This window comes from Streptomyces odontomachi, assembly GCF_024435355.1.
GTDB classification, from domain to species: Bacteria; Actinomycetota; Actinomycetes; order Streptomycetales; family Streptomycetaceae; genus Streptomyces; species Streptomyces odontomachi.
Genome location: NZ_JAMJWG010000014.1, coordinates 1 through 115,343, shown reverse-complemented (window position 1 = coordinate 115,343; position 115,343 = coordinate 1). Strand labels below are relative to the sequence as shown.

91 protein-coding genes and 1 pseudogene (1 of these 92 running past the window's edge) are annotated in these 115,343 nt (G+C 71.8%); 37 read left to right on the top strand and 55 right to left on the bottom strand.

The window, feature by feature from the left end; all coding sequences use genetic code 11:
• The 3 genes from NQO67_RS26545 to NQO67_RS26535 form a co-directional block, all read left to right on the top strand.
• Positions 1–591 carry the 3' portion of an IclR family transcriptional regulator gene (locus NQO67_RS26545; protein WP_255952796.1) on the top strand. It extends 162 nt beyond the left edge of the window, so the window shows 591 of its 753 coding nt (coding positions 163–753); its start codon lies off the left edge, out of view; the stop codon is at positions 589–591.
• A gap of 167 nt (positions 592–758) precedes the next feature.
• The gene (locus NQO67_RS26540; protein ID WP_255952795.1) at positions 759–2,114 is read left to right on the top strand and encodes an MFS transporter; all 1,356 of its coding nucleotides are present in this window, start codon (positions 759–761) and stop codon (positions 2,112–2,114) included.
• A 258-nt stretch (positions 2,115–2,372) separates the two neighbouring features.
• Positions 2,373–3,905, top strand: coding sequence for an FAD/NAD(P)-binding protein (locus NQO67_RS26535; RefSeq protein ID WP_255952794.1), 1,533 nt, complete (start codon positions 2,373–2,375; stop codon positions 3,903–3,905).
• Positions 3,906–4,001: 96 nt separating this feature from the next.
• Here the strand turns inward: NQO67_RS26535 and NQO67_RS26530 are convergent, their stop codons facing one another.
• The 7 genes from NQO67_RS26530 to NQO67_RS26500 all read right to left on the bottom strand — a co-directional run bounded on the left by NQO67_RS26530 (position 4,002) and on the right by NQO67_RS26500 (position 15,022).
• Positions 4,002–5,606: a phosphodiester glycosidase family protein gene (locus tag NQO67_RS26530; protein ID WP_255952793.1), complete on the bottom strand. Its 1,605-nt coding sequence runs from the start codon at positions 5,604–5,606 to the stop codon at positions 4,002–4,004.
• A gap of 269 nt (positions 5,607–5,875) precedes the next feature.
• The gene (locus tag NQO67_RS26525; RefSeq protein ID WP_255952792.1) at positions 5,876–6,661 is read right to left on the bottom strand and encodes a DUF427 domain-containing protein; all 786 of its coding nucleotides are present in this window, start codon (positions 6,659–6,661) and stop codon (positions 5,876–5,878) included.
• A 155-nt stretch (positions 6,662–6,816) separates the two neighbouring features.
• Positions 6,817–7,560: a respiratory nitrate reductase subunit gamma gene (gene narI, locus NQO67_RS26520; RefSeq protein WP_255952791.1), complete on the bottom strand. Its 744-nt coding sequence runs from the start codon at positions 7,558–7,560 to the stop codon at positions 6,817–6,819.
• On the bottom strand, positions 7,557–8,294 hold the full coding sequence (narJ, locus tag NQO67_RS26515) for a nitrate reductase molybdenum cofactor assembly chaperone (protein WP_255952790.1): 738 nt from the start codon (positions 8,292–8,294) through the stop codon (positions 7,557–7,559). The genes narI and narJ overlap by 4 nt, the downstream gene beginning before the upstream one ends.
• Entirely contained in the window at positions 8,291–9,970 is a 1,680-nt protein-coding gene (gene narH, locus NQO67_RS26510; protein ID WP_255952789.1) for a nitrate reductase subunit beta, read from the bottom strand. The genes narJ and narH overlap by 4 nt, the downstream gene beginning before the upstream one ends.
• Positions 9,970–13,683: a nitrate reductase subunit alpha gene (locus NQO67_RS26505; RefSeq protein ID WP_374119121.1), complete on the bottom strand. Its 3,714-nt coding sequence runs from the start codon at positions 13,681–13,683 to the stop codon at positions 9,970–9,972. Before NQO67_RS26505 ends, narH begins: the two co-directional genes overlap by 1 nt.
• A gap of 262 nt (positions 13,684–13,945) precedes the next feature.
• A complete protein-coding gene (locus tag NQO67_RS26500) occupies positions 13,946–15,022 on the bottom strand; it encodes a tellurite resistance/C4-dicarboxylate transporter family protein (RefSeq protein ID WP_255952788.1) in 1,077 nt (358 codons plus the stop codon).
• A 225-nt stretch (positions 15,023–15,247) separates the two neighbouring features.
• Here NQO67_RS26500 and NQO67_RS26495 point away from each other — a divergent pair, with 225 nt between their 5' ends.
• Positions 15,248–16,135 carry a TIGR03620 family F420-dependent LLM class oxidoreductase gene (locus tag NQO67_RS26495; protein ID WP_255952787.1) on the top strand — a complete coding sequence of 296 codons (888 nt, stop codon included), beginning with the start codon at positions 15,248–15,250 and terminating at the stop codon, positions 16,133–16,135.
• 300 nt (positions 16,136–16,435) lie between these two features.
• Entirely contained in the window at positions 16,436–19,756 is a 3,321-nt protein-coding gene (locus NQO67_RS26490) for a lectin (RefSeq protein WP_255952786.1), read from the top strand.
• A gap of 246 nt (positions 19,757–20,002) precedes the next feature.
• Here the strand turns inward: NQO67_RS26490 and NQO67_RS26485 are convergent, their stop codons facing one another.
• From NQO67_RS26485 to NQO67_RS26475, 3 genes and pseudogenes are all read right to left on the bottom strand, one after another.
• On the bottom strand, positions 20,003–20,890 hold the full coding sequence (locus NQO67_RS26485) for an aminoglycoside phosphotransferase family protein (protein WP_255952785.1): 888 nt from the start codon (positions 20,888–20,890) through the stop codon (positions 20,003–20,005).
• 128 nt (positions 20,891–21,018) lie between these two features.
• Positions 21,019–21,202: pseudogene (locus NQO67_RS44355) on the bottom strand (hypothetical protein); the annotation flags it as partial.
• 91 nt (positions 21,203–21,293) lie between these two features.
• Positions 21,294–22,631 (bottom strand): NsdA family TPR-like regulatory protein, encoded by a 1,338-nt coding sequence (locus NQO67_RS26475; protein WP_255952784.1) that lies wholly within the window; start codon positions 22,629–22,631, stop codon positions 21,294–21,296.
• Positions 22,632–23,460: 829 nt separating this feature from the next.
• Here NQO67_RS26475 and NQO67_RS26470 point away from each other — a divergent pair.
• The 3 genes from NQO67_RS26470 (at position 23,461) to NQO67_RS26460 (ending at position 24,644) form a co-directional block, all read left to right on the top strand.
• Positions 23,461–23,718 (top strand): hypothetical protein, encoded by a 258-nt coding sequence (locus tag NQO67_RS26470; RefSeq protein WP_255952783.1) that lies wholly within the window; start codon positions 23,461–23,463, stop codon positions 23,716–23,718.
• 249 nt (positions 23,719–23,967) lie between these two features.
• Positions 23,968–24,231: a CopG family transcriptional regulator gene (locus NQO67_RS26465; protein WP_255952782.1), complete on the top strand. Its 264-nt coding sequence runs from the start codon at positions 23,968–23,970 to the stop codon at positions 24,229–24,231.
• Positions 24,228–24,644 carry a type II toxin-antitoxin system VapC family toxin gene (locus NQO67_RS26460; protein ID WP_255952781.1) on the top strand — a complete coding sequence of 139 codons (417 nt, stop codon included), beginning with the start codon at positions 24,228–24,230 and terminating at the stop codon, positions 24,642–24,644. Before NQO67_RS26465 ends, NQO67_RS26460 begins: the two co-directional genes overlap by 4 nt.
• A 57-nt stretch (positions 24,645–24,701) precedes the next feature.
• On the opposite strand, the gene NQO67_RS26455 is transcribed toward NQO67_RS26460, so the two are convergent.
• The 4 genes from NQO67_RS26455 to NQO67_RS26440 all read right to left on the bottom strand — a co-directional run bounded on the left by NQO67_RS26455 (position 24,702) and on the right by NQO67_RS26440 (position 29,863).
• Positions 24,702–25,700: a substrate-binding domain-containing protein gene (locus NQO67_RS26455; protein WP_255952780.1), complete on the bottom strand. Its 999-nt coding sequence runs from the start codon at positions 25,698–25,700 to the stop codon at positions 24,702–24,704.
• Positions 25,697–26,839, bottom strand: a complete 1,143-nt coding sequence (locus NQO67_RS26450; RefSeq protein WP_255952779.1) for an ABC transporter permease — start codon at positions 26,837–26,839, stop codon at positions 25,697–25,699. The genes NQO67_RS26455 and NQO67_RS26450 overlap by 4 nt, the downstream gene beginning before the upstream one ends.
• Positions 26,836–28,596 (bottom strand): ATP-binding cassette domain-containing protein, encoded by a 1,761-nt coding sequence (locus tag NQO67_RS26445; protein WP_255952778.1) that lies wholly within the window; start codon positions 28,594–28,596, stop codon positions 26,836–26,838. The genes NQO67_RS26450 and NQO67_RS26445 overlap by 4 nt, the downstream gene beginning before the upstream one ends.
• A 421-nt stretch (positions 28,597–29,017) precedes the next feature.
• Positions 29,018–29,863, bottom strand: coding sequence for a class I SAM-dependent methyltransferase (locus tag NQO67_RS26440; protein ID WP_255952777.1), 846 nt, complete (start codon positions 29,861–29,863; stop codon positions 29,018–29,020).
• 614 nt (positions 29,864–30,477) lie between these two features.
• Between NQO67_RS26440 and NQO67_RS26435 the strand changes: the two genes are divergently transcribed.
• Positions 30,478–31,893: a sensor histidine kinase gene (locus tag NQO67_RS26435; protein ID WP_255952934.1), complete on the top strand. Its 1,416-nt coding sequence runs from the start codon at positions 30,478–30,480 to the stop codon at positions 31,891–31,893.
• Entirely contained in the window at positions 31,890–32,606 is a 717-nt protein-coding gene (locus tag NQO67_RS26430) for a response regulator (RefSeq protein WP_308295700.1), read from the top strand. Before NQO67_RS26435 ends, NQO67_RS26430 begins: the two co-directional genes overlap by 4 nt.
• Positions 32,607–32,715: 109 nt before the next feature.
• Here the strand turns inward: NQO67_RS26430 and NQO67_RS26425 are convergent, their stop codons facing one another.
• Positions 32,716–33,258: a GNAT family N-acetyltransferase gene (locus tag NQO67_RS26425; protein WP_255952776.1), complete on the bottom strand. Its 543-nt coding sequence runs from the start codon at positions 33,256–33,258 to the stop codon at positions 32,716–32,718.
• 212 nt (positions 33,259–33,470) lie between these two features.
• On the opposite strand from NQO67_RS26425, the gene NQO67_RS26420 reads away from it, so the two are divergent.
• Positions 33,471–34,367, top strand: coding sequence for an isocitrate lyase/PEP mutase family protein (locus tag NQO67_RS26420; RefSeq protein ID WP_255952775.1), 897 nt, complete (start codon positions 33,471–33,473; stop codon positions 34,365–34,367).
• A 108-nt stretch (positions 34,368–34,475) separates the two neighbouring features.
• Here NQO67_RS26420 and NQO67_RS26415 read toward each other — a convergent pair whose 3' ends face one another.
• Positions 34,476–36,410 (bottom strand): rhamnogalacturonan lyase, encoded by a 1,935-nt coding sequence (locus tag NQO67_RS26415; RefSeq protein WP_255952774.1) that lies wholly within the window; start codon positions 36,408–36,410, stop codon positions 34,476–34,478.
• A 901-nt stretch (positions 36,411–37,311) separates the two neighbouring features.
• On the opposite strand from NQO67_RS26415, the gene NQO67_RS26410 reads away from it, so the two are divergent.
• Positions 37,312–38,121 (top strand): SAM-dependent methyltransferase, encoded by an 810-nt coding sequence (locus tag NQO67_RS26410; protein WP_255952773.1) that lies wholly within the window; start codon positions 37,312–37,314, stop codon positions 38,119–38,121.
• 259 nt (positions 38,122–38,380) lie between these two features.
• Here NQO67_RS26410 and NQO67_RS26405 read toward each other — a convergent pair whose 3' ends face one another.
• Together NQO67_RS26405 and NQO67_RS26400 are read right to left on the bottom strand one after the other, a co-directional pair.
• Positions 38,381–39,190, bottom strand: a complete 810-nt coding sequence (locus NQO67_RS26405) for an N-formylglutamate amidohydrolase (protein WP_255952772.1) — start codon at positions 39,188–39,190, stop codon at positions 38,381–38,383.
• A 219-nt stretch (positions 39,191–39,409) separates the two neighbouring features.
• A complete protein-coding gene (locus tag NQO67_RS26400; protein WP_255952771.1) occupies positions 39,410–40,111 on the bottom strand; it encodes a FadR/GntR family transcriptional regulator in 702 nt (233 codons plus the stop codon).
• 169 nt (positions 40,112–40,280) lie between these two features.
• Between NQO67_RS26400 and NQO67_RS26395 the strand changes: the two genes are divergently transcribed.
• Together NQO67_RS26395 and NQO67_RS26390 are read left to right on the top strand one after the other, a co-directional pair.
• Positions 40,281–40,805 (top strand): gluconokinase, encoded by a 525-nt coding sequence (locus NQO67_RS26395; protein WP_255952770.1) that lies wholly within the window; start codon positions 40,281–40,283, stop codon positions 40,803–40,805.
• A gap of 406 nt (positions 40,806–41,211) precedes the next feature.
• On the top strand, positions 41,212–42,609 hold the full coding sequence (locus NQO67_RS26390) for a GntP family permease (protein ID WP_255952768.1): 1,398 nt from the start codon (positions 41,212–41,214) through the stop codon (positions 42,607–42,609).
• 112 nt (positions 42,610–42,721) lie between these two features.
• On the opposite strand, the gene NQO67_RS26385 is transcribed toward NQO67_RS26390, so the two are convergent.
• The 5 genes from NQO67_RS26385 to NQO67_RS26365 all read right to left on the bottom strand — a co-directional run bounded on the left by NQO67_RS26385 (position 42,722) and on the right by NQO67_RS26365 (position 48,735).
• The gene (locus NQO67_RS26385; RefSeq protein WP_255952767.1) at positions 42,722–43,417 is read right to left on the bottom strand and encodes a cytochrome b/b6 domain-containing protein; all 696 of its coding nucleotides are present in this window, start codon (positions 43,415–43,417) and stop codon (positions 42,722–42,724) included.
• Positions 43,401–44,135, bottom strand: a complete 735-nt coding sequence (locus NQO67_RS26380; RefSeq protein ID WP_255952766.1) for a molybdopterin-dependent oxidoreductase — start codon at positions 44,133–44,135, stop codon at positions 43,401–43,403. Before NQO67_RS26380 ends, NQO67_RS26385 begins: the two co-directional genes overlap by 17 nt.
• Before the next feature lie 63 nt (positions 44,136–44,198).
• Positions 44,199–45,797, bottom strand: coding sequence for an APC family permease (locus NQO67_RS26375; protein ID WP_255952765.1), 1,599 nt, complete (start codon positions 45,795–45,797; stop codon positions 44,199–44,201).
• 122 nt (positions 45,798–45,919) lie between these two features.
• Positions 45,920–46,870: a tetratricopeptide repeat protein gene (locus tag NQO67_RS26370; protein WP_255952764.1), complete on the bottom strand. Its 951-nt coding sequence runs from the start codon at positions 46,868–46,870 to the stop codon at positions 45,920–45,922.
• A gap of 209 nt (positions 46,871–47,079) precedes the next feature.
• Positions 47,080–48,735 carry an FAD-binding dehydrogenase gene (locus NQO67_RS26365; protein WP_255952763.1) on the bottom strand — a complete coding sequence of 552 codons (1,656 nt, stop codon included), beginning with the start codon at positions 48,733–48,735 and terminating at the stop codon, positions 47,080–47,082.
• 223 nt (positions 48,736–48,958) lie between these two features.
• Here NQO67_RS26365 and NQO67_RS26360 point away from each other — a divergent pair, with 223 nt between their 5' ends.
• The 7 genes from NQO67_RS26360 to NQO67_RS44345 all read left to right on the top strand — a co-directional run bounded on the left by NQO67_RS26360 (position 48,959) and on the right by NQO67_RS44345 (position 55,590).
• Positions 48,959–49,852 carry a DMT family transporter gene (locus NQO67_RS26360; RefSeq protein ID WP_255952762.1) on the top strand — a complete coding sequence of 298 codons (894 nt, stop codon included), beginning with the start codon at positions 48,959–48,961 and terminating at the stop codon, positions 49,850–49,852.
• 544 nt (positions 49,853–50,396) lie between these two features.
• A complete protein-coding gene (locus NQO67_RS26355; protein WP_255952761.1) occupies positions 50,397–50,960 on the top strand; it encodes an NUDIX hydrolase in 564 nt (187 codons plus the stop codon).
• Between the two features lie 10 nt (positions 50,961–50,970).
• Positions 50,971–51,363: a YidH family protein gene (locus NQO67_RS26350; protein ID WP_255952760.1), complete on the top strand. Its 393-nt coding sequence runs from the start codon at positions 50,971–50,973 to the stop codon at positions 51,361–51,363.
• Positions 51,360–51,782: a DUF202 domain-containing protein gene (locus tag NQO67_RS44350; RefSeq protein ID WP_308295699.1), complete on the top strand. Its 423-nt coding sequence runs from the start codon at positions 51,360–51,362 to the stop codon at positions 51,780–51,782. The genes NQO67_RS26350 and NQO67_RS44350 overlap by 4 nt, the downstream gene beginning before the upstream one ends.
• A gap of 237 nt (positions 51,783–52,019) precedes the next feature.
• On the top strand, positions 52,020–53,195 hold the full coding sequence (locus tag NQO67_RS26340) for a phosphotransferase family protein (protein ID WP_255952759.1): 1,176 nt from the start codon (positions 52,020–52,022) through the stop codon (positions 53,193–53,195).
• Between the two features lie 6 nt (positions 53,196–53,201).
• Positions 53,202–54,416: an acyl-CoA dehydrogenase family protein gene (locus NQO67_RS26335; RefSeq protein WP_255952758.1), complete on the top strand. Its 1,215-nt coding sequence runs from the start codon at positions 53,202–53,204 to the stop codon at positions 54,414–54,416.
• Between the two features lie 208 nt (positions 54,417–54,624).
• The gene (locus NQO67_RS44345; RefSeq protein WP_255952757.1) at positions 54,625–55,590 is read left to right on the top strand and encodes a peptidoglycan-binding domain-containing protein; all 966 of its coding nucleotides are present in this window, start codon (positions 54,625–54,627) and stop codon (positions 55,588–55,590) included.
• A 59-nt stretch (positions 55,591–55,649) separates the two neighbouring features.
• On the opposite strand, the gene NQO67_RS26325 is transcribed toward NQO67_RS44345, so the two are convergent.
• The 3 genes from NQO67_RS26325 to NQO67_RS26315 form a co-directional block, all read right to left on the bottom strand.
• Positions 55,650–56,261 carry a TetR/AcrR family transcriptional regulator gene (locus NQO67_RS26325; RefSeq protein ID WP_255952756.1) on the bottom strand — a complete coding sequence of 204 codons (612 nt, stop codon included), beginning with the start codon at positions 56,259–56,261 and terminating at the stop codon, positions 55,650–55,652.
• 87 nt (positions 56,262–56,348) lie between these two features.
• Entirely contained in the window at positions 56,349–58,082 is a 1,734-nt protein-coding gene (locus NQO67_RS26320; protein ID WP_255952755.1) for an AMP-binding protein, read from the bottom strand.
• Entirely contained in the window at positions 58,079–58,858 is a 780-nt protein-coding gene (locus NQO67_RS26315) for an SDR family oxidoreductase (RefSeq protein WP_255952754.1), read from the bottom strand. Before NQO67_RS26315 ends, NQO67_RS26320 begins: the two co-directional genes overlap by 4 nt.
• 245 nt (positions 58,859–59,103) lie before the next feature.
• Here NQO67_RS26315 and NQO67_RS26310 point away from each other — a divergent pair, with 245 nt between their 5' ends.
• On the top strand, positions 59,104–60,396 hold the full coding sequence (locus NQO67_RS26310) for an exo-beta-N-acetylmuramidase NamZ family protein (RefSeq protein ID WP_255952753.1): 1,293 nt from the start codon (positions 59,104–59,106) through the stop codon (positions 60,394–60,396).
• Positions 60,397–60,450: 54 nt separating this feature from the next.
• On the opposite strand, the gene NQO67_RS26305 is transcribed toward NQO67_RS26310, so the two are convergent.
• Complete coding sequence (locus NQO67_RS26305) at positions 60,451–63,393, bottom strand: penicillin acylase family protein (protein ID WP_374119113.1); 2,943 nt, start codon at positions 63,391–63,393, stop codon at positions 60,451–60,453.
• Positions 63,394–63,680: 287 nt separating this feature from the next.
• Between NQO67_RS26305 and NQO67_RS26300 the strand changes: the two genes are divergently transcribed.
• Together NQO67_RS26300 and NQO67_RS26295 are read left to right on the top strand one after the other, a co-directional pair.
• Complete coding sequence (locus NQO67_RS26300) at positions 63,681–64,283, top strand: hypothetical protein (protein ID WP_255952751.1); 603 nt, start codon at positions 63,681–63,683, stop codon at positions 64,281–64,283.
• A 515-nt stretch (positions 64,284–64,798) separates the two neighbouring features.
• Positions 64,799–65,269, top strand: a complete 471-nt coding sequence (locus NQO67_RS26295) for a MaoC family dehydratase (protein ID WP_255952750.1) — start codon at positions 64,799–64,801, stop codon at positions 65,267–65,269.
• A gap of 63 nt (positions 65,270–65,332) precedes the next feature.
• Here the strand turns inward: NQO67_RS26295 and NQO67_RS26290 are convergent, their stop codons facing one another.
• Together NQO67_RS26290 and NQO67_RS26285 are read right to left on the bottom strand one after the other, a co-directional pair.
• Positions 65,333–65,974 (bottom strand): TetR/AcrR family transcriptional regulator, encoded by a 642-nt coding sequence (locus NQO67_RS26290; protein WP_255952749.1) that lies wholly within the window; start codon positions 65,972–65,974, stop codon positions 65,333–65,335.
• A gap of 141 nt (positions 65,975–66,115) precedes the next feature.
• On the bottom strand, positions 66,116–66,403 hold the full coding sequence (locus NQO67_RS26285; RefSeq protein WP_255952748.1) for a YiaA/YiaB family inner membrane protein: 288 nt from the start codon (positions 66,401–66,403) through the stop codon (positions 66,116–66,118).
• A 149-nt stretch (positions 66,404–66,552) separates the two neighbouring features.
• On the opposite strand from NQO67_RS26285, the gene NQO67_RS26280 reads away from it, so the two are divergent.
• On the top strand, positions 66,553–67,209 hold the full coding sequence (locus tag NQO67_RS26280; protein WP_255952747.1) for a TetR/AcrR family transcriptional regulator: 657 nt from the start codon (positions 66,553–66,555) through the stop codon (positions 67,207–67,209).
• A 36-nt stretch (positions 67,210–67,245) separates the two neighbouring features.
• Here NQO67_RS26280 and NQO67_RS26275 read toward each other — a convergent pair whose 3' ends face one another.
• The 4 genes from NQO67_RS26275 to NQO67_RS26260 all read right to left on the bottom strand — a co-directional run bounded on the left by NQO67_RS26275 (position 67,246) and on the right by NQO67_RS26260 (position 71,455).
• Complete coding sequence (locus tag NQO67_RS26275; protein ID WP_255952746.1) at positions 67,246–68,325, bottom strand: Zn-dependent alcohol dehydrogenase; 1,080 nt, start codon at positions 68,323–68,325, stop codon at positions 67,246–67,248.
• Between the two features lie 192 nt (positions 68,326–68,517).
• On the bottom strand, positions 68,518–69,888 hold the full coding sequence (locus NQO67_RS26270) for an aldehyde dehydrogenase family protein (RefSeq protein WP_255952931.1): 1,371 nt from the start codon (positions 69,886–69,888) through the stop codon (positions 68,518–68,520).
• Between the two features lie 146 nt (positions 69,889–70,034).
• Positions 70,035–70,775: a TetR/AcrR family transcriptional regulator gene (locus tag NQO67_RS26265; protein WP_255952745.1), complete on the bottom strand. Its 741-nt coding sequence runs from the start codon at positions 70,773–70,775 to the stop codon at positions 70,035–70,037.
• Positions 70,775–71,455 carry a nuclear transport factor 2 family protein gene (locus NQO67_RS26260; RefSeq protein ID WP_255952744.1) on the bottom strand — a complete coding sequence of 227 codons (681 nt, stop codon included), beginning with the start codon at positions 71,453–71,455 and terminating at the stop codon, positions 70,775–70,777. The genes NQO67_RS26265 and NQO67_RS26260 overlap by 1 nt, the downstream gene beginning before the upstream one ends.
• A gap of 293 nt (positions 71,456–71,748) precedes the next feature.
• On the opposite strand from NQO67_RS26260, the gene hmgA reads away from it, so the two are divergent.
• The 3 genes from hmgA (at position 71,749) to NQO67_RS26245 (ending at position 75,217) form a co-directional block, all read left to right on the top strand.
• Positions 71,749–73,095, top strand: coding sequence for a homogentisate 1,2-dioxygenase (hmgA, locus tag NQO67_RS26255; RefSeq protein ID WP_255952743.1), 1,347 nt, complete (start codon positions 71,749–71,751; stop codon positions 73,093–73,095).
• An 80-nt stretch (positions 73,096–73,175) separates the two neighbouring features.
• Positions 73,176–73,925, top strand: coding sequence for a GntR family transcriptional regulator (locus NQO67_RS26250; RefSeq protein WP_255952742.1), 750 nt, complete (start codon positions 73,176–73,178; stop codon positions 73,923–73,925).
• Positions 73,926–74,017: 92 nt separating this feature from the next.
• Positions 74,018–75,217, top strand: a complete 1,200-nt coding sequence (locus NQO67_RS26245) for a type ISP restriction/modification enzyme (protein ID WP_255952741.1) — start codon at positions 74,018–74,020, stop codon at positions 75,215–75,217.
• Between the two features lie 328 nt (positions 75,218–75,545).
• Here NQO67_RS26245 and NQO67_RS26240 read toward each other — a convergent pair whose 3' ends face one another.
• Positions 75,546–75,803: a hypothetical protein gene (locus NQO67_RS26240; protein ID WP_255952740.1), complete on the bottom strand. Its 258-nt coding sequence runs from the start codon at positions 75,801–75,803 to the stop codon at positions 75,546–75,548.
• Positions 75,804–76,423: 620 nt separating this feature from the next.
• On the opposite strand from NQO67_RS26240, the gene NQO67_RS26235 reads away from it, so the two are divergent.
• Positions 76,424–77,518: a DUF5925 domain-containing protein gene (locus tag NQO67_RS26235; protein ID WP_255952739.1), complete on the top strand. Its 1,095-nt coding sequence runs from the start codon at positions 76,424–76,426 to the stop codon at positions 77,516–77,518.
• A gap of 17 nt (positions 77,519–77,535) precedes the next feature.
• On the opposite strand, the gene NQO67_RS26230 is transcribed toward NQO67_RS26235, so the two are convergent.
• Positions 77,536–77,913 carry a GntR family transcriptional regulator gene (locus tag NQO67_RS26230; protein ID WP_255952738.1) on the bottom strand — a complete coding sequence of 126 codons (378 nt, stop codon included), beginning with the start codon at positions 77,911–77,913 and terminating at the stop codon, positions 77,536–77,538.
• Positions 77,914–77,984: 71 nt separating this feature from the next.
• Between NQO67_RS26230 and NQO67_RS26225 the strand changes: the two genes are divergently transcribed.
• The 3 genes from NQO67_RS26225 to NQO67_RS26215 all read left to right on the top strand — a co-directional run bounded on the left by NQO67_RS26225 (position 77,985) and on the right by NQO67_RS26215 (position 80,428).
• Positions 77,985–78,914, top strand: coding sequence for a GNAT family N-acetyltransferase (locus NQO67_RS26225; RefSeq protein WP_255952737.1), 930 nt, complete (start codon positions 77,985–77,987; stop codon positions 78,912–78,914).
• A 145-nt stretch (positions 78,915–79,059) separates the two neighbouring features.
• On the top strand, positions 79,060–80,055 hold the full coding sequence (locus tag NQO67_RS26220; RefSeq protein ID WP_255952736.1) for a hypothetical protein: 996 nt from the start codon (positions 79,060–79,062) through the stop codon (positions 80,053–80,055).
• A 211-nt stretch (positions 80,056–80,266) separates the two neighbouring features.
• Positions 80,267–80,428, top strand: coding sequence for a hypothetical protein (locus NQO67_RS26215; RefSeq protein WP_255952735.1), 162 nt, complete (start codon positions 80,267–80,269; stop codon positions 80,426–80,428).
• 97 nt (positions 80,429–80,525) lie between these two features.
• On the opposite strand, the gene NQO67_RS26210 is transcribed toward NQO67_RS26215, so the two are convergent.
• The 10 genes from NQO67_RS26210 to NQO67_RS26165 form a co-directional block, all read right to left on the bottom strand.
• On the bottom strand, positions 80,526–81,398 hold the full coding sequence (locus tag NQO67_RS26210; protein ID WP_255952734.1) for an esterase/lipase family protein: 873 nt from the start codon (positions 81,396–81,398) through the stop codon (positions 80,526–80,528).
• A 414-nt stretch (positions 81,399–81,812) separates the two neighbouring features.
• Positions 81,813–82,838, bottom strand: coding sequence for a DNA polymerase Y family protein (locus NQO67_RS26205; protein WP_255952733.1), 1,026 nt, complete (start codon positions 82,836–82,838; stop codon positions 81,813–81,815).
• Positions 82,835–86,542 carry a DNA polymerase III subunit alpha gene (locus tag NQO67_RS26200; RefSeq protein WP_255952732.1) on the bottom strand — a complete coding sequence of 1,236 codons (3,708 nt, stop codon included), beginning with the start codon at positions 86,540–86,542 and terminating at the stop codon, positions 82,835–82,837. The genes NQO67_RS26205 and NQO67_RS26200 overlap by 4 nt, the downstream gene beginning before the upstream one ends.
• Before the next feature lie 356 nt (positions 86,543–86,898).
• Positions 86,899–87,981, bottom strand: a complete 1,083-nt coding sequence (locus NQO67_RS26195) for a S1 family peptidase (RefSeq protein WP_255952731.1) — start codon at positions 87,979–87,981, stop codon at positions 86,899–86,901.
• A 682-nt stretch (positions 87,982–88,663) separates the two neighbouring features.
• Entirely contained in the window at positions 88,664–89,557 is an 894-nt protein-coding gene (locus NQO67_RS26190) for a S1 family peptidase (protein WP_255952730.1), read from the bottom strand.
• 797 nt (positions 89,558–90,354) lie between these two features.
• Positions 90,355–91,671, bottom strand: coding sequence for an NtaA/DmoA family FMN-dependent monooxygenase (locus NQO67_RS26185; RefSeq protein ID WP_255952729.1), 1,317 nt, complete (start codon positions 91,669–91,671; stop codon positions 90,355–90,357).
• Entirely contained in the window at positions 91,668–92,750 is a 1,083-nt protein-coding gene (locus tag NQO67_RS26180; protein ID WP_255952727.1) for an LLM class flavin-dependent oxidoreductase, read from the bottom strand. The genes NQO67_RS26185 and NQO67_RS26180 overlap by 4 nt, the downstream gene beginning before the upstream one ends.
• 212 nt (positions 92,751–92,962) lie before the next feature.
• A complete protein-coding gene (locus NQO67_RS26175; RefSeq protein ID WP_255952726.1) occupies positions 92,963–94,795 on the bottom strand; it encodes an FAD/NAD(P)-binding protein in 1,833 nt (610 codons plus the stop codon).
• The gene (locus NQO67_RS26170) at positions 94,792–94,944 is read right to left on the bottom strand and encodes a hypothetical protein (RefSeq protein WP_255952725.1); all 153 of its coding nucleotides are present in this window, start codon (positions 94,942–94,944) and stop codon (positions 94,792–94,794) included. The genes NQO67_RS26175 and NQO67_RS26170 overlap by 4 nt, the downstream gene beginning before the upstream one ends.
• A 630-nt stretch (positions 94,945–95,574) precedes the next feature.
• Complete coding sequence (locus tag NQO67_RS26165; protein ID WP_255952724.1) at positions 95,575–96,825, bottom strand: DUF5685 family protein; 1,251 nt, start codon at positions 96,823–96,825, stop codon at positions 95,575–95,577.
• A gap of 422 nt (positions 96,826–97,247) precedes the next feature.
• Between NQO67_RS26165 and NQO67_RS26160 the strand changes: the two genes are divergently transcribed.
• On the top strand, positions 97,248–97,691 hold the full coding sequence (locus NQO67_RS26160; RefSeq protein WP_255952723.1) for a cell division protein SepF: 444 nt from the start codon (positions 97,248–97,250) through the stop codon (positions 97,689–97,691).
• An 11-nt stretch (positions 97,692–97,702) separates the two neighbouring features.
• Here the strand turns inward: NQO67_RS26160 and NQO67_RS26155 are convergent, their stop codons facing one another.
• Together NQO67_RS26155 and NQO67_RS26150 are read right to left on the bottom strand one after the other, a co-directional pair.
• Positions 97,703–98,896 (bottom strand): acyl-CoA dehydrogenase family protein, encoded by a 1,194-nt coding sequence (locus NQO67_RS26155; protein ID WP_255952722.1) that lies wholly within the window; start codon positions 98,894–98,896, stop codon positions 97,703–97,705.
• A gap of 429 nt (positions 98,897–99,325) precedes the next feature.
• Complete coding sequence (locus NQO67_RS26150; protein ID WP_255952721.1) at positions 99,326–101,098, bottom strand: MFS transporter; 1,773 nt, start codon at positions 101,096–101,098, stop codon at positions 99,326–99,328.
• A gap of 308 nt (positions 101,099–101,406) precedes the next feature.
• Here NQO67_RS26150 and NQO67_RS26145 point away from each other — a divergent pair, with 308 nt between their 5' ends.
• The gene (locus NQO67_RS26145) at positions 101,407–102,594 is read left to right on the top strand and encodes a putative hexosyltransferase (protein WP_374119108.1); all 1,188 of its coding nucleotides are present in this window, start codon (positions 101,407–101,409) and stop codon (positions 102,592–102,594) included.
• 276 nt (positions 102,595–102,870) lie between these two features.
• Positions 102,871–103,884 (top strand): phosphatase PAP2 family protein, encoded by a 1,014-nt coding sequence (locus NQO67_RS26140; protein WP_255952720.1) that lies wholly within the window; start codon positions 102,871–102,873, stop codon positions 103,882–103,884.
• Positions 103,885–103,999: 115 nt separating this feature from the next.
• Here the strand turns inward: NQO67_RS26140 and NQO67_RS26135 are convergent, their stop codons facing one another.
• The 4 genes from NQO67_RS26135 to NQO67_RS26120 all read right to left on the bottom strand — a co-directional run bounded on the left by NQO67_RS26135 (position 104,000) and on the right by NQO67_RS26120 (position 108,475).
• Entirely contained in the window at positions 104,000–104,215 is a 216-nt protein-coding gene (locus tag NQO67_RS26135) for an I78 family peptidase inhibitor (RefSeq protein WP_255952719.1), read from the bottom strand.
• A 936-nt stretch (positions 104,216–105,151) separates the two neighbouring features.
• Positions 105,152–106,171 carry a helix-turn-helix transcriptional regulator gene (locus NQO67_RS26130; protein ID WP_255952718.1) on the bottom strand — a complete coding sequence of 340 codons (1,020 nt, stop codon included), beginning with the start codon at positions 106,169–106,171 and terminating at the stop codon, positions 105,152–105,154.
• A gap of 109 nt (positions 106,172–106,280) precedes the next feature.
• On the bottom strand, positions 106,281–107,210 hold the full coding sequence (locus tag NQO67_RS26125; protein WP_255952717.1) for a hypothetical protein: 930 nt from the start codon (positions 107,208–107,210) through the stop codon (positions 106,281–106,283).
• Positions 107,207–108,475: a glycosyltransferase family 4 protein gene (locus tag NQO67_RS26120; RefSeq protein ID WP_255952716.1), complete on the bottom strand. Its 1,269-nt coding sequence runs from the start codon at positions 108,473–108,475 to the stop codon at positions 107,207–107,209. The genes NQO67_RS26125 and NQO67_RS26120 overlap by 4 nt, the downstream gene beginning before the upstream one ends.
• Positions 108,476–109,158: 683 nt before the next feature.
• Between NQO67_RS26120 and NQO67_RS26115 the strand changes: the two genes are divergently transcribed.
• Complete coding sequence (locus NQO67_RS26115) at positions 109,159–109,932, top strand: DUF8842 C-terminal domain-containing protein (protein ID WP_255952715.1); 774 nt, start codon at positions 109,159–109,161, stop codon at positions 109,930–109,932.
• Between the two features lie 101 nt (positions 109,933–110,033).
• The gene (locus NQO67_RS26110) at positions 110,034–110,567 is read left to right on the top strand and encodes a hypothetical protein (RefSeq protein WP_255952955.1); all 534 of its coding nucleotides are present in this window, start codon (positions 110,034–110,036) and stop codon (positions 110,565–110,567) included.
• Positions 110,568–110,672: 105 nt separating this feature from the next.
• On the opposite strand, the gene der is transcribed toward NQO67_RS26110, so the two are convergent.
• The 4 genes from der to NQO67_RS26090 form a co-directional block, all read right to left on the bottom strand.
• On the bottom strand, positions 110,673–112,163 hold the full coding sequence (der, locus tag NQO67_RS26105; RefSeq protein WP_255952714.1) for a ribosome biogenesis GTPase Der: 1,491 nt from the start codon (positions 112,161–112,163) through the stop codon (positions 110,673–110,675).
• 129 nt (positions 112,164–112,292) lie between these two features.
• Entirely contained in the window at positions 112,293–113,036 is a 744-nt protein-coding gene (locus tag NQO67_RS26100) for a lysophospholipid acyltransferase family protein (RefSeq protein WP_255952713.1), read from the bottom strand.
• A complete protein-coding gene (cmk, locus tag NQO67_RS26095; RefSeq protein ID WP_255952929.1) occupies positions 112,994–113,656 on the bottom strand; it encodes a (d)CMP kinase in 663 nt (220 codons plus the stop codon). The genes NQO67_RS26100 and cmk overlap by 43 nt, the downstream gene beginning before the upstream one ends.
• 334 nt (positions 113,657–113,990) lie before the next feature.
• Positions 113,991–115,085, bottom strand: coding sequence for a prephenate dehydrogenase (locus tag NQO67_RS26090; RefSeq protein WP_255952712.1), 1,095 nt, complete (start codon positions 115,083–115,085; stop codon positions 113,991–113,993).
• Positions 115,086–115,343 lie beyond the last annotated feature (258 nt).

The window sequence follows — 115,343 nt, the reverse complement described above, 5'->3', positions numbered from 1 at the left end:
GATTTCGCCACGCAGGACGCGCACCGGGCCTACCGCCCGGGCCCCGCCTTCGAGCGGATCATCCGCAGCGGCCCCGCCACGCCCGACCTGCGGACGCTGCTGCACGGACACGTGGAGGCCCTGCACCGCAAGGTGGACGAGACCTGCCACCTGATGGTGCTGGAGGGCAACGGCACCCGGTTCATCGACTGCGCCGAGTCGCCCCAGGTGCTGCGCGTCAGCTCCCGGATCGGCATGCTGCTGCCGGCCCATGTGACCTCGGGCGGCAAGGCCCTGCTCGCCGAGCTGTCCGCCGAGGAGTTCGCCGACCTGTACCCGAGGAACCTGCCGGGTGCGCCGGGCGCCCCCGCGGTGGACCGCGCCACGGTGCGGCGGCAGCTCGCGACCGTGCGGCGGCGCGGTTACGCGGTCAATTCGGAGGAGAGCGAGCGCGGCATCGTCGCCGTCGGCGCCTGCGTCAGGGACGGTTCGGGGCGGGCGGTGGCCGCCCTCGCGGTCGCCGCGCCGAGCGCGCGTGTCCCGCGTGCCCGTATCCCCGAGCTGGCGAGCGAGGTGATGGCCGCGGCCAGGGCCGCCACGGTGGACCTCTGAGCGGCCGACGGCACACCGCCTCCGGCCTGCGGACACCGGTCCGGGCCCGGCGCACTGTTGCGTAGAGCAGAATTTCTGCACATCTTCGTTCGCAAGGGAGAATTTCGCGCCTACCGTGAGGCAGCCCGCGGCCGGACGAGCCGGGGAGTACGGCTTCAGGAGGCTCCGTGTCACAGGCGACCGCAGATGTACGTCAGGAACTGGGCGAGGCCCCGCTGCGCCCGTTCCACTGGATGCTGGTCATCCTGGTCGCGCTCGCGACCCTCTTCGACGGCTACGACACGCTCATACCGTCCTACGTGATCCACTTCGTCCACGAGCCCTGGCACCTGTCCTCCAGCTCCGCGGGCTTCCTGGTCTCCTCCGGCCTGATCGGGTTCGCCGTGGGTTCGCTGGTGCACGGCATGGTGGCCGACCGGATCGGCCGCCGCCCGACCCTGATCGCCGGGCTGCTCGTCGCGGGTGTCTTCAGCGTGCTGACCGGGCTGTGGGGCACCTCGTTCGCCTCGTTCATCACGCTGCGCGCGCTCACCGGCCTGGGGCTCGGTGTGCTGCTGCCGCTGGGGACGGCGTACATCAACGAGTACCTTCCCGACCGGACCCGCAACCGACTCGCGGCGCTCGGCGGCGGCGGTTTCGCCCTCGGCGGGGTGTGCGCGTCGATCACGGGGGTGAACCTGACCGCGGGCGGGAACTGGCAGATCCTGTTCTACCTGGGCGGCGGCGCCGCACTGCTCGGCGTGATCTACCTCTTCGTCTTCCCGGAGTCGGTGGAGTTCCTCGTCGCGCACGACCGGCCGGAGCGTGCCACCCGGTTGCTGGGCAGGATCCGCCCGGACCGCGCGGCGTTCTACGAGACCGCACGCCTGCGCGTGAGCGCCCGGCCTCCGGCGGCGAGCTGGCGCCTCGTCCTCACGCCGGCCTACCGGACCCGCACGCTGGCCCTGTGGGCGTCGGCGTTCCTCCTGCTGTTCGGCGTGTACGGCCTCTCCGCCTGGACCCCGGAGCTCATGATCGACCGTGGTGAGGGCTTCGCCACCGGGTACGTCTTCGGCGCGGTGCTCCAGGGCATGTCGGTCGTGGGCGCGCTGGCCGGCGGCTTCATCGCCGACCGCTACCTGGGCGTGCGCCGGAGCCTGATGATCTGGTGCACGCTGGGCGCGCTGTCCACCGTCGTCGTCGCGTTCACCAACACGACCCTGACCAACGTGATCGGTGTCGGTGCCGCCGGGCTGTTCATCATCGGCGGGCAGTTCCTCCTGAACAACGTGTGCGCGGCGACCTACCCGGTGCACGCACGGGGCACGGGTGCCGGGTACATGCTGGGCTTCGGCCGGGTCGGAGGAATCCTCGGACCGTACATCGGCGGGTGGCTGCTCGACCTGTTCAGCGGCACGCAGATCCTCTTCGCCGCGGTGGCCCTGGCGGCTCTCGTCGCGGTGGGCACCACCGCACTGCTCGGCAACGCCCACAAGGCGCTGCCCTCCTCCCCTCAGGTACCCGACGCGGCGCCGGTCCGGTGAGCCCGGCGCTCCCCCGGGACGGCTCCGTCACCCTCTCGGACGATTGCTTACGTACCCGGACGAAGCGGGCTGTGACCCAACGGTCACAGCCCGCTCTTTCGTGGCGCCGTTCCTCCCCAGTTCCCGCCAGTGGTCAACAGCCGGCCGGCTCGCGTACCGTCCCTCTCGCCCGGGCCCGCCACCAGCGGCGGATCGCGGCGACCGCGCACGCCGAGGTGGCGTGGTCAGCGTACGTACCTGCGCACAGGGGGAATGACGTTGCGAGACAGACGAGACATCCGCATCGCGGTCATCGGGGGCGGCGTGGGCGCCGTCAGCCTGCTGGACAGTCTGCTCGAAACCTTTGCCGATGCCCGGCAGCACCAGCGTCGTGAGCTGTCGATCTACGAACCCGACCCGTCCCGGCTCGCCCACGGTCTCGCCTTCGCCCCGGACCTGGATTCGGCGATCGTCAACCTGCCCAACCAGCGCATGACCATCCGGGACCGCGACTGCACGCACTTCCTGCGGTGGTTGAACACGCGCCCCGAGCACTCCCCGGGCGCCGGCGGCGACTCGCCGGCCACCTCGTTCGCCACCCGCCAGGTGTTCGGCAGCTACCTGGACGAGCAGTTCGACCGCTGCCTGAAGTCGGCCGCCGACCAGGGCTGGCAGGTCCGTATCCACCACGAGACCGTGCTGTCCGTGTCGGACGGTGCCGACGGCGGATACGTGCTGCACACCTCCGAATCGGCCCGGGAGCACACCCACGCCGTCCTGGCCATCGGCCCGGGCAGCCCCGCCGACCCGTTCGACCTGGTGGACGCACCGGGGTTCCTCGAAAGCCCCTACCCCCTGAAGACCGTGCTGCCGCAGGTGGATCCGAAGGACCACGTGGTGATCCTCGGCACCGGCCTCACCGCCATCGACGTCGCGCTGGGACTGCTGTACCTGGGGCATCAGGGCCCCCTCACGATGACGTCACGGCACGGCATCCTGCCGCAGATCAGCTCCGGCATCGCGCTGTACGAGATGCAGTACCTCACCGCGCCACGGATCAGGGAGTACGCCCGGGGCTCCAAGGGCCTCTACCTGGCGGACCTGTGGAACCTGTTCAAGGGCGAACTCACCGCGGCGGGCTTCGACGCGGACGCTGAACTGTCCTGGCTGCTCCCCGAGTCGTCCCCCATGGACCACCTCCGCCACCAGCTGCGCAACCCCGACGCCAACCCGGTCCGGTCGCTCTTCCAGAACGTGCCCAACGAACTCAAGGAAGTGATCCGTTCCCTGCTCGTCCCCCAGGAGCAGGAGAAGATCCGCACCGACTACCGGACGCACCTGAAGAGCTTGCAGTGCCCCATGCCCTCGACCACGGCACGGACCCTGCTGTCGGCCATGGAGAGTGGACAGCTCAGCATCGTTCCCGGAGTGACGGGGGTCCGTCTGGAGGGCTCCCGCTTCCATGTCACGGCGCAGACCGAGGTCCCGCCCGGTGACACGGTGATCGACGCCACCAAGACGAGCCCCGCGGAGTCGAAGGGCGCGCCGGGAAAGCTCATGTCCGCACTGACCAGGGACGGCTACGCGAGCTGGGACTACTACGGCGGGCTGCGTGTCAGTCGACGCACCAACCAGCTGCACGACCCGACCGGTCCGGGCACGGCCGCGGGCCGGACCAGGGGGCTGTACGCGATGGGTGAGCTGACGTCGGGGTCCATCTACTACGCGAGCAGCCTGCCCGCCGTGAACGAGGGCGCCGACATCGTGGCCGCCGCCATCGCCCTGGACCAGGAGTTCACGAGCTGGTCATGACGGGCCGTCGGGTGCCGTGCGAGTGCGGCTTCCACGCCGGATCGGCCGCGGCGGGTGCCGCGGCCGATCCGCGTGGTGGGCCGGCCGTCCGGCCGGCTATCCGGCCGTGCTGAACACCCCGAGCCCGTTGGCCACCGAGCGCTGGGAGCCGTCGGAGGGGCTGTTGCGGACGCTGGTGGTGGTGGCGCCGGGCTTGCGGGCCACCAGGGTCGTCGATCCACCACCGTCGAAGTTGATCACGTCCTGGGTGGCGCCCAGACCGGCCATGATGTCGGCCATCGTCTTCAGGGTGGCGCCGACGCTGGAGCCGTTGCGCCCGTCCACGGCCACCATGTACAGCTTGCTGCCGTCGGCGTTGGAACCCACCGCGGTGCGGGGGGCCAGGGTGGACGTGCTGTCGTCGAGGCTCAGCCGCTGGCCGTCCATGGCGAGCACCAGTCCGCCGATCGCGGTCTGCAAGGTGCTGCCGTCGCCGCTCACCAGGTGGTAGTCGACGGTCACCGGGTCGCCCACGGCGAGCCCGCTCAGCTGGGAGACGCCCGCGTCACGGGCGAGTAGGACGGTGGCGCCGGCCGCGATCTGCCCGGAGCCCGGAGCGGTGGCGACCCGGGTGACCTTGCCGTCTGCGATCTCGACCTCCTTCGTCTGGGTGCTGCACGCGGCATCGCGGTCGGACTCGGTGCCGCAGGTGGCGCGCTTGCGGGAGGTGGCGCCCCAGTCGGCGTTGAAGACGCCCACTCCGTCGACGGGGATGGCGTACTGGTTCAGGCCGGTCAGGTCGAAGGAGCCGTCCGGCGTGGTCGCCGTGCCGTCGAGGTCCAGCGTCGTGATGGTGGGCGCGCCGGAGTTGGTGATCCCGAAGACGTGGTGGTTGTCCGTACCGGCTGGCCGGGTCGGGCCGTAGCGCTGCTTGCCCGGTACGGCCGCCTTTAGCTCGTGCCCGTCCCCGATCTCCGGGCCGGTGGCGGCGCCGGTCTCGCCGATGTTGAAGAAGTCGCCGTTGACGCCGCCGACCGCGCCGACCCGGTTGGCCTGCGTGGTGATGGTGGCGGTCTGGGCGACCTTGCCCGGCGAGATCAGCCCGACGTGCACGCCCGCCCTCGTCAGGTCGACGGTGAGGACGTAGCCGACGGCGAGCCCGTGCGAGGTGGAGACCTGCATCGATTTGTAGGTCACGCCCGGCGCCACCTGCTCGCCCGCCGGCGTGCTGCCGACCAGCCACTGCCAGGTGGTGGTGTCGACGGACGTGCCGCTGCCCAGGTCGTAGAAGGCCTTGAAGGCGGTGACGGCCTTGGCGGTCAGCGTGCCGAAGTCGCCGTCCACGGAGAGGCCGTAGCCGTAGCGGTTGAGTTGCACCTGGAGGGCCTGGACGGCTTCGCCCGTGGCACCGGAGTCCACCGGGACGACCAGCTCGGGCCAGGTGTCCGCGTCGACGACACCGTCCGCGGTCAGCCCGTGCGCGGTCTGGAAGCGCTTCACCGCGGCCAGCGTGTTCGAGCCGAAGATGCCGTCCGCGGTGATCGTCTCACCGGTCTGCCGCAGCAGGTGCTGTGCCGTGAGGACGCTGACGTTCTGCTGGCCGTTGCTGACCGCCGGCCAGGCCGGCGCGTCGGCGGCCCAGGCCGGCGCGAGCCCGGTGCCTAACGCGACGGCGAGTGCGGCGAGCGCGACCAGCACCCGCTGCCAGACAGGTCTGTGCATCGAAGGCCCCATTTCCCGTGTGGCCCCGCTCCGTCCGGAGACGACGCCGCCGGGCGGGCCCACCGGGGTCGATCGAGCCCGCCCGGGGCGCCTCGTTCCGTGATCGGCTCGGAGACTTCCTGACGATCACAACGGCCCATGGGTACCGCAGACACGTAGCGCGGTGGTTGCGCGCCGGTTGTGCGGCACGGAGCGCGCTGGCAGGAGGGGCGGTTGCGGGACTGCGCGGGAGCAGCGGCAGGGGCGGTCAGGCGGGGTGGGCCGCAGGCTCACCCGATGCGTTCGCCGTCGACCAGCACCTCGACCTTGTCGTCGTAGAAGCAGACGTGTTCCGCTGCGGGCAGGCCCTCCGCCAGCGGGTGCGGCAGGCTCCATGCGGCGTCCGGCACCCGGCTGCCGGCGACGACCAGGTGCCAGTGCTGCGCGTCGCCCTTGTACGGGCACTCGCTGACCGTGTCGCTCTTCTCCAGCAACTCGATGCGCACATCGGCGAACGGCAGGTAGTGGCGCACCGGCAGCGATGTCTCGAACAGCAGCTTCGGCCGGCGGGTCTCGGCCACCACCGTGCCGTCGTGCCGCACCACCACATGGCGTGACCCGGCGCGCACGTCCACCCGGTGGTAGGGGTCGCGCGCATGGCCGTAGAGCGGGTCGTCCTCCTCGAACCAGCGGTCCATCGCGCCGAACTCGACGGTCACGTGATCGTCCAGGGGCGGTGCACCGGGCTGCCCGGTGGGCGGGCCCGAGACGGCCTCCGGCGCCGCCCGGTCACCGACGACCACGCTCCACCGCCGGATGCCGTCCGGAGGCCGCCCGCCGTCCGCGGGGACGAGCAGATCGGTCCGCAGGTCGGCGATCGGGAACCACTGCTGTTGCAGGCCGCCCCGGTGGTAGAGCGCCTTGCCGCGTCGGCTGTCGAGCACCGTCTCCCCGCCGAGGACGGCCCGCATCCGCCGGGGCCAGTCCTCCAGGTACCAGACGTCGTCGGGAGGCCGGCCGAAACTGAACGTTCCGCCGCCGGGGCCCAGGGGCCCGCTGCCCAGTGCCAGAGTCATCGTGGTCGCCTCCCCACGCACGGCTGCGCTCGGGTGGCGCGGGCCCGGCGTGGGTGCACCGGGGCCGCGGCACGGAATGGTTCCCTCCGCACCCTTGGCGGCGTACCCAGGAACCCGGCGCCGACACCGACGCCACCGCGTTCGACCTGGGCCGTTCAGTACCGGACGCCGATGCTGCGCCAGCGGCGGTCGCTGGTGCCCGGCTCCGTGGGGGGTGCCGGGACCCGGCTGCGGTAGACGATGAAGGGCCGCCACAGGTACCACAGCGGAAAGCTCCAGGCGTGCACGAGCCGGCTGAAGGGCCAGACGGCGAGGATGGCCCAGGCGGCGGTGGCGTGGATCTGGTAGATCAGCGGCGCGTGGTCGATGGCGGTCACGTCCGGGCTGCCGGCGAACAGGCCGCGGAACCACAGGGCGACGCTGCTCCGGTAGTCGTAGCCGGCGCCGAAGAGGTTGATCCCCACCGTGGGGATGACGCCCAGCACGATCACGACGGCGAGGAGGACCAGCGCGAGCCAGTCGACCGCGCTGGTGGTGGCCCGTACCCGGGGCACGGCCGTGCGGCGCAGGGCGAGCACGGCCACACCGATGAGGACGCCCAGGGCGGCGATGGCGCCGGCGACGGACGAGAACCAGCGGTAGGCCTCCTCCGGGATGCCGAGCCATCGGGTGAACGACTCGGGGACGAGGATGCCCAGCGCATGTCCCGCGATGGCGCCGAACGTGCCGTAGTGGAACAACGGTCCGCCCCACTTGAGCATCCTGCTCTCCTGGAGCTGGGTGGACCGGCTGGTCCAGCCGAACTGGTCGTACCGCCAGCGCCAGACATGGCCGATGACGAACGTGGCCAGGGCGGTGTACGGCAGGATCACCCACCACCACAGGTTCCAGGAGCTCATCGGCGTTCCTCCGTCGAACGGTGGTGTGCGGGGGTCGTCAGGTACGCGGGTGGGGCGAACGGCTCCAGTCCCACCTCCTCCCGGGGCGGCCCGTCCGCCGCCAACCGGCGCAGCAGGGCGCGCTGCCGCGCACCCGGCACCGGCAACCGCCCGCAGACCACGTCCAGGACCGCCGCGTACGCATCGGCCGCGGACGGGTCGGGCGGGGGCTGGTCGGGCGGAGGACGACCGGCGGCATGGGGGACGGCCGCGGGTGGGGTGGCCGCCGTGCGCAGGGCCTGGCGGAGGAGTTCCAGGCCGGCCCGGTGCTCCAGGAGGATCCGGTGGCCGTCTTCGGGTGCGACGGCGGCGAACTCCAGGATCAGCGGCAGGAAGTCGGGCAGCTCGCCGTCCGGCGGCCGGTGGCCGGCCTGCCGGTAGGCGTGTTTGAGGGCGAGCAGCGCCATGCCACGGGCGCGGGTGTCACCGTGCCGGTAGTACGTCAGGTGCAGGCTGCGGCGCCGGGTGTGGTCGAACGTCACGACGTAGGCCTGCTCCGCACCGGTCGGCGGCAGCCCGCGCAACCGGCCGGCGACGGCAGCGAGCCGCTCCCGGTCGGCCCGGTCGTGGATCGCCGGGAGCGCGGCGGTCACGTCGGCCAGCGAGGCGAGCGTCGCCGCGTCCGGGTAGCGCAGCAGGATCGAGGCGATGCGGTGCACCAACGGGGTGTCGGGGGCGACACGGCGACGGGTCATGAACCGCTCCCGTCGCCGAACAGCCCCGGCGCGTCACCCTTGCCGTTCCAGCCCAGCAGGTTGAAGCGCGTCCGGCCGTCGCTGTCGCGGAAGGTGCTGCCGTCACCGGAAGCGGACGGCCCGGCCGCCCCCGGCACGGCGGGCGGCGCCCCGGCCGGCCGGTCGCCGTGCTGCCGGGCCCCGTGACCCACCCCGTGGCCAAGGACACCGCCGGGATCGCCCACCGCGCAGTGCTGGGGCAGCAGGGCGCCGGCGTCCTCGGCATGGACCCGCGGCACGACATAGCGGTCGTCGTACTTGGCGATGGCCAGCAGCCGGTAGAGGTCCTCGATCTGGTCGGCCGTCATGCCGACCGAGTCGAGCAGTTCCTGGTCGACTCCGTCGCCGAGCTGGCGGCGGCGCATGTGCCCGCGCATCGCGGTCAACTTGCGCAGCACGCCCTCGACCACGGCGGTGTCCCCGGCGGTGAACAGGTTCGCCAGGTACTCCATGGGGATGCGGAGCGCGTCGATCGCCGCGAAGACCCGGTCGGGGTCGTCGTCGTGGTAGCCGGTGGCGTGCACGGCGTCGGTGACCGGGGAGAGCGGGGGCACGTACCAGACCATCGGCAGGGTGCGGTACTCCGGGTGCAGGGGCAGGGCGACCCGGTGCCGTGCGATCAGGGCGTGGACCGGGGAGCGCCGGGCGGCCTGGATCCAGTCGTGCGCGATGCCGGCACGCTCGGCCGCCGCCCGCACCTCGGGGTCCTCGGGGTCGAGGAAGACCGACAGCTGTGCCTCGTAGAGGTCCTTGTCGTCGGGGACGGAGGCGGCCGCCTGCACGGCGTCGGCGTCGTAGAGCAGCACGCCGAGGTGGCGCAGCCGGCCGACACAGGTCTCGGAGCAGATGGTGGGCTGCCCGGCCTCGATGCGTGGATAGCAGAACGTGCACTTCTCCGCCTTGCCGGTGCGGTGGTTGAAGTACACCTTCTTGTACGGGCAGCCGGAGACGCAGAACCGCCAGCCGCGGCAGCGGTCCTGGTCGACCAGCACGATGCCGTCCTCCGCCCGCTTGTACATCGCCCCGGACGGGCAGGACGCGACGCAGGACGGGTTGAGGCAGTGCTCGCAGATCCGCGGCAGGTAGAACATGAACGCCCGCTCGAACTCCATCCGCACCTGCTCGGACATGCCCTGGAAGTTCGGGTCACGGGCGGCGTACCCGGCCGACCCGGCGAGGTCGTCGTCCCAGTTCGGGCCGGCCGAGGGCGTCATGTCACGGCCGGTGAGCTGGGACTTGGGGCGAGCGCTGGGGAAGGAGTCGGACAGCGGGGCGGTGGTGAGCCGGTCGTAGTCGTACGTCCAGGGCTCGTAGAAGTCGTCGAGTGCGGGCAGCTCGGGGTTGTAGAAGAGGGTGAGCAGCTTGCGCAGCCGGCCACCGGCGCGCAGCCGCAACCGGCCGCGGCGGTCCAGCGTCCAGCCGCCCTTGAAGCGGTCCTGGTCCTCGTAGCGGCGCGGGTAGCCGGTGCCTGGCTTGGTCTCGACGTTGTTGAACCACATGTACTCGGCCCCCGGACGGTTGGTCCAGGTCTGCTTGCAGGTCACCGAGCAGGTGTGGCAGCCGATGCACTTGTCGAGGTTCATCACCATGGCGACCTGCGCCATCACCCGCCCGATGGCGGGGCGGTCGCGGGGCATCAGAACTCCACCTCCTGGCTGCGCCGCCGGATGACGGTGATCTCGTCGCGCTGGTTGCCGGTGGGTCCCGTGTAGTTGAACGCGTACGAGAACTGGGCGTAGCCGCCGATCAGGTGGGTGGGCTTGATGAGCAGCCTGGTCAGGGAGTTGTCACCGCCGCCGTGCAGCCCGGAGGTCTCCGTCCTGGGGACGTTCAGGTGCCGGTCCATGGTGTGGTACATGAACACCGTGCCCTGCGGCATGCGGTGGGTCACCACGGCGCGGCAGGCCACCACCCCGTTGCGGTTGTACGCCTCGATCCAGTCGTCGTCGCCCACCTGGATACGCTCCGCGTCCAGCGGGCTCATCCAGATCACCGGGCCGCCGCGGAAGAGCGTGAGCATGTGGGGGTTCTCCTGGTACTCGGAGTGGATGGACCACTTCGAGTGCGGCGTGAGGTAGCGCACCACGAGCTGGGGGCGCCCGTCGGCGGCGCGGGTCGGATCGCCGAAGTGGGCGAGCATGTTCAGGGGCGGCCGGTAGGTCGGCAACTGCTCTCCGAACTCCGCCATCCAGTCGTGGTCGAGGTAGAAGTGCTGCCGTCCGGTGAGGGTGTGCCAGGGCTTGAGCCGTTCGACGTTGACGGTGAACGGGGAGTAGCGGCGGCCGTGCGCCTCGGTGCCGGACCACTCCGCCGAGGTGATCACGGCGCGCGGCTGGACCCGGGTGTCGCCGAAGGTGATCCGGTCGCCGGCGCGTTCCTCGGCCAGGTCGGCGAGCTGCACCCCGGTCTGCTGCTCCAGGGCGCGCAGCGATGCGACCGCCAGCCGTCCGTTGGTGGTGCCCGACAGGGCCAGGATCGCCTCGCAGAACTGGTCGTCGCGGGCGAGCGACGGCCGTCCGTCGGCCACCCCGCCGCGCACCGTGCCGTTGCTGCGGCGCAGTTCGTCGATCTCCTGGTCGGGATGCCAGGTGATGCCTTTGGTGGTGGTGCCGAGGGTGTCCAGCAGGGGGCCCACGGCGGCCAGTTTCTGGGCCACCGCCGGGTAGTCACGCTCGACCGTGACCAGCTTGGGCATCGTCCGGCCGGGCACCGGCGCGCACTCGCCGGCCTTCCAGTCCCGCACCCGGCCGTGCGGCTGGGCCAGCTCGTCGGGGGTGTCATGGGCGAGCGGCGCCGCGATCACGTCCCGGCGCACCCCGAGGTGGGTGGCGGCGAGCCGGGAGAACTCGGCGGCGATGGTGTGGAAGGCGTCGAAGTCGGTGCGGGTCTGCCAGGGCGGGGCGATCGCCGGGTTGAAGGAGTGCACGAAGGGGTGCAGGTCGGTGGAGGACAGGTCGTGCTTCTCGTACCAGGTGGCGGCGGGCAGCACCACGTCGGAGAAGAGGCAGGTGCTGGTCATCCGGAAGTCGACCGCCACCGACAGGTCGAGCTTGCCGACCGGTGCCGTCTCGCGCCAGACGACGTCCTTCGGGCGCAGCTGCGGCGGGGTCTCGGCGGCGGTGACGGCATGGTCGGTGCCCAGCAGATGCCGGAGCAGGTATTCGTGGCCCTTCATGGAGGAGGCGAACAGGTTCGCCCGCCAGACGAGCAGCACCCGCGGGAAGTTCGCGGGATCGTCCGGGTCCTCGGCGGCGAGGCGCAGCCGGCCCGCCGTCAGCTCGTCGACGATGTGCTCCGGCACCTCCTTGCCGGCCCGCTCGGCCTCGTCGCACAGGTCCAGCGGGTTGCGGTCGAAGGCCGGGTGGGAGGGCAGCCAGCCGAGCCGGGCGGCGAGCGCGTTGCAGTCCGGCAGGGTGCGCCCGGCGAGCCGTCCGGTGCCCAGCGGGCTGGTGAGGGCGTCGGCGGTGAACGCCTCGTAGCGCCACTGGTCGGTGGCGAGCCAGAACAGCGGGGTGCCCACCATGTGCCGGGTGGGCCGCTGCCAGTCCAGGCCGAAGGCGAGGTGGAACCAGCCGGTCAGCGGGCGCACCTTCTCCTGCCCGACGTAGTGCGCCCAGCCGCCGCCGTTCACGCCCTGGCAGCCGCACATCTGGAGCAGCGACAGGAAGGCACGGTAGATCTGGTCGGAGTGGAACCAGTGGTTGGTGCCGGCGCCCATGGCGATCATGGATCGGCCGCCGGTCCGCTCGGCGTTGCGGGCGAACTCGCGCGCCACCCGTGTGGCCGCCCGCGCCGGCACCGAGGTGATCGCCTCCTGCCAGGCCGGGGTGTAGGGCTGGGTGGCGTCGTCGTACCCGGTGGGCCAGCTGCCGGGCAGCCCCGCACGGGCCACCCCGTACTGCGCGAGGACCAGGTCGAAGACGGTGGCCACCAGGTGCCCGCCGATCCGCAGCGCCGGCACGCCGCGCCGCAGCACCCCGCCGGACTCGCACGGCCCGGTGTCGAACCGCGGCAGGTCCACCTCCACCGCCTCGGCGCCCGGCTGCCCGTGCAGCGTCAGCAGCGGGTCGACGCCGTCGAGATCCAGGTTCCAGCGGCCCCGTCCCGAGTCGGTCCAGCGGAAGCCCACCGAGCCGTTGGGGACGACCGGGCGGCCGGTGCGCGCGTCCCACAGCACCGTCTTGAACGCGGCGGCGTCCCCCGGGCCGTCGGACCCGTCGGCGGCGGATTCGGGCAGGTCGGCGGCGGTGAGGAACTTCTCGGGAAGGTAGCCGCCGGCGCGGGCCCGGAGTCGTACCAGGAACGGCAGGTCGGTGTAGGTCTTGGCGTACTCGGTGAACCGGGGCACCTGCCGGTCGCGGTGGAACTCGGTGAGGATCACATGCCCCATGGCCATCGCCAGCGCCCCGTCGGTACCGGGTGCGGCGGCCAGCCAGTCATCGGCGAACTTGGTGTGGTCCCCGTAGTCCGGGGAGACCACCACGACCTTCTGACCGCGGTAGCGTGCCTCGGTCATGAAGTGCGCGTCCGGGGTGCGGGTGATGGGCAGGTTGGTGCCCCAGACGATGAGGTAGCCGGCGTTCCACCAGTCGCCGGACTCCGGCACGTCGGTCTGGTCGCCGAACACCTGCGGGGAGGCCATCGGCAGGTCCGCGTACCAGTCGTAGAACGACGCGATCGTGCCGCCGATCATCGACAGGAACCGGGTGCCGACCGCGTAGGACGCCATCGACATCGCCGGGATCGGCGAGAACCCCACGATGCGGTCGGGACCGAACCGCTTGACGGTGTGCACCTGCGCGGCGGCGACCAGCTCCGTCACCTCCGGCCAGGTGCAGCGCACGAAGCCGCCCTTGCCGCGCACCCGCTTGTACCCGGCGCTGCGCTCCGGGTCTGCGGTGAGCCACGCCCATGCCTCCACCGGGTCCGGGTGCCGGGCCCGTGCCTCGCGCCACAGCTGGAGCAGGGTGCTGCGGACGTAGGGGTAGCGGATCCGGGTGGGCGAGTAGGTGTACCAGGAGAACGAGGCGCCGCGCGGGCAGCCGCGCGGCTCGTACTCCGGGGAGTCCGGCCCGACGGACGGGTAGTCGGTGGCCTGGGTCTCCCAGGTGATCACCCCGTCCTTGACGTACACCTGCCATGAGCACGAACCGGTGCAGTTGACGCCGTGGGTGGAGCGGATCTCCCGGTCGTGCCGCCACCGCTCATGGGAGAACTCCTCCGCCGCCCGGCCACCCCTGCGGTACAGCACCCGCCGGTCGGGGGACTGCTCGCCGGGGAAGAAGTACTGCGCGCGGCGCAGCAGCCGTTCGGCTGCGTCGGCGGCACGGTCCACCGTCACCTCACGCACCTCCTCGACGATCGGTGGGCGGGTCGGTCCGGGGCGGGGCGGGCGGGTGCCGAGCGTGTCGGCGGGGTGCCGGGCTGGGCGCCGTGGGGGGACGTGCGTCGACCGGGACCGGGGCAGGACGCGCCGTGCGGCACACCCCGGCGGCACGGCCCGCGGGACGCACCAATGTGATCAGGATCGGCGTGCGTCACCCGGCCCGCAAGCGGCCAATCGCGCGAATCGTCCAGGCGGACGGGGACACGCCCCCAGGGTGCCGGGGGGGCTACCGCCCGTCCGCTCCGGTCGGCGCCGCACGGAACTGTCGCGCCGCGCGCACCAGGGCGACGAGCATGCCGAGGAACACGGCGAGCCAGACCACCGCCGCCACGCCGGCCTCGGCACCGCTCGCCGTCACCAGCCAGTGCCTCCCGGAGGCATGGCCCAACTCCCGGGTGGCCACCGCGTACATGCCCAGCGGGAAGACCATGGCCCACAACCCCGTCTCGTACCGCAGGGAGACCCTCCGCAGCAGGTGCCGCCAGACCCCGAGGCACAGCAGCAGCGGGATCAGCCAGGTGCAGAACGACCACAGCAGCAGCGACAGGCCGAGCGCGAAGCCATGCGGCAGCAGGATCGCCCCCGCCGGCAACTGGAGGATCCTGGCGCCGGCCAGCACGCTGATCGCCCCGGCTCCCATGAAGATCCAGTACGGCGGGATCAGCTCGTGGGGCGTGATCCGCTCCAGCAGCAGCCGGGCCAGGGCCAGGGCTGCGGTCAGCAGGTACTGGATGAGGCCGACCGCCCAGCACACCGAGGCGAAGGCGCCCAGGGCCCGGCCGAACGCATGGGGCGCCAGCGAGGCGGCCGCGACCGCCACCGACTCGGTGCCCACCACCCAGAGGAACCATGTCCCGTTGACCTGGCCGAGTGAGACGGCCTGTTCGGTGGTGATGCGGAGCATCGGGACGCCGTAGCCGAGGATCAGCCAGCCCGCCACGCCGATCGCCAGCAGCACGGCCGTCGCCTGGTAGTGGTGGTCGGCCGACAGCCGGGTGCCCAGCACGTCGGAGGCGGCGACGACGGTGAGGAACGCGAACCCGTTGGGCCCGGCGAGGTCGTGCAGGAAGCGTTGCCGCCAGCTCACCAGACGCCACACGTAGGCGGCCCACAGGACGACGTAGCCGGCGCCGCCGATGTAGAGCAGCGCCGTCGAAGCGGCGTGCGTGTCCGCCGTGGCCAGTGCCGTGGAGACGATGCCGGTCGCCATGACGAAGGCGAACGCGCCGGGGTTGAGGCTCCCCACCGCGGCCGCCACGGGTCGCCACGCCGCAGGACGCCGGGCATCCGCTGTCCCAGTCACGATCTCCTCGCCGCCCGACCGCTGATCTTTCCGGGTGCCAGTGTGACGCCGAAAGGGCGATCATGGAAGGCCCCCTCGGTGCGGACCGGCGGGATGCCCGCGCGCGAAGGCCCCACCCGCCCCACGGAGGGCATTCACCCCATTTACTCCGTTTTTCCCGATAGGATGTCACCAGGCAGCCGAGGAGCAGGAATAACCGTGACGGGTGAGACCGCTGGTCCGAACATGACTGTGATCAATCGTGAGGCATTCGGGCGGGTGGGCATCTGGAGCCCGGCCCTGAAGACGACGGGCGACGCTTCGGCACGGCGCGGCGAGGTCGAGGAGGCCGTCGCCGAGCTGGACGAGCTGGGGTACGGGACGATCTGGCTGGGCGGCAGTCCGTCCGTCGCGGACGCCGCGGCCGTCGTGGCCGCCACGCGCCGCACCACGGTCGCCACCGGGATCCTGAGCATCTGGCAGTACCCGGCCCAGGACGTCGCCGAGCAGGTGGCACAGCTCGACGAGCGCGCCCCCGGACGCTTCGTGCTCGGCCTGGGAGCCAGCCACGAGGCGCTGGCGCCGGGGCGGTACGCCAAGCCGTACTCGACCATGGTGGCCTACCTCGACGACCTCGACGCGGCACGGCACCCGGTGAGCGCCGGCCAGCGCGTCCTGGCAGCGCTCGGCCCGAAGATGCTGAAGCTCTCCGCCGAACGCACCCTCGGCGCCCATCCCTATCTCGTCACCGTCGACCACGTGGCACAGGCCCGCACCACGCTCGGGCCCAAGGCACTGCTGGCGCCCGAGCTGAAGGTGGTCCTCGACACCGACCGGGAGAGCGCCGGCGCCACCGCCCGGAACGTCCTGGGGATGTATCTCCAGCTGCCCAACTACACGAGCAACCTGCTGCGCCTGGGCTTCACCGAGGACGACTTCGCCTCCGGCGGCAGCGACCGGCTGCTCGACGCGCTGTTCGTACGGGGCGACGTGGAGCAGGTCAAGGAGCGCGTGGCCGCCTTCCATGCCGCGGGCGCCGACCACGTCGCCCTCCAGGCGCTGCCTCCCGCGGACCGGGCGACCGAGCTGCCGCGGGACGACTGGCGCGAGTTGGCGGCGGCGCTGCTGGACTGAGCCGGGCCCGGGGGATTGACCCGGCCCGGGGGCTCGGGCGGCGCCTTCCCCCCGCCACACCTTGTGAAGGTCCCCGCCGCGGTCATTGACATGTCCTCACCCAAGCGATCTACTCATCGCCCGTGCGGGCGATGGCAACGTTGTCAACACCGCGGACCGCGGAGCGCGGGGGCGGCGGAGCCGATCGGTCGCCGTCCCCCCAGCACCGCCGTGTGCGAGGCACGAACCGCGGAGGCAACGATGGTTGGTTCAGGGCGCCAGAGCGCGCCGAGTTTCAGAGGATTCCGACGGCCGTGGGCCGTGCTGTCCGTCCTGGGCGTCGTGGCGCTGTCGCTCCAGGCGGCCGGTGGCGCGGCCGCCGCCGACGGACCCGAGCCGGTGCGGGATCCGGCCGCGCTGGTCAATCCGTTCATCGGGACGTCCGGCGCGGTGAACACGTTCCCCGGCCCCGACGTGCCGTTCGGCATGATGCAGTGGGGTCCCGACACCACGCCCAGCCGTGCGCAGGGCGGCGGCTACGAGTACGACAGCAGCAAGATCTCCGGCTTCAGCCTGACGCATGTCTCGGGTCCGGGCTGCAACGTCGCGGGTGACGTGCCGATCCTGCCGGTGAGCGGGGAGCTGCCGGCGGACCCGTCCGGCAGCTCGGTCGGGTTCAGCCATGCCGACGAGCAGTCCACGATCGGCTCGTACACGGTCAAGGACTCGGCGGGCGTCACGACCGAGCTGACCGACACCGCTCGCGCCGGTCTCGGCCGGTTCACCTTCCCGGCCGGGGCGAAGTCGAGCCTGCTGCTCAAGCTGAGCGGCGGGGCGACCCAGGTCGACGGGACCCAGGTGCGCGTGGTCGGGGACCGCGAGGTGGTCGGCTCGGTCGACAGCGGGCACTTCTGCGGCGCGAAGAACGCCTACACGCTGCACTTCGACATCAAGTTCGACCACCCGTTCACCGAGTCCGGCACCTGGGCCGGCGACACCGTTCACCAGGGCGCCGACGCCCTGAAGCTGGGCCGGGCCCGGCCGGCGGACCCGACGCGGCCGGCGCAGGGCACCGGGCCGTCGCACGAGCGCCACTTCACCGTGCCCGACCGGACCTCCCCGACCGTGCACGGCACGCTGCGGTCCACCGGCTCGGCGCAGGGTGGCGCGGGCGGCTCGCACAAGGACGACGGTGCGCCGGTCACCGACGCCAACGGGATGTACCTGACCTTCGACACCAGCACCGACCGGGCGGTGACGGCGGCCGTCGGCATCTCGTACACGAGTGACGCGGGCGCGACGGCCAACCGCACGGCCGAGGTCAAGGGCTGGAACCTCGACACGCTGCGCACGGCGAGCCACCAGGCCTGGAACGACGTGCTCGGCAGGATCCGGGTCGGCGGCGGCAGCCACGACCAGCAGGTGCAGTTCTACACGGCGCTCTACCACGCGCTGCTGCACCCGAACGTGTTCTCCGACGTCGACGGCCAGTACATGGGCATGGACGACAAGGTCCACAAGCTGGCCAAGGGCCAGCGGGCCCAGTACGCCAACTACTCCGGCTGGGACACCTACCGCTCCCAGACGCAGCTGATGGCGATGGTGGAACCCGACGTCACCGGGGACATCGTCACCTCGATGCTCAACGGCTACGACCAGACGGGGCTGCTGCCCAAGTGGGCCTCGAACAACGGCGAGAGCTACGTCATGGTCGGTGACCCGGGCGCCGCCATCATCGCCGACGCCTACGCCTTCGGGGTCCGCGGCTTCGACACGGGCCACGCCCTGGAGGCGATGGTGCACGAGGCGACGGAGCCCAACGACGACCGTCCCGGTGAGGCGGTGCGCGACGCCAAGGGCTATCTGCCGCTGGACGAGACCGACTACGGCTGCTGCAACTTCTACGGCCCGGTCTCCACGCAGCTGGAGTACGACAGCGCCGACTACGCGCTGGCGTCGTTCGCGAAGTCGCTGGGCAAGGACGACCTCTACACGAAGTTCGCGACCCGCGCCCAGGACTGGCAGAACGTGTTCAACCCGCAGTCCGGCTACCTCCAGGCCAGGAACGCGGACGGCGGGTTCGCCGGCGGCTTCACGCCGGGCACCTCGACCGGCTTCGTGGAGGGCACCTCGGCCCAGTACACCCCGATGGTGCCGTTCAACCTCAAGGAGCTGATCACGGCGCGCGGCGGCACGGACGCGTACGCCTCCTACCTGGACAGCCTGCTGGACGACATCACCGACCCGTCCGGCACCGACGCCAACCTGAGCAACGAGCCCAGCGTGGAGATCCCCTGGGAGTACAGCTACCTGGGCCGGCCCTGGAAGACCCAGGCGGCGGTGCGCGAGGCGCAGCAGAAGCTGTACTTCAACGCCCCGGTGGGCTCCTTCGGCAACGACGACCTGGGCGCGATGAGCTCCTGGTACGTCTGGTCGATGCTGGGCGCCTACCCGGAGACACCGGGGACGGACACGCTGGTCCTGGGCAGCCCCGCCTTCCCGAGCGCCGAGATCACCTTCGCGGACGGTCACAAGCTCACCGTCGACGCCCCGCAGGCGGCCCCCGACGCACCGTACGTGCAGTCGCTCAGCGTCGGACACCAGCAGTGGGACCGCTCCTGGCTGACGTTCGGTGACTTCAGCAAGGCCGGTTCGCTGGACTTCACGCTCGGCACCACGCCGAACACCTCGTGGGCGTCCGCACCGGACGCGGTGCCGCCGTCGGACACCACCGGCGGCGGAAAGCTGCTCGCCGCGACCGGGCCCGGCAGCGACGGGCTGATCATGACGCCGGGCGGCAGCGGCGAGGGCACGCTGGCCCTGACGAACCTGGGCGCCTCGCCCGTCACCGTCGACTGGACCGCGCAGGCCCCGTCCGGCGTGACGGTCGAGCCGGCGTCGGGTTCCCTCACCGTGCCCGCCTCCGGCAGCGCACAGGCGAAGGTCGCGGTCACGGCGGGCGACAAGGAGGGCACCTACCCGGTGGCCTTCGCGCTCACCGACCACGACACCGGCAAGGACCTGGGCAGCACGTCCCTGCGGGTGGCCGTGGCGCAGCCGGGCGAGCTGTGGCCGTACGAGACGAACAAGGGTGAGTACGCCGACGGCGCCACCTTCACCGGTGGCTTCGACGACGGTGGCTGGGCCTACTCGCAGGATGCGCTGGCGGCCGCCGGGGTCACCAGCGGCGCGAAGGTCACGGCGGACGGGATCACCTACACCTGGCCCACCATGGCCGAGGGCCAGCCGGACAACCTGGCGATGGCGGGCCAGACGATCCCCGAGCCGGACGGCACGAAGGGCTCGGCGCTCGGCCTGCTCGGCGCCGCGGTCAACGCCGGCGCGGAGGGCGTGCCCGGCACCCTCACCATCACCTACACCGACGGCAGCACGGCCAAGGAGAAGATCACGTTCAGTGACTGGACCCTGGGCGGCGGCAGCGGCACTCCGGTCGAGGGGAACACCACGGCCGTCACCACGGCCTACCGGAACACGGCGGACGGCGGCCGGGACCCGGTGAAGGCGTACGTCTTCGCCACGCAGGTCCCTCTCGACGCCGGCAAGACGGTGGCGTCCCTCACCCTGCCGGTGACCGGCGCGGAGGGCAGCGCGCACTTGTTCGCGCTGACGTTCGCGCCCTGACGTTCACGCCCTGACGGGCGGTGCGCCGAAAGGGGCCCGTGTCGCCGTGGGACGGCGGGACGGGCCCCTCCTCGCAATGGCCCGATCATCGCATCGGGCAGGCGGTCTGGTGCTGTGACCGCATCAAGGTGCCGATGGCGGCCTGGCGGCCTGGCCTACGACGCCTGCTTCCATGCCGGTCGTGCGCACCGTCCGGTCCATGCCCGGAGGCCGGCGGGGCGAGTGGGCCAGTCCCCCCACAGGCGACTATGCCGTGAGGCGGTCCGCTTCGGCCAGCAGCAGATCGCCAAAGGGCTGAAAGCCAATACTGCACGCGTAGACGCCGCTGAAGACTCGGTGGATGGTTCCCCATTCCCAGATGGCGGTGGCATCCACGCCCGTGCGAGACGCCAGTTGCTCGGTCCGCGCCCAGAGGTCATCGCCGAGATCCGGGGTGCACCGCACGATGGTGCCGAGATCGCACGCCGGTTCGGCCCGCAGCCCGGCTGGATCGATGAGCTTGTAGCTGCCGTCGCTCGCCCGCAGGGCGTTCATCTCGTGGATGTCACCGTGGACCAGAACCGCGGACCGATCGTCGTGGGCAAGGCGACGACGATGCATGCAATTCAGCGCGTCCGCCACAGTGGCCGGCGAACACGGTCGTCCCGCCTGCTCCCATAGTCGTGGCAGCCGATCGGCGTACCGCTCAGCCAGCATCGCGCCGGTGGGAAGGTCGATGTCGGGACCGACCGGACGCCACAGGCGAACCGCCACTTCGCACAGCAAGTCGTGGCGGCGTGCGCGGTCGGCGACGATGTCGTACATCGGAGCCCCAAGGCGCTCCAGAAGAAGGGCTTGTCGCCCCACGTCCTCGCCCAACAGCCTGGCGCATCCCCCTCCGTTCGCCAGGCGCAGCACCATGGCTTCCCGCCCCACGTCGTGACCTGGTACACCGATCTTCAGGACCGCCGGAGTTCCGTCAGCAAGGGTCACCTCGACGACCAGGGCGGCGTGACCGCCCGCGAAGCTGGACCCGATCACCAAAGACCACTCCTGGGCCAGCGAGTCGACCACGCCCGGCACCTCGTCCAGCCAGGATTCGTTCCCGTCGGTGATGACCTTCTTGCGGACCTGGTCAGGAATATCGAGGTTCATCTCGCCAACCTAGTGCGGTGATCGCATGGGTTCGCCGCATTTGTTCAGGCTGCCGTCTTGAGGGGGCGCCCGCCCCAGCGAATGCCTTTCTCGCTGCGGATGCGGGTGCGTTCCTTGCGTGGTCGGGGCACAGCCCGGACGCTGTCCTCGTCGGGGCTCGGCCAGCCGGGCGATGACCGGGACCCGGTTCCCGCAGCCCGAGGCCGGGAGCATCATCGCGCGCCGGTAGCGCACCGAACCGGTGCTGCCGCGGCGCACGATCTGCTGCGGTTTCTGTCCCTGCTCTGCGGTCCCAGCAAGTGTGACTTCCATGGCACCGATCGCATACTCGCTGCAACCGTCAGCGTGTAAAGAGGGACCCGTGTCGCCGTGGGACGGCGCGACGGGCCCCTCTATTCGGCCATTAGGAGGCAAGTCCAGGGGCCAGCACCTGTGCCCGCTCGCGTAGATCGCGTGCGACCTGGTTCTTCAAGTGGGGCCGAATCAGCTTGAACATCTCTCCAAGTCGCTTATCGACTCGCCCGGATTGCACAAACGGATAATCGTCGAGCGCCAAATTCCACGTCGCACAGGCTTCCTCTAGATTACCAATGGAGATTTGCCGCTCCGCTAGAATTGCACGTTCCTTGACCCGCGTGCGACGATAGATGTCGTATCGCAATTTATCTGATTCCTGCATGGCCTTCACGGCACCCGCGAGATCACCCATCTCATAACGTACTTGACTCATGTGATAATTAAGCGACGCGGGATCGTAGGACCCGAAAGCTTTTTGCCTCGACTCCGCTTTATCCATGGCCTTTTCGGCTTCTTGCATATACATCATGGCGCCGCGGTGATCGCCGATTTGCGCGCTTGCATGCGCTTGCTGCCCCGCCAGAAAGGCTCGCATACGCGGTCCAGCCTGCGGCGATGCCGCAGCCGCAGCGTCAGCTAGCCGCATTGCGTAGGAGCCGTGCCCCTGGTCTACCGCTTGCACACTCATTCCCCGCAGGGTCGTGCAATACGTCAGGTGGTCCTCTGATGCACCCGCCAGTTCGAGCGCTTTCAAGTAATAACGCTGAGCCAGTCCGTGAAAACCTTCGTCTACAGCCATGTATCCGGTCAGATACGACAGATCCGACGCCGCGGACATCATGGCTTTGCGAACGGGGTCTGAAGCGTCGACGCTCAGATATGGGGCCACTGTATTCACCAGGAATGCAGCTGCCATTGGGCGCGCGTGACGTCCACCGAATTGGTCGTCAAGCTCCGAGATGCGCTCAGTCATGGCTACGACAGTGTCAACATCTTGCATCCCTATACGCCGAATACGACCCGTCTGTACGGCTTCCATGCGACCTACGACATCTTGCCAGTCCGGCACCGTGAGCGCGACCGAAAAGAGAGTGGCACCAAGGACGCTGCGTCGCGATGGGTCCATGTCACTTATTCCCAGGTCAATCAATCCTTCAGCAGCGCTCGCACTTTCGTTCACCCCCCTGGCAGGGTCAGGAAACCCCGCTTCATTGAACGTGATTGGGCGCCCCAGTACACGTGACAACGCTTCGAGGATAAGCGGCCGGAATTTCTCCCTCGGTAACGTGCCACCGAGCCACGCGTGCGCCGTTGACGCGCTGTAACTGGTGGGGGTGCCCCGCTCGGTACCGATCTTGTTGACTTCGCGCGCGAAGCGATCGAGCGTCCATCCGGTCTCACTGAACAAACGCGCTAGTGACGCGTTGGGCTCACGATTCGTCACCTCGGCACCTCCCCCTCCGCTCAGCGGAATTGAACGCATTTGAAAACCTGCGCTCCTGTAACGGTACCGCTCCGGAGCGTGCACGGGTTTGCTGTGTGCACCCGCCCACTCACGACCACAGGTCACAGGGGCACGGAGGCTGCGCCAAGGACCAGCGCAGGTTGACCCGTGCTGGGCGGGACCAGCTCCCTTCCTGACCACGCCTCGCGATGTCGAGGGAGCGGGGCCCACAACAGCACAGCCGCATCCCTGCCCCAGAACGGCAGGGACCCCCGCGACGCAACTGCCAGGGAGCGTCCGGGGGCGTGGCCGACGTGAACTAGGAGGTTCGTCGACATGGACGACGCTACCGGGGCGCTGTCCCGGGTGTCAGTAAGCCCGGACGGGCTGGTGATCGCCGTGGACGCTGCCCGTGCGCTTGCACAGAGCATGCTCAAGCGCACGGAGCTGCCCGAGGGGTGGTGGCCAGACGTGGCCGCCCACGCGTTGAGGTGGTCGCTGCGATCGCCCAGTTCACGTGGCGTGACTGCCAGTCGTTTTTCAGCCCGTTCTCAAAGGCTCCTCGCCCCGGGCGTTACGGGAAACCAACGCGAGTAAGCCCGGGGAGGGGTCTCCCCAGAGGATCCCGATGGGCGAGAAACAGTGTTCCTGTAACAGCGGAACTCGGTTCAAGTTGGTTCCCGCTGAGGAACGCGAGTGGAGCAACGTTCAGAAGTCATACGTGATCCGGAAACTGAACGTGCTCAGGGAGTACCCATGTGGCGACTGCGGCGGAAGCGGGTGGCTTCCCGACGAGGAGTAGCCGCAGCAAAGCAACACTAGGAGAGCTGTGGAAGACACGGAAACGGCCGCCGAATGGTGGCCGACCACCCCACTTCAGGCCAAGTGGAAGGCTGAGGGCGTCCTTACAGATCTGAAAGCGGCGCTCGGCAGCCACGGCATCGTTTTGCCGTCCGTGCAGATCGAGCGTGTGGGGTACTGCAACGTCGGGGATCCTCACCAGCCCATCGAGTTGGGACGCGTGAATCTCAGAACGGCGGTGAAACTCGTCGCTGTCTTGACGCCTGGAGTCGAAACGCAGGACTGACGCAGACCGCCGCCCGCCCCCACCTGTGCACGATCCGTCGGGGCGGGCGGTTGAATCAGGAGTCAACACATCTCGGGAATGGTGTATGAACGAGAATTTACCTCCGCTGCGGAAGCTCCCTTCGCACCATTGCCTGGAGCCAGAGAAGAGCGGGGCCCACGGCGGATACGGCGCCACGTGTGGAGTGTGCGGACCGCTGCCAATACCGCGCACCCCCACAGAGGGAGGATTGCAGGTAGGATAGGTAGCATGGGCGACCCTACCGGTAAGTACTCGATCACCATGCCCCGCGACATCGCCGAAGCCGCCAAGGCTCGCAGCGGCCCTTCGGGCCTGTCTGCCTACGTTGCCGCCGCCGTCGCGCGCCAGATCGAGCGGGACAATCTCAACGAACTCATCCAGGTCGCCGAGGCCGAGCACGGGCCCATCACCGACGAAGAAATCCAGGCCCTGCGCGACCAGCTCCACCAGGCCCGACAGCAGCAAACGCAAGGCGGGGCGAACGCCGCGTGACCCGCTCCTCCACCGCTACGCCCGGCGGCACCCTGGTCCTCGACAGCGAAGGGCTGGCCAAGGCCGTCCGTCGCGACCGCACCGTCACCGGATGGCTCGCCCTCGCCCGCGCCGACGACCTGCGGGTGATCACTTCCGCGGCAACCCTCGTGGAAGTCATCCACCCCCGGATCAACCGCCCGGCCCTCGAGTGGACCCTCTCCCGCCTCGTCATCGAGCCGGTCACCGAGCCCATTGCCCGTCACGCCGCCGCTCTCCTCGCCGACGCCGACCTGCACGGCCACAAGTACGCCATCGACGCCATGCTCGGCGCTACTGCTCTCGCCGCCCCCGGTCCAGCGACGGTTCTCACCTCTGACCCCGAGGATCTGACCGCCCTGTGCGGCTCTCGCATCACCGTCATCAAGGTCTAATGCCCCGAGTCGGATACGCGAGCGCCGCCAGGGGCGCGCCAGGTGGGCCGACGGGCGTCAGCCCGTCTTGCCGCTCATGTCGTAGCGGTCGTACACATCACCCGCGTTCGACTTGGTGACCTGCTCCGTCCCCAGCGTCTGCTTCTTCTCGATCTTCTTGCCCTGGGACAGGGCGTACGCCGCGTCCGCCGCCTCCTCGGCCCCCGTCGGGTAGACGAAGGTGGACAGCAGGTGGCCCTGCTGCACGGCCCGGATGCCGCCGTCGGGGATGGCGAGGCCGTCGATGCCGAGGAACTTGATGCTCTGCGCCTTGTGCGCGCCGGCCGCCGCCCCGTACGCGCCGATGGCCATGTCGTCGTTGTGCGAGTAGACCAGGTCGATCTTGGTGCCGCGGGCCAGCCACTGGTTCATCACCTTGATGGCGTTGGGCCGCGTCCACTTGGCCTCGCGGGCCTCCACGATCGTGATGTGGTGGCCCTTGATGGCGTCCCGGAAACCCTTGTCGCGCTCGATCTGCGGCTGGTCGGAGAGGGTGCCGCGCAGTTCGCCGACGTTGCCGCCGTCGGGCAGCGCCTTGACCGCGGCCTCGCCCGCCTTCCTGCCGATCTCCAGGTTGTCCCCGCCGATGAAGGCGGTGTAGCAGTCGGTGTTGACCGTGCGGTCCAGGATGATCACCGGGATGTGGGCCTTGCAGGCCTGCTCGACGGGCGGGGTGAGCGGCGCCGGCTCGTTCGGCGAGACGATCAGCAGGTCCACCTTCTGCTGGATGAAGCTCTGCACCTGGCTGACCTGGGTGGCGTTGTCCTGCTTGGCGTCGGTGATGGGCAGCAGCTTCAGGTTCTTGTGCTGCTTCACGTAGTACTCCAGCTGCTTGTTGAGCTGCTGGCGGTACGGCTCGGCGTTGTTGGACTGCGAGTAGCCGATGACGAACTGCCCTCCGCTGCCCTTGCCGCCGCTGTCGCCGGTCTCCGTCTTGGAGGCGCAGCCGGCGAGCAGGGCCACCAGGCACACGCCGGCCAGAGCGGCGGACGCCTTGTTGTTCATGACGCGCTTCATGCCTTCTTCTCCTTGTTTGCCGGCTGCGGTTGCTGCCCGGTCCCGGTCGCCGGGTGGGAACGGTGGGTGAGGCGGCGGCCGAGCGAGCGCACCAGGTCCGGGCGCTGCAGGACGACGGCGACGACGACGATCGAACCCTTGATGACCAGCTGCCAGTTGTCGCTGACCGCGTTGAGGCCGAGGACGTTGTCGAGCAGCGTGAGGATGAGCGAGCCGACGAAGGTGCCGGCGATGGTGCCCTTGCCGCCCGACAGGCTCGCCCCGCCGATGACGGCCGCGGCGATCGCGTCGAGTTCGTAGCCGTTGCCCGCCATCGGGTCGGCCGAGGTGCTGTAGGCGGCGTCGATGGGGCCCGCGAAGCCGGCGAGCATCCCGGACAGGGTGAACACGGCGATGATCACGAACGTGACGTTGATGCCGGACAACCGCGCCGCGGTGGGATTCCCGCCGACCGCGTAGATGTGCCGGCCGAACCGGGACCGGGACAGCATCAGGTGGAAGACCACGCAGACGATCACGAAGGCGAGGACCGGGAAGTACACGCCGTCAGGTCCGAGGATGCCGACCAGCACGTTGTGGCCGGGGGTGCCGAGGCTCTCGAAGGACGCGGAGTTCGCGGTCAGCTTGCCGTCGTGGCCGGCGACCGTGGTGCCGACCGAGGCGTTGTCCGACATCTGCCGGTCCAGGCCGCGGGCGATGGAGAGCATCGCCAGGGTCATCACGAAGGACTGGATGCGCAGCCACGAGGTGCCGGCCCCGTTGACGAAGCCGAAGGCCGCGCCGATCAGCATGCACAACGGGACGATCTGCCACACCGGTAGGTCGTGGTAGAAGAGCAGCATCGCGGCGGCCATCGACGAGAAGCCCATGAGCGAGCCGACCGACAGGTCGATCCCGGCGGTGATGATGACCAGGGTGACCCCGACGGCGAGGATGCCGCGCGAGCCGAAGTTGCCGACCGCGTTGGTCAGGTTGGTCTGGTTAAGGAAGATGTCGCCCTTGGTGGTGACCCCGACCACGAAGATCAGGACCAGTCCTATGTAGCTCTGCACCGAGCCGAAGAGCGGCAGCAGACGGCGTAGCCGCCCGGGTGCGGTCGCTCCCGCGGCCTCCGGGGCGGCATCGAGAGTGCTTGTCATGCGCCGGGCTCCTCCTTGGGGTGATCATCGGTCGGCGCGGTGGGCCGCGGGCCCGGTGCGGGGGTCGAGGCGTCGGCGTCGGCGTGCGTGCCGGACGCGGGGTCCGGCTCGGCGTGCGCGGGCGTTGCCGACGGGTCGTCGTCGGCGGGCGCCGTCGCTCCGTCGTGCAGGGGTGCCGTCGGGTCGACGGCGCGGGCGTCCGGGGCGTCGGCCACCGTTCGGCGGGCCATGGCCGCCGTGAGGATGGCCTCCTGCTCGGCCACCGGACCGCGGGCGGCGTCGCGGTGGAACTCCCCGGTGAGCCGGCCCTCGCAGAGCACCAGGATCCGGTCGCACATCCCGATCAGCTCGGGCAGTTCGGAGGAGACCGCGAGGATCGCGGTGCCGCGCGCGGCGAGCTGGTCCATCAGGGCGTGGATCTGGGCCTTCGCGCCGACGTCGATACCGCGCGTGGGCTCGTCCATCAGCAGCAGTTCCGGCTCGGTCAGCAGGCACTTGGCGAGGACGACCTTCTGCTGGTTGCCGCCGGACAGCAGCCCCACCGTGGTCTCCATGCTCGGCGTACGGACCGCCAGCGAGGTCATCTGGGCGCGCACCGCGGCCTTCTCTGTGCGCCGCCGCACCGTGCGCCAGGGCGTGGCGAACCGGGCGAGCGCCGCCAGCGAGCTGTTGAAGCGGACCGTGTTGCCGAGCACCAGGCTCTGTCCCTTGCGGTCCTCGGCGACCAGCGCGATCCCCTGCCGGATGGCATGGGCGGGGCTGCGCGGGCGGTAGCGGTGGCCGTTCAGCAGGAACTCGCCGCGCGCCTGCCCGCCGTACGCGCCGAACAGCGACTGGAGCACCTCGCTGCGGCCCGCGCCCATCAGCCCCGCGATGCCGACGATCTCGCCGGGCGCGACGCTGAGGTCGATACCGTGCAGGGCCGGGCGGTCGTCGGCCGGCGGGAGGGTCAGGCCGCGCACGGTCAGCCGGGGCGGTTCCTGCGCGGCCTGGGCCGAGCGGCGCGGATACAGCTCGTCCAGCGGCCGGCCCACCATCAGACGGACCAGCTCGGCCCGGCTGGTGCCGGACATCGGGCGCCGCCCGGTGCAGGTGCCGTCCCTGAGCACCGTCACCGAGTCGGCGATCTCCTCCAGCTCCTCCAGGCGGTGCGAGATGTAGATGACGCCGACGCCACGTGCGGTCAGGCCGCGTATCACCGCGTACAGCCTGCGTACCTCCGCGTCGGCGAGCGCCGAGGTCGGCTCGTCCATCACGAGCACCCGTACGTCCAGGCTGAGCGCCTTGGCCACCTCGATGAGCTGCTGCTCGGCGATCCGGCAGTGCTTCACCGCGCGGCGCGGCGGCACGTCCAGGCCGAGACCGGCGAGGAGCTCCGCGGTACGGGCCTCCATCTGCCTGCGGTGGACGGTGCCCCGGGCGGTGGTGGGCTCGCGGCCGAGGAAGACGTTCTCGGCGACCGACAGTTCGGGCACCAGGTTCAGCTCCTGGTGGATCATGGCGATGCCGTGCCGCGCCGCGTCCCTGGGCGAGTGGATGTCGACGACGTGGCCGTCCCGCTCGATGCTGCCCGCGTAGTCGGCGTGCACGCCGGCGAGGATGTTCATCAGCGTCGACTTGCCGGCGCCGTTCTCGCCGAGCAGGGCGACCACCTCACCGGCGTGCACGGTGAGGTCCACGCCGCTCAGCGCCCTGACCCCGGGGAACGTCTTGCCGATGTCCCGCATGGCCAGCAGCGGCGGTGCCTGACCGGTCATTGTCGTCCTCCGTGACTGCCGTGCCCCGTCCGGCGCCGACCCGGCCCGACGAGCCCGCGGGCCGCGGCCGGGCCCGGTACGTCAGGCAGAGGAGGCACCGGCGCTCGGTGCGCTGTGCTGAGCCGTGAACAGGGCGGCCATGCAGGGGCATGGCGCATGAGCCCCGGTGACAGCCAGTCACGGAATCGATTTCACGCGCCACAAGGTACGGAGGCCACATGTTCCTGTCAATGCGCCAGGAAGACCTTTGTCAGACCCTTGGGAAACGGGGGCGGCGGTTCCTGAAGGCCACCATGATCATGTGCCCGCTTTGCCGCCACATGAGGGGGAGAAAACGATTACAAATGAGCAGTCGGCCAGCCGGCCCGGTCGGATAACGGGAACGGGGCGGGGGACTTCCCTCCCCCGCCCTCGACGTCCGTCACCGCGAGCGCGCCTCCCTCACCCCCGCGTCCGCCACCTCCGGCGCCGCGGCCTCCGGCGGCCCGGCATCCGGTCCGTGGCTGACGCGGATCTTGGACTGGCCGTGCGGCAGTTGCTCCCAGTCGGTCATGAAGCGTGCCGTCAGACCGTGCTTCTCTGCCAGTGCCAGGAGCGTCTCGGTACGGTAGTAGAAGTCCTCGCGCAGGACATGGTGTTCCTCGCCCTCGGTGCGGTCGAAGGTGAAGTCGAACCAGCCGCCCGGCGCCAGCACCCGTCCGACGTGCGCCAGGCACTCGTCGATGACGGTGAGCGGCGAGTGCGAGAACACGCTGTGCGCGTGGACCACGTCGAAGTGCGCGTCGGGAAGGAACCGCAGCGTCAGGTCCCGTACCGGGGTGAGCACCGGGAGCCGCTGCTGGAGCCCCATCTCCACCAGCGTGTCCTGGGCGGCCATGAGGATGTCGGGCGAGATGTCGACGCCGTAGTAGTGGCCGGGGTCCAGGTGCCTGATGAACCGCCAGCCGGCCCGCAGGTTGCCGCACCCGATCTCCAGCATCCGGTGCTCGGGACGCAGGCCGTGCCCGAGCAGGTAGTCGAACTGCATCGCGCCGAGCGCCAGCCAGCGCTCCCGGTTGCGGCTGCCGACCGCGGCGTCCGGGTCGGCGCGGGTGTCGTGGCGCATCACCGCGCGGTAGTAGGCGATGTGGTCCGACGCGCGGTGGTGCAGCCAGGCGTCACGGGTGGCCCGGGCCAGGTGGCGCGGGACCCGTCCGGGATGGCGCAGGGCGTAGGCGACGCGGTGGCCGAGGGTGGCGCGGTTGGCGGTGACGTTCTTCGAGGCCATGGTGGTCTCCCCGTTCGGATGGGGCGGGCGGATGTGCGGGTGATCGGGTGTGCGGGTCGGGAGGGTGTGCGGGTCGGGTGGAGGCGCGGGTCGGGTGGGGGCGCGGTGCCGATCGGTGGCGCACCGGCCACCGCCGCCCGTCCCGTAGCCAGCCTCGGGGCTTCGGCGCGGATCCGGCTCGGTGAACCGGTTGGGGTGTGCGGGCCGTTCGGAGGACGGCGGTATCAGCCGAATGGATGTTGCGACGCGCTGGTGTGCGCGTTAGGACTGGCCTGGGACACCACCCGGGGGTGAGGCATGAGGCAGGTCGGCAAGGCCAGGAGGCCGAGCGGGCGACGGCCGTGGGGACGACGGACGCCGGCGGGAACGGCGGGGGCGCGCCAGGGCGGGCGCCCGGGCCGAGCGGGCGCCCGGTGACCGCGGCGACCGGCTCCCGCGCTCCGGGGCCCACCGGGTACGACGCGCCGGGACGGGCCGGCGGCACGCTTTCGGGGTGGGGCGGCCGGATTCCCCCGAGCGGGGGACCGCGGACCGAGGGAGCGGACGCCGGTGCCGGTGGCACGGACGCACGGACGAGGGCGGCCGACCCGGACGGGCGGTGGCTGACCCTCGTCATGGACGCCGCGTTCCTGCTGCTGCTCTGCTCCTCGCTGGTCCGCTTCGTGAGCCGGGACCGGCAGGACGCGCCGGCCGGCTGGGTCGTCGCCCTGTTCGTGCTCGTCGCGATGGTCTACCTCGGCGGCCGGCTGCTGGCACCGGCGCCGGCGCCCGGTGCCCGCCCGACCTCCCGTCACCTCGTCTGGCTGGCCGCGCTGGTGGCCCTGTGGGCCGTGCTGCTCGCCCTGGCGCCGAGCGCCACCTGGTGCGCCATGCCGTTGTTCTTCACCGGCCTGCACACCCTGCCGGCGCGGCTGGCGGTGCCGCTCGCCGCCGCGCTCACCGCGCTGGTGGTCCTCTCCGAGCTGCGGGTCGCCGACGGCGCGCTCAACCCGAACCTGGTGATCGCCCCGCCGGCCCTCGCCGCGGTGGCGATGGCCGTCCTGGTCCATCTGCGGCGCCAGGGCGCACGGCAGCGCCTGCTCATCGACGATCTGGTGCGCACCCGCCGGGATCTCGCCGAGACCGAGCGGCGGGCCGGCGTGCTGGCAGAGCGGCAGCGGTTGTCGGCGGAGATCCACGACACGCTCGCGCAGGGCCTGTCCAGCCAGCAGATGCTGTTGCAGGCGGCCGACCGGGTGTGGGACACGGACCCGCACGCGGCGCACGCCCACGTCCAGGAGGCGGCGGGCATCGCGGCCCGCAGCCTGGCCGAGGCCCGTCGCTTCGTGCACGACCTGGCCCCCGCCGAGCTGGCCGGGCGCGGCCTGCCCGAGGCGCTGCGCGCGCTCGCCGGCCGGGAGAGCGGGCCGGGACTACGGGTCGCCTTCCGGCAGGACGGTGTCCTCGGCCCGCGGGAGCAGGCCGCGCCGGAGCCGCGACACGCCTCCGAAGCGGCCGGCGGTCCGCTGCCGGAGCGGGTCGAGACGGCGCTGTTGCGCATCGCGCAGGGCGCGCTGGCCAATGTCCGTGAGCATGCGGCGGCGACCCGGGCGGCGCTGACCCTGACCTTCCTCGGCGACCAGCTCTGCCTGGACGTCGCCGACAACGGCCGCGGCTTCGACCCGGACGCACCGCCCGCACGCGGCACGGCACGGGACCGCGGCCACGGCCTGCCCGCCATGCGGGTACGGGCCCGCCAGCTCGGTGGCACCCTGACGGTGGAGTCCACGCCGGGCGAGGGCACCGTCGTCTCCGCCGCGATCCCGCTGACCGCCGGCGCACCAGCCGACGTGCGGATCGACGTACGGGACGGGGTGCGGGACGAGGCACGCGACGGGGAACGCTCCGAGGACGACGGCACGCGGGACGCGGCGCCCGGACAGGTGCACGCCGGCACACGGCACCGGGTACCGGACGTCACGGAGGACGGTGTGCGCTCCGGCGCATCCGGCCGCTCCCCCGGCCACGGGCGCCACGGAGCCGCCTCGTGACCCGCCCGGCCGTCGGTCCGGCCGCCGGTCCGGCAGCCGGCGGGCCGATCCGGGTACTGCTCTGCGACGACCACGCGGTGGTGCGCGCCGGGCTGCGTGCCCTGCTGGCCAGCGCGGACGGCATCGAGGTGGTCGGCGAGGCGGGCGGCGGCGAGGAGGCACTCGCGATGACGGCGCACCTGCGTCCCGACGTCGTCCTGATGGATCTCCAACTGGGCGAGGGCATGGACGGGGTGAGCGCCATCCGACGACTGACGGTGCCGCACGACCCGGGCGGTGACGGCGCCTCGGGCTCCCCGGCCTCCCCGGACGCTCCGGGTCCGCGCGTCCTGGTGCTCACCATGTTCGACAGCGACGCCGACATCGCCCGCGCCATCGAGGCCGGCGCCACCGGCTACCTCCTGAAGGCGGACCCCCCGGACGAGCTGTTCACGGCGATCCGGAACGCGGCGACGGGCCGCACCGCGCTGTCGGCACCGGTCGCCGAGCGGGTGATGGCACAGCTGCGCAGCCCCCGCCCCGCGCTGACCGACCGCGAGCGGGACATCCTCACGCAGCTCGCCCGCGGCCTGGGCAACCGCGAGATCGCCCGCGCCCTGTTCATCAGCGAAGCCACCGTCAAGACCCACCTGGGGCGGATCTACGGGAAGCTGGGCGTGGAGAACCGGGCCGCGGCGGTCGCCGCCGTCAAGGAGCGACGGCTGCTCCCGTGAGACGCCCCGCGCACGTGCGGCCGCCCCGGCCGCCCCAGCAGCCCCGGCAGCCCCGACCGCCGTACGGCTCCGGCTCAGGCTCCGGCTCCGGCTCCAGTGAGGCCGCGGGTCACTGCGGCGGCGCCCCTTCCCGCAGCGTCTTCTCCCAGAAGATCTCGTCGTGCCACTGGCCGTTCAGGAAGATGTGCCGGTGGGCGATGCCCCAGGCGGAGAACCCGTTGTTCTTCAGGACGCGGTGGGAGGCGAGGTTCTCCGTCCGGGTGTGCGCCTCGGCCCGCCACAGGCCGAGCTCGCCCGCCATCACGTCCAGCACCAGCGCCACCGCCCGGCCCGCATGCCCGCTCCCCTGGTGCGCGGCGGCCACCCAGTAGCTGAGGAAGCCCTTCTGCAAGGGACCGCGGAGCACGGTGCTCACCGTCACCTGCCCGATGACGGTGTCCCCGGCCAGGATCACGCCGGGCCAGCCGCCGCCCGCACCGTGGCCGGCGAGCAGCCCCTCGATGCGCTCGGCCTGGTGGGCGGCCGTGGCGAAGCCCTCGGGGCGTGCGGGCTGCCAGCGGCTCAGCTGCTCGGCGTCGTGGGCGAGATGGGCCGCGAGCGGGGCGGCGTCGGCCGTCTCGATCAGCCGTATCGCGGTGGGTGCGGGCGTCACGGGTGTCTCCTTGCTGCTGCTCCGGTCGCTCCGGTCACTCCGGGCCGTACGGGTCGCAGCGGTGACTTACCGTAGCCGGCTGGGGGAAGGTCGTGCGCACCCGGATCACCGCGCCTCACGACGTCCGAAGATCAGCTGACCAAAGCTGACGAGTACTGTTCACGTGCGACGCGTACGGGTAGTCGTGGGGCGAGCGGCGGAGGAGTGTCACCATGGCGGATCTGCTTCACCGGCGCCCGGACGGTCCGCGGCGCCTGCGCGAGCTGCTGGCGGAGAGCGAGGGCCCGGTGCTGGCGCCCGGCGCGTACGACGCGCTGAGCGCCCTGCTGGTCGAACAGGCCGGTTTCCCCGCGGTCTACATGACCGGGTTCGGGGTCACGGCCTCGTTGCTGGGCCGGCCCGACATCGGGCTGCTCACGATGAGTGAGATGGTCGACACCGCCCGTCGGATCGTCTCGGCGGTGGGCGTCCCGGTGATCGCCGACGCCGACGACGGCTACGGAAACGCGCTCAACGTCATCCGCACCGTGCACGAGTACGAGGCGGCCGGCGTGGCCGGCATCCATCTGGAGGACCAGGTCGCGCCGAAGCGCTGCGGACACATGGAGGGCAAGCAGGTCGTCCCGGTCGAGACCATGGTCGGCAAGATCGAGGCGGCCGTGCAGGCCCGTTCCGACCCGGATTTCGTGATCATCGCGCGTACCGACGCCCGCGCCGTCGAGGGCCTGGAGGCGGCGCTCGACCGCGGCCGCCGTTATCGCGAGGCAGGCGCCGACCTGCTGTTCATCGAGGCGCCGCAGAGCGAGGGCGAGATCGAGGCGGCCTCCTTGGCGCTGTCCGACGTGCCGCTGCTGTTCAACTGGGCGGAGGGCGGCAAGACGCCGCCCATCGGCCTGGAGCGGCTCACCGCCCTCGGCTACCGGCTCGTCATCTTCCCGCTGTCCAACCTGCTCGCCGCGACCCGCGCGGTGACCGGCGTCCTCGACGACATCCGGCGCGTGGGCACACCCGAGGAGGCCGTCCAGGGCCTGCCCGGGCTACAGGACTTCTTCGGCACCGTCGGACTGCCCGACGCGCTCGCCCTGGGAAAGCAGTTCGACGGCAGCTGAACACCCCGCGGCGTCGCCCGCCCCGGCACACCCACCGCCCCCGCCCGGCGTGACCGGGCGGGGGCGGGCGGTTGCTACGACGACCGTTCGGTCAGTCCCCGGGTCAGGTCAGTCCTTGGTGGTCACCGCAGGACGCGGCGCCAGGGACATGCCGCTGCCGATGAAGTAGCTCGGGTGCGGGGGCTGGTTGTAGGCGGTGTTCTGCCAGGCCAGCGCCTCACGGTACTGGCGGTCCTGGAGCAGGGTGGTGATGCGGGTGTCGGTCGTGTACGGCGTGGAGTAGATCCGCAGCGCCTTGTTGTCGGTGGTCGGCCAGACCACTTCCTCGCGCCAGTCACCCATGATGTCGCCGGACAGCGACGGGGTGGCCTTCGTGCCGTTGTTGGAGTGCACGCCGGACCCCGTCAGCAGCCGGGTGTCGCTGCTGGTGCCGTACTTGTCGATGTGCGTGTCGTCCAGCAGCTCACGCGTGGTGTCACCGTCCCACCACGCCAGGAAGTTGATGCTGCCCGGCTTGCGGCCGACGTTCTGGCCCTTGGTGTTGAGCAGCCCGTCCGCGTGGGACGACCAGGATTCGGCACCCGCGCTGCCCGACCAGACGTCGTCGCTGACGCCACGGCCGTTGTCGCCGTTGGCCGGTGTCGACCACAGGATCTGGCCGGTCCTGGCGTCCGCCATCCACGACGACGGCTTGGAGCTGTCCTCGTCGACCTTGAACTCCTCCAGGCCCGAGCGGGACGGGTCGAGGTCCCCGACGTGCATCGCGTCGCCGTGGCCGTTCTTGGTGGTCCACAGCCCGCGGCCGTCGTTGTCCACGGCCATCGCGCCGTACACGATCTCGTCCTTGCCGTCGCCGTCGACGTCGGCGACGGACAGGTTGTGGTTGCCCTGGCCGTCGTAACCCTTGCCGGCGTTGGTGGAGCTGTTGGTGTCGAAGGTCCACTGGCGGGCGAACTTGCCGCCCGTGAAGTTCCAGGCGGAGATCACGGTCCGGGTGTAGTAGCCGCGCGCCTCGATCAGCGACGGGTGGCTGCCGTCGACGTAGGCGGTGGCGGCGAGGAACCGGTCGACGCGGTTGCCGTAGCTGTCACCCCAGGAGGAGACGGTGCCGCGCGGCGGGACGTAGTCCACCGTGTCCATGGCGGCGCCCGTCTTGCCGTTGAACATGGTCAGGTACTCGGGGCCGCTCAGGATGTAGCCGTCGGAGTTGCGGTAGTCGGCGGAGGAGTCGCCGATGACCTTGCCGGTGCCGTCCTTCGTGCCGTCGGCGGTCTTCATGGCGACCTCGGCCTGGCCGTCACCGTCGTAGTCGAACACCTGGAACTGCGTGTAGTGCGCGCCCGAGCGGATGTTGCGGCCCAGGTCGATGCGCCACAGCCGGGTGCCCTCCAGGGTGTAGCCGTCGACGATGGTGTCGTCGGTGACGCCGGCCTGCGAGTTGTCCTTGGAGTTGGTCGGGTCCCACTTCAGGACGAAGTCCAGGTCGCCGTCCCCGTCGAGGTCGCCCACCGAGGCGTCGTTGGCCGTGTAGCTGCTGGACGGTGGCTGGATCGGCACGTCCAGGTAGCCGTCGGCCATGGGGATGGCGTGCTCCGCGGAGGCCGCGGCGACGCCGTCCACCACCGGCTGGACCGTGTAGTCCGCGTCGGCGGGAGCGCCGGCGTCGAAGAAGTCCGTGCCGCCGGTCAGGGGCGCCGAGGTGAGCTTCGCGGGGGCCGCGGTGGCCGTGTCCGCCCGGTAGACGTTGAAGGCCACGTTGTCGGCGTCAGTGGCCAGCCAGCGCCAACTCACCAGGTTGCCCTTGCTGGTGTGCACGCTCACGGGTGCGTGGTCCAGCTTCTCGGTGGTGGCCAGCGGCGTGACGCGTGGCGCCGCCGCCGCGTCGGTGGCGATGGCCGTGGCGGCGGGGGCGTTGGGCGCCAGGATCGCCGTCGCGCCCATGGCCAGCGCCGCGCAGGCGGCAAGGGTGCCTGCTCTTAACGACGGCACCCGGCTTCGCGGGCCACCACCCTTGGCTCGCACGTGCATATGGAAACGCTTCATGTCAACCTCCGTGCGGCCATGTGGTCGCCGCTATCCATGCCGTGGATGCATATGACGGGACGTACGCTCGGGCCGGAAGCCCATCCGGTGTGACGCTCGGGTTCCGGTCCAAGCTCGGGAGCTGATGCGGGGCGGTGTCTCACCACACCGCACGGCCGCGCCGGAGCTCTCCGACGGGTTCACTCTGCTTCGCCCGGGGCTCTCGGTGCGGGATCGCGGGATTGATACGTTTTAATCCCTCACGCGAGCGTGACCCGTGTTGCCAAGCCGTTACGGTAGGGGCCCGTCGAGCCCTTCAGCAAGGGTCCGGCACAACTTGCCGGCCGTATTTCTGCAACCGCTTCCGTACGGCACCGCACCGGGAAGCACAAACAGCACGCATGGGGCGCTTCGCCGCCCCATCGATTCCGGCCCACCGCCGCCATGGCACAGCCATCCCACCGCGACCTTGCGAAAACCCCCGCGGCAGACCGGCGCGACAGGGGTTGACGGGGTGCCGGAGCTCCCCTAGGTTCCCGACTCAATCACCCGCATATCGAATAGCGTTCGAAATCGCGAACGTTGCGAGGAGGTCAGCCCTCGACTCGAGCACCAGACACCCCGCGGAGAGAAAGCGCTTCCAGCAGCAGACCTGCGCCATGCGCGCCGCCCGACGGCGGCACCGACACACCTTTCGCCGCCGGCGTCACGGCGGGAGCGCAAGACGGCACCACCAGCTCCGGGAGCTTAGTGAAACGTATCAACCATCGGGCCGTTGGTTCTCCGCTGCGGTCACCGTGGCCCCGAGTACGCTGGGCGCGGGTTCGGCGCGCCGCACCCCGGCCCGACCCGCATGGATGCCCCCGACGCGGCGCGGTCGATGGCACACTCAAGAGAGACCACGGCCCCAAGGGAGCAGCGAATGACCGGAGTTGAGCCTTCCGCTCAGCGGATCGACACCAGCAAGCCCCATCCGGCGCGGGTCTACGACTGGATGCTCGACGGCAAGGACAACTACCCGGTCGACGAAGAACTGGGCCGGCAGATGCTGACCCTCTCCCCACACGCCAAGCAGGGCGCCAAGGACAACCGCCACTTCATGCGCCGCGCCATCCGCTGGCTGACCGGCCCCGCGGGCATACGGCAGTTCCTCGACATCGGCACGGGCATCCCGACCGAGCCCAACCTCCACCAGATCGCCCAGACCATCGCCCCGGAAACGCGCGTGGTCTACGTGGACAACGACCCCATCGTCCTCGCGCACGCCGGCGCCCTGCTGAAGAGCACGCCCGAAGGCGTCACCGAGTACATCGAGGCGGACGTCCGCACCCCGGACTCGATCATCAGCCAGGCGCGGGAGATACTCGACTTCCGCAAGCCCATCGCCGTGTCGCTGGTCGCGCTGCTGCACTTCGTCACCGACGAGGACGGCGCCATCGAGCACGTGCGCACCCTGGTGGACGCCCTGCCGTCCGGCAGCTACCTCGTCCTGACGCAGCTGACGGCCGATCTGTACGGCGACAGCATGCAGCGGGCCGTGGACATCTACTCGGCGGGCGGCATCACCCTCGTGTTGCGCTCGCGCGCCGACGTCGAAGGGATCATCAGCGGGCTCGAACTGGTCGACCCCGGCATCGTCCTGCTCGACGAGTGGCACCCGGAGCTGGGCGACGAGCAGCGCCCCGACATCGACCGGGCAGCGATCTACGCGCTCGTGGCCCGCAAGCCGTAGCCCGGGCCGCCGCCCCCAACCGGCCCACCGGCCTTTCCGCCTGACCGCCCGCAAGGGTCGACGCCCGGCTAACCGCGGCGCCGACGTACCGACCCGCCGGCATGCCGCAGTATCGGCGCGCCGGCGCGCCCGAGGCATGCCGGCACATCCGCCCGGCCGCCGAACGCGGCCGGGCCGTCCGCGCCGGTCGGAGCGTGCGGGTGGGGTACCGCGATCCCCCGCCCCGTGCTCCGACCGCTCCAACCGGTCGCGGTGCTGCTCACGCCACGGCGGTCATCGACGCAGCGTCCACCAGTTCCGCCAGCGCGGTGCCGAGGGCGGCGAGGCCGAGGCCCGCCGGACCACCCGGCTCCGACATGTACAGATCGCGGCGTATCTCGATCATCAGGCTGCTGACCTGCGGGTTCGTGCGATAGTGCGGTAGCGGGACATAGGTGCCGGCGAACGGGCTGTTCAGGTCCGTGCCGCCGAAGTCGGCGAAGACGGTACGAGCGAGGTCCAGCAGGCCGGCCGGGGTGTGGAAGTCATCGGTGCCCAGGCAGACCGGAGGGCGCGGGACGGTGCCGTGCAGTTCGTAGGGCAGTGCGTGGGTGGGATAGGAGTGGACGTCGATGAGGACGGCACGGCCCGTGGCGGCGATCCGGTCGTCGACCGCGTCGGCCACGGCCTGCGCATAGGGGTCGAAGTACCGCTCGAGCAGGGGTTGGGGGTCGGTATCGGCGGGGCGCAGCGGGGCACGGTGGGTGGTGTGGGTGTAGACGGCGCCCATGCCGACGGCGCGCATCTCCTCGCGCTTGTCGGGGAATCGTTCGGGGTCGACGACCAGTCGTGAGAGCGCGTTGACGAACCGCCACGGCCGGCGCCGGGCCACCCGCGTGGCCTCGGCGGCCAGTTCGGCGGTATGGGCGTCGGTGATGTGGTCGAGTTCCCGTTCCAGTGCCGCGTCGTCCAGGAGTATCCCGTCGCGCACCGCTGCGGGGATGGTCCTGCTGGAGTGGGGAACGTGCAGGAGTACCGGAGAGTCGTCGGACCCGGGGAGCAAATGGTAGGAGGGGGGCTCTGAGGTCATGGGTTACGCGAGTCCTCTGTTCTGTTCGAAGGGGTCTTTCCGGCAGCACCGGCCAACGCTCTGCCGGGGGACGCGCTCGCCTCGCACCCCATGCTGACCGCCTGTCACACATCCTCCCTCGCCTCCCCCGCCTCAACCAACCTGCCTTCAGAAACTGGATGTGACCCGTGATCTGGGGCCGCTCTCCGGTCAGCTGCGGGACGGGAGGTGGGTGGTCGGTCAGGGGACCAGGATGTCCAACTCCTGGAGCGCGCCGACGGTGATCTCCCGGGTCAGCTCCTCGGCGCGCTGCGCGTCGCCCTCCCGTATCGCCTCGGCGACCTGCACATGGAGGGTGACGGCCGCCGGGTCCGGATCCTCGAACATGACCCGGTGGTGGGTGCGGCCCGCCAGTACCTCGGCCACCACGTCGCCGAGGCGGGCGAACATCTCGTTGCCGCAGGCGTTCAACACCGTGTGGTGGAAGGCGATGTCGTGCACCAGGTAGGCCTCCAGCTGCTGGCCGCGTGACGTGGCGACCATGCCGAGGGCGCACTCGGTCAGCTCGGCGCACTGCGCGGCGGTGGCATGGCGTGCCGCGAGGCCCGCAGCGACCGGTTCGACCGCCGAGCGCAGCACGGTCAGCGAGCGCAGCTGGCGTGGGCGGTCGGCGCCGGCCAGCCGCCAGCGGATGACCTGCGGATCGTAGACGTTCCACTCGGCGGTGGGGCAGACGGTGACCCCGACCCTGCGGCGGGCGTGCACCAGGTGCATGGACTCCAGGACCCGCACGGCCTCCCGCATCACCGAGCGCGACACCTCGAAGCGCTGGGCCAGCTCGTCGGTGCGCAGCACGCTGCCCGGTGGGTACTCCCCGGCCGTTATCGCGGGCCCGAGGGTGTCCAGTACGCGTGCATGCAGCCCTCGGGACGTGGTGGTCATGCGCTCAGCCTACGAGGCGTCCCTCACAACTTAAAGGTCAGACTTTTACATCACACTCTCTTGAATTCATCAGACCTTATGAGTTTCAGTAACCTCGCACCGACGTGCGGATCGGACGCCGGTGGCCATGGCAGCTCTGGAGATCCTCCAGGACAGACAGCGAGGCAGTATGCAGACTCTGGTCGTGGTGGTCATGGGCGTGGCCGGGACCGGCAAGACGACGATCGGCCCGATGCTCGCCGAGCGGCTCGGCGTCCCCTACGCCGAGGGCGACGACTTCCACCCGAAGGCCAACATCGCCAAGATGACGGCCGGAACCCCGCTCACCGACGACGACCGGTGGCCGTGGCTCGACGCGATCGGCGCCTGGGCGCACGACCGGGCCGGGCGGGGCGGCGTGGTCAGCAGCTCGGCGCTCAAGCGCAGTTACCGCGACCGGCTGCGGGCTGCCGCGCCCGACCTCGTCTTCGTCCACCTCTCCGGCGACCGGGCACTGATCCAGGACCGGATGGCGCACCGCGCGGGCCACTTCATGCCGACGGCGCTGCTCGATTCGCAGTTCGCCACGCTTCAGCCGTTGCAGACGGACGAGGCGGGTGTTGCGGTCGATGTCTCCGGCAGCCCGGAGGAGATCACCGACCGGGCCCTCCTCGCGCTCAACGAGCTGGCCGGCCGCACGCAGGACGCGCAGTAGACATCGCACCCCGCGCATGCGTCGTGCACGTCACACCCACCAGGTCCGGCCAGACCATCCGAACTGGCCGAACCGACCGAAAAGACTGAACTGACTGAAATGTGACATCACGCACATCGCGCAGACCTCAAGGAACGTCGCTGGCACCGTGCGCAGCATCTCTTGCTCGCACGGTGCGTAGCGAAGGTATGGACATGGCCACGGTCGGTCCGTACATCATGGGCCCGCTCGTCTGAACCATCGGAACACGGGCCCCGTGCAGCACAGGGAGCGCACGCACCCCATGCGTGCACTTCCTCGTCCCCGCTCGTCCGGTGACCTTCCTCGTCACGGCCCAGCCGGGTCGGAGGAACACACCGGGCAACCCCCACCACCCCCACCACCCACCACAACGTAGGGAACCACCGTGACCAGTCTCAGCGTCGAGCTGCTGGCAGCGGACGCCCCCGAGCCGATCTCCTCGGCGGGCCACGCCCAGCTGGGGATCGCCGTCCTCGTGGGCATCGCCGTCATCGTCCTGCTCATCACCAAGTTCAAGCTGCACGCCTTCCTCTCGCTCACCCTCGGGTCCCTCGCGCTCGGGGCGGTCGCCGGCGCACCGCTCGACAAGGTGATCACCAGCTTCAGCACCGGCCTGGGCACCACCGTCGCGGGCGTCGGTGTGCTGATCGCGCTCGGTTCGGCGCTCGGCGTGCTGCTCACCGAGTCCGGCGGCGCGGACGAGATAGTCGACACCATCCTCGCCAAGTCGCGTGGCCGGGCCATGCCCTGGGTGATGGTGTTGATCGCCGCGGTGATCGGACTGCCGCTGTTCTTCGAGATCGGCCTCGTGCTGCTGATCCCGGTCGTGCTGCTGATCGCCAAGCGCGGCAACCTGTCCCTGATGCGCATCGGCATCCCGGCGCTCGCCGGTCTGTCCGCGATGCACGGCCTGGTGCCGCCGCACCCCGGCCCGCTGGTCGCGATCGACGCCGTCAAGGCCAACCTCGGCATCACGCTGGCGCTCGGCATCCTGGTCGCGATACCCACCGTGATCATTGCCGGCCCGTTGTTCTCCAAGTACGCGGCGCGCTGGGTGGACGTGCCGGTTCCGGAGCGCATGATCCCGCAGCGCGCGTCGGAGAACCTGGCCCAGCGGCCCCGGTTCGCCGCGACCATCTCCACGATCCTGCTGCCCGTCGTGCTGATGCTGGCCAAGGCGCTGGTCGACATCGTGGTGGACGACGTGACGGACCCCGTGCAGCGCACCTTCGACGTGATCGGCAACCCGCTGATCGCGCTGCTCGCGGCCGTGCTGGTCGGGATGTTCACGCTGGGCAAGGCCGCCGGGTTCACCAAGGAGCGGCTGTCGTCGACGGTGGACAAGTCGTTCATGCCGATCGCCGGTGTGATCCTGATCGTCGGCGCGGGCGGCGGCTTCAAGCAGACGCTGGTCGACGCCGGCGTGGGTGACATGATCCTGGACATCTCCAAGGCCTGGTCGATCCCCGCACTGCTGCTCGGCTGGCTGATCGCGGTGGTGATCCGCCTGGCGACCGGTTCCGCCACCGTCGCCACGGTCTCCGCGTCGGGCATCGTGGCACCGCTCGCGGTCAACATGTCGAGCTCCCACGCAGCCCTGCTGGTCCTGGCGGTCGGCGCCGGCTCGCTCTTCTTCAGCCATGTCAACGACGCCGGGTTCTGGCTGGTCAAGGAGTACTTCGGGCTGAACGTCGGGCAGACGCTCAAGACCTGGTCGATCATGGAGACATTGATCTCCGTGGTCGCGGGCGCCCTGGTCATGCTCCTGTCGTTGATCATCTAGCGCGGGTACACCACCGATACGCGCATCGAATCTCCCGGGCGCGGGTCCGTCCTCCCCCCACGGACCCGCGCCCGGGGCATGCCCGGGCCACGGTCTCCCCCGCAGACACCCCCTAGGGCCGCCACAGGGAGTGCTCGCGGGCCGCCCAGTCGCGGTCGACCCAGCCGGTGCGCAACCCCCGGCGGGCCTCGTCGTCGGCGAGGGCCATGCCGATGTGGCCGGCCAGCACGATGCCGACGGTCAACGCCAGCCAGTCGTGGACGAAGGTCGCGCCGGTGCGCCACTGAAGCGGCACGAGATGCGTGAACCACATCACCAGACCGGTACCGAGCATCACCAGCGTGGCGCCGGCGAGCCACGCCGCGTAGACCTTCTGCCCGGCGTTGAACTTCCCGGCCGGCCGCGACTCGGGGCGCGGGTCGCGGCGCAGCGCGGCCCGTAGCCAGACGCGGTCGTGCGCACCGAAGCGGTTGAGCCGCCGCAGGTCCCCCCGGAACGCGACGGAGGCCAGCCCGGCGAGCAGCGGCACCGGCAGGAGCAGGCCCGACCACTCGTGCACGGTGACCACGAGCCTGCGACGGCCGACGAGTTCCGCCAGCATGGGCACGTAGAGGCAGCCGGCGGTCAGGACGCACAGGCCCATCAGCACGGCCGTCGCGCGGTGCACCCAGCGCTCGGCCCGGGTGAAGCGACGCAGCCGACCGGATTCCGCGGCGGCCTCCGGCACCGGCCTGTCGCGTGCTTCCGATGCGTCGGCCGGCAGCCGTTCGGATGCGCCCGTCGGCGGCGGGTCAGACGGTGGGCGCATCGTCACGTCCGTTCGAGCGGCCGACCCAGCCGTCCACGTCATAGCCGTAGCGCTCCCAGTAGCCGGGCTCGACCCGGTCGGTGACCGTGATGCCGGAGAGCCACTTCGCCGACTTGTAGAAGTACATGGGGGCCACGTACAGCCGGACCGGGCCACCGTGCGCGTGGCTGACCGGCTTGTCCTGCATGCGCAGCGCGACCAGGACGTCGGAGCGGCGGGCCTGCGCCAGGGTGAGGCTCTCGCTGTACTCACCGTCGAAGCAGGTGAACCGCACCGCCTTGGCGGTGGGCCGCACCCCCGCGGCGTCCAGCAGCGCGGAGAGCCGTACGCCCTCGAACGCAGTGCTCGGCACCCGCCAGCCGGTGACGCACTGCACATCGTGGACCAGTCTGGTCTGCGGCAGCGCGCGCAACCGGGCCAGGCTGTAGACGTCGGGACGGTCGACGAGGCCGCCCACGGTCAGCCGGTAGTCGTCCGGGCCCTTCGCCGGCACCGAGCCGGTGACCGAGTAGTACCGGAATCCGCCGGCGCCCGGCAGCAGCCCGGTCAGGCCCGTGGGGTCCTTCTGCGATGCGGCGCCGAGGGCCGAGTCCAGGCCGTCCTGGAGTGGCCGGGCGGCGGCCACGCCCAGGGCGCCCAGGGCGAGCGTGCCGAGCAGGATGCGGCGCCCGACGGGCGCTCCCCGGCCCTCGTGCTCTATGGGATGTTCTGAGGTCACACCACGATTCGAGCACTGGTGTCGACCGGTGGCCAGCGTTCGGGGAACACCGTCGGAATTCCGTCATACTTCGCGGCGTCGCGGCGTCGTCCGCGGTGGCCGCTGTGCGCTGCCCGGCGTCGCCCGTTCCGGCTGGAAGGCCTGGTTGCCCAGGCCGATCCGGGCATGCAGCTCGGGACGCACCGTCCGGAGCACCACGCCCTGGAGCAGGCCGACCGCGGCGGCCAGGGCGATGACGCCCGGCAGCACCCAGGCGGGCGGGGAGCCGGGGCGCGCGGCGAGGAGGACGCCGAAGTCCTTGACCGTGTAGGTGGCGATGACGCTCAGCGCGATGCCCGCCACCGCGGACGCCACGAGCCGCCAGCGCTGCGCACGGGCGGCGCCGCGGCGTGCGAAGAAGACGATGACGGCGAGGCAGGAGACGGCCATCAGCAGCATGATGCCGAGTGCGCCGACGTTGCCGAGCCAGGTGAACAGGTGCAGCACGGGCCCGGTCGGATCACCGACGGGCCGGTGGTCGGTCGCCGCGAAGACGAGGACGACCACGAGCGAGAGCAGGCTCTGCAACAGCGAGCCCAGCGCGGGGGCGCCGCTGGCGTTGTGGGTGCGGCCGAGGAAGGCCGGCAGCAGCCGTTCGCGGCCCATGGTGAAGGCGTACCGGGCGACGACGTTGTGGAAGCTGAGCGCGGAGGCGAAGATCCCGGTCACGAACAGCACGTGCAGGGCGTCCGTGAACGTGCCGCCGAGCCGCCCCTCGGCGAGCAGGAAGAGCAGCCCGGCGCTCTCCTGACGGGCCATGGGCACGATCTGGGACGGCCCTGCCGCCACCGTCAGCGCCCAGCTGCTGACGGCGAAGAACACGGCGACGCAGCCCACCGCGAGGAACATCACCCGGGCCACGACGACGTGCGGGCGGCTGGTCTCCTCCGCGTAGACGGGCGCCTGCTCGAATCCGACGAAGCCGGCCAGGCAGAAGCACAGCGCGGTGCCGACCCCGGCGCCGTTCAACGTGTGCGGGTCGAAGGCCTGGAGCGACAGCCCCTCCGCACCGGGCCCGGTGAACGCGGCGGCGTCGAACACGACGATCAGCAGCGTTTCGACGATCAGCAGCAGACCGAGCAGCCGCGCATTGAAGTCGATCTTCCACCAGCCCAGCACTCCCACCACCACCAGACCGGCCAGCGCCGGAACCCACCAGGCCACGCTCGTGTGCAGGTACACCGCGGACAGCCGGGAGCACTCGTAGCCGAAGATGCCGTACAGGCCGATCTGCATCGCGCTGTACGTGACCAGGGCGACCAGGGCCGCACCGGTGCCCGCGGTGCCGCCGAGGCCGCGCGCGATGTAGGAGTAGAAGGCGCCCGCGTTGTACACGTGACGGCTCAGCTCGGCATAGCCGAGGCTGAACAGGCCGAGCACCGCCCCGAGGATGACGAACAGCAGCGGCAGGCCGACCACGCCCATCACGCCGAAGGTGGTCGGCATGACGCCGGCGACGACCATCAGCGGCGCGGTCGCGGCGAGCACGGACAGCAGCAGGCTGGCCGTACCCAGCCGCCCGGCGTGCAGCGCCCGCCCCCAGCCGAACGCACGGGACCGGCCACCGCCGGCGACGTGCTGCTGGCGTGCGTCCCTGCTGCTGCTCGTGGGGCCCGTCGGCATGAGCGGGGGATTCCTTTCGCGAGTGCCTCCGTGCCGGCAGGCGGCGGGCGGGGGACGTGGTGCCGTGCTGCGCGGGGTCGCTTCGAGGGCCGCACGGGCGGCTCCCCGGGCCCGAGGCCCGCTCAGGTGGTGCCGAGTGCGGCCCGGCGGGCGGCGTGGAAGGCCTCGTAGGGGTCCCGGTCGGGGTACGACCAGGGGGCGCCGGTGGCGTGGGGTCCGATGCGCTGGAAGAGGGCGGCGGCCTCGGCCGGTCTGCCCTCGCAGAACTTGGCGTGCGCCAGGAAGTTGAGGTCGACGCGGTTGCGCGGGTGGTCCTCGCGCTCCCACTCCAGCCACCAGTCGAAGGCGGCCTTCATCACCAGACGGGCCCGCCGGCCGAGCCAGTGGCCGGAAGCGGCCGGGTCGGACGGCTCGCTGCCCGCGGTCGCCAGCACGCGGTAGCGCTCGGCGTGCGCGACCACCGGAAGGATGGCCAGCGGTGAGTCGGCCGGGGCCTGCTCGGCGGCCCAGGACGCGAAGTCGTACACCTCGTGCAGCGGGTCCTGGCCCGTCTCGGGGTGGCGCTCCGCGAGCCGGGCCACCATCAGGTGGTGGGCGTGGTGGTGCTCCGGGTAGCGGTGGCGCACCTCGTCGAAGAGCCGCACGACGTCCTCCTCCCGGCCGATGGCGCGCTCCAGGACCAGGAGGGCCAGCCAGGGGCTGGGGTCCGAGGGCGCAAGGCCGGCAGCCTCGTGGCAGGCGTCACGGGCCGCCTCGGGTCGGGCCTTGTCGGCCAGGGCGCGGTGCACGGTGGCGAAGGCGAGCAGCACGGCGGCGTCCACCGAGTCGGGCTCGGCGAGCCGCCAGTCGCCGGCCCATGCGGCGGTGCCGGGCTCCTGGGCCAGCACATGGAGCCGGTGACCGCGGCGGTCCCAGTCGTCACCGGTCGCCGCGAGCAGTGAGCGGACCGCGGACCAGCGTCCTCCTGCCAGCGCGCTGCGCGCGGCGGTGAGCTCGGTGTCGTCGAGCGCGGCGTCGAAGGCGTGAGCGGAGCGCTTGCGCGAGCGACCGAGGGGAGGCGGGGGTGGGCACACCGCGGAACTTCCTCACGACGCGGCTAGCGAGCAGATGATCACGCACAGCAAACCCTCAGGGACCGTTTCCGTCAAGGTCCCCAACAGTGCCTACACGTGTCAACGAGGTCGCTGCGCGCAAGAATTGACCCGGTCGAGATGTTCCGGGGAAAGGGTCACTCTGGATCGACGGCGACGCACGCGGACACCGCGAGACGTGCGGTGATGCGTCACCCCACCGCCTTGGCCGCCGCCCGGCCAGCGGTGCGGCCCGAGAAGAGACAGCCGCCCAGGAAGGTGCCCTCGAGGGAGCGGTAGCCGTGCACACCGCCGCCGCCGAACCCCGCGGCCTCCCCGGCCGCGTACACCCCCGGCAGGGGTGTGCCGTCGTCGGTGAGCACCCGAGACGACAGGTCCGTCTCCAGGCCGCCGAGGCTCTTGCGGGTGAGGATGTGCAGCCGCACGGCGACCAGCGGGCCCGCCTTGGGATCGAGGATGCGGTGCGGGGCGACGGCGCGGATGAGGCGGTCGCCCAGGAAGGCACGGGCGCCGCGCAGCGCGGTGATCTGGAGGTCCTTGGTGTAGGGGTTGGCGATCTCGCGGTCGCGCGCGGTGACGGTGCGGCGCAGGTCGTCCTCGTCGATCAGGGGCTTGTCGGTGAGCGCGTTCATGCCGCGGGCGAGGGCGGCGAGGTCGTCCTCGACGACGAAGTCGGCGCCGTGGTCCATGAACGCCTTGACCGGCCCGGGGACGTCGGCGCGCGCCCGGTCGATGACACCCCGCACGGACCTGCCGGTCAGGTCGGGGTTCTGCTCGGATCCGCTGAGCGTGAACTCCTTCCCGATGATCCTCTTGTTGAGCACGAACCACGTGTGGTCGTGGCCGGTGCGCATGATGTGGTCGAGCGTGCCGAGGGTGTCGAAGCCGGGGAAGAGCGGCACCGGAAGGCGGTTGCCGCACGCGTCCAGCCACAGCGACGACGGTCCCGGCAGGATGCGGATGCCGTGCTGCGGCCAGATCGGGTTCCAGTTCTGGATCCCCTCGGTGTAGTGCCACATCCGGTCCCCGTTGATCAGGCGCGCCCCGGCCCGCTCGGTGACGCCGAGCATCAGCCCGTCCACGTGCTTCGGCACGCCGGAGATCAGGTGTGCGGGAGGGGTGCCGAGCCGCTCGGGCCAGTTGGCACGGACCAGCTCGTGGTTGCCGCCGATGCCGCCGGAGGTGACGATCACCGCCTGGGCGCGCAGCTCGAAGCCGCCGGTGACCGTGCGGCTGCTCTCCTGGCCGCGCTCGATGATCGAGGCCTGAAGGACCTCGCCGGTGACCGTGTCCACCGCGCCCCCGCTACCGGACAGGCCGGTGACGCGGTGCCGGAACCGCAACTGGACCAGGCCGCGCGCGACACCCTCCTTGACCCGGCGTATGAACGGTTCGAGCAGGCCGGGGCCGGTGCCCCAGGTGATGTGGAAGCGCGGCACCGAGTTGCCGTGTCCCGTGGCGTCGTAACCGCCCCGCTCGGCCCAGCCCACCAGCGGGAAGAAGCGCACCCCCTGCTGGTACAGCCAGGCGCGCTTCTCGCCCGCGGCGAAGTCGACGTACGCCTCCGCCCACTGCCGCGGCCAGTGATCCTCGTCACGGTCGAAGGCGGCGGTACCCATCCAGTCCTGGAGCGCGAGGTCATGGCTGTCCTTGATCCGCATCCTGCGCTGCTCGGGCGAGTCGACGAAGAACAGACCGCCGAAGGACCAGTGCGCCTGGCCGCCCAGGGACTGCTCCGGCTCCTGGTCGAGCAGGATCACCGACCGGCCCGCGTCGACGAGTTCTGCGGTCGCCGCGAGGCCGGCCAGGCCCGCACCGATCACGATGGCGTCTGCGTCGTAGGCCATGGCTACGTCCCTCTCGTGCTGCTTCCGAGGGGTCGCACTGGGCCCCGATCGGCCGGTTACCGGTGAGTCAGTCGAGGTCCGATCCTTGATGACACAGGACACCCACGTCAATGTGCCGGTCCTGTCACACAGGAGCGCGGTCCGATCCCCGCCACGCTATGGTCGGCTCAGGTACACATCCCCCGCCCGGGTCTTCGGACCCTGTCGTCGTGAGGTGCGTCGCGTGCCCGCTCTCGTCCTCTTCCTGGCTGTCTGCGCCGCCTGCTGCACGGGGATCGGATTCGTCCTCCAGCAGAACGCGGCCCAGCGCGCACCGCTGCGCGACTTCCTCTCCTGGCGGCTGCTGCTCGACCTGATGCACATGCCCCGCTGGCTGGGCGGCATCGGCCTGATGGTCTGCGGCATGGCACTGGGTGCGATGGCCCTGGGCGGCGGCGAGATCTCGCTGGTCGAGCCGCTGCTCGCGACCAATCTGCTGTTCGCCCTGGCCCTGTCCAGACACCAGACGAAGCAGGCGGTGGGTCACCAGGGCTGGGCGGGACTCCTGCTGCTCGCCGGCGGCGTCGCGGCCTTCATCATGGCCGGCCAGCCGCGCGGCGGCACGGCGGTGACCGACCCCCTGCGGCACTGGTTGATCATCGGCCTGATGGTGGGCGGCGCGCTGGTGCTCGCAGCCGTGGCGAAGCGCCGACCGCTGGCGGTGGGCCCGGTGCTGCTCGCGATCGCCGGTGGCCTGCTGTACGGCGTGCAGGACGCACTGACGCGGGTGTGCGGCGAACGGCTGGAGGAAGGGGGCTGGTCCGCGGTCTTCGGCAGCTGGCAGCCCTACGCCATGATCGCCCTCGGGATCGTCTCGCTGATCCTCGTACAGAGCGCCTTCGAGACGGCACCGCTACGGATGTCGCTGCCCGCGCTCACGGCCGCCCAGCCGCTGGCGGGCATCGCGTGCGGGGTGGGCTTCCTCGGCGATGTGCTGCGCACCGACACCGGAGCGCTGGCGTGGGAGGCGTCCGGTCTTGCCGCGATCGTCGGCGGGATCGTCCTACTCGGCTTGCACCCGGCGATGCCTCGGGGCTGCGCCCCTGTGGAACAGGTTCCTGACCTACAGTCGCGCTGACGGGGTGGCTGGGCGCTCGGTCTGGCGCGGGGGTGCGAATCGTCGCGGGGGGGCGCTGCCCGGCGCGGGGGCGCTGCCCGGCGCGGGGGCGCTGCCCGGCGGATCGCCTGCGGCGCTCCGGACGCGGCAGAGACAGCCCCTTTGGGTCCGTGACGACATGACGGGCTCGTCGTGGCTGGTCGCGCGGTTCCCCGCGCCCCTGGGGTGGCGGGGGCACCTTCGGCGATCCGGCCTCGGCGCGCGGGAGGGCGCGTCCGAAGGACGCCCTGAAAGGGGCGCGGGGAACTGCGCGACAAGCCACGACGAGCCCGTCGTACGCCACCGCCCTCAGGGGGCTCCAAGGGGGCTCCTCATGGGGCCGCCCTCCTCGACGTTCCCCCACCCCACCGCGGCCCCCGCCAGCCGGTCGCCATGGGCCCGGGCTCCTGATGGGATGGGGCGTATGAGTGCCGTGAATCCCGCAGAGTCTGCGCATCCCCATGCCTCACACCCCGGTGGCCCGGTCTCCGAGGGCTCCGTCGGCCCCGTTGGTCCCGACGGTCCCGTGGACCCCGCCGATGAGCTGCTCGACATCGTCGACGAGCAGGATCGGGTGATCGGCCAGGCCCGGCGTGGCGAGGCCTACGCCCGTCGGCTGCCGCACCGGTGTGTGTTCGTCCAGGCCCGGGACGCCGAAGGCCGCATCTTCGTGCACCGCAGGACGCCGACCAAGCTGGTCTTTCCCTCGATGTACGACCTGTTCGTCGGGGGTGTCGTGGGCGCCGGCGAGTCCTACGACGACGCGGCGCTGCGCGAGGCCGAGGAGGAGCTGGGCGTCACCGGTCTGCCCCGGCCGGTCCCGCTGTTCAAGTTCCTGTACGGGCAGGCCCCGGCCGGCGGCGACGCGACGAGCGGTGACGGTGCCCCGTCGGGCGGCGGCGTCTGGTGGTCGTCCGTCTACGAGGTGCAGTGCACGATGCCGGTGCATCCGCAGGCCGAGGAGGTGGCCTGGCACGCCTTCTGGCCGCCGGAGGAGGTGGAGCGGCGGCTCGACGGCCTGCCCTGGGTGCCGGACGGCCTCGCCGCGTACCGACGACTCCGGAAGCTGCGGTCGGACGGGCGGATATAGGCTGAAACGGATGATCGATATTCGACAATCCGTCCGTCTCTGGTTCGCCCCCGAGCGCGTCGCCGCCCAGGGCGAGACCCCCGACTACCGGTTCTCACTCGCGAACGAGCGCACCTTCCTGGCCTGGCTGCGCACCGCGCTCGCGCTGATCGGCGGCGGGTTCGCGGTGGACCAGTTCCTGCCGCACCTGCGCTCCGTCTGGCGGATCGGCCTTGCACTCGCCTTACTGGCCGCGGGTGTGCTCTGCGCCCTGCGTGCCGTCAACCACTGGGTGCGGTGCGAGAGCGCGATACGGCGCGGCGAGGACCTGCCGGCGTCCCACTTCCCCGCGTTGCTGAGCGTGGTCATCGCGGTGGTGGCGCTCGCCATGATGGTGATCGTCCTCGCGGGTTGGGCGGGATGACGCCGGCCGTACGGGCGGCCCGGGGCCGGCCGGGCCCGGGCAGTGGCGAGCGGCACGACGGCGGCGGCGGGGGCGACGACGGCCAGGGCCACGACGGGCAGGGCGGCAGCGGGGGCGGCGGTGAGCGGGGCCTGCAACCGGAGCGGACCCGGCTCGCCTGGCGCCGCACCACGCTGACCGCCACGGGCGTCACGGTGCTCGGCGTCAAGGCGGCGCTGCGCGCCGATTCGACGCTGGGCGCCCTCCTGACCTGCGCTCTGTGCCTGCTCTTGTGGCTCGCCTTCGTCGCCGCCACCCATCTACGGGTGCGTGCCCTGGCCACGTCCGTGCCACGCCAGCTCGCTCCGCGGGTCGCGGCGACGGCCGTGCTGTGCACGGTGGCCCTCGCGCTGTGTGCGGCAGCCGTGATCATCGCGTGAGGGCACGCGCGGAACCGTGCTGCCCGAGTGTGGTGTGCACGGAACGGCGGTGAACGGTACTGAACGGCGGTGAACGGCACTGGACGACATACCGACCGGTCGGCATGATGGCTACGGCGCGGCGAGGAACGCCGAAGCGTGGACAGGTGCCGCGGGCAGGGACAGGGTGCCGAGACAGGACCGGGTACCGCGCGATCGCGGGCCCGGCAGCCACACGGCGAGTACGAGGAGCGAAGCATGGGAGAACCGCACCCACCGGGTCTCGATCTCGACCGGCTCGGCCGGTACCTGGAGCGCACGCGCCCCGGCCTGCTGGCGGGGCCGCTGAGCGGGCGGCGGATCGAGGGCGGGCGGTCGAACCTCACCTACGAGGTCACCGACGGCCACGGCCGCTGGATCGTGCGACGCCCCCCGCTCGGCCATGTGCTGGCCACCGCGCACGACATGGCACGCGAGCACCGGGTGATCACCGCCCTGCACGACACCCCGGTACCGGTGCCGGGCACGGTGCTGCTCTGCGAGGACGACGAGGTGATCGGGGCCCCGTTCTACGTCATGGAGTTCGTCACCGGTACCCCGTACCGCACGGCGGAGCAGCTTCGGCCGCTGGGTCCTGAGCGGACCAGAGCCGTCGTGCTGGGCCTGGTCGACACCCTCGTCGACCTGCACGCGGTGGACCCGCAGGCGGTCGACCTCGGCGACTTCGGGCGCCCGGAAGGATTCCTCGACCGTCAGCTACGCCGCTGGGGCAAGCAACTCGACGCCTCCCACAGCCGCGCCCTGCCCGGCATGGCGGAACTCCAGGCAGGCCTGGCCCGTGCCCTACCGACCTCTCCCCCGCCCGCCATCGTCCACGGCGACTATCGCCTGGACAACGTCCTCGTCGACGTGGCGGCGAGTGAGCCAAAGGGGCGCGCTGGTGTCGAGAGCTCGAACGCGCGCGGGCCCGAAGGTCTGAGCACGATCGAACTCTCGACACCACCACGCGCCGGTAGGCGCATATCGAGTACAGCTGCGCCCCGGAGGCGAACCGAGCCACAAAAAAACACCGCCGTGCTCGACTGGGAGATGTCCACGCTCGGCGATCCGCTCACCGACCTCGGTCTGCTGACGATGTACAGCGAGCCCCTCGACCTGCCGGACTCCCCCATCAGCACCACCAGTACGGCGCCCGGCCACCCGAAGCCCGCGGAGATCGTCGAGCGGTACGCGGCACGCTCGGGCCGCGATGTCTCGGGGGTCTCCTGGTACACGGCGTTCGCGTGGTTCAAGCTCGCCGTGATCCTGGAGGGCATCCACTACCGGTACACGCTCGGCCAGACCGTCGGCGACGGCTTCTCCCGCATCGGCGAGCTCGTGCCGGTGTTCATCGAGCACGGCCTGGCCACCCTCAGCGCACCCAAGGAAGGCTGATCCCTCATGGACTTCGCGTTCGATGCCCGCACCGCTGAGCTGCGGCAGCGGCTGCTGGCCTTCCTGGACGAGCATGTGTACCCGGCCGAGCCGGTGGCGCGGGAGCAGCGTGCCCAGCAGGACTCGCCGTGGGCGACCCCTCCGGTCGTGGAGGAGCTGAAGGCCGAGGCCCGTCGGCAGGGCCTGTGGAACCTCTTCCTGCCCGACGCGGAGTACGGCGCCGGGCTCACCAACCTCCAGTACGCTCCGCTCGCCGAACTCACCGGCCGCTCCCCCCAGCTCGCCCCCACCGCCCTCAACTGCGCGGCGCCGGACACCGGCAACATGGAGGTGCTGGCGCAGTTCGGTGACGACGGGCAGAAGAAGCGGTGGCTGGAGCCGCTGCTCGCCGGGGAGATCCGTTCGGCCTTCGCGATGACCGAACCGGAGGTGGCCTCTTCGGATGCCACCAACATCACCACCCGGATCGAACGGGACGGCGACTCTTACGCCGTCACCGGTCGCAAGTGGTACATCTCCGGCGCGATGCACCCGGACTGCCGGATCTTCATCGTGATGGGCAAGACCGAGCCGGACCACCCGGACATCCGCCGCCGGCAGTCCATGATCCTGGTGCCCCGGGACACGCCCGGCGTGGAAGTGCGGCGCGCGATGCAGGTGTACGGGTACGAGGACCATTACCACGGTGGGCATGCCGAGGTCGTCTTCGACCGGGCCCGGGTGCCCGCCGGCCATCTGATCGGCGAAGAGGGCAGCGGCTTCGCCATCGCGCAGGCCCGGCTCGGCCCGGGGCGCATCCACCACTGCATGCGGCTGATCGGCATGGCCGAGCGCGCCATCGAGCTGATGTGCCGGCGGGCCGTGGCGCGCACCGCGTTCGGCCGGCCACTCGCCGACCAGGGCGTGGTCCGGGAGTGGATCGCGGACGCCCGGGTGGCCGTGGAGCAGCTGCGGCTGTTGGTCCTGAAGACCGCCTGGCTGATGGACACCGTCGGCAACAAGGGCGCCCACACCGAGATCCAGGCCATCAAGATCGCCACGCCGCGCACCGTGGTGGACATCCTCGACAAGGCGGTGCAGCTGCACGGCGCCGGCGGGGTGAGCCAGGACTTCCCGCTGGCCGAGCTGTGGGCCGGGGCGCGCACGTTGCGCCTTGCGGACGGGCCCGACGAGGTGCACCAGCGGTCCTTGGCGCGGCGCGAGTTGAAGAGGTACCAGTGAGCGGCGGGCCGGCCGGCGAGGTACCGGTGGGGTGCGGGTCGTCCGGCGAGCGGCGGGCGATGACGGTGGTCCGCATGGCGTAGAGTGCCCGGGCTGCTTCCTGCGCACCGGGGCGGCCACCGTGCCTCCTGAACGGCCGACGCACGCCTGTGCATGCGGTTCACCCGGTATGCATAATCAGCTGGCCACTGAAGGAGGCGACTCGGCTGTGACCGTGCGGCGCTGCCCCACCTGCAAGACCGCTCACCAGGACGACGGGCGGCCGGGCTGCGGCTGCACGGCGAAGGAGCGGGCCACCGCACCGGACTTCTCGCCCCTGCTCATCCGTCCGCACATCAAGGTGCGGGAGTTCGCCGACCAGGAGGAGCCGGGCGCCGGGACCGCCGCGCTCGGGGAGCACGCGCCCGGATCCGACGACCAGGACACGTCGTCCGTGACCGGCATGCCCGAAGCCGCGCCCGCCGAGGGGCAGTCGAAGGGCCCGGCGGGCTCCGGCGACCACGATGGGAGCGAGCCCACCATCGCGGTGGGGCAACCGGGCACCGCGGGCCGAGCCGGCCGCACCCCGGCGGGCGAGGGGCGTCGCAGGCGGCGGGCAGGCACCGTGGCGGGCGTCTCGGTGGCCGTGCTGGCGGTGTCCGCAGCGCTGGTCGGCACCTGGCTGATCGCGGAGAACAGCTTCAGCGACGCGGGCCCCGACCGGCACGCGGCCGCCCCGACGTTGATCATGCCGACCGATGACGGCGCACACCCGTCCGTCTTCCCCTCGCAGAGCGAGTCCGCCGCCCACGGCACCTCGGCGCCGCCCAGCGCGGGCAGTTCCGCTTCGGCCACCGGCCACCCGACCGCCACCTCGTCCCACGGCGCATCGGCGGACGGCTCCGCAGGTCCGACGTCGTCCGCGTCCTCCGGCGGCGACGCGGATTCCTCGGACGACGACGCACCACCGGTGCTGAAGAAGGGCAGCACCGGGCCCGAGGTGGCCGACCTGCAACGCCGCCTCAAGCAGGTCGGCGGCCTGTACGACGACGACGCGGACGGCGTCTACGACGACGGGGTGCGCGACGCCGTCGCCACCTTCCAGCAGTGGCGCTCCATCCAGGGCGACCCGTCCGGGGTCTACGGCTCCCACACCCGCGAGGAGCTGGAGCGGGAGACCGGCGGACCGTCGTGAGCATGCCGCGGTCGTGACCGTGCCGCGTCGGGACGCGTTCCGATCGGCTCGCCGGCCCGTCAGGGGCGCAACGCGCGCAGCAGCAGGTCCGCCAGGTGATCGGCGACCTGCTGCGGGCTGAGCGGCCCCGCGGGCCGGTACCAGGTGGACAGGTGGTGCACGGACCCGAAGTGGTAGTCCACCACCAGGTCCGCCGGGGTGGCCGTGGAGAACACCCCTGACTGCTGCCCCTCCTCGATGAGCGCGCGGAACCGCTCGTGGTAGCGCCGCCGCTCCGCCCGTACCTGCTTGTTCTTCCCGGGGCTGAGGTGCTGCATGGAGCGGAAGAAGATCGCCGCGTCGTCGAGGTTCTCGATGGTGGTCACGACCACGTCCGCCGCGGCGTCCCGCAGCCGCTGCTCGACGGGGGCGTCGGCGTGCGCGAACGCGTCGAGGCGCTCCTGCTGGAGGCGGAGCACCCGGGCGTAGATCTCCTGGAGCAGGTCCTCCTTGGATCCGAAGTAGTGGTACAGCGCGCCTTTGGTCACCCCGGCCGCCTCGACGATCTCCTGTACGGAGGTGCGGTCGTAGCCGCGGTCGGCGAACAGCCGGGTGGCAGCCGCCAGCAGACGCCGCGGGACGGGCGCGCCGGCCGGATCGCCTTCTGCGGTTCTGTCCGTCGTCCTGGGCACTTGTCGCCACCTGCCTTCCCGTCTCGTCGTGTCGGCCCGGCCGCGCGGCGCCCGGGGTGTGCCGGGCGGCGTTCGGTCGGCTGCGCTTCAGCGCAGGTCCCGCCGGAGGATCTTCCCACTCGCGGTCTTCGGCAGCTCGGGCAGGATCTCCACCTGCCGCGGGTACTTGTACGCGGCCAGCCGCTCACGGCAGTGCGCGACCAGCTCGCCGGCGTCCACGGTGGCCGACGGGCGCAGGCTCACGTACGCCTTGACGGTCTCGCCGCGATAGCCGTCCGGGACGCCCACGACGGCCGCCTCGCGCACCGCCGGATGGCCGTAGAGGACGTCCTCCACCTCGCGCGGCCAGACCTTGAACCCGGACGCGTTGATCATGTCCTTCTTGCGGTCCACCACGTAGAGCCAGCCGTCGGCGTCCATGAAGCCGATGTCACCGGTGTGCAGTTCGCCGTCGAGGAACGTCTCGGCGGTGGCCTCGGGGCGGCGCCAGTACCCGGGCACCACCTGGGGGCCGCGTACCAGGATCTCGCCGTGCTCGCCGAACGGCACCTCGTGCCCGGTGTCGTCGACGATGCGTATCATCCCGTCGGCCCCCGGCACGCCCACCGCGAGGGTGCCGGAGGCCGGGTCGACCGGGGCGCGGCTGTCCGGCGGCACCGAGGCGCAGGCCGCGGTGCACTCGGTGAGGCCGTAGCCGTTGTGGAGGTAGGGCCCGAAGCGGGCACGGAAGTCCTCCACCAGGGCGGGCGGCAGCGGGGCGCCGCCAGAGGAGATCACGCGGAACGAGGCGAAGTGGTCGCGGGTGGCGGCGGGATGGGCGGCGAGCGCCATGAACGCGGTCGCCGGCCCCACGGTGTACGCGGGCCGGTGCTCGGCGAAGGCGTCCAGCACCACACCGGGTTCGAAGCGGTAGGTGAGCGCCAGCGTGCCGGCGGCCGTGACGCAGGCGGCGAGCTGGGCGACCATGCCGGTGATGTGGAACAGCGGCGCGAGCGCGTGGTACACGGAGCCCGGCGGGAGGTCGTGCCCGGTGCGCTGCCGTTCGGCGTTGTACATGATGTTGCGGTGCAGGTTCGTGGCGCCCTTCGGGGTGCCGCTGGTGCCCGAGGTGTAGCTGATCAGGGCGGTGTCCCGGCCCGCGGGGAGCCGGCCGCCCGGCGCCGGAAGGCCTCGGCGGGCGACGGCGACGAGGTCGTCGGCGTCCTCGGCAGGCCGGGTGCGCTCGAACGCCAGCACCCGGGCGTCGTCGCGGCTCTGGAGGTCCTTCTCGCAGGCGGTGAGCACGACACGGACGCCGCTGCCGGCGGCCGTCTCGCGCAGATACCCCTCCCAGGCGCGGTCGGCGCAGACCAGGGCGGCCACCTCGGCGTCCTGGAGCACATGGCGCACCTCGGCCGACTTGTACATGGGGTTGATCGGGACGACGACCGCGCCGGCCTTCCACGCGCCCAGCAGGGCTACCACGAAGTGCGGGGTGTTCTGGAGCATGAGGGCGAGCCGGTCACCGGCGGCGATCCCACGGTCCGCGAGGTACCCGGCGACCGAGTCGCTGAGGGCGTCGGTCGCGCGGTAGCTCAGCCGCCCGTCGAAGTAGGCGAGCGCGGTGCGCTCCGGTGCCGCGCGTACCGCGGCGGCGAAGGCCTGCACGAGCGACTCGGGCGGGGTGATGGGGGCCTTCTGGGCGTCGCTGAGCCGGGCGAGCCAGGGACGGTCGGCGTACGAGGACGCCGGCGGGGACGGGGGCGGCGGCGGAGCGGCCGTGGCGTCGGGCTCCTGGGCCGGCGGGGAGCCGGACGCGGCGGACGACGGGCTTGCTGTCATGCGGGGAACGCCTCCCACTTCTGCTGGAGCTTGTTCATGCCGGCGATCCACCGCCCGGGTTCGGCCGCCCGGGCCTGGTAGTACGCGGCGACCTCGGGGTGCGGCAGGATCAGGAACCGGTCCTCGGCGATGCCGGCGAGCAGCGCGTCGGCCACGTCCTCGGGATCGATCGCGGTCGGGGCCAGCACGAGATCACCGGCGGATCCGGCGGAGGTGAGCATGTCGGTGCGCACCCCCTGCGGGCAGATCGCGTGGACCTTGATGCCGCGGTGCCGGTAGGTCAGCGAGAGCCACTCCGCGAAGGCGTACGCGCCGTGCTTGGTGACGCTGTAGGGGGCGGCGCCGACCATGGTGAGCAGGCCGGCCGCGGACACCGTGGAGACGAACCGGCCGCTGCCGCGGTCCAGCCAGTCGGGCAGCAGGGCGCGGGCCGCACGCACATGCGCCATCACGTTGACGTCCCAGGCGCTGGCCCACACCTCTTCGTCGGCGGCCTCGGTGCCGGGGCTGCCGAGGCCCGCGTTGGCGCAGTAGACGTCCACCGTGCCGCCGAGGGCGTCCCGGGCCTCGGTGACGGTGGTCGACGCGTCGCCGGGGACCGCGGTGCCGCCGATCTCGGCGGCCACCGCCTCCGCCTTGGCGGTGTCCAGGTCGTTGACGACGACGCGGGCCCCCCGTGCGGCGAAGGCGCGCGCCAGCGCGGCACCGATGCCGCCGCCCGCGCCCGTGACCACCACGCGGCTGCCGCTCAGGCCGCCTTCCGGGCTGTCCACCATCGCTCTCCTTCGGCTCGACTGCGTTTCGGCTCGACTGCGTTCTCTACAGATGCGATCTCTACAGACTCGATCTCTACAGACTAAGCGGTTGGTCAGAGTGCGGGAAGGGGACTTTCCCGGAGTGCGAGGTGACGGCGTTCCCTCGCTGCACCATCCTTCCCCGGGCCGGAAACCGCGCGCTAGCGTGCGTCCCCGGTGGTCGTGCGATCACGACCACCGGACGGTCCCGGTCGAAAGGTCACCCCATGAACCTGCACAGACGCAGCCTGCTCGCGGCCACCGTGGCCGGTGTGACGGCGGGAGCGGTCGCCGCCACGCCCGCCGCTGCGGCATCCGACACCGCACGCGGTCACCAGTTGCGCACCGGATTCGAGCGGCTTGCCGCGGACGGTTACGCGCTGCTGGACGGGGAGAAGGTCGGCATCGTCACCAACCCCACGGGGGTGACCACGCGTGGGGGTACCTCCCGGTCGAGCGGAGTCGAGACTGGGGGAATCCGGCACATCGTCGACGTGATGCACGCGGACGAGCGGGTGAACCTGGTCGCGGTCTTCGGCCCCGAGCACGGCTTCCGCGGCACCGCACAGGCGGGCGGCTCGGAGGGCCGCTACGACGACCCGGCCACCGGACTGCCGGTGTACGACACCTACCAGGTCAGCGGGCAGAAGCTGGCCGACGTCTTCACCACCTCGGGCGTGGACACGGTCGTCTTCGACATCCAGGACGCCGGCGCCCGCTTCTACACGTACATCTGGACCCTGTACGACTGCATGGAGGCGGCGGCGCTCGCGGGCAAGCGGTTCGTCGTGCTGGACCGGCCGAACCCGATCACCGGGCGCGAGGCGTACGGGCCCATCCTGCACGAGGAGTACTCCTCGTTCGTGGGCCGCAAGCCGATCTCGCAGCAGCACGGCCTGACGGTGGCGGAGCTGGCCAGGCTGTACAACGGCGAGTTCCTGGCCAAGCCCGTGCCGCTGGAGACGGTGCTGATGACGGGCTGGCGGCGCACCGACTTCTACGAGGACTCCGGTCTGCCGTGGGTGCTGCCCAGTCCGAACATGCCGACCACCGACTCGGCCCTGGTCTACCCGGGCACCTGCATGTTCGAGGGCACCGTGCTGTCCGAGGGCCGCGGCACGACCCGTCCGTTCGAGTTGCTGGGCGCCGAGGGCATCGACGGCCGCTGGGCCGAGGCGGCGAACGGGGTCGGCCTGCCCGGGGTGGAGTTCCGCGAGGCCTACTTCGCGCCGACGTTCAGCAAGTGGCAGGGCAAGACGGCCGGCGGGGTGCAGATCCACGTGCGGGACCGGGCCGCCTACGACGCGGTGCGCACCGGGATCGCCCTGCTGGTCACGGCGAAGCAGGTGTGGGACGGCTTCGCCTGGCTGGACAACGACCACATCGAGAAGCTGACCGGCTCCACGCTGGTGCGCACGATGGTCGACGCGGGCGCCGGAACCGACGACATCGTGGCGGCCTGGCAGGACGAGCTGGCCGCCTTCCGGGCGGTGCGCCGGCAGTACCTGCTGTACCGCTGAGCACGGGTGACCGGTGGCGGGCCGGGGCAGCACGGCCCCGGCCCGCCCGTGCTGCTACCGGTGGCTCGGGAACTCCACGACCTGCTGGTACGTGGGCCGGTTCTGCCACTGGATGGGGTCGTGCTTGATGCCGCCCAGCGGACGCTGGATGATCGCGTCGGCGCACCACTGGTCACCGGCGTCGCAGTTGTCGTCGCCGGGGTAAACGGTCGTCGCCGGCTCGGCGGCGGCCTTGGCGAGGGTGCTCAAAAGGACGCTGCGGCAGGCGTCGAGCGTGCCGTCGCCGCAGTAGGTGTGCCCGAGGGGTCCCTCGACGGGCTCACCCTGCACCGCACGGAGATCCTTGTCGACATATCCCCACCAGCCGTACTGGAACGAGGAGCCCGCGTGCCCGCCGGTGGCGCCGTGGCCCGCCGACGGGGCCTCGTCGACCGTGAGGTTGCGGGTCAGCGCGGTCCACAGGTCGTCCCCGAGCCCGGGCCGGAACTCGGCCTCCACCAGCTGGGGCCACCAGGCGTCCATGATCCGTACGGCGTCGGCGTGCGCGTAGGTGTGCGAGCCGGCCGAGGTCTCCTTGCGCTGGGCGCCCGCGGCCTGCCAGGACTCCAGCTGCTGGACGGCCTGCTCGCTCGCCGGGTCGTCGATGGGCTTGCCGCGCAGCACCTTGATCAGCTCGGGCAGCACCCGCTCGCCACGCAGATCGGTCTCCGCGGCGTCGGCCATCGCCCGGGTCAGCGAGGCCCGGGTGACCCCGCCCTGGGCGACCAGCTTCCTCACCCGTGCGTCGAGCAGGTCGGCGCGCTGCACGGCGCCCCAGCTGAAGGAGGCGGCGGAGTAGTCCTTCGCCTGCTTGTTGTTCCAGGAGACGTAGTAGTCCTGGTCGACCGAGTTCGGGTGCTGGTCGTCCGGGGTGTAGGCGGCGGTGTTGTCGGTGGGGTCGAAGTCCTGCCACTCGTAGGCCTGCTCCGCCCGCACCGGGAAGGTGGGGTCGACGCCGGTGGCCCGCACCGGGTTGGCGCCGCTGTTGAAGTAGGCGATGTCGCGCGAGTCCGCGTAGAACCAGTTGAAGGTGTAGTTGATGTGCGCCGCGGCCTGCTGGAAGGTCGTGGCGTTGGTGACGTACGACGGGTCGTTGAGCATCTGGAAGCCGAGGATCGAGTCGGCCTCGTGGCGGTAGGTGGAGCGCTCCAGGACGTAGGCCACCGGTTTGCCGTCGACGGTGGCGCGGTGCGTCACGATGCCGTAGTTCGTGCGGTAGACCTGCATCCGGTAGGAGCCGGCCGCGGTGGAGTCCGCGAGGGTGGGCTTCCAGGAGTTGGTCCTCTCGAGCTTCTCCATCGGCGTGCAGGCGCCGCGGTAGAGGTAGCTCGTGGACTGCTTGGTGGGCGCGGACCCGTCCGGCTCGCACAGCTCGACCGCGTAGGTGTCCACGATGTCCTGGGACGCACTGGTCGCCGACCACGCGTAGTCCTGGCCACGGCCGAGCTGGACGTACATGCTGACCCCGGCGAAGGACGCGCCGCGCGCGCTGATCCCCGGGCCCTGGAGCTCCTGCATCATCAGCAGCTGCGGGGCGAAGTAGCCGGTCTGCGGTCCGAAGACGGCGACCGGGTGCCCGCTGGCGGTGTGCTTGCCGGACACGAGCAGCGCGTTCGACATGCCCTTCACCGCGCTGCCGTCGCCCCCCGTGGTGAACAGGTCGGAGGGCAGCACACCGTCGTCGAACAGGCCCTGCACCGGCTTGAACTTCGCGGGTGCCGCGACCGGGTCCTTGGTGCTCCGGGCGCCCTGCTGTGCGGAGCCGGTGCGGTCGTAGACCAGTTGCTCGGGCTCCACCGAACCGGGATCGGGCAGCGCCGTGCCCCGTGCGTCGGCCGGCTTGCCGGCGTACGGGAAGGAACTGCCGTCGTGGATGGTCAGCACCGCTTCGGGGTCGTTGCGCTCCCGGAAGGACTCCCAGACGCGGGTGCCCTCCTCGACGCCGTACTTCTGCTGGGCGGCGAGCAGGGAGAGCGCCGCGTCGACCTCGCCGCCACCGCCGTTGCCGAAGAGCGCGCCGACCACGGAGGCGAGCGCGATCAGGTCGGTCACCTTGAAGGGTTCGATCTCGCCGATGTTGGTGATCGGATCGATCTTGCCGGTGAGGTCGTACTCGCCGGGGAAGGTGCGGTCGTTCTTGGCCTTGACGCGGTAGGCGTTCAGACCGTCGACGTAGGCCTGGACGTCCTCCAGGGCCTGCTCGCCACGGGTGCCGTTGTGGTTCTTGATGTAGTCGATCTGGGCTTGCAGGTCCTCTTCGGTGTACGGGGCCTGCGGCCAGAACTGCTGCTCGAGGCCCTGGTTGGCGGCCGCACCGCCCGCGAAGGACGTCAGCTCACCGCGCCCGACGTGCCGGAAGAGGTCGATCAGCCAGAGCCGGTCCTGCCCCGCCGCGTACCCCGCACCGAACTCGGTGCCGTACCGCGTGGTGCCCTGGACGTGCGGCACGCCGAACTGCTTGTCGCGGGTGATCGTGACGTCGTCGCGCGGCCGGGTGACCGAGGCGACCTGATCGGAGGGGACTCCGAAGGATGAATCATTGTAAAAGTGCGTGAGTGTGTCATTCGTGAGCGAGGGGTAACCGGAGGACAGGGCGTCGTAGCGGCCGAGCTGATCGTCGGCGTGGGCCGGCTGGGTCCCCAGCGCCTGGTTGGCCAGGATCTCGGCGAACGTGGCGCTGCCGTTGTTGCCCGGCGGCAGGATGTCCGCGCACTGACCTGCGCAGTAGTCACCCTCCGCCGCCGTGCCGGCCTGGGCGGCGGACCCGGCCGGATTGGCCGCGGCTGCCTGGCCCAGCGGTGCCACAAGGCCCACAGTGAGCACAAGGACGGCAGCGGTGACCAGCCCGTGCGATCGGCGCCCGCGGGTCCGATGCCCGTGGGGTCGGTCCGGTCGCCGTCGACGCGTCCCTGCAAAGAGAGCGCCGATGACGACACGTGCGGTGCGGCGACGACGCATTGCGGCTCCTCCTGGGGGTGCCACCCACGCCCTCAAGGCGGTGGGGAGATGGTGAGCCGGAGGTTACCGGTGGTAGGTGAGGCGGTGAAGATGAACATACGTCACGTTTTTGTCGAGGCCGCGACAACGCAGGTGACAGACCGCACGTGTGCCTTGCGAACCTGCGGGAAACCGGAGGGAGCCGATACGCGTCGCGATACGTCTATTCGTCGACGTTCGACGACGACGTCGGCTGCGACGCCGTCTGTATGACGACGCAAGCACAGCTGTGACGGAGGTGCAGGGCGATGGCCGGTTTTCGGAGCCTCGCGAGACAGGTGCGCGATCCCCTGAGTGATATGGCGCTACGTAGGTATTCCCTACGGAAGTGCCTGGAAAGATTCGCCCCTTATGGCCACCGGGCGACCTGGGACCATCTCTGCTCCCGGGTCGGCATCGATCCGGAGGACCGGTCCCCCGACCCGGCCCGGTTGGTGGCCGCGCTCGACGAACTGGAAGAGGCGCGGGCGGTGTGGCTGGCCTATGAGGCACAGTTCGCCGAGCGCCGCAAGCGCGAGAAGCACGACGGGCTGCGCAGCCCGGGCAGCATCGATGACTGGCACCGGCTGACCTGGGGCGGCTGCGGAGTGGCCTGGTGCGACAATCCCGGCGTACACCCGCACGAGCCGCTGGCGGAGGTGCTCCGCCGCCTGATAGCCGGCCTGGAACGCGAACCGGGCGACTGCTGCCCGGTGTGCGACGGCACCCAGCTGGTCTGGAAGTTCGGACTGGCCCACGAGCCGTCCTCGGGACCGGTCTGCACCAGCTGCGGCATCGTGGTCCCCCGACCGGTCCTGACCCGATCGGCACTGGCCGAGGCACGGCGGGCCCGCCTGCTGGTGTCGGCCTGACCGGCACCACACCACCCACGACACACCCATCCGGCCGGTCACCCGACACCGGCCGGAGGTGAGAACCGGCACCTGGTCGGTCGCGAGACCGACACGGGGCCGGCCGAGGGACCGGCGCAGAAACGGGCACGAGCGGCCGGCACCGTGGCGTGCGGGAACGCGGCATCCGCAGGTACGGCGCCCGGCGTCGTCCTGTGCGACGTGCGGCCGTCCGCGTACGGCGCACGGAGTTCGGCTCCGAACGCCGCGGCGGGCGTGGCGGCAGGCGACGGCAGCCTGCGAGTTCCGCCCGGCACGCACCGGGCGGCGGTGCCGCTCCTGCCCGCGACGGCGGCTCGCGCCGGCCGTCTCCCGACGACGCGCCGTCGGAGGCTGCCCTGCCGGCGGTCCGCGCCGCCGTGGCCGCCCGCGACCCGCGTTGACATAGTCCGCGCGTCCCAGCATGCTGAGCAAGCGCTTAGGCAGCTTTACCGCCCGAGCGCTGATCGGACGTACGTCGCCGGGAGGCCGGGAACATGGCAGAGCCGAGGATCTTCACTTCGCCCGACGAGCTGCGCGCCGCCATCGGCGAGCAGCTGGGATACAGCGACTGGCTGGAGATCGACCAGAAGCGGATCGACCTCTTCGCCGAGGCGACCGGGGACCACCAGTGGATCCACGTCGACCCGGAGAAGGCCGCCGCCGGCCCGTTCGGCACCACCATCGCGCACGGCTATCTGACGCTGTCCCTGCTGCCGATCCTGTCGCCGCAGCTCATGCTGATGGACAACATCACGATGGGCATCAACTACGGCACCAACAAGGTGCGCTTCCCCGCCCCGCTGCCGGTGGGCTCACGGGTGCGCGCCACCGGCGTCGTCACGGAGGTCAAGGACGTCGGCGGGCCCGGCGACGGCATTCAGGTGACCCTGGTGGTGTCGGTGCTGCGCGAGGGGCAGGAGAAGCCGGTCTGCGTGGCGGAGTCGGTCACGCGCTACCACTTCTGACGACCGCGGGCCGGCCGCCCGGAACCGGGCGGCGCCAGGCCCGAAGGGCACGGCGGGCCCGCCTCAGGCGACGGCGTCCGCCCCGTCGTGTCCCACCATCCGCAGCACGAGGTCGGCGTAGAGCGCGCCGACCTCGTCGGGTGTGCGCCGGCCCGACTCCTTGAACCACCGTGCGACGTCGACGCTCAGGGAGAGCACGGCGAGGGTGGTGCCGGGGACGTCCGGAACGTCGAACTCCCCGCTGCGCACCCCGTCCTCGATGATCCCCCGGATGACCGCGTCGGTCCGGCGCCGCAACGCCACGATCTCCTCGTACGCCGCACCGCCGAGCGCGTCGAGTTCGTACTGCACGACACGGGCCGTGGTGTGCTGCGCGGCGTGCCAGCGGACGAACGAGCGCACCGCGACGGCGAGCCGCTCGGCCGCGCCGCCCTCCCCGTCGGCGGCGGCCTGGAGGATCTCCAGCGCCCGTTCGTGGCCGATCCGGCTGATGCGGTGCAGCAGCTCTTCCTTGGTCTTGTAGTGGATGTAGAGCGCCGCCGGGCTCATGCCGGCACGGCCGGCGATGTCTCGGGTGGTCGTGGCGTGGTAGCCACGCTCGGCGAACGCCTCGACGGCGGCGATCAGCAGCCGTCGTGCGGCATCGGGGCTGACCTCGCCCCACGGCCTGCTTTCCTCGTCGGCCGTCTGCTCCACCGCACTCATCCCAGCCCCTTCCCTGACAGGCTCCGGCAAGACGCACACGATACCCGAACACTGAGCGAGCGCTTAGGGTCGTTCCTTCGGATCGTGCTGCGCGTACGGGCCCGGGCGGCGCCGAAGGCGTCGCGACGGCGTCAGGTCGGGTCAGAGCTTCTCGAACGGGTCGTGCTCGGCGAGCAGCTTCTCCAGCCGGGCCTGGTCGACCCGGCTGACCAGCTGCCCGGCCTCCTGCCGGTCCCGGATGACCTTGGCCAGGGTGAAGGCGGACGTGACGAGGTAGAGCATGGCGATACTGAGGAAGGCACGCACCCATGCGTCGGTTCTGAGGTTGTAGATGCCGATCGAGGTGGCCGCCAGGGCGACGGCGAAAGATGCGACGGACTGCCCGTAGAAGGCCACGGTGTTCTGCTGCTTGACCGGTGTGTCACTCATACCGCAAGGGTCGACCGCCCCCCGCACGCACACCATCCGTACGGATACTCAGGGCGTACTCATCTGGGACCGGCGGTGCTCGACGGCCCGAGGACCGCGGCCGTGATCAGCCGTGCTGCCGGGGCGGCGCCCGACCTACCATGTCCCGCATGGCCCGCCCCCGCAAGCCCCTGCTGAGCACCGGACGCATCGTCGCCACGGCCCGTGCCCTGGTGGACACCGAGGGTCTCGCGGCGGTCTCCACGCGCCGCCTGGCCGCCGAGCTCGGGGTCAGCGGACCCTCGCTGTACAACCACTTCCGCACCAAGGACGAGATCCTGGAGGCGGTCGCCGACTCGGTGAGCGCCCAGGTCGACCTGTCGATGTTCGAGGACGGCCGGCCCTGGCGCGACGCGCTGCACGACTGGGCCGTCTCCTACCGCGCCGTGCTGTCCAGGCACCCGCACATCGTGCCGCTGCTGGCCGCCGGGCCCGGCCGCCGCCCGGCCGCGCTCCGGCTCGCCGACGCGGTCTTCGGCGCCATGGTGGACGCCGGCTGGCCGCCCGCGCAGGCCACGTCGATCGGCGCGCTGATGCGGTACTACGTGATGGGCGCCGCCATCGGCTCGTTCGCCGGTGGCTTCGTCGACGACGCGGCGGCCTACGATCCCGCCGACTACCCGCACCTCGGCCAGGCCCACCTGCTGGCCGAACGGCAGCAGAAGATCGACCAGCGCGCCTTCGAGACGGGGCTGAGCGCCCTGCTCGACGGCCTCGAGGTGCAGTACCGGGAGCTGGCGGCGGAGCAGAGGGCGGGCCACGGCTGAGGCCGGAACGGGTATCCGGCCCCGCGTCCGCCGCCCTCAGAACACCACCAGCGCGCGCCCGCCCTTGCCCGCCAGCATGTTGTCGAACGCGGCGGGGATGTCCTCCAGGCCGATGCGGTCCGTCACCAGCGTCGCCGGGTCCAGCCGGCCGGCGCTTATGTGGCTGGCGAGCACGGGCACGTCACGGGACGGGTCCGCGTTGCCGTAGACGCAGCCGGTCAGGGTGCGGCCCCAGTGGAAGATCTCCAGGGCGTTGAAGGTGACCTGCTCGTCCTTGCCTCCGATGCCCACCACCGTGGTCCGCCCGCCGCGCCGGGTGGACTCCCAGGCGGCCCGGATGGTGGCGGCGCGGCCCACGCACTCCACGGCGACGTCGACACCGTGCCCGTCGGTCAGCCGGCGGACGTCCTTGGCGGTCTGGTCGGAGGCCGGCACGAAGTCGGTCGCACCGGCCGCGCGGGCCAGCTCCTCCTTGGCCGGCGAGGCGTCCACCGCGATGATCCGCTCGGCACCCGCGATCCGGGCCGCCTGGAGGGTGGCGAGCCCCACCCCTCCGGCGCCGAAGACCGCCACGGACTCGCCGACCCGCACCTGCGCCGCGTAGTGCACGGCACCGTAGCCGGTGAGCACGGCACAGCCGAGCAGGGCCGCGTCGGTGAGCGGTACGCCATGCGGTGCGGGCAGCACGCAGCCGGCGGTGACCACGGTCTCCTCGGCGAAAGCGGCCACGTTCAGGCCCGGGTGCAGCTCGCCGCCATCGGCCCGGTGGGCGTACACCCGCTGGGCGCCGGCGAGGGCGTTGGCGCAGAGCCAGACCTCACCGAGCTGGCAGGCGTGGCAGGTCCCGCAGGACGGCGCCCAGTTGAGGACGACGCCGTCGCCCGGCCGGACGTGGTCGACGCCCTCGCCGACCGAGACGACGGTGCCGGCACCCTCGTGGCCGAGCACGGCGGGCACCGGCACCCGCAGGGTGCCGTTGGACAGGGACAGGTCGGAGTGGCACACCCCGGCAGCGGCGAGGCGGACGCGCACCTCGCCGGGCCCGGGCTCGGGCAGGTCGATCTCGGCGATCTCCAGCGGAGAGCCGACGGCTGGCAGAACGGCGGCGCGGACCACGATCTCGTACTCCTGGAGGGACGACGGCGAAGCCGGAGGGCCGGAAGGGTCGATGGGCCGGGGACGGGCGCGGGTCGGGGCGCCGGGTCGGGCCGGGAGCGGCGGGGCTTGTGGGGTCGGGGACTGGCGGGCTCGGGGGGCTGGCGGGTCCGGCGTGGGGCGCCGGCTCCGCGCCCGGGGTGTGGCGCTGGCTCAGAGTTGCAGGGACTTGGTCTGAAGGTATTCGCTCAGACCGTGCGGGCCCAGCTCTCGGCCCACGCCGGACTGCTTATACCCGCCGAAGGGGGCGAGCGGGTTGAAACGGCCGCCGTTGATGTCGACCTGGCCGGTCTCCATCCCGCGGGCGAACGCCACCGCCGCCGCCTCGTCGGCCGCCCAGACCGCGCCCGAGAGGCCGTAGGCGGTGGAGTTGGCGATGCGCAGGGCGTCGGCCTCGTCGGTGTACCGCATCAGGACGAGGACCGGCCCGAAGATCTCCTCCTGGGCGATGGTCATCTCCTCGGTGACGTCGGCGAAGACGGTGGGACGCACGTAGTAGCCGGGGGTGCGGGACGCTTCGGTGCCGCCCGTGACGAGCCGGGCGCCCTCGGCAATGCCTTTGTCGATATAGCTCCACACCCTCGCGCGCTGTTCGGCGCTGACGACGGGCCCGATGCGGTCCGCGTACTTGTCGGCGGCGGCTCGGGCGAGTTCGACCGCCTCGTCGTACTGCGCGGTGTGCACCAGCATGCGGGTCCAGGCGTTGCAGGTCTGGCCGGAGTTGGACATCACGTTCGCCACGCCCACGTTGACCGCACGGGCCAGGTCGGCGCCGGGCAGGATGACGTTGGCGGACTTGCCGCCCAGCTCCAGCGCCACCCGCTTGACGGCGGCCCCGGCCGCGGCGCCGATGGCGCGGCCGACCGCGGTGGAGCCGGTGAAGGAGACCATGTCGACGCCCGGGTGCTCGACGAGCGCCTGCCCTGCGACCGTACCGAGGCCGGTGACCAGGTTGAACACTCCCGCGGGCAGCCCTGCTTCGTGCACCGCTGCGGCGAACAGCCGCGCGACCAGCGGGGTGTTCTCGGCCGGTTTGAGTACGACGGTGCAGCCCGCGGCGAGCGCGGGTGCGACCTTGGCGACGATCTGGTGCAGCGGGTAGTTCCAGGGCGTGATCGCCCCGACGACGCCGACCGGCTCGTGGTGGACCCTCGAGTTGCCGAGCTGCTCCTCGAAGGCGTGGGTGGCCGCCAGCTCCGCATAGCTGCCGGCGACGGTGATCGGCAGGGCCGCGTGCACCTTCTGCGCGAAGGCCGGTGGTGCGCCGAGTTCGGCGGTGACGGTCGCAGCGATCTCGCCCTTGCGTGCGACGAGCACGTCGCGCAGGGCGGCGAGCCGGGCGCCGCGCTCGGCCGGTGCGGTGGCGGCCCAGCCGGGCAGCGCGGCGCGCGCGGCACGCACCGCGGCGTCGATGTCGTCGGCGGTGCCCGCGGGGACCCGGCCGATCTCCTGCTCGGTGCCCGGATCCAGGACCGCGATCGTCTCCGCGCCGGCAGCGGGGCGCCAGGCGCCGTCGATGTACATGCCGTCGCGTGGGGCGCCCTCGGCGTGCGGGGCCCCGTCGCCGGCGGTCTGCGCGGATCCGACGTCATGGGCTGTCATGCGGTGTTTCCCTCCGTGGCGGCTCGGCGTCGTCCGGCCAAACGGCGTGGCCGTACCGGCCCCCGAGCTTACCCACCAGTAAGGTCTGGGGGCAGCCCCCCGGACCCGCTCTGCGCCGTCGCATGCGCCAGCACCTCACCGGCGTAGGCCCGCAGCAGCCTGCGTGCTTCCTCGATGATCTGCGGGTCTCCGGCGGGGTCCATCCGGAAGGCGAGGCGGATCAGCGCGTCGGCGGACTCCACCGCGACCAGGACGGTACGGCGCAGTGCGGCGTCCGGTGCACGGCCGAGGTGCCCGCCGAGCAGTTCGGCGAGCCGGCCGGCCACCCGCAGGTTGGGGCCGGCATCGGCGCCGACCGGGATCTGGTTGCCGAAGTCGACCAGGGCGAAGCCGGGCGCGGTGCGCTTCATGGCCAGGTACTCGTCCAGCGCCGCATCGAGCGCACGCTGCCAGTCCTCCGGTGCGACACGGGCGAGGCGGTGGGTGACACGGTCGGCGTAGCGGTCCAGGTTGCGGGCGGCGAGCGCGTCGACCAGCTGGCGTTTGTTGCCGACGAAGCGGTAGACGGAGCCGATGGCGACCCCGGCGCGCGCGGCGACGGCGCGGGTGGTCAGCCTCTCGTAGCCCACCTCGTCGAGGAGCGCGGCGCAGACGTCGAGGATGCGGCCGAGCCGCTCGGCGCTGCGGCGCTGCCGGGGCGCACGACGCAGCGTGTCGTGCTCCTCGGACGCCGGAAGCACCCCTTGGCGGAGGGGCCCGGAGTACCCGAACGCTCCGGGCCGCCCGGAGTGCCCCGGCCGCTCGGTCATCAAGACGCGCTTCCGACCGCCGGCCCGGAGGGCTCGCCGGCCGGGTGGTCGTGGCTCGGGGCCGAGGGCGGGGCGGATGCCTGGTCGGACGGCTTGCGCGCAGGCTGGCCGGACGGATTGCCGGACGGACGACCGGGGCCCTCGACGCCGGGCTCCGATGCGGTGAGGTCCGCGGTGCTTTCGATCGGCTCGCCGTGCAGCGCCCAGACGGTGCCGTCGTCGGCGTAGAGGCGGGCGGTGAGTTGGTGCGTGCCGCGGCTGAGCAGCTGCTCGGGCAGGTGGTAGTGGGAGTCGTGCAGGACGGCCAGGGGTCGCCCGTCCAGCGAGAGTTCGGCCCTGCCGCGCCCGACGACCGCGGTACGGGCGCCGTCCCGGGCGGGTGTCAGGCGGAAGTGGTGCAAGGTCAGGTGCAGGTCCCAGCCGCTCCGGGCCGCCGGGCTCACCACCAGGTCGGCCTCGGGCGCGCGCTGCTCGGGCACTTCGCGGTACTGGTGCCCTTCGGCGTCACGGGCGTCGATGAGACGACCCGCCGCGGCGGAGCCCGAGGCGCCGCCGGAGCCCGGCGTACCGCTGGCACCGGCGGCACCCGAGCAGCCCAGGGTGCCCGCCAGCGCACCGATCAGGAGAACGCGTACGACGGGCGCGATCCGGTGCCCATGCGACGACCTGTCCGACCACATGTTCGCCGAGCGTAGCCCTTGAAGCCCCGTCTTGCGCGGGAGATTCTACAATCCTATGGTGGAGCATAGGATTGCCGAACATTCAGCATCCTCCGACCACACGCAAGACTCCGCCGGACGCACGGCCGACCCACAAGCCCGGTGCCCACCCGGCGAGTGAGCCGAAGGGCGCGCCGGTGTCGAGATCCCCAGCGCGCGCAGGCCCGACGAGGGAGGGCTGAGCACGGTGGGGGTCTCGACACCGGCTGAAGCGCCCGGAGGCGAACCGAGCCACAAAAAAAAGGGGCCCTTTCATGCACGGGGACGACGCACGTAAGCGGGCCGAAGGCCTGACCTATCTGGCCGGGTTCGGCAATGAGCACAGCTCCGAAGCGGTCCCGGGTGCCCTGCCGCTCGGCCGCAACTCACCCCAGCGAGCCCCGCTGGGCCTGTACGCGGAGCAGCTGAGTGGTACCGCGTTCACCGAGCCGCGGGCTCGCAACCGCCGTTCGTGGCTCTACCGGATCCGCCCGTCGGCCGCCCATCCGGCCTTCACCCGCATCGACAGCGGCACGATCCGCACGGCACCGTTCACCGAGACGGCGCCGGATCCGAACCGGCTGCGCTGGGACCCGCTGCCCGAGCCCGCGCCCGGCACGGACTTCGTCGCCGGCCTGTGGACCCTCGGCGGCAACGGCGACGTCACGCAGCGCACCGGCATGGCCGTGCACCTCTACCACGCCAACGCCTCCATGACGGACCGGGTGTTCGGCAACGCCGACGGGGAGCTGCTGATCGTGCCCGAGCGCGGCGCGCTGCTGCTGCACACCGAGTTCGGCCTGCTGTGCGCCCGCCCGGGCGAGGTGGCGCTGGTTCCGCGCGGGGTGCGGTTCCGGGTCGAGTTGCTCGCTCCGGACTCGGCCGCGGAGACCTCCGGTGCGGCGCGCGGCTATGTCTGCGAGAACTACGGCCGCCCCTTCGAGCTGCCCGAACTCGGCCCCATCGGCGCCAACGGCCTGGCGAACGCGCGTGACTTCAGGGCGCCGGTGGCCGCGTTCGAGGACGTCGAGCGACCGGTGCGGGTGATCAACAAGTTCTGCGGCACGCTGTGGCAGGCCGACTACGACCATTCGCCCCTGGATGTCGTCGCCTGGCACGGCAACCACCTGCCGTACGTGTACGACCTGCACACCTTCAACGTCATGGGCACGATCAGCTTCGACCACCCGGATCCGTCGATCTTCACGGTGCTCACCTCGCCCTCGGACACCCCGGGCCTGGCGGGCGTCGACTTCGTGGTGTTCGCGCCGCGCTGGCTGGTGGGCGAGGACACCTTCCGGCCGCCGTACTTCCACCGGAACGTGATGACCGAGTACATGGGCCTGATCGAGGGGGCCTACGACGCGAAGACGGGTGGCGGCTTCGTCCCGGGCGGCGGCTCGCTGCACAACATGATGTCGGCGCACGGCCCCGACCAGGAGTCCTTCCGGCGGGCCAGCTCCGCCGAGCTGCGGCCGCAGAAGATCGAGCAGGATCTGGCCTTCATGTTCGAGACCCGTTGGCCCATGACCCTCACCGCCCAGGCGGCCGGTGCGGACCACCTTCAGCGCGGCTATGACGACGTGTGGCAGGGTCTTGAGCGCCTCTTCGGCACCGGATGAGATGACCCGAACACCCGGTCGGCCGCGTGTGCCGGTGGGTGCCGGGCGGCCGGCCGCCACAGGAACGAATCGGAGCTGCCGTGACCGTCTTCGCCCCGGACTCGGTCGTCCTGAACCGCAAGCTGCCGCTGTGGTACCAGGTCTCGCAGTCGCTGCGGGCCTCGATACTGGGCCGCGACCCCGATGCACCGCTCCGGCTGCCCACCGAGGAGCGGCTCGCGACCCACTACGGCGTCAGCGTGCTGACCATGCGCCAGGCCCTCAAGGAGCTGGAGGACGAGGGCCTGATCAGCCGGCACCGGCGGCGCGGCACCTTCATAGAGCCGGCCGCCCAGCCGGGTTCCCCGGTGCGGCTGCTGGGTTCGGTCGACGCGATCGTGGCGCAGCAGTCCGGCATGACGGCCCGGCTGCTGGCGCACGGCCCGGGGCCGGTGCCCGCCGTGTTCGCCGGGCACTTCCCGGGTCTGGCCGAGGTGGCGACGTACCACCGGCTGCGCAGCGACGAGTCGACCGGTGAGCCCACCAACCACGCCCGTAACTACGTCCGCCCCGACGTGGCCCGCCGTATCGACCCCGCGGACCTGGAGCGTCGTCCGATGACGAAGGTGCTGCGCGACGGGGTGGGGGTCGCCATCAGCCGGATCACCGACACCGTCCAGGCCCGGCTGGCCGATCCGGAGACCGCCGGCCTGCTGAACGTGCCGCTGCTCAGCCCGATCCTGCACTACACGGGCATCACCTATGACGAGCAGGGGGAGGTACTCGATGTGGCGGTGATCCACTATCGGGGTGACCGGTTCTCGTTCACGGTCACGTTGGACGCGGACTGAGGGCGGGGCCCGGGGTGTTCTCGTCCCTCGGGGTCGAATGCCGCGTAAGCCGAAAGGGTGAACGGAATGGTCTGTCAGGGGGCCCGCGTACCATGCCGGGCGTGATGCACGACGACGCACCGCTGCTCGCGGATCTCCTGCCGTGGTCCGTCGCACCACTGCGGTTGGGGCGCGCCTGGCCGCTGGCTGCGGACCCGGCGTGGCTGAAGGCCCGCTGGACGGCGTTCACCGGCGCACCTGAGGCGGATCGCGCGGCGCTGTTCGAACCGAGCCGGTCGCGTTCGGTGCATTCCGCGGTCGCCCAGTTGCCCGGGCAGTCGACCGGGACGGGGCGGTTGCTGCGGGAGACGGGCCCGTGCCCCGCGCCGGTCCGGGTGGTGCACGGTCCGTTCGACGAGCAGTGGCTGATCCCGGATCACCGGCTGATCGACGCGGCCCGGCCCGAGCTGTGGCGGGTGGCGGACGCCGGCCAGGTGTTCGCCGTCGAGCAGGGCCATGTGCCCGGCGGCGACGGGCCTGCCCTGCTGGCCACCGCACTGCTGCCGGACGGCCGCTCCCCCGCCGGACGGCCGGGCCGTATCCACCCGTTGTACCGCAGGCCGGGTGGCCGGGAGCCCAATGTGGCGCCGGGTCTGCTGGACCATCTTGCCGGCCGGCTGGGGCATCGTCCGGAACCCGAGTCGCTGCTGGCCTGGGCGTTGGCGGCGGCCGGCTGGCGGGACGGCCGGTGCGCCGTTCCGCTCACCGCCGACCCGGACACCTGGGCGCTCGGCACCGCACTCGGTCGACGGATGCTGCGGCTGCTGGTGCGGGGCGGCACCGAGCGGCCGAAGCTGCCGGGGGGCCGACGCCCGTATGTGCGCGCCGCCCTGCCGCCGTATCCCGCCCGGCTGGACTACGACCGCGACGAGGAGAGCCTGTATCTGGACGATGGGCGCATCGCGCCGGTGGCACCGGAGGCGTGGGACTTCCAGGTGAGCGGGGTGCGTGTGGTGGAGTTGTGGCTGACGCGCCGGATGCGGCGGCCCGAGCCGGGCACTCTGGAGGCGATCGGCCCGGCGGCCTGGCCGCAGGCGTGGACCTCGGAACTGCTGGAGCTGATCACCGTGCTGACGCTGCTCGCCGAGTTGGGGGACGAGCAGGCGGCGCTGGCGCACTCGTCGGCACCGACGGTCGGCGCGGGTGAGCTGCACGCTGCGGGAGTCCTACCGATCCCGGCCACCACCCGGCGGCCGGCTTCGGTGCTCGATCACCACGAGGAGGGGCCCGAGGGGCAGTTCGCGCTGCTCTAGGACGGCGCTGGGTGTCCGGTGCGGCAGGTAGCGGCGCCGGGTGCGACAGGTGTACGAGCGCGCGTGGTGCGCAGGCGCGGGGCGGGCGCGTGACGAGCGCCGGCGTGGTGGGGACGCGCGGGTGAGGGTGCGGGGCTCAGCGGCGGGGGCTGGTGCGCAAGAGATGCTGGTGCGCAAGGGACAGAGACCGTGGCGTGGCGGAGAAGAGGGTCGTTCGAAGCGCTCGCAGGGCAGACCGCAGGCCGGTGCGGCAGGGGCGGGCGCCCGGCCCGTGCGCACCGGGGAGGCGGACGGGTGCCGGTGGGCGGCACCGGGTCTTCCGGTGGTGTCAGCGGCCGCCGAAGAGCGTGCGGCGCAGTCGGCGCAGCGGCGCGAGCAGGGAGACCCGCTCGGTCCGGCCACGACTGTGCCGTGTGGCGTCGTGTGTGGTGATCTCGCGCATCAGCGACGTCGCTTCGGCCGTCTCGTGCTGTGCGGCGGCGGGGCCGCCCAGCACGGCGAGATGCCGATCAAGACGCGAGCTGGTTGCGCCGCTCCCGCAGTTCACCGCGGGTACGCGCGCCCTGCTGCGCACTATCCGTTCCATGTCACTCCCCACCGTCTCTTTCCCACCGTCACTCGCGCACCGTACCCTCATCCGCGCACCGTACCCTCGTCACGATCGCCCGCCGTACGGGGCACCCGGCCTGGGCAGGTTAAACCCTATCGCCCCACGGGGACACTCGTGTATCCCGGTCGCACGATTCACCTGGTTCGTAAGGGTGTTGACGACCACCGCGGCACCACGAGGCCACCTGCCGCCCGCCCGGAAACCGGCTGAGCCGGGGCCCGTGCAGGGGTGGGCAGACACCGTCCGACCGCCGGGCCGCGCACCACGGACACTCGTTCGGCTGGTTCCTTTGATTATGACAGTCGGATGGTGGGGCTCGTGTGGTAAGACGCCGACCGATGTGCGTTGCGGGCATCGGGTGCACGGATGGGCGGCGCGGCGCGCACCCGCTCGGGGACCACCGCTTCTTCGTCGAGCGCCCCGCCCGCGCTCCGGATCGCCGCTCGGCCTGCTTCCCTCGATCGCCGTGTCCTCCCGGGCAACGAGGGACATCACGGGACATCACATGCCGCCAAACGGTGACGGATGCGGCGGCTTCAGGCCTACGCCGGGAAAACCCGGATGCACGGGGTGCGGACGTGCCGGATCATGGCGGCATGCCCTCGAACCCGCACGAGTCGTTGCCGATCCGGTTCACCGTCGACGACAGCGACTCGCCTACGGACATCGTCGACGGACTGTTCCTGGGCCGCTTCACGGCGGGCGAGCAGCCCTACGCACACAGCATGAACATCGACCGGGTCCGCAAGGACGCCTCGTTGCTGCCGCCCGGCGCGACCGTGCTGCGCGCCGCACGCGACGACGACCGCAGTGCGACCCTCGCCGAGGGCGACGGCTGGACCGTGCTGGTCTCCCGCTGGAAGCGCGGTGCGGACGTCTCGGTGACCGCACGGGACCCGGAGCTCGCCGAGCAGATCCTCAAGGCTGCCACGGACGGCGCACGGGCCGATCCCGAGCCCCAGCCGGAGAACGTCACCATGGGCTTCTGGTACGCCTCCCAGCGCCGTGGCCCGTACCGCACCACCCGGCAGATCGCCGCCGCCACCTGGGCCGAGGTGCGGCAGAACTACACGGCACCGGTCGCCGAAGCGCTGGACGGCCTGATGAAGATCACGCCCGAGGACATCGCCGGCCGCCTCCTGCTGCTGCACGGCCCGCCCGGCACCGGCAAGACCTCGGCGCTGCGCACCCTGGCCCGCGCCTGGCGCGACTGGTGCCAGGTGGACTGCGTCCTGGACCCGGAGCGGCTGTTCCACGACGTCGGCTATCTGATGGACATCGCGATCGGTGAGGAGGAGGGCACGGCGAAGGGCCGCTGGCGACTGCTGCTCCTGGAGGACTGCGACGAGCTGATCGGCGGGGACGCCAAGCACCAGGCCGGCCAGGCGCTGTCCCGGCTGCTGAACCTGACGGACGGCCTGCTCGGCCAGGGCCGCAACGTCCTCGTCGGCGTCACCACCAACGAGGACCTGGAGCGACTGCACCCCGCGGTGGTGCGGCCGGGCCGGAGCCTGGCCCGGATCGAGGTCGGGCCGCTGTCCCGTTCGGAGGCGGTGGCCTGGCTGGGCACGCCGGAAGGCGTCGGCCGGGACGGCGCGACGCTCGCCGAGCTGTACGCGCTACGGCGGGGTGCGCTCCCGGCGTCGATACCGAGCGCCCGGGGCGGAGCGGACGCCGGCCTGTACCTGTAGGCGCGCGGCAGGGTGGTTCACGCCCTGCCGTACACCGCCCGCAATGCGTCGCTGACCAGCGACGACGCCGCCGATTCCGACAGGCCGAGACGGTGGGCGCGATCCGCGTAGGACTGCGCGGCAGCGGCGGCCTCGCGCTGGGCCGCATCTCCCGCAGCGGCGACGAAGGTGCCGCCACGGCCACGCGTTTCGATCACGCCGTCCGCCTCGAGGACCCGGTAGGCCTTGGCCACCGTGTTCGCGGCAAGTCCGAGCGATTCCGCCAGCGCACGCACCGTGGGCAGCTTGTACCCCACGGGCAGCGCCCCGGAGCGGGCCTGCTCGGAGATCTGGGCGCGTAGCTGCTCGTACGGGGCGATCCCGCCGTCCTGGTCGATGCCGATCTTCAGTGTCACGGGGGTGATTGTCCCGCACGCCGCGAAAAGGGGAGGCACCGCGGCCCGTGCCGCGCGTACCGTGCCACTCCATGACCGTCATCGTCCGCGCCGTCCGGCCCGAAGACGGCGCGGCTGCCGAGGGCTTCGCCCGCGTCCGGCGCGCCGTCCTCCCGCACATGATCAGCAACGCCGTCGCCCTCACCTACGACCTGGTGCACGCCGCGCCCGAGGCGCACTTCGTGCTGCTGGTCGCGGAGCAGGACGGCGAGATCATCGGCGCGGCCACCGCCGCCGTCGCCGACTTCAGCCCGACGCCCGGCGTCGGGATGGCCAACGTGTACGTGCACCCCGAGCGCCGTGGCCGGGGCGCGGGCTCGCTGATCGTCCGGGCGGCCGAGGAGCACCTGGCGGCACACGGGGTACGCAGCGTCTTCAGCTGGGTGCTGGACGAACCCGGCTACCGCGCGTTCGCCGCCAGACGGGGTTACCAGCCGCGGCGCGCCGGACACTTCCTCCGCCTGGACCTCACCGACGGCGCCCTGCCGCCCCGTCCGGCACCGGCAGCGGACGTCACGCTGGCGACCGGCGCCGACTTCGCCGACGACCCCCGGCCGCTGTTCGACCTGGACGCGGAGACCATCGCCGACGAGCCGAGCGATGTCGACGTGGAGTTCACGCGGTACGAGCAGTGGCTCTCCGACACCTGGCGGCACCCGCTGGCCAGTCCCGAACTGACCACCGTCGCCCTGGTGGACGGCCGCCCGGCCGCCTTCACCCTGGCCCGCACGGACGCCGGCACCCAGTACGCCACCGTCATGACGGGCACCTCCCGGGCCTTCCGGGGACGCGGTCTGGCCCGGCTGTGCAAGAGCGAGTCGCTGCACCGCGCCCGTTCGGCGGGCTACACGGTCGCGTTCACCAGCAACGACGCGGACAACGGTGCCATGCTCGCGATCAACGGGTGGTGCGGCTACGCGATAGCGGCCACCGAGGTGCGGTACGTCCGCGAGCTCGGCTGAGCCCGCGTCCTGCCGCGTCGCTCCACATCCGGGTGACGCTTTCGGATACCAAGACGTTGACCGCTGTTCGCGGGATGTTCGCCCGCGTAGCTTGACGCGGTCGCACGATGGGCCCACTGTCGACCCGACTTCGTGGAGGCCGCTGATGCGCGTGTTGTCACGTGTTCCGTTTCTGATCGTCACCGGGGTGCTCGCACTGGTGTTAGGCAGCCAGGCGGCACCGGCCGCCACTCCGGCACCGGCGACCGCGGACGCCGCTCCGGCGGGGATGTACCGCTTCGTGACCGCGGTGGGCGGACTGAGCACCGGCTCACGGACGAACTGGGTGCGGCTCGGCACCGTCTCCCTGACCGCCGACGGCTCCGCCAGCGAGTCGCACTTCCACTGGACCCAGCGCACCAGGGTGACCCGCAGCAGCACCGGTGTGGCCGCCTCCGACTGCGGGGCGCGCAACTGCACCGTGCTCACCGCGAACGGCTACCAGGCCACCAGCTCGCCCGAGCATCTCTCGGGCAGTTACACGGTCAGCGGTTCGGTGCTGCACATCGACTGGACGGGCAACGGCTGGGAGGAGTGGACCGTCAGCGAGCCGCTCCCCGGAAAGCTGGCCAAGCTCACCTTCCTCAGCAGCTCCTACGGCGGCAACTACGGCTACGGATACGGCAGCAACGCGCAGTGGAGCCAGCGCGCCACCATGGCCCAGATCGCGGCGGCCGACTGGAGCAACGGGCTGCACCACGACTACCACCTGTGGAAGACCGACGCCGACGCCAAGCCGTACCTGGACGAGGCCTCCGGCAACCCGTTCTGGAACCGTGACTGGAAGGCCTGCTCCAGCAGCCGGTGCGTCGGCGGTCTGACGGGCAGCGGCACGGACACCACGCAGTACTACATATCCACCGCGAACACCTCGTCGACCGACCGCCGGGACACCCTGTACCACTGGCGGACCTCGCTGGCCGACGCACGCGGTGAGTACTGCTACACGGGCAACTCCCACGTGAAGCCGATGATGGAGATCATCGACAACGACGGTGGGTTCCACGGCTGGGTCGGGGTGGAGGCGTCGCTGAACCAGACCGCACCGGCCCAGGGCACGTCGGCCGACGACATCGGGGTCTTCGAGATCAGCGAGTTCTAGACCGCTGTTTTGTGGGCAGGCTGCCGAGACACAGTGTTCCCGCCGAAGGGCACACGGTGATTCGGCCACGTCGTGGCGCCCCGAACCGCAAAACGGGACGCCACGACCCGCCGGACACCGCGTACCCACCGGCCGGTCGCCGATGAGAGACCCCGGCTCAGCGGGTCGTATCTCGGCACCCGTGCGGAACCCGGCACGCGAGGAGGACGTCATGCGCCGTACCACCGTGCACAAGACGCCCGTCGGGCAGCGTCGGCGCCGCGCGCACGGCGAGGCCCTCGAGGCCGACGAGCCCATGGAGCGCCCCGAGGTCCGCCGGGACATCCGCCGGATCTGGTGGCCCGACGCGGCGGACGACGTCAGCCGGCCCTAGGACCGACCCGTCGTCACACCGCCTTCCACCCCTGCACCGCGATGCGGCGCCGGCCAGCGCGCCGGCGCCGCATCGCGTGGTGTCCCGGCTGGGGGTCTCAGCCGATGGTGGATCCGCAGGTGGTCGGCGTGGCATGGGCGGGGTCGAGGGCGTTGGCGACCTCGTGGAAGGCGACGAGGTCCCCGGTGCCCACCAGGACATGCGCGGACAGATCGGCGGCGCACAGGTCCTGGAGCACGATGTTGTGCACGTCGGGCCCGACCAGGAACTGTGACTGGTACGGCGTGACGACCTCGTCGTAGCGGGTTGCGAGGACGGTGTAGTGGACGCCGGGCACGGTGTCCCCACCGGAGTTGAGCTTGGTCAGGAAGTCCGACCCGACGATCTGGTCGGCCACGCCCGGCGTCTGCATGGTCAGGAACTCCTCGGCGCCGGGGAAGTCCGGCAGCAGACCGGTGAGCCCGTCCAGGGTGGTGCCGTGGTTGCTGGGCGCGATCCCGACGAGGGTGTTCACCTTGGCGGCGCCACCGAGGAACTTGAGGTAGTAGCGGGGCATCATGCCGCCCTGCGAGTGGCCGACGACATCCGTCTCGGCAGCGCCGGTCGAGGCGAGCACCTTGTCGACGAACGTCGAGAGCTGCTCGGCCGACTCGGCGATCGGCCCGAGACCGTTGATACCCAGCACACCGGGCTTCTGCCCGTAGTCCAGCGAGAAGACGCAATAACCGCGCTGCATCAGGTACGGAGCGAGCACGAGCCAGTTGTCGACGGAGTTGCCGAAGGTGCCGTGCACCAGCACGACGGGGCGGGGGTGGGCGGCGGACGGCTTGCAGGAGTAGTCGTTCCAGCCGCTGCTCGTGGTCTGGGCGGCGGCAGCCGAACCGGTGGTGAGGGGGGTGAACGCGGCGAGGAGGGCCGCGGGCAGCAGCGCAGCGGCCAGCGACCGGCACACACGTTTCCAGGGCAACATCGTGCGAACTCCTTGCGACGGAAGAAACGCGAGGGGGCGATGAGAAAAGGGATGCCCTGTGATCCGGATCACGGACTGACGACGCGACCGCTAACTTACGCGCGAGTAGCAAAGGATTGAAGTTACGCGTCAGTAAAAACTGCAAACGGCGGACGCGAACAACCCGAAAGGGTTACGCCCGCAGAACGAGGACGCGCACCGGCGCCCAGAGGGCCCCGATGAGAGGCCGGGAGCACCAATGAGGGGCGCGGGGAACTGCGCAAAAGGGGCGCGGGGAACTGCGCAACCAGCCACAACGAACCCGCCACATCGCCACCCACCCCAGGGGGCCACCCCTGCCGCACCCACCCCCTCCCGCACACAGAACGCCCCACAGCTCACCAACCCCGTCGGCTCACCGCGCCCCCTGGGGCGCTACGCCGCGAGCGTCCCCGGCTTCACCGCCCCCTCGCCGAACTTCGCCCGGATCCGATCGGCAACCGCCTCGACCCTGCGGGCCTTGTCGTCCGCAGGGTCGAGGCTCAGCTGGTGGGCGGCGCGATCGGCGGCTCCGAGCCCCTCTGCGCGCAGCGCGATCCCCCGCACCCGGGCGCGTTGCAGTCCGAGCGCCTCGTACATCCGGTAGCCGGCCGTGGTGAGGGCGACCGTGTGGGCGGTGGGCTCGGGAAGCCTCCGGCCACGGGTGGTCGGCGCGCGCCCGAACCGGTCGGCGCAGCGCACGGTGAGGGTCAGCGAGCGGCACACCTGGCCCTCGGCACGCAGTCGCGCCCCCAGCTCGGTGGTGATCGAGAGCAGGGCGCGCCGATGCAGATACGGGTCGAGTTCATCGCGGTCGAAGGACCGTTCGGCGGCGATCGAGCGCGCCGCGGCGTTCGGCACCACCCGGGTGCGGTCGATACCGCGCGCCTTGTCCCGTAGCTCACGCCCGGCGCGCGCGCCGATCAGCCGCTGCACGGTCGACAGCGGCGCGGCGGCCACGCTGCCCACGGTGTCGAGTCCGTAGTCGCCCAGTACCCGGGCGGCCTTGGCACCCACGCCGGGGACGGCGGTGACGGGCCGATCGGCCAGGAACTCCGCGACGGCGTACTGCCCGCCGGGCACCGCCAGGGTGCCGCCGGGCACGGCGGCGCGCACCGCGGCTCCGGCCGCCATCGGCCCAGGACCGATCCCGATCGTGCAGTCCAGGCCGTACCGGGCGAGCGCGCGGACACGGATCATCGCGGCCAGGTGCACGGCGTCCCGGTCGAAGTACCGCACGGCCCCGGTCAGGTCGGCGAGCGCCGCGTCGGGCGGCAGCGCCTGGACGACGGGGGTGAACTCCCCGAGCAGTTCGAGCAGCCCGGGCAGCGCGTCGGGCGTCGACGCCGCGGCCGCGGCAGCTGACCTCGGCGCCGCCAGGCGCACATGGAACACGCCCGGGCAAGGGGCGGCCGCCGTCATCCCGCGCTCCCCGGACTCTGGTGCCAGAGCTTCCTCGGTTTCCGCGCGGGGTCGGCGCCCTCCCCCGCCGGGCGGAGGTCCGCCCAGGGGTGCATCTCGTATCCCGTGCCCATCCGGATGCGCCGCCCGCCGGTACCGTCCGGCGGTTCCGCGCCGGCGCCGCCGTCCGGCCGGTCCGGAGCGGGGCCGGACGGCTCGGCCAGCCGGGCGGCCACCGCGTCCAGGCCCCCGTCGGCCCGCAGTTCGAGCAGTTCGGCGAGGTCCCAGGCCGCCGCGCCGACCACGCTGAGGCTGCGTGGTCCGCGCCGCTGCACCACTCCGCGCACCAGCAGCAGCCAGGAGTGGAAGACGGTGTGCGCGCACGCGGCGTGCGCGTCGTCGAAGAAGGCGAGGTCGACCAGGCCCGTGCCGTCGTCCAGCGTGGTGAAGATGACCCGCTTGCCGGAGCGGATCGGGGGCGTCTGGGTGGCCGCCTTCGCGCCCGCGACCAGCACCGTCTCACCGTGCCGTGCCGAGCGCAGCCGCCGCGCCGAGAGCACGCCGAGCTCGCCGAGGAACGCGGCGTGATCGTCCATCAGGTGGTGCGAGACATCCATGCCGAGGACGCCCAGCTCGGCGCTGAGCCGTTCGGCGTCGCTCAGGTCGGGCAGTCCGGCCCCGGCGGTGCGCCGCCCGCCGGCGAGCGGGAGCTGCGGGCCGTAGCCGCCCCGCGCGCCCCGGTGCAGCTCGGTCAGGTGCAGTTGCAGGTCGCGCCGGTTGGCGCCGAACGCGTCCAGCGCGCCCACCTGGGCGAGCCGCTCGGCGACCGGCCTGCTGGGCCTCGCACGCTGCCAGAAGTCCAGCAGCGAGGCGTACGGCCGCCCGTCCGCGATCCGGGCCGCCTCGGCCTCGCTGATGCCGTACACGTCGTCGAGCCCGAGCCGAAGCCCCCAGCGACCGGGCGTCGCGGCCTCCTGGTCTTTTCGTCCAGATGGTCCCGTTCCGCTCCCGTGTTGAGCGTCTTTCACCCTCACGCCATCAGACACCAGTTCGATATGATGAGCGACCGCCGACCGGTTGACGTCCAAGGGCAGCACCGGCACACCCCGGCGTCGCGCGTCCGCGAGCAGCAGCCGCTTCGGGTACATCCCGGGGTCATGGGTGAGCAGGCCCGCGTAGAAGGCGGCCGGATGGTGGGCCTTCAGCCAGGCGGACTGGTACGTCGGCACGGCGAACGCGACGGCGTGCGCCTTGCAGAAGCCGTAGGAGCCGAAGGCCTCGATGATCTCCCAGGTGCGGGCGACGGTCTCGGCGTCATAGCCCTGCGCGGCCGCCTGCTGGGCGAACCACACCCGGATCCGCCCCTGGGACTCGGGGTCGGACAGGCCGCGTCGCACCCGGTCCGCCTCGTCGCGGCCGCAGCCGGTCATGATGTGCAGGATCTCGATGACCTGCTCGTGGAAGACCACCACGCCGTAGGTCTCCTCCAGCGGACCGGCCAGGTCGGGATGCGGGTAGCGGATCGGTGCGCGGCCGTGCCGGGCCTCGATGAACGGGCGCACCATGTCGGCCGCGACCGGGCCCGGCCGGAAGAGCGAGATGTCGACGACGAGGTCGTGGAAGGTGGCGGGCTGCAACCGTCCGACGAGATCGCGCTGCCCCGGCGACTCGATCTGGAAGCAGCCCAGCGTCTCCGCCGAGCGAACCAGACGATACGTTTCTTCATCCCCTCTGCCACTGGCGCCCGCCCCCGCGACCGCATCCAGGTCGATCCGCTCGCCGGTGGCCCGCTCGACCTCCCCGACCGCGTGCGCCATCGCCGACTGCATCCGCACGCCCAGCACGTCGAGCTTGAGCAACCCGAGCTCCTCCACGTCGTCCTTGTCGAACTGGGACATCGGGAAAGGGGCGCCCCCCTCGCCCGGGCCGGCGTGCGGGACCTCGCTGCTGGTCGGCACCACCGGGGTGCGGTGGAGCAGCGACGCGTCCGACAGGAGCACCCCGCACGGATGCATGGCGATTCCGCGCGGCAGCGCGTCCAGGGCCTCGACCAGGCTCCAGAACCGGTCGTGAGGACCGTGCCCGTCCGACCGGGACGCGCCCGGCGTCCAGCCCTGTTCCTCGGCCAGTCCGCGCAGCTCGGGCAGTTCCTGAAGCGCGGCGCGCGCATCACGGGCACGGATGTGCGGGAAGGACTTGGCGATCCGGTCGATGTCCGCCGGGTCCATGGAGAGCGCGGCGCCCACGTCTCGGATCGCATGCCGCACCCGGTACGTCTCGGGCATGGAGACGGCCGCGACGCGCTCGGCGCCGAACCGGTCGATGATCCTGCGGTAGACCTCCAGACGGCGCGCGGACTCCACGTCGATGTCGATGTCGGGCAGCACGGCCCGCCGCTTGGACAGGAACCGCTCCATCAGCAGGTGCTGTTCGACGGGGTCGGCGTTCGCGATGCCGAGCAGGTGGTTGACGAGCGAGCCGGCGCCCGAGCCGCGTGCCGCCACCCGGATGCCCATCTCCCGCACGTCGTCCACGACCTGGGCCACGGTGAGGAAGTACGAGGCGAAGCCGTGGTGGGCGATGATGTCCAGCTCGTGGTGCAGGCGCTCCCAGTAGGTGCGGGCGTCGGGGCGGCGGTCATACCCGTGCAGCACCATGCCCCCGGCGGCGCGGGAGGCCAGGACGCGCTGGGCGGTGCGCCGGCGCGCCCCGACGAGAGCGGGCTCGGGGAAGTGCACGGAGCCGATGCCCAGGTCGGTCTCGGGGTCGACGCGGCACTCCGCTGCGGTGGACCGGGTCTGCTCGAGCAGGCGGTGCGCGGTGTCCGGGCGGTAGCCGGCGGCCGTCATGACGCGTTCGGCCACGGCCTGCATCTCGGCGGGGCCCTTGAGCCAGCGCTCGCCGCAGTCCAGTTCCCTGCGGGGGTCGATCGGGACCAGCCGGCGGGCCGCGTCGAGCACGTCGGCGACCGGGCCCATGCCCGGATCGGCATAGCGCACGGCGTTGCTCAGCACGGGACGTACGCCCTGGTCGGCGGCGAAGCCCACGGTGCGGGCGGCCAGCCGCAGCGAGCCGGGCCCCGTGCCGTCCCGGCCGTGCCAGACGGCTTCCAGGCGCAGGGCGTCGCCGTAGAGCTCCCGCCAGGGACGGAGGAGGCGAGCGGCGCGGTCGGGGCGGCCGGCGGCCAGCGCACGGCCCACGTCGGACACGGGCCCGAGCAGCACCGTCAGGCCCTCGGCCGGCAGCTGTGACCAGGTGAGCAGCGGCTCGCCTTCGGCCTGGTGCGCCGCGGAGACGAGCCGGCACAGCTCGCTCCAACCGAGGGCACCCTCACGCGCGAGGAAGGTGACGCGCGGCGCGGACTCATCCCGGAAAGCGCCGCCTCGCACCGGCGTACGCCGGGCAGCAGTGGCGTGACCCGCACCCGTTCGCCCGGTATGGGCGCTTATCGCGCTTTCTCCGCCGAAAGCATCTGCTTGCCCCAACCGGGTCTGCTCCGTGCGGCTCTGCTCCGCCACCGCCAGCTCCACTCCGAACAGCGGGCGCACCCCCGCCGCCTCACACGCCCGACCGAAGCGGACCGCACCCGCGAGGGTGTCCCGGTCGGTGAGGGCGAGGGCGTCCATGCCGCGCTCGGCGGCGCGCTCGGCCAGCCGCTCCGGGTGCGAGGCCCCGTACCGCTGGGAGAACCCGGACGCGATATGCAGATGCGTGAAGCCGGGCACCCGCACCTCCGATCCGATCCACTCTCGCCCCCTCCCCCACCATAGACCAACTTCGAACGTGCGTACGAGTCGATACGGTCGATGCCCCGCCCGCCGCGTCCCGGCCGCATGCGCAGGTCAGGGCAGGCGAAAGGGCCGGCCCGTCTCAGACGGACCGGCCCTTCGGGGGTCGTACGGATCAGCGGACGGCACAGGGCACGCACGGCCGGGACACCGGCAAAGGCGCCTTCGTCGATGTGACCACTCCGGCCGTCCGGCCACCCGGTCGCCACGGTCTGGCCGAGGCGACCGGGGGTCGGACGAAGCGGTTCACTCCCGGCCGCGCCGGCCGAACCCGCTCAGGGTGATCGGCCGGGTCAGCCGATCTCGGCGCCGAAGGTGGAGAGCGCCTCGGGAACCGGCTGGAAGAACGTCTCCCCGCCGGAGGTGCAGTCGCCGCTGCCACCCGAGGTCATGCCCAGCGCGGTGGAGCCGTCGAACAGCGAACCGCCGCTGTCACCCGGCTCGGCGCACACATCGGTCTGGATGAGACCCTCCACGACGTCGCCGTTGCCGTAGTCGACCGTGGCGTCCAGGCCGGTGACGGTGCCGTCGTGGACCTGCGTGGTCGAACCGCTGCGCGTCACCTTCTCGCCGACGGTGGCGTCACCCGCCTCGGTGATGGACTGCGTGCTGCCGTTGTAGAGATCGACCGCGCTCGGGTGCTCGACGTCCCCGGTGTACTTCACCAGGCCGAAGTCGTTGCCGGGGAAGTCGGAGTCGGCGTTCTCACCGATCACGTTGCCGCTGGAGTCGGACCACGTGGTGATCTCCTCCGTGCAGTGGCCCGCAGTGATGAAGTACGGCTCGCCGTCCTTCACCACGTTGAAGCCGAGCGAGCAGCGGCCGATGGAGGGGTCGCTGATGGCGTCGCCACCCGCGATGAAGGGCTTGAACTGGCCCTTGGTCTGCTTGAGCTCGGCCTTGCCGCCGAGGCTCTTCACCAGCTGGGTGACCTTCTCCAGCTTCGTGCCCGTGACGGTGCGGTCCGCGGTGACGACCACCTTGTTGGAGGCGGGGTCCATCACCCAGGAGGTGCCCGGGGTGCTGTGGCCCTTGATGGTCCGCTGCGCGCTCTTCAGCTCGGCGAGGGAGTTCTGGACGACCTTCGCCTTGGCGCCGGCCGACTCAGCGGTGCGCGCGGAGGCCTCGTCCAGGACGTTCACGACGAGACTCTTGGTCTGGGCGTCGTAGTACGTGCCCGCCGCCTTCGCGCCAAGGTCCGATGTCAGCGACGAAGCGAGCTTTCCGGCCTTGGCCAGGGTGAGGGTGGCGGGGGTTGCGGTGGGGGTGTTCGTACTCGCGTTCGCAGTTTGCAAGGCGATGCCAGCGCTCACCAGAGCGATGACGCTCGCGCCCGCAATGACGGCACGCCGCTTGGGTATGCGTCGGTGCTTCAATTCACGTCCTCCTGTGGGGGGTCGATTCCGTGGAGTGGGGTCCCCGGAACCGGAAGGCGTTCGAGCACGGACCCGACATACGGTAAAAAACCGCGTCCGTGCCCGTTGGTGACCCCTACTATTCCGAGGGGCACAGCCGGCACACAAGGTCGACTTCAGGTCGAACGAACGGCAAGTCCGCTGCGTATGCACAGGGTTGACCCGCTGTGGTCACACCACGTCGATTCCCGTTGCAAACGATGAGTCCGGCTGGATGCCTGGCGACAGATGATAGTCACAGCTGTCCGAAAATTGACCCCTTCAGCCCGGCCATGGATCCAAGACGGCCACTGAAAGGTCCCATTTGATCGGCCGCACCGGGCAAATGCGACCGGTTCATCACCGTAAAGCGGGATGTGACGGGTACCTACGGACGGACAGGTCGTTGTCCGAAAACGTGATGCGCCACGCGCCGAGACGCCACGCGCCGGGGACAGGCCCGAGCAGGACGCGGGCACAGAAGAGGCCCCCGCACACCGCGAGGGTGTGCGGGGGCCTGCGTTTCCTTCGTGACGGGCATGACGGGCCGGGCTCGACGGGCGTCGGATCCACCGCGTGGACCGGCCGTGCGGATCGACCGGGTGCGTCAGCACACGGTGCCGGCGCCCGTCAGTACCCGACGTGTGTCAGCGCACGACGCCCGTCAGTACACCGAGACGCCGTAGGCGCTCAGCGCCTCGGTGACCGGCTGGAAGAAGGTCTCGCCGCCGGAGGTGCAGTCACCGCTTCCACCGGACGTCAGGCCGTAGGCCGTGGTGCCGCCGTAGAGCGGACCACCGGAGTCACCGGGCTCGGCGCAGACCGTGGTGTCGATGAGGCCGGTGACGACCCCGTCGCTGCCGTAGTCGACGGTGGCGTTCAGTCCGGTCACCCGGCCGCTGTGGGTGCCCGTGGTGGAGCCGCGACGGTAGACGGTCGTGCCCACGGACGGGGTGGCCGCGCTGGTGATGTCCTGGCTGCCGACGGTGCCGTCGTGGGTGACACCGGAGGCGTACTTGACGATGCCGTAGTCACCGCTGCCCGGGAAGGTGGAGCCGGCGGTCGAGCCGATCACGCTGCCCGAGGAGTTGTACCAGGTGCCTGCGCCCGCGGTGCAGTGACCGGCGGTCAGGAAGTAGTAGGTGGAGCCACTGCGAACGTTGAAGCCCAGCGAGCAGCGCCACTGGGTCGTCTGGATCGTGTCTCCGCCGGAGAGCAGGGGCTTGAAGGTGCCCGACACGTGCTTGATCTCGAGAGCGCCCGCATTGGCGCCCGCGGCCTCCTTGATCTTCTGGATGTCCGCGTCGGTGACTCGCTCGTCCGCCTTGACGACGACCTTCTTGGTGGCCGGGTCGGTGTACCAGGCGGTGCCGGCGACGTCCGCCTTCAGCACGGAGTCGTTCGTCACGGCGAGCTGGGACGCGCTGTAGGTGCTGCCGTCGGCGGCGTGCGCCGCGGGGACGGCGAAGCCGGCGGCCGCCACCAGACCGGTGGCAACAGCGATCAGGCGAGTCCGTCTTGCAATACCACTGCGGGGGGTGTTGCGCTTGATCCTCACTGCTCGTTCCCTCCTGGGGGACGTCGGGGGCCCGCTTTCGTGGGGTTTGGGGCCCGTGAGGCGCAGCCAGGAGATGCATTCGCATCAGGAGAGGTGTCCGGATTGCGAACGCGCCGTGCTCCTGACAAGCGCTGATCGGAGTATTTGTTCGCCTGGCACCCGGCCACAAGGGCGCCTTTCGGCCGTCTGCGCGCAGACAACACCCCGGCCCCGCTGGCCTGCCTGCGCCTTTGCGCGCGCCACCGGGGTTCTCGTGATCAACCGACCGTGTGACGTGCAGGCGGCCAAAGGGGTTCCCGGACACACCGGCACAGCGGGCTTCGGGCGCCGGGTCGGGCGACCGGCGACGAACACCCGGTCAGCCGGGGGCTTCGGACGCCGCATCACCCGTGGCTCCGGGCCGGCCCGGCAGGCGTCGACCGGCGTGGCCGCGCGACCGGCGACCCGCACGCAACGGAAGCGGAAGCTCCCGTTACCGTCCGTCCCGTCTGCGAAGACGGCACACCGCGGCCCGCCCGCCCCGCAACCACCCGACGCGTGCAGTTCCGGCCGTCTGCCACGCGTGCAGGAGCACCGCACAGGCCGCGTGTCCGCCGGTGCCGGTCCAGCGCCGCCCGGCCGGACCACGGCGAACGGCCGCTCGCTCGCCCCGCGGAACCGGCCCGCTGCGGTCACGGTGAACGCGACCGCAGCGCCATCGAGGACAGCCCGAGCCCGGCCACCGCGAATGGCTGGAACGCGACCTTGCAATTCGCCCTTACATTCGATCATCCCCTAGAGTGCCAGTTTTACAGCTTTCAGCCGGTTCCGGCTGCCGCCGATCCGGGGCCACGCAGCCCGAGGTGGGCACGCAGGGTCGTGCCCGTGTACCGGGTACGGAAGACACCGCGCTCCTGGAGCAGCGGCACCACCTTCGCGACGAACTCGTCCAGGCCCCCGGGCGTGAGATGCGGCACCAGGATGAAGCCGTCCGCGGCGTCGCTCTGCACGAAGGCGTCCATCTGTTCGGCGACCGACGTGGGGGTACCCACGAAGGCCTGACGGGCGGTGGTCTCGATCACGGTCTGCCGGATCGACAGGCCCTTCGCACGGGAGACGGCTCGCCATCGCCGCGCGGTGCCGATCGGGTCGGCCCCCTTGACCCTGCCCTGCACGACCGTCGCGCCGGGGTCGGGGTCGAAGTCGGGCAGCGGCCCGTCGGGGTCGTAGGACGACAGGTCCACGCCCCAGACCTGCTCGAGGGCGACGATGGCGTTCTGCGGGGAGATCTGCTGCCGCCGGATCTCGGCGGCCCGCTCCTGTGCCTCGGCCGCGGTGTCACCGAGCACGAAGCCGACCCCGGGCATGATCTTCAGGTCTTCGGACCGGCGCCCGTGTCCGGCCAGCCGCCCCTTGACGTCCCGGTAGAACTCCCGGCCTGCCTCCGGCGTGCCGTGCCGGGTGAAGACGACGTCGGCGGTCGCGGCGGCGAAGGCACGGCCCTCGGGTGAGTCGCCGGCCTGGATGACGACGGGGTGGCCCTGCGGGCAGCGGGGCACGGTGAAGGTGCCCTCGATGTCGAAGTGCTGCCCACGGTGCGCGAAGGGCCGCTGCCGGCCGTCCGGCGGCCAGGAGTCCCACAGCTCGCGGGCGGTGGCCACGAACTCGGCGGCGCGCGTGTACCGCTCCGCCCGGTTCAGGAAGCCGCCGCGCCGGAAGTTCTCGCCGGTGAAAGCGTCCGACGAGGTGACCACGTTCCATGCGGCCCGGCCGCCGCTGAGGTGGTCGAGCGAGGCGAGCCGGCGGGCCAGCTCGTACGGCTCGTTGAAGGTGGCGTTGACGGTGGCCGCGAGGCCGAGCCGGTCGGTGACGGCGGCCAGCGCGCTGAGCACCGTGAGGGACTCCGGACGGCCGACCACGTCCAGGTCGTGGATGCGCCCCTTGTGCTCGCGCAGGCGTAGCCCTTCGGCGAGGAAGAAGAAGTCGAACAGGCCGCGCTCCGCGGTGGCGGCCAGATGCGTGAAGGAGGCGAAGTCGATCTGCGACCCGGAGCGTGCGTCGGACCAGACGGTGGTGTTGTTGACGCCCGGGAAGTGGGCGGCCAGGTGCATCTGCTTCTTCGGCGCGCTGCTCATGCGGCTCCCCCGGCGCGGGCGTGCCGGTTGGCGGGGTGGGCCAGGCCCAGGTGCTCCCTGAGCGTGCTGCCCGGATAGAAGGTGCGGAACGTCCCGCGGTGCTGGAGCAGCGCCACGGTGCCGTTCACGAGGCGTTCCAGGTCACCGTGCGGCTCGGCCGACCTGAAGTGGAAGCCGTCGACGGCGCCGGCGGCGTGCCAGTCGGTCATCAGCTCCGCCAGGTCGACGGGGCCGCCCCGGTAGAAGGGGCAGTCGGCGGTGCGGCGCGGTCCGCCACCGCCGTGGCCCCGTGCGGCGGAGTGCTCGCCACCGCTCAGGTCGACGGCGAGCGAGGCCAGCACCCGCAGGGTGTCCGGGTCCCGGCCGTACGCCCGCGCCGCGTCCCGCAGCTCGGTGCGGGACGCCGCGGCCTCGGCGCCCGACGTGGCGGGGATCAGGGCCACGTCGGCATGGCGTGCGGCGGCGTCACGGGCCGCGGGCTGGGCGGCGTCGACGACGATCACCGGGTGGCCCTGCGGAGGCCGGGGCACGATCGAGGGGCCCTTCACGAAGAAGGTGCCGCCGTGGAAGTCGACATAGTGCAGCTTGGTGCGGTCGATGAAGCGCCCGGTCGCCACGTCGCGGATCTCGGCGTCGTCCTCCCAGCTGTCCCACAGCCGCCTGGCCACGTCGGCGACGTCGGCGGCCTCCTGCCAGAGCGCGTCGACGGGGACGGCGTGCCGGCGTCCGAACAGCCGGGCCTCCTCCTCGGTGGCCGACACCTCGGCCTGCCAACCGGCCCGGCCCCGGCTCACCCAGTCGAGGGTGGCCACCGCCGCCTGGACGTGGAAGGGCTCGGTGTGCGTGGTCGTCACCGTCGGCACCAGGCCGATCCGCGTGGTGGCGGGCGCGACCCGGGCCAGCACCGCGAGCGCGTCGAGGCCGGGCCGGACGAAGGAGTCGCCGAGGGTCACGAAGTCCAGCGCACCCTGCTCGGCGAGGCGGGCCATCGCCACGGGGCCGGTCGCGTCGTACGCCCCGGGGCGGTCGAGGGCGACGGCCAGGTGCAGCAGCCGTCTCCGACCGGTCCTTGCGGTCATGGTGTGCGTCCTCTCTCTTGCCGGGCCGGAGCGTCGTCATGGGTTTCGCGGTGGGTGCGGTGTGGTGCGGTGCGGTGCTGCTCTTGCGGGGGGTGCCGCGGGAGGTGGGGTGTCAGGAAGGAGGGGTGCCGGTTCGCGGATTCCGGGTGGTCGGTGCGCGTGCCGGACGTGGCTGCGGGGCCGTCTGAGGGCGTCCGCGGCAGGCGCCACCCTCAGGCGGCCGCCGGACAGCCCTGGTCGCGCAGGAATCCGAGCACGGCCCGGGCCACGGCGTCGTTCTGCCGGATCACCGGGCTGTCGGTGCGGGGCCTGCTGAACGTCGCGGCGCCCCGTGCGTCGGTGTACGGGCCGAGCGCGAACCGCCGCGGATGCGCACGCCCCGTCCGGTCCAGGACCCGGAAGTCGTCCGGGTCGACGGCGAGCAGCCCGGCCGGGGTGGCGGCGGCCCCGTCCGCGTACAGCCGTGCCAGCAGCGGATCGCGGACCCGGTTGCCGGCCGGGTCCGGCAGCCGGGCCTCGACCAGGGCGCGGGCCGTGACACTGCACGGCACCGTCCTGCTGGTGGCCGCGTAGGCGCCGGGGCGTGCGGTCACGGTCATGCCGGCGCCGAGGAACCGCACCAGGCCCGCCCGGGACAGTGCCAGGAGTTGCCGCAGCCGGGGTCCGGGCGGGCCGGAGGCCATGAAGCTGAAGAACCCGTGCCACCACGTGCCGATGTCACCGAGCCTGACCAGTTGCCCGTACACCGACAGCAGCGCGAAGAACACGGCCAGGTCGGCGTCGTGCGCGGGGTGGTGCCGGCGCGCGAGGTCGGCGCGGACATGGCTGCGGAGCCGCTCCTGGAACGCGGGGAGCGCGGCGTACCGCACCCCGGCCAGCGGGCGGTCGAGCGCGGCGAGGTCGAGCCGGTCGGCCGGGGCGGGCACGGCCACCGCCGCGAGCACGCCGAGGTCGGGCCCGTACGGATTCGCCTCCGCATAGGCCTTCTCGAAGGCGGCCCAGGTCCAGCCGGCCCGGGTGCGCTCGGGGTGGGCGGTGAACAACCGGTGGTAGTGGGCGAAACCCAGCTCCTTGGCGACGAGCGGCCAGGCGTCGCGGCGGAAGTCGAGCCCGCCACCGGACCCGCCCGCTTCGGACGGCTGCCCGCGGCGCGCCAGCAGGGCTGCCACCTCGGCGGGGCCGAAGAACCGCGGCAGTGGCGGCCGTTCGCCGGCCAGGGCGTAGCCGATCTTGGAGTGGTAGGGCACCCCGCGGCGCGAACCGACGTACAGCACGGGCTCGCGCCCCGAGGGGCGGTAGGTCAGCTCGGCCGGGTCGCCGCCCTGCTTCTCGAAGCGCCCGCCACGTCCCTCGCCGAGCAGCACCATGAGGTCGACGAAGGCCTGTCCGAAGCCGCGCACCAGCACCGGCTCGCCCGGCGCGAGCGCCGTCAGGTCGCTGTCGGCGGTGTAGTCCGGCGGTAGGTACGTCAGGCCGTGGCGCCGTGCGTGGTCGGCGAGCGCGCGCTGTTCCTCGTCGAGTGCGGCGTCGAGGTGGCCGAGGGCGAGGACCACCAGGTCGGCGCTGAGCGGCTGCGCACTGCCGTCGAGCCAGACCTGCTGGCGGCCCTTGCGCGGGCCCGTCACCCGCAGTGCGCGGCGCGGGTGGTAGTGCACGGTGATGCCGGACGGCAACGCCGCCAGGGACTTCTCGTACACCCAGTTCAGGTAGCCGCCCTGGAGCCGGCGGTCGGCGAAGGTCCGTCCGGCGATGCCCGCCCACTCGTGCAGGGTGGGCCCGGTGTGCAGCGGGCCAGCGAGCCGCACGCTCTCGTCGCCGAACATGGTGACGTCCTCGGCCTGCGAGTTCATCCACAGCAGCGGGGACTGGTCCTGGCGCCAGATGCGACCGCCGCCCGGCGGGTACGGGTCGACGAGGTGGATGTCCAGCGGGGTGCCGGTGGCGAAGTCCCAGCCTGCCTGGCCTGCCGGTGCGTTGGCCGCGATCCGCTCCAGGATCCCGGTGCCGCGCGGCCCCGCGCCCACGATGACCACGGTGTTCCTCATCGGCTGCGCTCCGGGCCGCGCACGCCGTGCCGCTGGCCGCGCGTATCCACGATGGCGGGGGTGAAGTAGCCGTCGGCCACGTCCCGTTGGCGTGCCGGGTGGCGGCGGGCGGCATCGGGAAGGGCGCGGACGAGGGTGCTCGGGGGCATGCGAAGGCTCCGTGGATTCTTGATCCCACACGGGTGGTGGCCTTCACACGGCACGGGCGGACCGAAGCCCCTCAGCGACGGTCCGTCACGCTGAGATTACGCGTCTCCTCACAGGGCTTGTCAACGGTGTCCAGAGTGTGGGCAGTCCGTCTCAGGAGCGGGTTGACGTGCACACGAATGCCTGTTCCACTGTGCTCATGTATCCGCAGCTGTGGCTGGTCTCGCGCTCCCACATCGACTTCGGTCGCGTGTGGTCGGCATCGTGTTGTTGATGCGCGCGTGAGCGGACCACGCTCCCGGCCGCCCGCTGCGGTCTGAGGCCGCCCTGCGGGCTACCCACGGTGGCCGGTCCCGTCGCGGACCGACCCGCGACGCCCGCCCTGGGGTGACGCCTTCGTCCCGTGGCCCGCTGCGTTCCTGGTCGATCCGACGGCGCCCCCGCGCGCCGTTCCTGCCGTGTCGTCACACGCTGCTTCTCCGGCGCCGGCACGCGCTTCTTCTGCGTCGTCACATCCCTTGTGCCTTCACACGTCCCGCCGGCCCGGCCGCGCCGCATTCGCGGCGCGCGACGGCTGCACCCCCTCCCCTCCGCCGTTGTCGTCCAGCAGTCACACAGTCAGCAGTCAGCAGTCAGCAGTCGCAAGAACAGTCGCAGCAGTCGCAATCACAGTCACAACAGTCGCAGTCACAGCAATCGCAGTCGCATATCGAACAGTCGCAGTCGCAGTCGCGGCACACGCCTTCGCGCTTCCTGCCCGACCAGGGGCCCTCGAACTCATTGGCGCAGCACACCTGGCAGGTGCAGCAGAGCCCGAGTCCGATGGCGCACCCGGAGAGGAAGCCGCGTGACCGGCGCGGTGGTTCCGGCAGCCCGGGCCAGGACCCACCGCCGGGAGTCGGCGGGTAGGGGCTGCCACCGGGGCCGGACGGGTGCGGGTGCCGGCCCGGCCCGGGCGGCGGGTACGTGCTGCCGGCCGGGTCAGCCGGAATCGGGCCGCCCGGCCGGGCGCCCTGATGGGTACAGGTCGTGGTGCCGAAGGCACGGTCGACGGAGCGGCGCAGTTCGTGCACCAGCAGCAGGTGGGTGAGCCGGCCGTCGGTGAACTCCACGTCGCGCAGGGCGAGCCGGATCCCGTGCAGTGCGTCGTCGGCGAGGCGGCGCGCCTCGGCGTGTCCGGTGCCGGTGGCGGTGAGGGGGTTCCAGGCGCCGGTAGCCGCGTCGACGGTCCGGTCCTCGACGGCGTCCAGCAGATGGGCGAGCCGTCCGAAGAGCCGGCCGGCCTCGGCGAGCGGTGCGGCGTTGTGCGGCCGGCCGGCGAGCCGGGCGGTGTGCGCGAAGGCCGCTGCGGTCGCGGTCTCGGTCGGCTCGGTGAGGTGCAGCAGCGGGGTGCCGGGTCCCGCCAGGGCCTCGACGTCGAGCTGCCGGTCGACCGCCTCGACGAGCACCGCCGTGTCGAAGCCGACCGCGGCACCGGTGCGTTCCCCCGCCCGGCTCCAGCCCACCGCGACCCGGCGCGCCGCGGCCGCGACCGGACGGTGCGCCAGCAGTCCGTCGCCGTCGGCCACATGGTCGCGCACCTTGGCGGCGGCGAGGACGAGGGAAACGGCGGCAGCCAGCCGGGCGCCTTCGCCGCGGGCGACGGACGCGGTGCGCATGCCGCGCAGGGGGCACGGTCCTGCGGTGCGCCGTGCATCGCCCGGCGTGGCGGACTGAGCCTCCGTCAGGACGGATATCAGCAGCCCGTCGTAATTGGTGACCACGCGTGCGAACTGGCCGTGGTCGGCACGCAGCGCCAGACAGAGACCGCACAGGTGCGCCGTCCACTGGGCCTTCATGCCGGCGCCGAGACGATGACCGCACGGCCTGACGATTCCGAACACTTGCTCCCCCGTGGTGTTGTCCCAATTCCTGGACGGCATAGGCGCGCTGTTCGATCACCGCGTACTCTCAGCCGCGTTTCGGTGCCCTCACCCACCCCGTGGCAGTGACGCGGCGTATACCAGCGGCGGTTCGGCGCGCCGCCGACGACTACCGCATGACCTGCGGCATCGTACCGACCTCGGCGGGTTCACCCGTACGCCGCGGCTGTCACCCGTACGCCGGGAAGAATATTATTTCACTCTCAGTCAGCAACTCTGCACGGTAAGAAGCTTGAGTATCAAGGCGCAAAGAGGGAATGTGTGTGCACCAGTACCGTCACGAAATTCCCGCGCGGCGACTATCCCCTTGGCGCGGCATCCGCATCATGGACAACCATAGGGGTGGATGCGGAGGAGAATGACCGCGGCGAGAGGAGGCGTCCATGGGATCGGTGCGCAAGGCGAGTGCCTGGTTGGGCCTCGTCGACGACAGCGACGACGAGCGTTACTACGACGGCTACGAGGAAGACGGATCCGACAGGGAATCCGGCGACGCCTGGGTGACCGACCCCCGGGTGCGGATCGCCGACGAGAAGGCCGAGGCACAGGGCCGCCGGATCGGTACGGTCACCCCGGACAGCTTCCGGGACGCCCGCATCATCGGCGAGCTGTTCCGCGACGGCGTTCCGGTGATCATGAACCTCACGGCGATGGAGCCCGCCGACGCCAAGCGCGTGGTGGACTTCGCGGCAGGCCTGATCTTCGGTCTACGCGGCTCCATCGACCGGGTGGCCACCCGCGTCTTCCTGCTCACACCCGCCCACACGCAGATCGTCAACGGTCAGACGCTTGGTCGCCCGACCGACGGATTCTTCAACCAGAGCTGAGGTGAGGCGGCTCACCGGAAGGCATCGAGACCGGTGAGCGCCTTGCCCAGCACCAGCTGATGCATTTCCACCGTTCCTTCGTACGTCAGTACGGATTCCAGATTGGTGGCGTGCCGCATCACGGGATATTCCAGCGAGATCCCGTTGGCCCCGAGAATCGTCCGGGCGGTGCGGCAGATTTCCACGGCCTCCCGTACGTTGTTGAGCTTGCCGAAGCTGACCTGCTCGGGCCGCAGCCGCCCGGCGTCCACACGGCGCCCCAGGTGGTGGGCGAGCAGGATCCCCTTGTGCAGTTCGAGCGCCATGTCGGCGAGCTTGGCCTGGGTGAGCTGGAAGCCCCCGATGGGCTTGCCGAACTGGACACGGCTCTTGGCGTACTCCACCGCCGTCTCGAAGCAGGTGCGGGCAGCGCCCATCGAACCCCAGATGATGCCGTAGCGGGCGTGGCTGAGGCAGCTGAGCGGGCCGCGCAGGCCGGTCACCTCCGGCAGCACGGCGTCGGCGGGCAGCCGCACCTCGTCCAGGACGAGCTCGCTGGTGACCGAGGCGCGCAGGGACCACTTGTGCTTGATCTCGGGTGCCGAGAAGCCGCGGCTGTCCGTCGGTACCAGGAATCCGCGGATGCCCTCGTCGGTCTGCGCCCAGACGACGGCCACCCCGGCGATCGATCCGTTGGTGATCCACATCTTGCGCCCGGTGAGCACCCAGTCCCCGCCGGCGTCACGCTTGGCGAAGGTGCGCATGCCGGCCGGGTCCGAGCCGTGGTCGGGCTCGGTGAGCCCGAAGCAGCCGATCACCTCGCCCGCCGCCATCCGGGGCAGCCACCGCTGCTTCTGCTCCTCGGAGCCGAACCGGTGGATGGCGTACATGGCCAGGGACCCCTGGACGGAGACGAGGGAGCGCACGCCGGAGTCGACGGCCTCCAACTCCAGGCAGGCCAGTCCGTACTGCACGGCGCTGGCGCCCGCGCAGCCGTAGCCCTCCAGCGACATCCCCAGCGCCCCCAGCGCGCCCAGCTCCCGGGTCAGCTCCCTGATCCCCGGCAGCTCCCCCGCCTCGTACCACTCGGCCACATACGGCAGCACCCTGTCGGCGGCCCAGGAACGCATGGTGTCGCGCACCGCGAGGTCCTCGGCAGCGAGCTCGTCGTCGATGCCGAGCGGGTCGCCCGGGTCGAAGGGCGGCAGCTTCGGGGATGCGGACATGACGACCTCCGACAAAAACTAGCACCGATAATTTATGCCCCACCGACGTTACGGTCCTCTCGCCGTCCCCCGCAATCCACCGAGCGCTCGGAGTCGCCCACGGGGCTCACGGCGCCTCCGCGAAAGGGGCGAAACGGTACCCTTCAGGGCCTATCGCACCACGGAGGGGGCGGGGGCAGGGGGAGTTCTGTCACGCCGAAGGCGAGCCCGCCCGCATGGCACAGGCAAGGGGCGCGGGGAACTGCGCGAGCAACCACCCACCGGGCCGGTGGCCCGGACACGACAGAAACAGCCCCTTTGAGTCGGTGACGATCCGACGGTCTCGTCGGGGCTGAGCGCGCCCACGCGGCGGGAGCCGCAAAGTGTCACAGCCCCGCGCCCCTTTTCGGCGCACCTTACGACCGCCCGGCGGGCGCACCGCCGGCCGGGTCAGCCCCGCTCCGCCGCGGTGACCGCCGTATCGCGTCCCCCGCCCCGGCGGGTCGCCGAGGGCGCAGAGGTCGCCGCCGGCGCACCGGCCGTATCGGCACCCGTCGCCGATCCCTGGGCCGCGTCGCCCGCCGCCCGCGGCCTCGGCACACCGTCCACCCGGCCCCGCGGGTCCTCCATGAACCGCGGCAAGCGCAGCGCAGCCACCGCGCCGAGCAGCAGCAGACCCGCGCTGACCAGCAGCGTCACATGCAGGCCATGGACGAAGGAGGTGCGCGCGGCAGACCGCAGGGCGGCGCCCGCATGGCCGCCGAGCCGGTGCGCGACCTCGTACGCCTCGCCCAGCGAGTGGCGGGCCCGCCTGCCGTCCGACGTGGACACGCCGGGCACCGAGGAGAGCCCGGGCGCGTACGACGCGTTCATGACGCTGCCGAGCAGCGCGATGCCGATGCCGGCGCCGAGTTGGTACGACGTCTCACCGATGGCGGCCGCGCCGCCCGACTGCGCGGTGGGCGCCTCGTTGAGCATCGACTCGTAGGCGCCGAAGAGGGTGGTCTCCAGGCCGAAGCCGAGCAGCACGAAGCCGGTGAGCATCACCGCGGCGTTGTCGTGGGTGCCGAGCAGGGTGAGGCTGGCCACCGCGGCCGCGGTGAGGCAGAAACCGAACACGACCATGGCGCGCGGCCCGAACCGGCACAGCATCTTCGACCCGGTGAGCCCCGCGGCCATCGCAGCGACGGTGAGCGGCAGCAGCCTGAGCCCGGTCTGGAGCGGGGAGAGGCCGAGCACCAGCTGGAGGTACTGCGCGGCGATCAGCTCGAGGCCGACGAGGGCCAGCATGGCGAGCACGATGCAGCCGACGGAGGTGGTGAAGGCGGCCTTGGTGAACATCCGCAGGTCCACCAGCGGATGCGTCCGCCGGCGCTGCCGCCGCACGAACCCGGCCAGCAGCCCGGCTCCGGTGAGCAGCGGGAGCAGGGTCTGCGAGAGGACGAAGGTGCCGTTGCCGAGGTACTTCACGCCCAGCACCACGCAGAAGAGGCCGGCCGCGGCCATCAGCGCCCCGAAGACGTCCCAGGGCCCCTCGCCGTCACCGGTCGACTCCGGCAGCAGCCAGCGGCCGACGGGCAGGCTGACCAGCATCAGCGGGATGTTGACCAGGAAGACCGAGCCCCACCAGAAGTGCTCCAGCAGAAAGCCGCCGAGCAGCGGCCCGACGGCCGCACCCACCGCGGCCACCGCGCTCCAGATGCCGATGGCCAGGGCGCGCTCACGCCGGTCGGGGAAGACCTGGCGCAGGATCGACAGCGTGGCCGGCATGATCATCGCGCCGCCGACGCCCAGCAGGGCACGCGCCCCGATGAGCAGTCCGGCGCTGCCCGCGAAGGCGGCCACCGCGGAGGCCATGCCGAACAGGGCGTAGCCGAGCAGGAGGATCCTTCTGCGTCCGACGCGGTCGCCGAGCGTGCCGAAGAGGATCAGCAGCGCGGCGCAGACCAGCGGGTAGACGTCCACGATCCAGAGCAGTTCCATCGCTCCGGGCCGCAGGTCCTCGCTGACCGCGGGCACCGCGACGTGCAGCACGGTCGCGTCCACCGCGACCAGCAGCAGGCTGACGCAGAGCACGACGAGCACGAGCCAGCGGCTGGTGTCCCGGCCATCGGGCCCAGGGCGGGCGAAGCGGCGATGTCGGGGGGCGTCCTCCCCCACTGTCCCAGGGACGTGGGAGGCAGCCCCAGGCCCACGCGCCGCAGCGGTGGTCGTCCCGGACATGAGTGCGTACCTCCACAGACGGCCTTCGCGCCCGGTGGGCCCGCGGGGCGCGTGGTGGCGCGTCCATCCGGCGGAGCCCCTCCTCGTGGGGACCCTGGGGGCCCGGTCACGAAAGGCATGTGAGCGGCCAGCGTACGCGAGATCTCCGCGGTGTCATGTGGCGGACCCCACCCGATGTCGGGACATGGTGTGGTGTACGCCACGTACCTCTCCGGATCCCGGCACACCTCCGGCGGAGTCGTCCGTTCCGATGTCGACGACCGGGAACCGGCGCACGAGCTGCCGGAACACCACAGATAATCGAGCGCGTGACCGACCTTGATCCGGGCCTTCCATCGCCCTCCGCACACGCACGGCGCCCCACGGTGCGTGTGCGGGCGCGCGCCGTGCACGCCCTGCGACACGCCGCCCCGGCACTGCTGGGGTACGCCGCGGTGCGCGCCCTCGGCGTGGCGGTGCTGGCCCTGTGGAGCGCCGCTGCGGGCAAGAGCGCCCACCAGTTGCTGTCCGCCCGCTGGGACTCGCTCTGGTACACCCGCGTCGCCGCACACGGCTACGGCTGGCAGGTACGGCTGCCGGACGGCACCGTGCACACCAACCTCGCGTTCTTCCCGCTGCTGCCGTGGCTGGAACGGCTCGGCGCGGCGCTGACCCCGCTGTCGTACGCCGACGCTGGCCTCCTGGTCTCCTGGCTCGCCTCGCTGGCCGCGGCCTGGGGGGTCTTCGCGGTGGCGGACCACTGCCACGGCCGCCGGGTGGGGGTCTGTGCCGCGTTGCTGTGGGCGGTGCTGCCGGTCGGGATCGTGCAGTCGATGGCGTACAGCGAGTCGCTGTTCACCGCGCTGGCCGCCTGGGCGCTGTACGCGGCCCTGACCGGCCGCTGGGCGGTGGCCGGCGCCCTGGCCTGCCTGGCGGGTCTGACCCGGCCGGTGGGGATGGCGGTGGCGGCGGCGGTGTGGACGGCGGCGGGGATCACCGCGGTGCGCGAGCGGCGGCTGTCCTGGCGCACCGCCCTGGGCGTGCTGCCTGCCCCGCTGGGCACCGCGGGCTACGTGCTGTGGGTGGGCCACCGCACCGGCCGCGGCGTCGTCGGCTACCTCGATGTGCAGGGGCAGTGGGGCAACGGCTTCGACGGCGGGTGGGCCTTCGCACGGTTCGTCGGGGCGCGGCTGACCGCCTTCCCCGCGGTGTTCGCGGGGATCGGCCTGCTGGTGGGGGTCGCGCTGGTGGTGTGGCTGTACGTCCGGGGGGTGCGGCAGGGCCAGCCGGTGCCGCTGCTGGTGTACACCGGCGTGATCGTCGCCCTGGCCCTGGGCGCCGAGAGCTACTTCGGGTCCAAGCCGCGCCTGCTGCTGCCCGCCTTCCCCCTGCTGCTGCCGCTCGCCGTGCCGCTGGCGCGGCTGCGTCCGACCCGCTGGGCGCTGGTGCTGGGATGCGCGGCAGCGGCATCGGCGGTATACGGGGCGATCTGGCTGAACGGCTCGGGCCCGCCGTGAGCGCCCGCACCGCTCACCTCCGGAGAGATCCCAGGTGAGCGCGGCGCTTCTCTGGTGAGCGTCAGGAGAATTCCGAACGAGCAGCCGGTGAACGGAATTCAACCCACCCATAAAGGCGCCATAAGAATGATCAGCGGAATGGAACGAGAAGCCGATCGGCGGATTGTGAATAAGCCGAGGATAAACCACCGGTTGAGAGCAATCCCACATCACATCGTTATCACAAACCGGCGGATTCGACCTGCACTCCACCTCACTCGCTGTAACGTCGATTGAGTGCTTACCGAACGAAGCCTCACACGTCTGGGCCGGCTCTTCGCCCGCCTGGACCGTGAGCCGGCACGACCGGCCCACATCGATGTGCCGCACATGAGCCGGCACAGGATCGTGCTCCTCTGCGCGACCCTGGCCTTCTACATGGCCATCGTCTGGGCCATCGTCACCACCTCGTGGCTGGTGCAGTTCGACTGGGAGGTCATGTTCTTCCGGCCCTACCAACAGTGGCCGCAGGTGCATGCCTTCCTCGACTACTACGTCGTCCTCGGCCAGCGCGGTCCCACCGCGGTGATGGTGGCGGCCTGGCTGGGCTGGCGCTCCTGGCGGCAGCACACGCTGCGCCCGCTGCTCGCACTCGGCGCGGCACTGCTGCTGCTGAACACCACCGTCGGCGCCGCCAAGATCGGCATGGGCCGCCTCGGACCGCACTACGCCACCGTCGTCGGCTCCAACGAGATGTGGCTCGGCGGCGATATATTCCCTTCAGGACACACCGCGAACGCCGTCGTGACCTGGGGCATCCTCGCCTACCTGGCGTCCACCCCGCGGGCCCGCCGCTATCTGTCCGCCATCTCGGCCGTGGTGGCGCTCGGCGTCGGGCTGACCACCGTCTACCTCGGTACGCACTGGCTGAGCGATGTGGTGCTCGGCTGGGCCGCCGGGCTGCTGGTGCTGCTCGCGTTGCCCTGGTGCGAGCCGCTCATCGCCCGTGCGGAGTCCTGGCTGCTGGCCCGCCGTGACGCCTGGCGCCGGCGCCGTCCGGGCGCCAGGGCCACCGCCCCGTTCCCGGTCGGCGCATCCGCACTGCGGTCGCCCGCCCCGGAGCAGAGCGCGCAGCCGAGCCGTGAACCGCTGCCGGTACGCCCGGGCCGCAGCACGGCCCACCTGGCGCAGACCCGGCCCACCACGCGCTCCGAGCGGCCGCCCGTCACCCCGGCCGGAAGCCGGCGCCCACCGCACGCCGACCGGAGCCAGCGCAGCTCGACGACGGCACGCCCGTTGACGGGCGCCTAGGCCCTGTCCGGCGGACGACACGAAGGCCCGACGGGCAGCACATGGGGCGGGGCCGGATGCCGTGGCATCCGGCCCCGCCCCATGGTTTACGTCCTACCCGTCCTGCGTACCGGGCTCACCCCTTCCAACTGCGGCGCACGGTGCCGTCCTCGACCTCGAAGTTCAGCCGTCCGAAGCGGTACTCCATGGTGATGACGGTGCCCGGCGCCAGTGACCTGACGGTGGACCAGCCGCGCTCGCGGGCCCTGCGCTCGGCTTCGTCGGCGGCGAGGCCCAGGTAGGCCTCGGGGTCGTCCTCTGGTTCCGCGGGAGGCGGAGGGATGGGTGCCATACCGGCCACGGTAGGCGCCCCGAACGGGCCGACGGAAGCCAGCCGGGCGGTACTCCGGCCAGCCGGCGCAATTCCGGTACCGCAAAGCCCCGTTCTTCCTCGGTCCCGGCGACATCCCGCGAAGGCGAAGCCCCGGCCGCGTACACCCCGCGTCACCGTCCTCGGTTCCCTTCCGCGCTCCCGTTGCCTTCGGGACGGCCTTCTGTTCGCGGCTCCGGTTCCCTTCCCGGATCCCCGATCGGTCACATCTTTGTCACAGGATCACGACACGTCCAGGTCAAATTCGCGCGCCGCGCGCAACGGCCCGGCATTTGTTTCGGAATATCTGCGGGATTCCTGGGGAACGAATTATCGACCCCGCAATCCGACGGCACGGAAACTTCCCTGATCCGGCTCCGGACGCCCACATTTCCGGCCGCACCCGACCCGGCGCGGCGGCGCGCGCCCGGGTTGCCGGCACACCGCCGAGGGCGCGGCGGGCGCCCGGCACACCGCATGACATCAGGGAGCGGGCGCTCGCCGGGTCCTGGTCTGCCGGACGGCCGGGCGGGCGCTCGGGGCGACACGACCACCACCGTCGGTAGGCACCATCGGCCCGCCGGCAGGCACCCGCCGACACCGCCGGTAAACGGATCAGTCAACCCCCTGAATGCACCCCTGATCACATGTTCGGATTCCGGCCGCAGGTGGAGTCCGACCCACGCTCCGAGGACGTCCCGTCGCCTGATTCACCGGCTAGATCATTCCGTACGGAAGATCAGCGCCCCGATAGGGATCGGCCCGCCCAGCACGATCTTTCCGTTCCCTGCATGAACATATTTATGTGTCGACTCTTTTGCTTCGCCGGCGCTTCTGCCGGTACTTCTGCCGGTGCTCATCCTTCTGCCGGTGCTCATCGGATTGATGCCACCCGGCGCCGGGGCGCAGCGGCACAACCTACATTTGCGGTGCGCCACCGGTGGGGTGCCCGGGGCCCGTCTCGGCCGGGGCCGGGGACCGCTCCAGCGCCCGGGTGAGCCGGTCACGCAGCGCTGCGATCGAGTGGGTCAGCTCCGCCGGTTGCAGCACCTCGAAGTCGAAGCCCAGCATCATCACGTGGAACGCCATCGCATCGAAGCTGACCGCTCCGGTCCGCAGCAGGCAGGTGCGTTCGCTCTCCCGCTCCAGCACCCCCGCCGAGGGCGAGATGCGCTCGGCCGCCTGCTCGACGGGCACCAGCAGCCGCAGCACGGCCTGGGTCACGTAGGCGCGTGTCGAGACACCGCGGGAGACATAGCGGGCCAGGTCCTCATCGGGCGGGGTACGCGGCACGCAGCGCGGCCCGTGCGGGGGACGTGGGGTGATGCGGTCGGCGCGGAAGGTGCGCCAGTCCTCACGGGCCGGGTCCCAGGCGACGAGGTACCAGCGGCGCTCGGTACAGACCAGGCGGTGCGGTTCCACGGCGCGTGAGGTGACGGCGCCGGTGTGGTCGCGGTAGTCGAAGCGCAACCGCATGCTGTCGCGGCAGGCGTGGGCGAGTTCGGTGAGCACCGCCGGGTCGACGGCCGAGAGCCCCGCGCCGCGCAGCATGGGGACGGTGAAGGCGTTGAGGGCGCTCACCCGGCGTTGCAGCCGGTGCGGCAGCACCTGCTCCAGCTTGGCCAGGGCGCGCACCGAGGTCTCGCCGATCCCCTCGATGCCCTGGCCGGCCGCGGTCCGCAGACCCACCGCGACGGCCACCGCCTCGTCGTCGTCCAGCAGCAGGGGTGGCAGCTGGGCGCCCGCGCCGAGCCGGTAGCCGCCCCCGGTGCCGGGGCTCGCGTGCACGGGATAGCCCAGCTCACGCAGCCGCTCCACGTCACGGCGTACCGTACGGGGGGTCACGCCGAGCCGGTCGGCCAGGTCCTGGCCCGGCCATTCACGGTGCGCCTGGAGCAGCGAGAGCAAACGCAGCAGTCGCGCGGAGGTGTCCAGCATGGTGGCGAGTCTGCCAGGCCTTGCGGACAGCTTCCGTCCGCAAGGCTGCTGCTCCACGTCGGTCCGTGCCGCGTGGAGCGCACCTCTCGCAGCGTCCCGGGCGTCCGGCCTATGCGGGCCCTTCGGACTCCTCAGGGGGCACCGCCTCGACCCGGATCGCCAGGTCGTTGTCGACGGTGTAGTACGGCCGGACGGTCACGGGGGCGGGGGTCGCCGGGCGAGCCGGGATGCGTACCGGGGGGAAGCTGAAGATCGGCTTCTTGTCGGCGATGTCGTCGAGCAGCCGCGCGATCCGCACCCGCGGGTTGTCCTCGCCGGCGGGACGCAGCCACAGGTCCCAGAACTCCTGGCGGGCCGCGTCCAGCAGCGCCGGGTAGCCGACGCTGCCGGTGAAGTCGTCACCGTCGACGTCGACCGGGAAGCGCACCAGGGGACGCGGCGCCGTACGGCCGCGCAGTTCCACGCACGCCTGTTCGGTGAGCCGTGTCCCGTGGACCCGGCCCCGCACGGTCAGGGTGTCCCCCGCGATGCGCAGTTCGCCGACCTCCACGTGCGGGGCGCGCACCCAGCTGCGGACGGCGAGCTCGTTCTGCTTGGTCCCGTACGGGATGCGGACGCAGATCCGGCCGTCGGCGGCGTCCGGTTCCCGGTCGACGAGCGCACGCAGGTCGTTGACGCCGGGCGTCAGGCGCCGGCGAGTGCCGTCCGGGTCCTGGAGGAACGCGTCCCAGCGGCCCTCGGCGAAGTCGGCGGACGCCGCCAGCCGGGCCACCAGGTGCCCTTCGGGACCGGGATCGAGCGGCAGCAGCACCTCCTCGGCCGGGTCCGTGCGGCGCCGGCACAGCACCAGGTGCGCGGGCACCGGACCGGCCGCCGGGTTCGGCAGCACGAAGGTGAGGGTGCCGGCCGCGTCGGCACGGCAGTTGGCCCGTGCGGCGGGAGCGGCCTCGGGCTCCACGGGGCCCTGCGGTGCCGGGTGAGCGTCCTGGGTGGCTGCGGCGTCGCGGTCGGGAGCGGGGGTGGAAGGGGTCGTGGTCATGCGACGCTTTCCTTTCCGATGGCGGTGCGCACGGCGTCCCGTGCCGCGAAGGCACCGCCGACCAGCGCACCGCCAGCGCGGTACAGGGGCGCGCGCCAGCCGCTGCCCCGCCGGCCACCGCCCCCCACGACGAGACGCTCGAAGAGGGCCGCGTAACGCTCGGCGATCCGGCCGGGGTCGAAGCGCTCGGAGGCCTTGAGGGCGGCGTCGGCCATCCGCAGCCGCAGCGCGTCGTCGTTGATCAGTTCCAGCAGGCCGCGGGCGATGGCGTCGACGTCGCCCACCCGCACCAGACGGCCGTCGACCCCGTCGGCGATGATCTCGCCAGGGCCATACGGGCAGTCGGTGGAGACCACCGGCAGGCCGCAGCGCATCGCCTCGACGATGGACATGCCGAACGACTCCATGGTGGAAGTCACCGCGGCGATCGAGCCCTTGACCCACTCCGACTCGATGGGGTGCACCGGACCCATGAGTAAGACGTGGTTGTACAGGTCGAGGCGTTCGACGAGGGCGCGCAGTTGCGCCTTCTCCTTGCCGCCGCCGTAGATCCGCAGCCGCCAGTCGGGGCGCTGCGCGCGTACCGTGTCGAAGGCCTTGATCAGCAGGTCGAACCGCTTGACGGGCGCGAGCCGCCCGGCTGCCACGACCCATTTGCCCGAGCCGTCGGAGGGGTCGACAGCGGGCGCGGGCACCGGATTGGGGAAGGCCTCGACGTGCACCCCGGGCAACCGCATCCGGGAGCGGTAGGCGCGGGCGTCGGCTTCGGTGGTGGTGGTGAGCACGTCGAGCGCCGGGTAGACGGCGCGCAGTTGCAGGGTCAGGGTGCGCGTGTGGCTGTCGAGCGTGAGGTGCTCCTGTCCGACCCGCACCGGACCGGGCCGGGTCTGCCGGGCGAGGTGCACGTTGAGGCCGGGCCGGGTGGCGATCACCACGTCGGCCTCGGTGCCGGCCAGGTACGCGGCGATACGCCGATCGGTGAGCACGCTGTACTGCTGGTACGGGCCGTCCCCACGCGGGTACACCCGCGAGGGGCGTTGGTGCTCGGGGTGCTCGACATCGCTCTCGGGGGCGTCGGGGCGCAGGTCGACGAGGTCACGCAGCCGCACGCCGGGGCCCGGTGGCAACAGGGGGCGGTCCCGGTGACGGAAGACGGAGACGATCTCCACGTCGTGCTGCTGGGCGAGCGTGCTCGCCAGGTTGCACGTGGTGCGGATGGTCCCGCCGATCCCGTAGGCGTTGTGTATGAGGAATGAGATATGCATGCGTCCCTGTCTCTCGCTTCTCAGCGGCCCTGCGGAGGATCTCGCGATCCGTCCTGCACTGGTGGGACCTGCGGGCACGGGCCAGGGTTGGGCATCCTCACTGTCTTGTGCCGGAACAGTTGCGCCATCGATAGCCACGGGCGGGAACTTTTGCCGGCATGAAATCCGGCCACCGAAATGGCCAATAAGCCGGCCCGCAGAGAGGACTCATCCATAGGATGGGTTAGTGGGATTTATCGGACTCTATCATCGGCGTCGTCGCCTCGCAGCGCTTCACCCCCAAGGCACCCTCTCGCAAGACGCCACGCCCAGCGGACCGCAGCGTTCCGCTCCCCCGCTCCGCCCGACCTTCCCCCAAGGCCAGTTTTCAGCCATCCCCTTCATTCCATGATGTCGCGTTTTGTCGACCCATCGACGAAGCTCTTCCGCGCACCTGGCCGCCCGTCAACGGCCCAGTCACGAGCGCCGGTTGGGGTCCCGCGGAGTCAGGCACGCCACCTCTGCCGTGCGCTCGGCCGCGGTTCGATTCCCCGCCTCTCCGGGCGTGACTCCGCCACGCATCGGCCGTTGTCCTGAACGTGAGCCGGGACTGGCCCGGCTCGAGCCCGGGACACGCCCGGTCTCCCCCGCCGGCTGCACGGCGTGGGAGATACCCCCAGCACCACGATTTCCGAGGAGCCACCGTGCCGCGCATGCTCGACGTGAGCAACGACGTACGCGCTGAGATCGGCGACGACGAAGCCGACCGGCTGCTCGCCGGGGAGAACGCCCCGGGCAGCTACGACTGCACCTCCTGCCGCACCCCGGGCGACTCGGACCAGGAGCGCACCAGCACGGTCCTGTTCGTGGGCGAGGAGACCGCCGTCCTCGCGTTCGCCCACGCCACCTGCCTGCCCTCGCAGGTCGTCCAGGTCAGCGAGGAGCAGCTACGCGGCGCCGTGCGGTCGATCACCGGCCAGGGCGCCCCCACGCACGCCACGCCCGGACAGGCCGTGCTCGGCGTCACCAGCGGTCTGGTCCTGGTCGCCGGCGAGCTGCACCCCGCGCTGGTGGTCGAACCGACCGGACCCATCGCGCGCCCCGGTGCCGCCGGGCCCGGCGACGACTTCCTGCCGCTCCTGATGGAGCAGGGCTTCGTGCCGGTCAGCAACGTGGAGCAGCACGCCCCGGTGCTGCCCGGCTGGGCCGTGCTGCTCGCCGGCGGTCAGCTGCACGCGGTGCTCCAGCCGGGCCTCGGCGGCGGCTCCCCGGTGGCCTGGTGGCAGGCGCACCAGCCGCTCCAGGTCACCGACGGATGGCACACCGCGGCGACCCGGCTCCAGCAGGTCCTGGTGCTGGCCGCCCCGGTCGGCTCGATCGGCCGCCAGCCGCGCGAGGACCTGCTGCGGGAGGCCCTGGACCACGCCGCCGCGACGGGCCGCCTCGTCGCCTGCCGGATGCCGCTGTCGGACGGCTGAACGGCCGCCGCCCGGGTGCCCCGCGCGTCCGGCACCCCGGCGACCTGCGAAAGCAGCAGCCGCAACCGCATCCGTCGGGCCGCGAGGTCGTTGGCACCTACGTGACATACGACCTCGCCCGACGCTCCCCCTACCAGAGCGCGATCCCCGCCATGCGCCACGCGCCGGAACGCACCGGCAGCCCTTCGCCCACGCCCATCTACGACGCGCTCTACGCCGAGTACCGCAGGACGTTCCGGACCCTGCCGGGCGATCGGAGCGGCGAGGAGGAGTTCGGGTTCAAGGCCTTCGCCACGTTCTCGGGCGTCACGGGCTTCGTCACCGGCCTGCACGGCGTCGTCCCCTATCAGCCCGGAGCCCAGCCCGGGGCGATGACCGGAGGCGGGTTCCACGGCCCGAAGCGCGAGCTGCGGCAGCTGCCCGGGCCGTCCGGCGCCGGCAGCGGGCAGACGGCGCCGGCGCCCCGGTCCGCACCCTCCCCGCCGGCCGCACCCCCCGCGATGCGCCATACGCCGGCGCAGACCGAGCGGACCGGCGGCTACCAGACGGGCACCTGGCGGTACGGCAGCCGCCCGTACGGCCCCGAGGACCTCCTGCCGGCCGTCCTGCCGACCCGACGGCACGGCAACGGGTGAGGGCTCGGCACGCCTGCGCTCGGACGGCGGCGATCGCCGCGCCCCGCCCGCTCGGGCCACCTCTCCCGCTCCCGCACCAGGCTGCTCGTCCAGCCCCGTACCGGGCTACTTCTTACGCCCGCGCTTCTCCCGCACCCGCACGGAGATGTGCAGCGGCGTCCCCTCGAACCCGAACGTCTCGCGCAGCCGGCGCTCGATGAAGCGCCGGTAACCGTGCTCGATGAAGCCGGAGGCGAAGAGCACGAACCTCGGCGGCCTGGTGCCCGCCTGGGTGCCGAAGAGGATCCGCGGCTGCTTGCCGCCGCGCACCGGATGCGGGTGGGCGGCGACCAGCTCGCCGAGGAAGGCGTTCAGCCGGCCCGTCGGGATCCGGGTCTCCCAGCCGCCGAGCGCCGTCTCGATCGCGGGCACCAGCTTCTCCATGTGGCGGCCGGTGCGTGCCGAGACGTTCACCCGCGGCGCCCACGCCACCTGGCCCAGCTCGGTCTCGATCTCCCGTTCGAGGTAGTAGCGCCGCTCCTCGTCGAGGGTGTCCCACTTGTTGTAGGCGAGGACGAGGGCACGGCCCGCGTCGACCGCCATGGTGATGATGCGCTGGTCCTGCACGCTGATCGAGTCGTACGCGTCGATGAGGACCACGGCGACCTCGGCCTTCTCGACGGCGGCCGCGGTGCGCAGCGACGCGTAGTAGTCGGCGCCCTGCTGGAGGTGGACACGCTTGCGGATGCCGGCGGTGTCGACGAACCGCCAGGTCTTCCCGCCGAGTTCGATGATCTCGTCGACCGGGTCACGGGTGGTGCCCGCCAACTCGTCGACGACCACGCGGTCTTCGCCGGCCACCTTGTTGAGCAGAGACGACTTGCCGACGTTCGGGCGGCCGATGAGGGCCACCCGGCGCGGACCTCCGACACCGCCGCCGAACGTCTCCTGCGGTGCCTCCGGCAGCACTTCCAGGACGGCGTCCAGCATGTCGCCGGTGCCGCGGCCGTGCAGCGCGGAGACGGGGTGCGGCTCGCCGAGGCCGAGCGACCACAGCATCGCCGCGTCGGACTCGCCGCTCGGGCCGTCCACCTTGTTGGCGCAGAGCACCACCGGCTTGCCCGCCTTGCGCAGCAGCCGCACCACGGCCTCGTCGGTGTCGGTGGCGCCGACGGAGGCGTCGACGACGAAGACCACCGCGTCGGCGGCCTCGATGGCGTACTCGGCCTGGGCCGCCACGGAGGCGTCGATACCGAGGACGTCCTGCTCCCAGCCGCCCGTGTCGACCACCTTGAAGCGCCGGCCCGACCACTCCGCCTCGTAGGTGACACGGTCCCGGGTGACGCCCGGGGTGTCCTCGACGACCGCCTCCCGGCGGCCGATGAAGCGGTTCACCAAAGTCGACTTGCCGACGTTCGGGCGGCCTACCACGGCCAGCACCGGCAGCGGGCCGTGCCCGGCCGCCTCGATGGCGTCCTCGACCTCCTCGACGTCGAAGCCCTCCTCGGCGGCGAGCTCCATGAACCGGTCGAACTCGGCGTCGCCGAGCGCGCCGTGTCCGTCGCCGTCTAGTCCGGCGTCCCCGCCCGCGGAGCCGGGCTGGATCTGGTCGTTCATGGCGTGCTTACCTCGATCGTGGTGGTGGTCGGTGGTGGGGTGCCGCACCGGTGTCGCATGGGCCGGTCGGCGGTCCCCGGTGCCGGCGCCTTGGTGGCACCGGCACGTCCACTGCTGTTGAGTCTGGCCTCACCTGCCGGTGAGACGCCTCGCGTTTTCCAGGTGGCTGCTGAGACGTTCCTGGATGCGCACGGTGGCTTCGTCGAGCGCCGTGCGGGTGCGCCGCCCGCTGCCGTCGCCCGCGTCGAACGGGTCGCCGAAGACGAGATCGACACGGCTGCGCAGTGGCGGCAGCCCTGGTATCAACCGCACGCCCCCCGTGCCTTCTTCCCGCCCGCCCGGCATCCGTTCCGCGGTACCCAGCACCGCGACCGGCACGATCGGCGCCCCGCTGCGCACCGCGAAGTACGCGAGGCCGGACCGCAGGTCCGCGAAGTCGCCCACACCGCGGGTGCCCTCCGGGAAGATACCGAGGACGCCGCCGTTCTCCAGGACGCCGAGCGCCTGGGTGACGGCCGTGCGATCGGTGGTGGACCGGTCGACGCGCAGCTGGCCGATGCCCTTCAGGAAGGTGCCGAGCGGGCCGACGAACGCCTCCTTCTTGATCAGGAAGTGCACGGGTCGCGGCGCGGTGCCCATCAGCATCGGTCCGTCGATGTTGTGCGAGTGGTTCACGGCCAGGATCACCGGCCCGCGCGGCGGCACCCTCCACGCGCCCAGCACCCGCGGCCGCCACAGCCCGTACATGAGGCCGACCCCGATCCGGCGGCCCACTTCGGCACCGCGTATCGACGGTGCCCGGTCCTGGCCCCGTGCGGTGCGGGCCCCGGTCACTTGGCGGCCCGCTTCTCCTCGACGAGGGTGACGACGCACTCGACGACCTGCTGGAGCGTGAGCTCGGTGGTGTCCACCTCGATCGCGTCGGCAGCCTTGGCCAACGGTGACGCCTTGCGGCTGGAGTCCGCCGCGTCACGCCTGATCAGGGCCTCGTGGGTGGCGGTCAGGTCGACGCCCTTCAGCTCGCCGCTGCGCCGGGCGGCCCGGGCCTCCGGGGACGCGGTGAGGAAGATCTTCACGTGGGCGTCCGGCAGCACCGTCGTGCCGATGTCCCGGCCCTCGACGACGATGCCGTGCTCGGCCGCGGCGGCGATCGACCGCTGGAGCCGGCTTATCCGGGTGCGCACCTCGGGCACCGCGCTGACCGCGCTGACCTTGGAGGTGACCTCCTGGGTGCGGATGGGGCCCGCCACGTCGACTCCGTCGACCGTGATCGCCGGGCCGGCCGGGTCGGTTCCCGAGACGATCTCCGGCTTGCCCGCCGCGGCGGCGATCGCGGCCGGGTCGCTCACGTCGACGCCGTTGCTGACCATCCACCAGGTCATCGCCCGGTACTGCGCCCCGGTGTCGAGGTAGCTCAGGCCGAGCTGCCCCGCCACGGCCCGTGAGGTGCTCGACTTGCCCGTGCCCGCGGGGCCGTCGATGGCGACGATCACAGCCGGGGCGGTGCGGTCGGAGGTTGCGGCGGTGGCTGCGGTTTCCACAGGAGACGGGCACCTTCCTGGTGACGGGTGGGTGTACGCGGCACACGACGCCGGTGTCGTACGCGTACGCCTACGGGATGACGGGCGGCGATCTGGCCGGGAGCACTCGACGTACCCCCGGGCCTTTCAAGCACGGGGAAAGCGCCCAGCACAAGGTTACTGGTTCGAGCCGATGCCCCCGGACGGTGCCGGACCCCGGTGCACAGGCCCGCGGCACCGGAGCCACGTGGTACCCCTGACCGTAGGCCAGGGGGAAGGTGATCCCCCTCACTCCGGCCCCGGGGCGCTACTGCCGGATCGCCCAGCCCCGCTCCCGCAGCGCCGCGGTGAGCACCGGGACGGACCCGGGCACCACCGTCAGCTCGATCAGGCCGGCCTGCTGGCCGGTGGCGTGCTCGATACGGACGTCCTCGATGTTCACCCCGGCCTGGCTGGCGTCCGCGAAGATCCGGGCGAGCTGGCCCGGCTGGTCGTCGATGAGCACGACCACGTTCTCGTAGACCGCGGGCGCGGTGCCGTGCTTGCCGGGCACCCTGACCTGGCCGGCGTTGCCGCGGCGCAGGACGGACTCGATGCCGCTCGCGCCGCCGTGCCGCTTGTCCTCGTCGGCGGACTGCAAGGCGCGCAGCGCCCGCACCGTCTCGTCGAGGTCGGTGGCGACGTCGGAGAGCACGTCGGCGACCGGTCCCGGGTTCGCGGAGAGGATGTCGATCCACATCCGGGGGTCGGAGGCGGCGATCCGGGTGACATCGCGGATGCCCTGGCCGCAGAGCCGTACCGCGCTCTCCTCGGCGTGTTCCAGCCGGGCCGCGACCATGCCGGAGACCAGGTGCGGCATGTGGGAGACGAGGGCCACGGCACGGTCGTGGGCGTCGGCCTCCATCACCACCGGCACGGCGCGGCAGAAGGCGATCAGCTCCAGGGCGAGGTTCAGCACCTCGGTGTCGGTGTCGCGGCCCGGGGTGAGCACCCAGGGCCGGCCCTCGAAGAGGTCGGCGGTGGCGGCCAGCGGTCCGGACTTCTCCCGACCGGACATGGGGTGCGTACCGATGTAGGCCGCCAGGGTGGCGGCGTCCAGGCCGAGGGCGTCGAGCTCCCGCCGCGGGCCGGCCTTCACGCTGGCCACGTCGATGTACCCGCGTGCCGCACCGCGCCGCATCAGCTCCGCCAGGGTGGCGGCGACGTGCGCGGGCGGTACGGCGACGACGGCGAGGTCGACCGGGCCCTCGGGCGCCGTGTCGGTGCCGGCGCCGAGCGCCGCGGCGGTGCGCGCCTGCTCGGGGTCGTGATCGGCGAGGTGGACGTGCACACCGCGCCCCGCGAGGGCCAGGGCGGCGGACGTGCCGATCAGTCCGGTGCCGACGACGAGCGCGGTTCTCATGGGCGAATGTCCCTTGCGGTCCTGATGGCCTTGCTGGCGGAGGGGTCGTTCTGCGGACAGGGTAGCCAGCGCGGCGCCGCGAGGACGTGGCTGCCCGAGCGGCGAGACGGCACCTGCTGTCGCCGCGGCCTGGCGTCGTCCGGACCCGTCTCCGCTAGGCCCTGTCGTCAAACTCCCGTCTGCCCGGCGACGCCATGCACGCCCTCTCGCCGCACCAGGCACAAGCCCACGTACTCCCCCACTGCCTGAACGGCGTGG

Excerpts from the sequence above, each read along its gene's own strand:
- NQO67_RS26530 (WP_255952793.1), bottom strand. The coding sequence starts at position 5,606 with ATGCACAGACCTGTCTGGCAGCGGGTGCTGGTCGCGCTCGCCGCACTC.
- NQO67_RS26525 (WP_255952792.1), bottom strand. The coding sequence starts at position 6,661 with ATGACTCTGGCACTGGGCAGCGGGCCCCTGGGCCCCGGCGGCGGAACG.
- narI (WP_255952791.1), bottom strand. The coding sequence starts at position 7,560 with ATGAGCTCCTGGAACCTGTGGTGGTGGGTGATCCTGCCGTACACCGCC.
- narJ (WP_255952790.1), bottom strand. The coding sequence starts at position 8,294 with ATGACCCGTCGCCGTGTCGCCCCCGACACCCCGTTGGTGCACCGCATC.
- narH (WP_255952789.1), bottom strand. The coding sequence starts at position 9,970 with ATGCCCCGCGACCGCCCCGCCATCGGGCGGGTGATGGCGCAGGTCGCC.
- NQO67_RS26495 (WP_255952787.1), top strand. The coding sequence starts at position 15,248 with ATGACTGTGATCAATCGTGAGGCATTCGGGCGGGTGGGCATCTGGAGC.
- NQO67_RS26485 (WP_255952785.1), bottom strand. The coding sequence starts at position 20,890 with ATGAACCTCGATATTCCTGACCAGGTCCGCAAGAAGGTCATCACCGAC.
- NQO67_RS26465 (WP_255952782.1), top strand. The coding sequence starts at position 23,968 with ATGGGCGACCCTACCGGTAAGTACTCGATCACCATGCCCCGCGACATC.
- NQO67_RS26455 (WP_255952780.1), bottom strand. The coding sequence starts at position 25,700 with ATGAAGCGCGTCATGAACAACAAGGCGTCCGCCGCTCTGGCCGGCGTG.
- NQO67_RS26450 (WP_255952779.1), bottom strand. The coding sequence starts at position 26,839 with ATGACAAGCACTCTCGATGCCGCCCCGGAGGCCGCGGGAGCGACCGCA.
- NQO67_RS26445 (WP_255952778.1), bottom strand. The coding sequence starts at position 28,596 with ATGACCGGTCAGGCACCGCCGCTGCTGGCCATGCGGGACATCGGCAAG.
- NQO67_RS26440 (WP_255952777.1), bottom strand. The coding sequence starts at position 29,863 with ATGGCCTCGAAGAACGTCACCGCCAACCGCGCCACCCTCGGCCACCGC.
- NQO67_RS26435 (WP_255952934.1), top strand. The coding sequence starts at position 30,478 with ATGGACGCCGCGTTCCTGCTGCTGCTCTGCTCCTCGCTGGTCCGCTTC.
- NQO67_RS26420 (WP_255952775.1), top strand. The coding sequence starts at position 33,471 with ATGGCGGATCTGCTTCACCGGCGCCCGGACGGTCCGCGGCGCCTGCGC.
- NQO67_RS26415 (WP_255952774.1), bottom strand. The coding sequence starts at position 36,410 with ATGAAGCGTTTCCATATGCACGTGCGAGCCAAGGGTGGTGGCCCGCGA.
- NQO67_RS26410 (WP_255952773.1), top strand. The coding sequence starts at position 37,312 with ATGACCGGAGTTGAGCCTTCCGCTCAGCGGATCGACACCAGCAAGCCC.
- NQO67_RS26405 (WP_255952772.1), bottom strand. The coding sequence starts at position 39,190 with ATGACCTCAGAGCCCCCCTCCTACCATTTGCTCCCCGGGTCCGACGAC.
- NQO67_RS26400 (WP_255952771.1), bottom strand. The coding sequence starts at position 40,111 with ATGACCACCACGTCCCGAGGGCTGCATGCACGCGTACTGGACACCCTC.
- NQO67_RS26395 (WP_255952770.1), top strand. The coding sequence starts at position 40,281 with ATGCAGACTCTGGTCGTGGTGGTCATGGGCGTGGCCGGGACCGGCAAG.
- NQO67_RS26385 (WP_255952767.1), bottom strand. The coding sequence starts at position 43,417 with ATGCGCCCACCGTCTGACCCGCCGCCGACGGGCGCATCCGAACGGCTG.
- NQO67_RS26375 (WP_255952765.1), bottom strand. The coding sequence starts at position 45,797 with ATGCCGACGGGCCCCACGAGCAGCAGCAGGGACGCACGCCAGCAGCAC.
- NQO67_RS26365 (WP_255952763.1), bottom strand. The coding sequence starts at position 48,735 with ATGGCCTACGACGCAGACGCCATCGTGATCGGTGCGGGCCTGGCCGGC.
- NQO67_RS26350 (WP_255952760.1), top strand. The coding sequence starts at position 50,971 with ATGATCGATATTCGACAATCCGTCCGTCTCTGGTTCGCCCCCGAGCGC.
- NQO67_RS44350 (WP_308295699.1), top strand. The coding sequence starts at position 51,360 with ATGACGCCGGCCGTACGGGCGGCCCGGGGCCGGCCGGGCCCGGGCAGT.
- NQO67_RS26340 (WP_255952759.1), top strand. The coding sequence starts at position 52,020 with ATGGGAGAACCGCACCCACCGGGTCTCGATCTCGACCGGCTCGGCCGG.
- NQO67_RS26335 (WP_255952758.1), top strand. The coding sequence starts at position 53,202 with ATGGACTTCGCGTTCGATGCCCGCACCGCTGAGCTGCGGCAGCGGCTG.
- NQO67_RS26320 (WP_255952755.1), bottom strand. The coding sequence starts at position 58,082 with ATGACAGCAAGCCCGTCGTCCGCCGCGTCCGGCTCCCCGCCGGCCCAG.
- NQO67_RS26315 (WP_255952754.1), bottom strand. The coding sequence starts at position 58,858 with ATGGTGGACAGCCCGGAAGGCGGCCTGAGCGGCAGCCGCGTGGTGGTC.
- NQO67_RS26310 (WP_255952753.1), top strand. The coding sequence starts at position 59,104 with ATGAACCTGCACAGACGCAGCCTGCTCGCGGCCACCGTGGCCGGTGTG.
- NQO67_RS26305 (WP_374119113.1), bottom strand. The coding sequence starts at position 63,393 with ATGCGTCGTCGCCGCACCGCACGTGTCGTCATCGGCGCTCTCTTTGCA.
- NQO67_RS26300 (WP_255952751.1), top strand. The coding sequence starts at position 63,681 with ATGGCCGGTTTTCGGAGCCTCGCGAGACAGGTGCGCGATCCCCTGAGT.
- NQO67_RS26295 (WP_255952750.1), top strand. The coding sequence starts at position 64,799 with ATGGCAGAGCCGAGGATCTTCACTTCGCCCGACGAGCTGCGCGCCGCC.
- NQO67_RS26290 (WP_255952749.1), bottom strand. The coding sequence starts at position 65,974 with ATGAGTGCGGTGGAGCAGACGGCCGACGAGGAAAGCAGGCCGTGGGGC.
- NQO67_RS26285 (WP_255952748.1), bottom strand. The coding sequence starts at position 66,403 with ATGAGTGACACACCGGTCAAGCAGCAGAACACCGTGGCCTTCTACGGG.
- NQO67_RS26280 (WP_255952747.1), top strand. The coding sequence starts at position 66,553 with ATGGCCCGCCCCCGCAAGCCCCTGCTGAGCACCGGACGCATCGTCGCC.
- NQO67_RS26270 (WP_255952931.1), bottom strand. The coding sequence starts at position 69,888 with ATGTACATCGACGGCGCCTGGCGCCCCGCTGCCGGCGCGGAGACGATC.
- NQO67_RS26265 (WP_255952745.1), bottom strand. The coding sequence starts at position 70,775 with ATGACCGAGCGGCCGGGGCACTCCGGGCGGCCCGGAGCGTTCGGGTAC.
- NQO67_RS26260 (WP_255952744.1), bottom strand. The coding sequence starts at position 71,455 with ATGTGGTCGGACAGGTCGTCGCATGGGCACCGGATCGCGCCCGTCGTA.
- hmgA (WP_255952743.1), top strand. The coding sequence starts at position 71,749 with ATGCACGGGGACGACGCACGTAAGCGGGCCGAAGGCCTGACCTATCTG.
- NQO67_RS26245 (WP_255952741.1), top strand. The coding sequence starts at position 74,018 with ATGCCGGGCGTGATGCACGACGACGCACCGCTGCTCGCGGATCTCCTG.
- NQO67_RS26240 (WP_255952740.1), bottom strand. The coding sequence starts at position 75,803 with ATGGAACGGATAGTGCGCAGCAGGGCGCGCGTACCCGCGGTGAACTGC.
- NQO67_RS26235 (WP_255952739.1), top strand. The coding sequence starts at position 76,424 with ATGCCCTCGAACCCGCACGAGTCGTTGCCGATCCGGTTCACCGTCGAC.
- NQO67_RS26225 (WP_255952737.1), top strand. The coding sequence starts at position 77,985 with ATGACCGTCATCGTCCGCGCCGTCCGGCCCGAAGACGGCGCGGCTGCC.
- NQO67_RS26220 (WP_255952736.1), top strand. The coding sequence starts at position 79,060 with ATGCGCGTGTTGTCACGTGTTCCGTTTCTGATCGTCACCGGGGTGCTC.
- NQO67_RS26215 (WP_255952735.1), top strand. The coding sequence starts at position 80,267 with ATGCGCCGTACCACCGTGCACAAGACGCCCGTCGGGCAGCGTCGGCGC.
- NQO67_RS26210 (WP_255952734.1), bottom strand. The coding sequence starts at position 81,398 with ATGTTGCCCTGGAAACGTGTGTGCCGGTCGCTGGCCGCTGCGCTGCTG.
- NQO67_RS26205 (WP_255952733.1), bottom strand. The coding sequence starts at position 82,838 with ATGACGGCGGCCGCCCCTTGCCCGGGCGTGTTCCATGTGCGCCTGGCG.
- NQO67_RS26185 (WP_255952729.1), bottom strand. The coding sequence starts at position 91,671 with ATGAGCAGCGCGCCGAAGAAGCAGATGCACCTGGCCGCCCACTTCCCG.
- NQO67_RS26180 (WP_255952727.1), bottom strand. The coding sequence starts at position 92,750 with ATGACCGCAAGGACCGGTCGGAGACGGCTGCTGCACCTGGCCGTCGCC.
- NQO67_RS26175 (WP_255952726.1), bottom strand. The coding sequence starts at position 94,795 with ATGAGGAACACCGTGGTCATCGTGGGCGCGGGGCCGCGCGGCACCGGG.
- NQO67_RS26170 (WP_255952725.1), bottom strand. The coding sequence starts at position 94,944 with ATGCCCCCGAGCACCCTCGTCCGCGCCCTTCCCGATGCCGCCCGCCGC.
- NQO67_RS26160 (WP_255952723.1), top strand. The coding sequence starts at position 97,248 with ATGGGATCGGTGCGCAAGGCGAGTGCCTGGTTGGGCCTCGTCGACGAC.
- NQO67_RS26155 (WP_255952722.1), bottom strand. The coding sequence starts at position 98,896 with ATGTCCGCATCCCCGAAGCTGCCGCCCTTCGACCCGGGCGACCCGCTC.
- NQO67_RS26150 (WP_255952721.1), bottom strand. The coding sequence starts at position 101,098 with ATGTCCGGGACGACCACCGCTGCGGCGCGTGGGCCTGGGGCTGCCTCC.
- NQO67_RS26135 (WP_255952719.1), bottom strand. The coding sequence starts at position 104,215 with ATGGCACCCATCCCTCCGCCTCCCGCGGAACCAGAGGACGACCCCGAG.
- NQO67_RS26130 (WP_255952718.1), bottom strand. The coding sequence starts at position 106,171 with ATGCTGGACACCTCCGCGCGACTGCTGCGTTTGCTCTCGCTGCTCCAG.
- NQO67_RS26125 (WP_255952717.1), bottom strand. The coding sequence starts at position 107,210 with ATGACCACGACCCCTTCCACCCCCGCTCCCGACCGCGACGCCGCAGCC.
- NQO67_RS26120 (WP_255952716.1), bottom strand. The coding sequence starts at position 108,475 with ATGCATATCTCATTCCTCATACACAACGCCTACGGGATCGGCGGGACC.
- der (WP_255952714.1), bottom strand. The coding sequence starts at position 112,163 with ATGAACGACCAGATCCAGCCCGGCTCCGCGGGCGGGGACGCCGGACTA.
- NQO67_RS26090 (WP_255952712.1), bottom strand. The coding sequence starts at position 115,085 with ATGAGAACCGCGCTCGTCGTCGGCACCGGACTGATCGGCACGTCCGCC.